This window comes from Roseivivax lentus (genome assembly GCF_900156805.1).
GTDB lineage: Bacteria > Pseudomonadota > Alphaproteobacteria > Rhodobacterales > Rhodobacteraceae > Roseivivax > Roseivivax lentus.
This window is the reverse complement of sequence record NZ_FTOQ01000001.1, coordinates 562567-676902: the sequence shown is the minus strand read 5'-3', so window position 1 is coordinate 676902 and position 114336 is coordinate 562567. Positions and strand designations below refer to the sequence as shown.

Here is a 114336-nt window from a genome sequence, read left to right as displayed (position 1 = left end):
GACGGATCATGTGCGGGCGCGGTCTGCGTCCGCACATACCCCGCCGCGACGTGGAGCGCGCTTCTGAGGGCCCGCGCCTGGACGGCCAAGGCGGCTGTGATCCAGCAGGCAAAGAGCGCGCCGCCCTGTCAGGCGACCGGCGCGGCGCGTTCAGGCCCAAGGCCCGTCGCAGCCGCCCCGGCAACCGCGCAGACCGTCACAAAACCTTCACTTGCCAAGCCCCATATTTCAAATATCCATGAATTATGGAAACACTGATTCCCCATCGCCTCTCGACGCTGGGCCACCCGCAGCGGCTGGCGCTTTTCCGGCTCTTGATGCGCCGCTATCCCGACCGCGTCCCGGCGACCGAGCTGGCGCGGGCGCTGGGGCTGAAGCCGAACACGCTGTCGACCTATGTGGGCGCGCTACTGCAGGCCGGTCTGGTGACCCAGGAACGCGTCGGCACGTCCCTGCGCTACGCCATCGACCTCGGCGCCGCGCGCGAGACCATCGGCTATCTTCTGAACGATTGCTGTCGCGGGCGCCCGGATATCTGCGCCCCGGATGCGCTTTCATCGCTGGCAGGAACCGACGCCATGACCGACCGCCGCTACAACGTCCTGTTCATCTGCACGGGCAATTCCGCCCGCTCGATCTTCGCCGAATGCATCCTGCGCGACATGGCCGGGGACAGGTTCAATGTCCATTCCGCCGGGACGCGGCCCAGCTCAGAGCTCAACCCCTTCGCCCTCGAGGTCCTGAAGGACAAAGGGCACGACGTGTCGGCGCTGCGCGCCAAGAACGTGTCGGAATTTCAGGGTGCGGATGCGCCGAGATTCGACTTCGTCTTCACCGTCTGCAACCAGGCCGCGAACGAGGATTGCCCCGCCTGGCAGGGACAGCCGATCAGCGCCCATTGGGGGCTGCCCGACCCGGTGAAGGTCGTCGGCACCGATGCCGAGAAGAGCCTCGCCTTCCACCAGACCTACGGCGCCCTCCACAACCGGATGTCGGTCTTCACCGCGCTGCCGATCACTTCGCTCGACCGGATGTCATTGCAGAAGGCCGTCGATGATATCGGCCGATCCAAGGAAGAAAGCCCCGCCCCATGACCGTCTATGCCCTCAACGGCCTCGGCCGTATCGGCAAGCTCGCCCTCAGACCCCTCCTGGAGCGCGGCGCCGAGATCGCCTGGATCAACGACGCCGTGGGCGATCCCGCGATGCACGCGCATCTGCTGGAATTCGACACCGTGCACGGACGCTGGGAGGCCGATTTCGCCCATGATGCCCGGAGCGTGACCATCGACGGCACCCGCCTGCCCTTCATCGGGGCGCGCGATGTCGCCGACCTGCCGCTTCAGGGCGTGGACGTGGTGATCGACTGCACCGGCGTCTTCAAGACCGAGGCGACGATCGCGCCCTATCTCGAAGCGGGGGTGAAGAAGGTCGTCGTCTCCGCCCCGGTCAAGGACGTGGATGCCGCCAATATCGTCTACGGCGTGAACCAAGATATCTATTCCCCCGACCGCCACCGCATAGTGACGGCGGCCAGTTGCACGACCAATTGCCTGGCCCCGGTGGTGAAGGTCATTCACGAGGCGCTCGGCATCAGACACGGCTCGATCACCACGATCCACGACGTGACCAACACGCAGACCATCGTGGATCGCCCCGCGAAGGACCTGCGCCGCGCGCGGTCCGCGCTGAATTCGCTGATCCCCACGACCACGGGCAGCGCCACGGCGATCACGCTGATCTATCCCGAACTGACCGGGCGGCTGAACGGCCATGCGGTGCGCGTGCCGCTGCTCAACGGTTCGCTGACCGATTGCGTCTTCGAGGTGGAGCGCGAGACGACCGCGGAAGAGGTCAACGCGCTCTTCAAAGCCGCCGCCGACGGCGCGCTGAAGGGCATTCTGGGCTACGAGGAGCGGCCGCTCGTCTCCGCCGATTACACCAATGACACGCGGTCCGGCATCGTCGATGCGCCCTCGACCATGGTCGTCAACGACACGCAGGTGAAGGTCTACGTCTGGTACGACAACGAGATGGGCTATGCGCACCGGCTGGTGGACGTGGCCTTCATGGTCGGGGCCTCGGTGTGACCGACACATCGACACGACCCGAGGGGCTGTCCGCCTATATCGCGGTCACCGCGTCCTACTGGGCGTTCATGCTGACCGATGGCGCGCTGCGGATGCTGGTGCTCTTGCACTTTCACACGCTGGGCTTCTCGCCGGTGCAGCTGGCCTATCTCTTCGTTCTCTACGAGATCGCGGGTGTGGTGACCAATCTTTGCGCCGGCTGGATCGCGGCGCGGTTCGGCCTGACCTCGACGCTCTATGCCGGGCTCGGCCTTCAGGTCGTGGCGCTGCTCGCGCTGGCGCAGCTCGATCCGGGCTGGGCGATGGGCCTGTCGGTCGTCTACGTCATGCTGGTGCAAGGGGCCAGTGGCGTGGCCAAGGATCTGGCCAAGATGTCGTCGAAATCGGCGGTGAAGCTGCTGGCGCCCGCGCAAGACGGCGGGCTTTTCCGCTGGGTGGCGCTGCTGACCGGATCGAAGAACATGGTCAAGGGCGCGGGCTTTCTGCTGGGGGCGGCCCTTCTGGCCACGCTCGGCTTCACCTGGGCGGTGCTCGGCATGGCGGCGATCCTCGCGCTCATCCTGGTGGCCGTCCTTTGGGCCATGCCGCCGGGCCTGCCGAAAGGCCGCAAGGGCGCGAAGTTCTCCGAGGTCTTCTCGAAGTCCGCGAACGTGAACTGGCTGAGTGCCGCGCGGGTGTTCCTGTTCGGGGCGCGCGACGTGTGGTTCGTCGTCGGCATCCCGATCTATTTCTACGCCGTGCTGTCCGACGGCACGATAGAGGGCAACCGCGCGGCCTTCTTCATGATCGGCAGCTTCATGGCGGGCTGGGTGATCCTTTACGGGCTCGTGCAGGCCAATGCGCCGCGCATCCTGCGCGCCCGCGCGCGACCCGAAGACGAGCTGATCGCCGCCGCACGCGGCTGGGCCTGGGCGCTGGCCGTCGTGCCCGCCGCTCTGGCCGCCGCCGCCCTGGTCGCAGGCGCGCCGCAGACATGGCTGACCGTGACGCTGGTGATCGGGCTGCTCGTGTTCGGTGCGATCTTCGCGGTGAACTCCTCGCTGCATTCCTACCTCATCCTGTCCTTCACCAAGGCGGAGCGGGTGACGATGGATGTGGGCTTTTACTACATGGCCAACGCCGCGGGACGCCTTGCCGGAACGCTTCTGTCCGGCCTGACCTACCAGCTGGGCGGCCTGCCCCTGATGCTGGGCGTTGCGGCGATCATGGTCGCGCTGTCGGCGATCGCCGCGGGCTTCCTGCGCCCCGGCACACATTGAAGACCGGGCGCTGACCGCGACGCCCTGGGACAAGGCCGACGCCTGCCGCGACCACCCGGCGTCACCAAAGTTTCACCCGCCCTTAACACGCCTGACTTGAACCGCCCTTAGCGCCTTGGCCGTGATCTCTCACACGGAGCCAAGAGATGAAGACCACCCTCGCGATATCTGCTCTCGCCCTGACCGCCGCTGTGGCGGCTCAGGCACAAGACCTTGCCCAGGCGAACAACGCATGGTTCGTCACCGCGCAGGAGCGGCTTGCGGCCGAGCTTGCCAAGGAGGTGTACACCAACACCGCCCTCAACGTGATCCTGTTGATCTCCGACGGCAACGGCGTCGGCACCAACTACGCCTCGCGCCTCTTCGCGGGCCAGCAGGAGGGCGGCTTCGGCGACGAATACGTCCAGCCGCACGAGGCCTTCCCGAACCTCGCGCTGGTCAAGACCTACAACGTCAACGCCCAGACGCCGGACTCGGCCGGCACCGGCACCGCGATGATGGCGGGCATCAAGACCAAGGCCGGCATCATCGGCGTGAACGAGAACGTGGTGCGCGGCGATTGCGCCACCCTTCCCGGCAACACCGTCGCCTCGATCAACGAGATCATGACCGAGATGGGCAAGGAGACCGGCATCGTCTCCACGGCGCGCCTCACCCACGCGACGCCCGCCTCGGCCTATGCCAAGACGGTCGACCGCAACTTCGAGGCCGCCGTGCCCGAGGGCTGCACCGAACAGAAGAACATCGCGACGCAGCTGATCGACGCGATGGAGGCGGGCATTATCGACGTCGCCATGGGCGGCGGCATGCGCAACTTCCACGCCGATGAGGGCGGCAGCCGCGAGGACGGCGTGAACCTGATCGAACGCGCCGAAGGCCTTGGCGCGCATTTCGCCATGGATCAGGCGAGCTTCGACGCCGCGCCGCGCGACGGCACACCCATCCTCGGCCTCTTCGAGGCCAGCCACATGATGTACGAGGCCGACCGCGCCGACGAGCCGAGCCTTGCGGAGATGACCGGCGCCGCCATCGAGGTACTGTCGGCCAAGGCAGGCGAAAACGGCTTCTTCCTGCAGGTCGAGGCGGGCCGCGTCGATCACGCCAACCATGCCGGCAACCTCGCCCGCGTCGTGCGCGACCAGAAGGCCTTCGCCGATGCGGTCGCCATGGCCGACGAGATGACCGCGATGCCAACACGCTGATCATCGTCACGGCGGACCATGAACACGCGCTCGCCTTCAACGGCTATTGCGGGCGCGGCTCGGACATCCTCGGCCTCTGCATGGGAATCGACGGCGCCGGCATCGACCATAACGGCGAGCCGGAACTGGCTGCCGATGACAAGCCCTTCACGGTGGCGAGCTACCTCAACGGTCCCGGCTCGGTCCTGATCGAGCAGCCGGACGGGTCCTATTTCGGCACCCGCCCCAACGTGACCGAAGAGGACGCCACCGATCTCGACTACCCGCAGCAGGCGCTGGTGCCGAAATCCTCCGAAACCCATTCGGGCGAGGACGTGGCCGTCTACGCCAAGGGCCCCTGGGCGCACCTCTTGGACGGCACCATCGAGCAGAACCTGATCTTCCACGTGATGCACCACGCCGCCACCGCCGAATTAGGTCTCGCGCCGCATCGCCGGGTCCGGGGGCATGACCCGCCGGGCCCGGCCCCACCGAACGGCGCCCGGAGGTCACGCGACCGCCGGGCGCCACGATTGACGAAGGAGCCTGCCATGAACCGCCGCACCCTGCTGACCACCGGGATCGCCCTTGCCGCCACGCAGGTCCTGGCCGGACGCGCCCGCGCCGAAGACGCCGCCAAGATCCGCGATCTTTATGCGGGCGGGCGCAATCTCAGCGAATGGGCGCAATCCAACGTGGGCGACCGCGTGACCTTCGAGGGCTACATGGCCCCGCCGCTCAAGGCCGATGCGACCTTCTTCGTCCTGACCGCGCTGCCGATGTCGGTCTGCCCCTTCTGCGAGACCGAGGCGGAATGGCCGCTCAACATCGTCGCCGTTTATTCCAAGCGGGTGATCGACGTGATCCCCTTCAACCGCAAGAACGAGGTGCGCGGCAGGCTCGAGACCGGGGCTTACCGCGACCCCGATACCGGCTTCCTGTCGCTCGTGCGGCTCGAGGACGCGACCTACGGCTGATGGGACTGCCCTTGTCGATACGCGACCTGCGGATCACCGGGCCACGGGGCCGCGTGCTGCTGGCGGTGGATGCGCTCGACGCGGCGCCCGGCAGTTTGATCGGCGTGCGCGGCCCGTCGGGCGCGGGCAAGTCCACGCTGCTTTACGCGCTGGCCGGGCTGCTGGCCGCGCATGGCGCGTTGCGATGGGGCGAGACCGACCTGACCGCGCTTCCGGATGCGGCGCGCACCGCTTTCCGCGCCGCCCATATCGGCATGATCTTCCAGGACTTTCTGCTCTTCGAAGAGCTTGGCAGCACCGACAATGCCGCGCTGCCCGCGATGTTCGCCCCGCGCGCTGGCCGCCAGCGCGCCCATCCTGCTGGCGGACGAGCCCACGGCCAGCCTGCATCGGGAAGCCGCCGACGCGCTGATCGGCGATCTCGTCGCCCTCACCCGCGCGCATGGCCGGACCCTGATCGCGGTCAGTCACGATCCGCACCTGCTGGACCGGATGGAGCGCGTGCTCTGGATCGAGGATGGCCGCCTCAGCCAACAGGTGCCCGATGCTGCGTGATCTCTGGGACGGGCTGCCGGTTCTGGTGCAGGACATGGCCGTGCTTGTCGCGCTGCTGGCCCCTCTCGTGATCCTCGGCACCCTGCTCCTGCGCGGCTTCGCCCCCTGGTCGCTGGTGCGCGCGGTGCTGTGGCGCTTTCGCTGGGCCAATGCGATGTTCGTGGCGCTCATCGCCATATCTGTCGGCATGGGCATCGGGCTCATCGCGCAGGAACGCGGGTTGCGTCAGGGCACGGCGGCGGCGGCGGACAAGTTCGATCTGATCGTCTCGGCCCCCGGCTCGGAGATGACGATGATGCTGGCCACGGTGTTCCTGCAGCCCTCCGACGCGCCGCTTCTGGATGGCGAGACCTACAACCTGGTCGCGACCCACCCGGACGTGGCCCTGGCGGCACCGCTGGCCTTCGGCGACAGCTACGGCGACGCTCCCGTGATCGGCACGACCGAGGATTTCGCCCGCCACCTCTCGGACAACCGCATCGCTGGCCGCGTCTGGCGAACCCCGTTTGAGGCCATCGCAGGAGCGGCCGCGCCGGTTTCGATCGGGCAGGTCTTTCCCTCCGCACACGGTTCGGGCGACGAGGCCGAGGACTCGGCACATGCAGCCTACGCCTTCACCGTGGTGGGCACGTTGCCCCGCACCGGCACACCGTGGGACCGCGCGATCCTCGTCCCGGTCGAGGCGGTCTGGGAGGTGCACGGCCTCGCCAATGGTCACGCCCCCGAGGCCGGCGGCCAGCTCGGTCCGCCTTTCGATGCCGAATGTTTCCCCGGCACCCCCTCGATCATCGTGCGGGCCGAGGCGCTCTGGGCCAATTACGCCCTGCGCTCGGAATTCACCCGCGCGAACGAGACGATGTCCTTCTTTCCCGGCACGGTTCTGGCCAATCTCTACCGCGTCATGGGCGATGTGCGGCAGGTCATGTCCATCATGTCGCTGGTCACGCAGGTGCTTGTGGCGGCATCGGTCCTTCTGGGCCTGTTCATCCTGACGCGCCTCTTCCGGCGGCAAGTGGCGATGCTGCGCGCGCTGGGTGCGCCCCGCCGCTTCATCTTGTCGGTAGTGTGGAGCTACGCCGCGAGCCTGCTCCTGGCGGGAACCGCCCTCGGCGTCGTGCTGGGCATCGCGGCGACGGCGGCGATCTCCGCCGTGCTCACGCGCCGCACCGACATCCTCGTCAATGCGGTGCTGGGCTGGGGCGAAGTTCACCTCGCCGCCGCCTTCCTCGCCGTCACCAGCGTGCTGTCCGTCCTGCCCGCGCTCGCCATCCTCCGCCAGCCCGTCGTCGACGGATTGCGCGCCTGACCGACATCCGAAAGGCCAAGCCATGATCCGTTCGCCCCATCTCGCCCGCCTCGCCGCCCTGCTCACTGTGCTGGCCGCGCAGTCCTTCGCCGCGGACGGTCACACCCGCGACCCAGCCGAAACGGTGGCGGCCGAAGCGCATCACGGCGCCGATCACGCGTTCGAAGCGGGCGGGTTCAAGGTGGTGCATCCCTGGATGAACGCGACCGATGGGCGCGAGGCGCTGATCTTTCTGGAGCTCGCGAATACCGGCGACACGCGGGTGACGCTCGACGGGGCCGAGATCCCCTTCGCCGAAACCGCCGCGCTCGTGGGCTTCGCGCTTGAGCGCGGCGAGGCCACCTATCAGCCCCTGCCCTCCGTGCCGGTCCAACCTGGCCGCAGCCTCACGCTGGCCCCGCAGGGGCTGGCCCTTCGGGCAACGGGTCTCGCGACAGGATTTTCGGAGGGCGACACCGCGGCGATAACCTTGCTGACCTCCGCCGGGCCGATCCCCGTGACCGTCGCGGTCGAGGCGGCCGACGCCCGGCACCACAGCCACGCGGGGCACGCGCATTGATCCGCGCTTGCGCGTGGCAAGTCTTGCCGGATGTCCGCAGAGCGGGCGGTTCGACGTATACGACCTGCGCAGGAAGAGCGGGGCGCTCTCCTGCGTTCCGGTCGACCCGAAGGCGCGCCCGGCCGGCGTAGTTATCTTTCCCAGCTTCCCCCCAAGGCGCTGTCGTCTCGATGGCAGCTGGATCAATCGCCCCGTGCCCTGTCATCAAACCTTCACAGCACCGGGACATACGATCGTCACAGGCAGCGACCCCGCTGCGAAGGCGAAAAGGAAGGCCATGCTGCAGGACAGGCACGTCGCACGCGACATCAGCTACGCGCATTCCGCGCGGTCCCGCAGCAGCCGGGCGTTGATCCGGACCATGGAGAACGCCACCGGGCGAATCGGGCTGATCAAACGCGCGCATGGCTATGAGCGCGACATGCGGGACGGTCGCGACATCTGGCAGGTCATGGTCGACCGGTTCGGACTGACGCTGGAGGTCATGGACGGGTGCCTGTCGAATATCCCGCGCGAGGGGCCCCTGGTGATGATCGCCAACCACCCATACGGTATTCTCGACGGTTTGATGATGGCGCATATCCTGTGTCGGACCCGCTCGGATTTCCGGAAGTTGGCGCATGAAGTGTTCAGCCGCGCCCCCGATCTGGGCGAGACGATCCTGCCGATCAGCTTCGACGAGACGAAGGCGGCGATGCACATCAATCTCGAGACGCGCCGGAAGGCGCTTCGGTATCTCGAGCAGGACGGTGCGATCGGCGTCTTTCCCGGCGGAGCGGTCAGCACCTCGGCCAAGCCGTTCGGCACGCCGATGGATCCGGGATGGCGCGGTTTTACGGCCCGGATGATCACCCGCGCGGATGCGACCGTCCTTCCGGTGTTTTTCGACGGGCATACGAGCCGCCTGTTCCAATTGGCGAGCCACCTGCATGCGACTCTGCGGATGGGGTTGTTGGTCAAGGAGTTCAGGACGCGCGTGGACACGCCCGTGGCAGCGATGTGGTTTGACGCCAAAGCCGCGCTAGTCGAATTAATGAGGGGCGACATGTCTCCTCGCAAATCACCCGCGCGCCAATCTCCTCCGGCTGAACGGGCTGAAAAGCCGGAACTACGTGTAGCACCTGTAGCATGTGTAGCACGCCCTCCGGCCACCAAAGGCGAAACCTTCCAGCACGGCCTGACGCCCGAAGGCAGGCCCAAAACTTGGACCGAGCGAGTTGTCTCTCTCGAAGAGTGGCGCGCCCTTATTGAATGGGAGCGACACGGGCCGAACGGACGGATGTGCAACGGGGTAAATATAAAATGGAAAGCGAAAAAATTCAGAGACTTGACCCGGCTGTGAGTTCTCAAAAAGCGGGAGAGCGCCATGCCAGGACCTGACCCGGATACGATTTGGATCGAGGTGGAGGAAGGCCGCTGGCGAGCAACCTTTGAGTGCTACTTCTGGACCGGCAACAAGGCCAACCGCCAAAAACGGGCAATTACCATTGCCCGGCGCATGGCGCGGAGCGATTGGAAGTGCCAGAGGTGTAGAGATGAGCTACCGATCTGGCGGCGCGCCGATGCGCGATTTTGCTGCGAGGGATGCAGAAAGCGGGAAGCAAGAACGCGCAAAGTGCGTTCAAAATGAAACTCTGCATTGCTTAGGAGGACAATAATCTCTGCTTATCTCAGCAATCCTATTGGTCTTGCCCCGTTCCACCGTAGCCTCAACCGATTTCGGTCTGAGCTGCAATAATTTCGCGGGGCTAGCGCATTTTCAGGCCTGAGTAGGGGCGGTTATCGTTGCAGCCGTCGATCCAACCTCCGACCAATTCGAGAAGGGTCTGGGCATGCGGTGAAACGGGAGCAAGGCCAGATACCTGCAACGAAACTCACCCCGACCATTTCTGACCAAAAAAAAAACCGACTACCTCGGCTCAGACGATAGCCCAGAAGGTCGCGTGATGCTTTTAGGCCTCAACAGCATAACCCACAGCGCTGTGCTCCGTCTCTTATTCTCGGGAAAGAAAGTATAAAGTGCCTTACTTTTCGCTCCATATGTCCGGAAGAGGAACTCCCAGCGAACGCAGAATGAAAGGCGCAATGTCAGACTGAGATTGAAGTGAGGGGCTTATGAGATTCATTCTTTGGGATTTAGCCCCGTAGTCGATTATGAAAATAGGGATCTCAATCAATTCTTTTGCAGGCTCGCCACCATGGCCGAATCTCCCGCCCTCGCCTAACAGCTCTCCATGATCAGACGTCACAATCACGAGGGGCTTCATCCCTAAATAATTACCTTCGATAAATCTGAAAATTTCGTTAATGACGCCTTCTGCCTGCCTTAGGCCAAGTAGATAGTTTGCAGCAAATTCTTTTTCATCTTGCCACCCAATTATCCGTTGAAGAAGAGAGCGATTTCTTGACGTGGAAGCACCCTCTATGAATATCTTTCCGGCGCCATGTGGGGACATGAGGTGAAAATAATAGAAATCGTCGGCCCTTTTTTCACCTACCAGATCCATACCCTCAAATAGAAGCCGATCATCATTAATCGAAAAATCTTGCGAGCTGTTACCATCAAAAAATAACTTGTATTTGGATCGATATACTTCCTTGAGCCTGTAGTGCCCCAAATGATCTCCCGACAATATAAACTGAGTCTGATACTTTAATGATTCAAGCACATCCACAAGGTTATCAGAGAAAACATTGAGTTCACCTACCTGCTCTGCTGAGAAAATCGAAGCTATTCCGCAATATGAGGAGGTGCAAGTCGCATTTATTTTACCCTCGTATACTAGATTCTTATGCTCTCGAAGCACCGAGAGGAAGTTGCTGGGGCTGGATTCGTTTTCCCCTAAGGCAAAATCAGCTCTCATTGCATCAACAGTAATGAGGAATATTGGCCGATGATCATAGTCACTTATTTGAAGGCCTGAGAGATACCCACTCTCAAATGCCCGCTTATGATCCTCACTGCCCATCGCTGCATTGAATCTAGGGCTTGAGAAAAAGTAGTAGAGAGGGCTACCCGCCTTCCATCCTTTTGGCGCCATTAACAGAACTAGCATTGAAAAAATCAGCCCGGAAATCAGCATCTTCCTGGACAGAAGCTTTGAGATGATTCTGTTAGCGCTGCCATTTGAGCCTAGAAGAAGCGCTGGGCTTGCGGTCAAAATCAAAGCAGCTATTGGGTAAAGCCCATTTTGCCCCACAATCTCCAGAAGATATCGGCCTTTCTCTCCAGAATGTGAAAGATACGGCTCTATTTCTTTCAGGGTCACGAGATTCCCCCAAGCAGCTTTCGCAGCCAAACTTAAAGCGTATATCAGAGCTATGATAAGCTGGAAGGAAATGATTGCTAACAGCGAAACCTGAAGGAATCTATGTGCTAATCGTGGGTGTGATCTTAGTGATAAATAGGTTAGGAAAGTTAAGGATGATATAAGCGTACCGAATGCAAAACTTACGATACTGGCAAGTTTCGGGAATCCAAAGAAAATAACCCCAACGCTTTGCAGAGTGAAAATCGACAGCAAAAGAACTGCCGCCGCATTTGAGCATTTCCTCCATAATTCAACGCTATCGGCGACTATGTCGCCTTGTATCTTATTATGGAGTGGCATTGTCGGGTTTCTTCTTTGCGCCTACTGTATCTTTCGGCGGATATCGAGCTGTTGAATCTCTGTCTAGTCTTAGCCAGAGCGATCCGACAAGTCACTAACCTTGAGCTTTCCGCTGCCGCCCATCCGCTTCTTAAACTTCTTCTTGCCCATCTTGTTGGCATTCTTCTCCACCCGGCGCTCCACCTTTTCATCATTCTTCCAGTCAGGATCGTAGTAGGTGCGGTATCCATCAAAAATCGCTTCAAAGGCTGGCCTGAGGGGTATGGTCGTAACGAATAAGTTGCTAATCAAGTGCGTGCGGATGTTAGTCTGACGGGCGTTGGACTGATGAAGGATTTTCTCATGATACGCTCAGCTACTTGGATCTCGATAATCTCGATTTCTTCCATTTCAGGGTGCGCTGAAGTGTCGCCCACCTCGTTTTTGGGACCAGATGGACGCCAAGCCTACACGATGCGTTGCTCCGGAATGGGGCGCACTATTGAACAGTGCTATGCGGAAGCGGGGAAGAAGTGTCCAAGCGGCTATGACATAGTAGACAGGATCTCGGAGGCGAAGGGGATACCGCAGACCGGAGGCGGTACCTTAATTTTTTCACAGTCCAACCTTGTCGTTCAGTGCAGATAAGCATCCTTAACCACGTCTGAATGCGCCTGCATAGCTCCGCGCGTGCGTCGGGTACACCTGCCTGACGCACGCTGAACCGGATGCAGCCCAAGGCACGAAGGTACCGAGGAAACCCGGCGCGCTATGTGGGAATAAGTGTGGGATGGCCTCAGACAAGAACGAAATTATTTTTTAAATTCAACATTTTAAAAATTGAATTGGCGACCCCGGCAGGATTCGAACCTGCAACCTGCCCCTTAGGAGGGGGCTGCTCTATCCAGTTGAGCCACGGGGCCGCGTGCTTTCGGTCTAGCGCGGCGCCGGGGCGCTGTCACCACCCGAGGGCGCCAAATCACAAGGGGCGGCATCGGGATGACTTGTGGGCCGGGCGGTCCATGGTCTAACGTCCTCATAACGCCGCAAGAACGAGGAACGCGCATTGGCCGCAACGCCCCCCCGCCCGTTGACCCTGCGGGATGTCTCCGAAGCGTCCGGCGTCTCCGAAATGACCGTCAGCCGTGTGCTCCGAAATCGCGGCGATGTCTCGGAGGCGACCCGGGCGAAGGTGCTCGAAGCGGCGAAATCGCTGGGCTACGTGCCGAACAAGATCGCCGGCGCGCTGGCCAGCCAGCGGGTCAACCTCGTGGCCGTGATCATCCCCAGCCTGCGCAACATGGTCTTTCCGGAGGTGATGTCGGGCATCAGCGCCGTGCTCGAGGATACCGAGCTGCAGCCGGTGGTGGGCGTGACCGATTACATGCCCGAGAAGGAGGAACGCGTCCTCTACGAGATGCTGTCCTGGCGCCCCTCCTCGGTCATCATCGCCGGGCTGGAGCATTCCGATGCCTCGCGCGCGATGCTCGCCGCCTCCGGCATCCCGGTTGTCGAGATCATGGATACCGACGGCACGCCGATCGACGCCATGGTCGGCATCTCGCACCGCCGCGCGGGCCGCGAGATGGCGCAGGCGATCCTGAAGGCCGGCTACACGAATATCGGTTTTCTGGGCACCAAGATGCCGCTCGATCACCGGGCGCGGAAGCGCTTCGAGGGCTTCACCGAGACGCTGGCCAAGGCGGGCGTCGAGGTCATGGACCAGGAATTCTATTCCGGCGGCTCGGCACTGGCCAAGGGCCGGGAGATGACGCAAACGATCCTGGAACGCACACCGGAGCTGGATTTCCTCTATTATTCCAACGACATGATTGGCGCGGGCGGGTTGCTCTACTGTCTCGACAAGGGCATCGACGTGCCCGGCCAGATCGGGCTTGCGGGCTTCAACGGGGTGGAACTGCTGGACGGGTTGCCGCGCAAGCTGGCCACCATGGACGCCATGCGCACCGAGATCGGCCGCAAGGCCGCCGAGATCGTCGCGGCCCTGGTCGAGGACCCCGATGCCGAGATCGACCGCATCGTGGAGCTGACGCCGAAGGTGGCGATGGGCGAGACGCTCAAGAAACGCTGAGCGGGACGCGTTTTCAGAAAAGTTGACGCAGCGTCATGCAACTGTCATATAATATCGCTAGGCATTGGCCTGCGTTTGCTCGATCCCCAAGATTCCGTGTTTCGCTGCACGGGCACGCGCTTTGACGAAATGATTTTCAGCACAAGCGGGAGTGGCCATCGGTCACTCCCTTTTTTCGTGCGATCCGTCCCGGGGATCCGCAGCCATGCACCAGACGGGACGCGGGTCTGAATGAATGGGCATGGTTGGGTCTTCGCAGAGTGCCTATTTATTGTGCCAAGGGGGAACGACAAACCGATTGGAGATATCCCATGGCTACGGCCACCGCGACCGCACATACCGCAACCCACGCCAACGAGCGCAAAGGCATCCTTCAGCGTCTCTATGACGGGATGGTCTGGATCGCAGAGCGCAATCCGCGCGTCCGTCAGGCGGAACAACTTCAGGCGATGAGCGACGCCGAGCTCGCAAAGCGCGGGCTGAAGCGTGAAGACATCGCCCGGCACGTCTACCGCGACCTGTTCTACCTCTGAACGGCGACCGCGCCTGGGCGACAATGAAAAACGGCCGTGCCTCGAAGGCGCGGCCGTTTTGCGTTGGGCCCCGGCCGACACTGCGCCGCGACCGGGCCGCGGGCATGGAAAAGGCCGCACCCGAAGGTGCGGCCCCTGTCTTTCGGCACAGAACGCAGGATCAGTTCTGTGCGTAGAATTCGATGACGAGGTTAGGCTCCATCTGCACCGCGTAGGGCACGTCCGACAGGCCGGGCTGACGCACGAAGGTCGCCTTCATCTTGGAATGGTCGACCTCGATGTAATCGGGCACGTCCCGCTCGGGCAGCTGCGAGGCCTCGAGCACGGAGGCGAGCTGCTTGGACTTCTCGCGGACCTCGATTACGTCGCCTTCCTTCACGCGGTAGGAGGGGATGTTGACCTTCTGGCCGTTCACCGTGACGTGGCCGTGGTTCACGAACTGGCGCGCGGCGAAGACGGTCGGCACGAACTTGGCGCGGTAGACGACCGCGTCGAGGCGGCGCTCCAGCAGGCCGATGAGCAGCTCGCCGGTGTCGCCCTTCTGGCGCTCGGCATCGGCGAAGATGCGGCGGAACTGCTTCTCGGTCAGATCGCCGTAATGGCCCTTCAGCTTCTGCTTGGCGCGCAGCTGCAGACCGAAATCCGAGATCTTGCCCTTGCGGCGCTGGCCGTGCTGGCCGGGGCCGTATTCGCGGCGGTTGACCGGGGATTTCGGACGACCCCAGATGTTTTCGCCCATCCGGCGGTCGAGTTTGTACTTGGCAGAGGTGCGTTTGGTCACCGTCTGATCTCCTTCGTTTGACGCGGCCCCTTCGGTGGTCTCGGGGGCGGCTATGAAGGGCGTTGTCCTCTGGGCCTTGTGCCCGGTTTCCCGGAGCCCTGACAGGCATCCCCTTGCGGGGGCCACCAACACCAATGAAGGCGCGCTTATACGCCCGCGCGTTGGGCTGTCAATAGCGCCCCGCGATCGGTTGGATTTGAGACAAATGACCGGGGCTCGGACTTGCGGCATTAGCGCTTTGGAAAGACCTCCTGCCGCAGACAGGACGGGAACGCTCAACAGGTTGGGAAAGGTCATGGTCAGCGGGCTCGATATCAGCGTCCCTAAGAACGCACTCGATTTTGCGGTGCGCGAGCTCGATCGCGACACGCCGCGGATCGTGGAGAACGCGGTGCGCGCGCGAAACGTGAATCTCGCCTTCCAGCCCGTGGTGCAAAGCGCCGCGCATGACCGCGTGGCCTTCTACGAGGGGCTTGCCCGGGTGCTCGACCCCGCGGGGCGAATCATTCCCGCCCGCGACTTCATCCGCGACATCGAGGAGCAGGAGACGGGCCGCCTCTTGGATTGCGTCGCCCTCAGCAAGGGCCTCGGCATCTTGTCGCGCAATCCCGACATCCGGCTCTCGCTCAACCTCTCGGCGCGCTCTATCGGGTATCGCAAATACACCAACATCCTCGAACAGGCGCTCACCGGCGATCCGACCATCGCGGACCGGCTCATTCTCGAAGTGACCGAACCCTCGGCGATGCTGGTGCCCGAACTCGTCAGCGACTTCATGCGCCGCTACGGCCCCAAGGGCATCACCTTCGCGCTCGACAATTTCGGCGCGACGGCCACGAATCTGCGTGTTCTCAGCCGGTTCACCTTCGATATCCTGAAGATCGACGGACGGCTGACCCGTGGGGCCGCAGAGGATGCCGACACCCAGGTCCTGCTGCGCGCCATCCTCGCCATGGCCCGCGAATTCGACGTCTTCACCATTGCCGAAAGCATCGAATCCCAGGATGACGCGCAATTCATGACCGATATCGGCATCGATTGCCTGCAGGGCTTCTACTTCGCCGCCCCGACCCTCGATCCGCCCTGGCGCAGGATCGGCTCCGCCCCGGTCTGACCCGGGGGGCCGCGCGCGCCTGCAACGCCCCGGTTGAGAGCCCGCAAGACTGCCGTTGCGGCATCCCGTGACGTTACGTCGGTTGCTCACCTTCCCGTCATCCGATACCAAGATGCGCAACGTGGCGCGCCCCCGGGATCATCCCGGGGGCCTCGGCCACATCGTGCAAGAGAGGAGATCTGGCATGACGAATATCGTGATCGCATCCGCGGCCCGGACCGCCGTGGGAAGCTTCAACGGCTCCTTCGCCACAACCCCCGCCCACGACCTCGGCGCGGCCATGCTCGAAGCGCTGGTGGAGCGCGCGGGCGTCGACAAGTCCGAAGTGTCCGAGACCATCCTCGGCCAGGTGCTGACCGCAGCGCAGGGCCAGAACCCCGCGCGCCAGGCGCATATCAACGCGGGCCTGCCGCAGGAAAGCGCCGCCTGGGGCATCAACCAGGTCTGCGGCTCTGGTCTGCGCGCCGTGGCGCTCGGCGCCCAGCACATCCAGCTCGGCGATGCCGACATCATCTGCGCGGGCGGCCAGGAAAGCATGTCGCTCTCGGCGCATGCCGCGCATCTGCGCGCCGGCCACAAGATGGGCGACGTCAAGTATATCGACACGATGATCCGCGACGGCCTCTGGGACGCCTTCAACGGCTACCACATGGGCCAGACCGCCGAGAACGTCGCCGAGAAGTGGCAGATCAGCCGCGACCAGCAGGACGAATTCGCGCTCGCCTCCCAGAACAAGGCCGAAGCGGCGCAGAAGGCCGGCAAGTTCGACGACGAGGTGATCCCCTTCACCGTCAAGACCCGCAAGGGCGATATCGTCGTAGACAAGGACGAATACATCCGCCACGGCGCGACCATCGACAACATGACCAAGCTGCGCCCGGCCTTCACCAAGGACGGTTCGGTCACCGCGGGCAATGCCTCGGGCATCAATGACGGCGCCGCCGGTGCCCTCATCATGACCGCCGAAAACGCCGAGAAGCGCGGCATCGAGCCGCTCGCGCGCATTGTGTCCTACGCGACCGCGGGCCTCGACCCGTCGATCATGGGCGTGGGCCCCATCTACGCGTCGCGCAAGGCGCTCGAAAAGGCCGGCTGGAAGGCCGAGGATCTCGACCTCGTCGAGGCCAACGAAGCCTTCGCCGCGCAGGCCTGCGCCGTGAACAAGGACATGGGCTGGGACCCGTCCATCGTGAACGTGAACGGCGGCGCCATCGCCATCGGTCACCCGATCGGCGCCTCGGGCGCGCGCATCCTGAACACGCTCTTGTTCGAGATGAAGCGCCGCGGTGCCAAGAAGGGCCTCGCCACGCTCTGCATCGGTGGCGGCATGGGTGTCGCCATGTGCCTCGAGCGCCCGTAACAGGCGCGCGACGGGAAAGGCGGGGCGCGTCCCCGCCTTTTGCCCATGCGGCAGGTGCTTCCACATAATCCCGATCAGCTGGTCTTTTCCGGCGGTGGCCTGCGCTGCTTCTGGCAGGGCGGGTTCATGACGACGCTGACCGAAAGCCGGTCGCTTGCACCGAAGCGGCTGACCGGGGTCTCGGGCGGCGCGCTTGCCGGTGCGGCCTATCTCGCCGGGCGCGAACACGCGCTTCTCGAGGAGATGTGCGCGGCCTTCGCGGCGCAGGACAGCAATATCGACCTGTTTCACGCGGGCGATGCCGGGCTGACCCCGCACCAGTCGATCTATTGCGAGGTGGTGGACAAGGTCATCGACGCCGAGGCGGCGCGCCGGATCGCCGAGGGCCCGGCCTTCCAGATCCTGATCGCGCATCCGCCGGACAGCCACCTGCCGACCCTATCGGGCATGGCCATGACCGTCGCCTACGAGGCCGAGCTGCACAGTATCAACGCGCCGCATTTCGGCTGGGCCGAGAAGATGGGCCTCGATTATTCGCTGGTCGACGCCAACGCCGCCGCGCGCGAGGGCCGCCTCTTCGATCTGATCTGCGCCGCCGCGGTCATCCCGCCGGTCTTCGAGCCCCCCGAATGGGACGGACGCCCGGTCGTCGATGGCGGCATGGCCGACCAAGCCCCGATGCCCGACCCCGACGAAGGCACGACGATGATCCTGCTCACGCGCAAGTACCGGACCCTGCCAGACATGGAAGGCCGCTTCTACCTGCATCCCGGCGAGGAGACGCCTGCCGACAAGATCGACTTCACCGACCCCGAGAAACTCCGGGCCACATGGGCGCAGGGCGAAGCCGATGCCCGCCGCCTGATCGAGAACCATCCGGATGGCTGACACCGGCTGTCCGACCCCATGTCGCGGCGCATTTCCGCGCCGCGTCGTATATCGAACCCCGAACCTGACAGAAGGAGAGACAACATGGCACGTGTAGCAGTCGTCACCGGCGGAAGCCGCGGTATTGGCGCCGCCATTTCCAAGGAACTGAAAGCCAAGGGCTACGAGGTCGCCGCGACCTATGCCGGCAATGACGAGAAGGCCAAGGCCTTCACCGAAGAGACCGGCATCAAGACCTACAAGTGGAACGTGGGCGATTACGAAAGCTCCAAGGAAGGCCTCGCGCAGGTCGAGGCCGATCTCGGCCCGATCGACGTCGTGGTGGCCAATGCCGGCATCACCCGCGACGCGCCCTTCCACAAGATGACGCCGCAGCAATGGCAGGAGGTGATCGACACCAACCTGACCGGCGTGTTCAACACCATTCACCCGATCTGGCCCGGCATGCGCGAGCGCGGCTTCGGGCGGATCATCGTGATCTCGTCGATCAACGGCCAGAAGGGCCAGTTCGCCCAGGTGAACTACGCCGCGACCAAGGCGGGCGATCTCGGCATCATCAAGTCGCTGGCGCAGGAAGGTGCCGGCAAGGGCATCACCGCCAACGCCGTCTGCCCGGGCTACATCGCGACCGAGATGGTCATGGCGGTGCCCGAGAAGGTGCGCGAGTCGATCATTAGCCAGATCCCCGCAGGCCGCCTCGGCGAGCCCGAGGAGATCGCGCGCTGCGTCTCCTTCCTTGCCTCCGACGACGCGCAGTTCATCAACGGCTCGACGATCTCGGCCAACGGCGCGCAGTTCTTCGTCTGATCGCTGACGCGAGGACGCCCGCAAGGGCGGAGGAGCCCCGGCCGCCGCGCCGGGGCTCTTTGCGTTCGCGCACATCATCGGCGCGCGCCCGCGCGTCGACGCACGATCCCCGACCGCCTATATCTGCCGCGACACATCAGGAGGCTCTGCCATGATTTCCGACATCACCGGGCTGCACCACGTCACGTCGCTGGCGTCCGATGCCCAGACCAACAACGACTTCTTCACCAAGACGCTCGGTCTCCGCCGGATCAAGAAGACCGTGAATTTTGACGCGCCGGAGGTTTACCACCTCTATTACGGCGACGAGACCGGCACGCCCGGCACCGTGATGACCTACTTCCCCTTTCCGGGCGCCCGCCGCGGCCGCGCGGGCACCGGCGAGGTCGGCACGACGGTCTTTTCCGTCCCCGAAGGCGCCCTGCCCTATTGGCGCGAGCGCCTGTCGAAGGCCGGTGTCGCGAACCTTTCCGAAGACAGCCGCTTCGGCGCGGCGCGGCTGCGCTTTTCCGGCCCCGATGGCGACGGCTTCGCCCTGACCGAGGTCGCATCGGACAACCGCGCGCCCTGGACCGCCGGCGGCGTGCCCGAGGACGTGGCGATCCGCGGCTTCCATTCCACCGACATGCGCCTCCGCGACGAGGCTGCCACCGCGGAGCTGCTGCGCTTCATGGGCTACGAGGAGATGGACAGGACCGGCGCCGTCACGCGCTTTCACGTGCCCGGCGGCAACGACGCCAACGTGATCGACCTCACCCGGATCGACGCGCCCTTCGGCGACCAGGGCGCGGGCTCGGTCCACCACGTGGCCTTCGCCGTCGAAAATCGCGACAAGCAGAAGGTCGTGCGCAAGGCCCTGCTCGACACCGGCTACCAGGTCACGCCGGTCATCGACCGCGATTATTTCTACGCGATCTATTTCCGCACGCCCGGCGGCGTGTTGTTCGAGATCGCCACGAACGAGCCCGGCTTCGACCGCGACGAGGACACCGCGCATCTGGGCGAGGCGCTGAAGCTGCCCAGCCAGCACGAACATCTGCGCGCCGCCCTCGAAAGCCGCTACCTGGCGCCGATCCATGACTGAGGCGGGCTACATCTTCGCCGAAACCGAAGGGAAGGCGGGCGCCCCGCTCGTCTTCACCTTCCACGGCACCGGCGGCAACGAACAGCAGTTCCACCGCTTCGCGGGCGATCTCGTTCCCGGCGCGCATGTGATCTCGCCGCGGGGCGATGTCTCCGAAGGCGGGGCGCTGCGCTACTTCCGGCGAACCGGCGAGGGCGTCTACGACATGGACGACCTGGCCCGGCGGCGCACGGCCATGGCCGATTTCATCGGCGCTCATAAGGCGCGGCTCGGGGCCACGCGGGTGATCGCGCTCGGCTATTCCAACGGCGCGAACATCGCCGCAGCGGTGGCGTTCGCACGACCGGATCTATTCACCGATCTCGCGCTCCTGCATCCGCTCATTCCCTGGACGCCCGATCCCGCACCCGGGCTTTCGGCCGCGCGCGTCCTGATCTCCGCCGGGGAACGCGACCCGATCTGCCCGGCCCCGCAGACCAAGGCGCTGATCGCGTATTTCGAGGCGCAGGGCAGCGACATCACCGCCGCGTTGCATCCCGGCGGGCACGAGTTGCGGGACAGCGAAGTGACCGCGCTCACCGCGTTCTTCACGCCCGAGGCCTGAGCCCGGCGCCCACAGGGCAACGCCGGACGCGCGACAGCCAGACACGACACCGCCGCCGGGGCATGACCTTCGGCGGCGGGCAGACATGTTGGGTCCGGCGCTCTTTCGAAGCGCGGTTCCGATGTGGGTTCGAGTAACCGTTCACCACGCATCACTGCGCGGACAAACCCCGGCAAGGCCATGTGCGGCCTTGCGTCATCCCTGGTGTGGGCAACGGCATGAGGTCATGCCGGTGCCCGATGGGTCGGGTTAATGCATCGTCTCGGCGCTGAGGCGCGAGATCTCTTCCTTCAGGCGCAGTTTCTGCTTCTTCAATTCAGCCACCTGCAATCCGTCGATGCCTGGGGATCGCTGGGCCTCCTCTACCTTGTCCGACAAAATGGCATGCTTCTTCTTCAGCTCCATCAAATGCGAACTCAGGCTCATGGGGGACCTCCTTTGCTGTGTAGACTCTCGAGTGGAGCATAGATGCCCCGCCAAGTCACGCTGCAGGCGCGAAAGGCGCGCCGGGATTTGCCGCCAATTGAGCGAAAATCAGGCGCAGGCCTCGAAATCGAGCGGCGCCGCGTCGCGCAGCATGGCCCGGACGGCCGGGGTGTAATCCTCGCCATCGGCGACATGCTGCGCGCCGTCATGCAGAATCAGCGGCGCGTGCAGCCGGAAACCGGCCCGTCCGCCCTTGCGCGCCCGCACCAGGATCAGCCGCGCGGCGCGGCCCGTGCGCGGCGCCAGCGGCTTCAGTTCGATCGAGCCCAGCCGCCCGTGCAGCGCCGTCAGGATATCGGGCAGGCGTTCCGCCCGGTGCACCATGTGCAGCTGCCCCGCGGGCGCCAGCCGCCGCGCGGCGACCTTGATCCAGGTGGCCAGCGGCGTCACCTCGCAGAGGGCTGCCTCACGGCCCGGATCCTGCGCCGCGTCCCGGGCCTCGGCCTGCCAATAGGGCGGATTAGCGAGAATGTGATCGAACCGCTCCTGCCGCAGGTCCGCCGGAAGGGCGGCGAGATCCGCCGTCGCGATCCGCGCCGCGAGCCCGTTTTCCTCGGCGTTGCGCATGGCGAGCGCGGCGTAATCCGCCTGCCGCTCCACTCCGGTCAGCAAGAGGCCGGGTATCCGGGTGGCGAGGCAGAAGAGCGCCGCCCCCGCGCCGCAACCCAGATCGAGCACCCGCTGCCCCGCCATGGCCGGCACCGCGGCCGCCAGCAGCACCGGGTCGATCCCCGCGCGATAGCCCCTGAGCGGCTGCGCGAGGCGCAGCCGGCCCCCGAGATAGGCGTCGACGCTCAGCGCCTCCGCCGCGAACTGACCGGCCTCATCCCTCAAACTTGACGCCATTTTCCCAAAGCACGGCGCGGGCCCGCGCCAATTCGGCCGTGCGCACCATCAAGCGCCGCGGCAAAATGCCGATGCTGCCCTCGAGGATGCTCATATTTACGTCCAGCTCGAACGACTCTATACCCTCGTCAGCAAGGAGAGCCCGGGCGCGCGGGATCAGCGTGATATCGTTGGTGCGCAATAATTCTTCCATATCCGCGATCTAACCCTCTGAGCTTTCGACTGTCGAGATGCGAGCAGGAAAGAGAATGAGCCTGGACCACGCCACCCAAAAACCCCATGACCGCCTCGCCGCGGCGCTCGCAGCCGAAATGGAGGCCGTCAACGGGCTGATCCGCACCCGCATGGCGTCCGAACACGCCCCGCGCATCCCCGAAGTGACCGCGCATCTGGTGGAGGCGGGCGGCAAGCGTCTGCGCCCCATGCTGACGCTCGCGGCGGCGAAGCTCTGCGGCTATGACGGCCCCTACCACGTTCATCTCGCGGCGACGGTGGAGTTCATCCACACCGCGACGCTTCTGCATGACGACGTGGTCGACGAAAGCGCGCAGCGGCGCGGCCGGCCCACGGCGAACCTGCTCTGGGACAACAAGTCGAGCGTGCTCGTTGGCGATTACCTCTTCGCGCGCTCGTTCCAGCTGATGGTCGAGACCGGCAATCTGCGCGTGCTCGACATCCTGTCGAACGCGGCGGCCACCATCGCCGAGGGCGAGGTGCTGCAGCTTTCCGCGGCACAGGATCTGCGCACCGACGAGGGCATTTACCTGAAGGTCGTGCGCGGCAAGACCGCGGCGCTGTTCTCGGCGGCGACGGAAGTGGGCGGCGTGATCGCCGGGGTGGACGAGGCGCAGGTGCAGGCGCTTTTCGATTACGGCGACGCGCTGGGGATTGCCTTCCAGATCGTCGACGACCTTCTGGACTACCAGGGCGACAGCAAGGCCACGGGCAAGAATATCGGCGACGATTTCCGCGAACGGAAGCTGACCCTGCCGGTCATCAAGGCCGTGGCGAAGGCCGACGCCACCGAGCGCGCCTTCTGGAGCCGGGTGATCGAGAAGGGCCGCCAGGAAGACGGCGATCTCGATCATGCCCTGAGCCTCCTGGAGCGGCACGGCGCGCTGGCCGAGACCCGCGCCGATGCGCTGGCTTGGACCGCGAAGGCCAAGGACGCCATGGCCACCCTGCCCGAAAGCGATCTGCGCGACATGCTGATCGAGCTTGCGGATTACGTGGTGGCGCGGATCAGCTAGGCAATTGCGGCCCTTGTTCCGCGTGCGGCGGTCGGGATATGCGCGCCGCTTCCGCGTTCGGGCCATCGGCGCACCCGGAAATGCGAGGGGCTAGCCCCGTCGCCATTGTCCTTAGACCAATGGCGCACTCCGAAAAGCGAGAGGCCAGCCCCGTCGCCATTGTCCTTGGACCAATGGCGCACTCTGAAAAGCGAGGGGCCAGCCCCTCGCGCTCCCCGGAGGTATTTATGGTCCGGCCGTGACAGGGGCGGCGCGCGCATTCGGGGACGTGGGTCGCGCGGGCGGTTGGCAGGCGCTCAGGGTGCCGGGTTGAGCGTCGTGTCGGCGACCCACCAGTCCGGATGCGCCTCGCCGATGCGGGTGGCGGCGGCGCGCGCGGCGGCGGCATCGGGATAGAGGCCGAAGCAGGTCGCGCCCGATCCCGACATCCGCGCGATGCGCGCATCTTCGAGGGCCTCCAGCACCGTGCCGATCTCGGGCGCTTGCGCTGAGGCAGGCGCCGTCAGGTCGTTCCGGGTGGTGTCGAGAAAGCGCGTCAGCGCGCCGAAGTCACCCAGCGCGGGCAGGCGCGCGGGCATCGGCGGATGGTTCTTTTCCTTCAGCGCCGCGAAGACATCCGGCGTCGGCACCGAGAGGCCGGGATTGACCAGCACCGCGGGCAGGGAGGGCAGGCCGGACAGGGGCAAGGCGCCCTCACCGATGCCCGAGACGCGCTGTGCGCCCGGCGCGAGGCACATCGGCACATCGGCGCCGAGGGACAGGCAATTGCGCGGCAGCGGCACCCCCCAGAGCGCCGACAGCGCGCGCAGCGTGGCCGCGGCATCGGACGAGCCGCCCCCGATGCCCGCAGCGCTTGGCAGGTGTTTTTCCAGCACGATCCGCGCGCCGCGGACGGGATCGAGAAAGCGGGCCGCCTGCAGGACGAGGTTGTCCTCGCCATCGGGCACCCCCGCCGCCATCAGCCCCGTCACCGCGAGGCTCAGCGTCTCGGCCTCCTCGACGCGGACCATATCGCCCAGCGCGGCGAAGACCACGAGGCTGTCGAGCAGGTGATAGCCGTCGGGCCTTTGCCCGGTCACATGCAGCGTCAGGTTGATCTTGGCGGGCGCGCGCTCCTCAATCACCGGCGCCGGATGCGACGCTCAGCGGCGGCGCCCCCTCTTCGGCGAGCACCGCGTCGAGGCCGATCTCCAGTTTGCGGCGGATGCGTTCGGGATCGGCATCCTCGGAGACATCCTCGTAATCCACGAAGGACAGCGCCCGTTTCCACATGAATTCGGCCTCGAGTTCGCGGCCCACGGCCCAATAGGCATCGCCGAGATGGTCGTTCACCACCGGGTCGATGGGCATGAGTTCGGCCGCGCGTTCGAGCTGGCCCACCGCCTCGTCGTAGCGGCCGAGCCGGTAATACACCCAGCCGAGACTGTCGACGATATAGCCCGCATCGGGCCGGGCCGCGACGGCGCGTTCGATCATGTCGAGCGCTTCGTCGAGCTTGATCTGCTGCTCGACGAGCGAATAGCCGAGATAGTTCAGCACCTGCGGCTGCTCGGGGTTCAGCTCGAGCGCGGCGCGGAAATCGGCCTCGGCCTCGTCCCAGCGGCCGGAGCGTTCATAGGAGATGCCGCGCGCGTAATAGAGAAACCATTGCTCGGTCGCGGGTTCGCCATAGGCGTCGAGCGCGCGGGTATAGGCCGCGATGGCGTCGTCGTAGCGGTCGAGGCGGCGCATGAAATCCGCCAGCGTCGATTGCACCACCGGCAGATCGCCATGGGTCTCGGCCAGGCTTTCCAGCACCTCGACCGCGGCATCGACCTTGTCGGATGCGCGCAGCGCCTCGGCGCGCCCGATCTCGGCGGCGTGGAAGGCCGGATCGTCGCGCGACACGGTGTTGTAGGCGGCCCCGGCCAGTTCGTGCTGGCCCAGCGCGCGCAGAAGCTCCGCGGCCATCAGCGTCGCATCGGTATGGTCGGGATTGAGATAGGTCGCGATCCGCGCATAGAGCAGCGTGAAATCGTCCGCCGCATCGTTGGTCAGCGCAGAGCCGATGGTGAAGAAGGTCTCGGCGATGCCGTCCTTGGCGCCGCGCACATGGCTGAAGGGCAGCGCCTCTCCGGCTTCGAGGGCCGCGACCATGCCCGACAGGGCGGGATCGAACCGGGCGTTGAAGGATTGGTCAATCAGCGCCAGCGCCTCGTCGTTCCGGTCGAGCTGGCTCAGCACCTCGACCCGGGCGATGATCGCGCGGCGGGTGAACTGCACGCCGCCGATATCGCTGCCCATCAGCGCCTCGGCGCCTTCGAAATCCCCGACCGAGGCCAGGGCCAGCGCCTTGTGATAGGTGGCGAAGGGCTGCATGCCCTGCAGCGCGCCCACCGCGTCGAAGGCATTGAGCGCGGCGGTCATGTCGCCCTGCCCCAGAAGCGACCAGGCCCGCACCAGCCCGTCGGTCAGGGGCCCCGGGCCCTTGTCGTCGGCGATGGCCGCGAGAATCGCCGCGTAGTTCTCGGCCTTGGCGTCGCGCGCCATCACCGCCATCTGCGCGACCTGGCTGCCGGCGCCTTCGTCGAGGATGCGCTCCCCGAGGATCGCCGCGCGTTCGAGATTGCCGAGCGACATATGCGCGAGCGCCGCGCGTTCGAGGAATTCCACCCGGCTCTTGTCGTAGAGCAGCGTGCGGTCGAAATATTCCGCCGCCGCCGCGAAATCGCCCGCCATCGCCGCCGAGCGCGCGGCGAGGTAATCGCCCGACACGCCCTGCGCGCCCGCCATCCCCGGCGCGGCCAATACCATCGCGGCCAGCGCCGCCTTCATCCATCTGGTTGCGGAGCCTGACATTCGTCGCATCCTTCTGCCCGACGCGTTCAATTGCGGGCCAGCGTAACGTGAGCGCAGGGCCGAACGCAATGCAGGGCGGGCCCGAAGGTCCGCCCCGCGCGTCACGTTGCAGTCAGCCAGCTTACAGGCCGATTACATATTGGGATAATTCGGCCCGTCCCCGCCCTGCGGCGTGGTCCAGACGATGTTCTGCGCGGGATCCTTGATGTCGCAGGTCTTGCAATGCACGCAGTTCTGGAAGTTGATCACGAAGCGCGGCTCGCCGCCGCCCTCGGGCTCGACAAACTCGTAGACGCCTGCCGGGCAGTACCGCGCGCTGGGTCCGCCATAGATCTTGTAGTCGATCTCCAGGGGTTTCGCCGGGTCCTTGAGCTTCAGGTGCGCCGGCTGGCTTTCCTCGTGATTGGTGGCCGCGAAGGACACGTTTGTGAGCCGGTCGAAGCTGAGCTTGCCGTCGGGCTTGGGATAGTCGATCTTCTTGTGATCCTTGGCCTTGCCGGTGGCCTCCGCATCGGTCTTGCCGTGCTTCAGCGTGCCGAAGAGCGAAAAGCCCAGCGTGTTGGTCCACATGTCGAGACCGCCTGCCACGAGGCTGGTGGCGAGGCCGTATTTCGACCAGAGCGGCTTGACGTTGCGCACCTTCTTCAGGTCCTCGCCGATGGCGCCCTCGCGGACCTCTTTTTCGTAATCGCCCAGCTCGTCCGACGCGCGCCCTGCCGCGATCGCCGCGTGGGCGGCTTCAGCCGCCGCCTTGCCCGACAGCATCGCGTTGTGATTGCCCTTGATGCGCGGCACGTTGACCATGCCCACCGAGCAGCCCAGAAGCGCCACGCCGGGCGCCACCATCTTGGGCATCGACTGGTAGCCGCCTTCCGAGATCGCCCGCGCGCCGTAAGCCACGCGCTTGCCGCCCTCCAGAAGCTCCGCGACCATCGGGTGATGCTTGAAGCGCTGGAACTCCATGTAGGGGTAGAGGTGCGGGTTCTCGTAGTTCAGGTGCACCACGAAGCCCACATAGACCTGGTTGTTCTCGAGGTGGTAGATGAACGACCCGCCGCCCGCATTCGAGCCGAGCGGCCAGCCCATCGTATGGGTGACCGTGCCCTCGCGGTGCTTCTCGGGGTCGATTTCCCAGAGTTCCTTCATGCCGAGGCCGAATTTCTGCGGCTCGTGACCCTGGCTCAGGTTATACTTCTCGATCACCTCTTTCGACAGCGACCCGCGCACGCCTTCGGACAGGAAGACATACTTGCCGTGCAGCTCCATGCCCGGCTCGTAGCCGTCGCCCTTGCTGCCGTCGGGGTTCTTGCCGAACTCGCCCGCGACCACGCCCTTCACTTCGCCGTTCTCGCCATAGACGATCTCGGAGCAGGCCATGCCGGGGAAGATCTCGACGCCCAGCGCCTCGGCCTGTTCGGCCATCCAGCGGCAGACATTGCCCATCGAGACGATGTAATTGCCGTGGTTGTTCATCAGGGGCGGCATCGGCCAGTTCGGCACGCGGATGCTGCCCGCCTCGCCCAGGACGTAGAAATTGTCCTCGGTCACGGGGGTGTTGAGCGGCGCGCCTTTTTCCTTCCAGTCCGGGATCAGCGCATCGAGGCCCGAGGGATCGAGCACGGCACCCGACAGGATATGCGCGCCCACCTCGGAGCCCTTCTCGAGCACGACGACCTGGCAATCGGCATCGAGTTGCTTGAGCCGGATCGCGGCGGACAGGCCGGCCGGGCCCGCCCCCACGATCACGACGTCGTATTCCATTGCTTCGCGCTCGATATCGCTCATCTCTCTCCCTCCGGGGCCGGGGCCCCCTGCGGTGTTCAAAATCCTGAGTGACATAAAGGCCGCCGCACCCGGGGGTCAATTGTGACACGGCGTCCAAACATGCCCGGGCCGCCGGTTTCGGCGCGGGGACGCACGGAATTCGGGCGGTGCGGGCCGATTACGTGCTAGGCTCCGGGGATAGAGGGACAGAAGGACACAGCCCATGCCGTCAACCTTGCAGGTGATCTACCCCGTCGCGGAGGGGAAGAGCTTCGACTACGACTATTACTTGTCGACCCATATGGATATCGTGAAAGAACACATGTCGCCGCATTACCAGGCGGCCCATGTGACCCGCGGTCTGGCCGGCGGCGCACCGGGCGCCGCGCCGGACTATTTCGCCATCGCCACCTTCACCTGTGCCGATCAAGACGCGCTGCAGGCGATGATCGGTGCCGCGGGGCCCGCAATCGAGGATCTGGCCAATTTCACCGATTGCGACGTTCAGATGCTGGTCGGAGAGGCGGCATTTCAGGACTGACCCCCTTGCATCGGGCGGCGTCTCGGGCCACCTTTCGCGCTGACCAGACGGGCCGCCTTGCGCGGCCCGTGTTATGATGTTGGACCATGACCCATGGAAAAGATTTTGATGACCCGCGCGGGCAATGACGCGCTTCAGGCCGAGTTGAAGAAGCTCAAATCCATCGAGCGGCCCGCGGTGATCCAGGCGATCGCCGAGGCGCGCGAACTGGGCGACCTGAAGGAAAACGCCGAGTATCATTCCGCGCGCGAGAAGCAGGGCTTCATCGAGGGCCGCATCAAGGAGCTGGAAGGCGTGCTCGGCCTCGCCGAGGTGATCGACCCCAAGACCCTGTCGGGCGCGGTGAAATTCGGCGCCACGGTGAAACTCGTGGACGAGGACACCGAGGAGGAAAAGACCTGGCAGATCGTCGGCGAGCATGAAGCCAGCATCGAAAAGGGTCTGCTGAACGTGAAATCGCCCATCGCCCGTGCCCTCATCGGCAAGGAGGTCGGCGACAGCGTCGAGGTCCGCACGCCCGGCGGCGAAAAGAGCTACGAGATATTGTCGATCGACTTCGTCTGATCCCGAAAGGGCCATGCCATGGCCGATTCAAGAGACATGAGCGGAACGCCGCTCGGGGTCTATCCCGAGCGGGACAAACCGTCCGTGACCGCCATCGAGATCAGCGCGGCGGCGCTCAGCCTGCTGTGGCTGCTCCTGTCGGGCGGGTTCTTCCTGTTTGCCGGGATCGAGGGCGAAGGCGGCCTGCGTTTCCTGTTGACGATCATGGTGATCTTCCTGCCGGTGGCGATGATCTGGGTGGCCGCCATGGCGATGCGCGCCACGCGGGTCATGCGCACCGAGGCCAAGCGCCTCGAAGTGGCGGTGGACGCGCTGCGGCGGGCCTATGTGGCGCAATCGCGCGACGCCTCGAAGGAAACCGGCGCGACCATCACCCGCAAGCTCGACGAGATCGCGGCGACCCAGAAGAAGGCCGAGACGGCCTTGGCGATGTTCGTCTCGACCCGGGCACGGGACGAGGCCACGTCGCTGCGCAGCCCCGCCCCGGCGCCCGCGGCGCAACATCCCGGCGGCGATCAGCCGACGCTGGCCCTCGGGACGCCGTCCGAGGCGCTGGTGCCGCCGCTTGCCAATGCCGATTTCATCCGCGCGCTCAATTTCCCCGACACGGCGGAGGACGAGGCGGGCTTTGCCGCCCTGCGGCGCGCGCTGAAGCATCGCCCCGCGGCGCAGCTTGTCCAGGCCAGCCAGGACGTGCTCACGCTGCTCAGCCAGGACGGCATCTACATGGACGACCTGCGCCCCGACATGGCCCGCCCCGAACTGTGGCGCCGCTTTGCCCGGGGAGAACGCGGCCGCACCATTGCGGCACTGGGCGGCGTGCGCGACCGCTCGTCGCTGGCGTTGACCAATGCCCGGATCAAGGAAGACGCGATCTTCCGCGATGCCGCGCATCACTTCCTGCGGCTCTTCGACAAGGGCCTCGCCCGGTTCGAGCCCGAAGCCACCGATTCCGAGCTTTCGGAACTGGCCACGACCCGCACCGCCCGCGCCTTCATGCTGCTGGGCCGCGTCGCGGGCACCTTCGACTGAGCCCGCGCCACCCGCGCCGCAGCGCTACGCGGAAAGTGCCCCGAGGCCCGCATCGCAAGCCAGTTCGACCAGCGCGAGATCGGCCCCCCCCGCGCCCATGAGGCTGATCCCGACCGGGCCGCCCTCGACCGCCCCCGCCGGGATCGAGAGCTGCGGCAGACCGCCCAGACCCGCCGCGCACAAGAGCGCCTGCGCCCGGAGCCGAAAACCGTCGAGCGCCGCGGGATCGGCCTCGCGCAGGGGCGCCGGCGCGGGTGCTGTCGGCAGGACGACGACGGTCTCGGGGTCGATGATGCTCTCCAACCATCCGGCGATGCGCGACTTTTCGCCCTGGGCTGCCTCGAAGGCCTCCGGCGTGATCGACGCGGCCATCTCGAAGCGCTCGCGCGTGCCGGGGCCGAATTGCGGATCGTGGGTCGAGACCCAATCGCCCAGCGCCTGCCAGATCTCGCCTGCCTGGCAGACCCGGAACGTCTCGCGCCAATGGGCGAGGCCTTCGGGCGCCAGGATCACGGGCATTGCCGGACCGAGATGCGCCTGCAGCGCCGCCATCGCGGGCCCGAGCGCCGCGACGCAATCCGCCTCGGCCTCGGCCCAGAGATCGACCGGCAGCACCAGCCGCCGCGGGGCGCCCGATGCAAAGCCGTGAACGCGCAGCACCTCGGCCAGCAGCGGACCGGAACGGGTCAGCCATCCGACGGTGTCGAAGGACGCGGTGAAGGGCATCGCCCCGTCGAGCGGCACCGCCCCGAAGGTCGTGCGGATCCCCCAGAGCCCGCAGAACGACGCGGGCATCCGCACCGATCCACCGGTATCGCTGCCGAGCCCGATATCGACGAGGCCCGCGGCCACCGCCGCCGCCGATCCCGAAGACGAGCCCCCGGGCACCCGGCGCGGATCGGCGCTGTTCAGCGGCGTGCCGTGATGCGCGTTCACGCCCATCAGCGAATAGGCCAGCTCATCCGTATGGGTCTTGCCGAGGCAGGTCGCGCCCGCATCGAGCAGGCGGCGCACCGCCGAAGCGGTGGTGTAAGCCGGTTCGCGGGAGGCCGCCCAGGCCGGATTGCCGTAGCCCGTCACGCGGCCCGCGATGTCGAAAAGGTCCTTGGCGCCGAAGGTTCGCCCCGAAAGCGGGCCATCGCCGACCCCGTCCAGCGTGAAGCGGTCGATAAAGGCGTTCACGTCGTCGGCCATCGGCTCAGCCCTCCATCCAGGAGACATGCGCGGCGACGATCCGCCAGCCCTCGGGCAGGCGCGCCCATGTGTGGCTTTGCCGCCCGATGCGGTCGATGCCCGCGCGGGTGAACTCGGTATTGGCGGTGGCGTAATCGCGCCCGAAGGTGGTGATGACCGTGCGGGTCAGCGTCCGGTCGAGCCCCTTGGAGGGGCGCGCCTTGCGGAAGGCGAGGATCTCGTCATGCCCGTACAGGTTCTCGGTCGCCCCGTAGCGGATCACCTGGTCGGAGGACCAGAACAGCGCATCGAGCGTCTCCACGTCGTTGCCGGTCAGCGCCGCCTCGTAGCGCCGGAACGCCTCGGTCACCTCGGCCAGAACGTCGGGCAGGTTGATCTCGGTCATGCTCAGCCCGCCAGCGCCGTGGGCCGCGCCTGGCCGGGCCGGTGCAGCCGGGGCTGCGGCGCCTCGAAGCTGAGCGCGCCGCCCTTCACCCCCCAGATCGGGCGACCGATCTCGGCCACCGCATCGGCTCTGCTCTGCACCGGCAGCGCCACCAGATCGGCGGGCGCGCCTTCGCGGATCACCGGATCGCGACCCAGAAGGCGGAACGGGCTTTCGGTGACCATGGCAAAGCAGCCCTCCAGCGCCTCGGGGCTGCCAAGCTGGGACACGTTGGCAAAGAGGTTCGCCATGCGCGGCAACGAGCAATCGCCATAGGGCGTGAACGGGTTCAGCACGTTGTTGGTGGCGACCGTGCAGCACAGGCCCGCCGCGTGGAACTTGTGCGCCGGGGCGACGCCGCGCGGCACGGCATGGTCGTGATCGCGCCCGGTCATGAACAGATCCGTCGCGGGCAGCACGGTCAGGGCGATGCCCGCATCCTTCATCAGCGCGATGGTGTCCGACAGCGTATCGGGCGCGAGCATTGACAGCTTGGTGACATGGCCGATGGCGACCCGGCCCTGCATGCCATGCGCGATGGCGTCGCGCGCCACCCAGTCGAGGTGCCGCCAGCTCGTGTCGAGATCGAAATCGAGGTGGAAGTCGAGATCCACGTCATATTCGCGCGCCATCGCGAAGAGCCGCTCGATCTGGCCCTCGGGATCGCTGTCCGTATAGGGGCAGCCGCCCAAGAGGTCTGCGCCCTGATCGAGCGCCTGGCGCAGCAGCTCCTCGGTGCCGGGATAGTTCAGGAGGCCTTCCTGCGGAAAGACGCAGATTTGCAGGTCCACGCCCCAGGCGTAATCTGCCTTGAGCCGGCGCACCGCGTCGAAACCCGCGAGGCCCACGGCGGGGTCGATCTCCACATGGGTGCGGATCAGCGTGGTGCCCTGCCCGATGGCCTTGTCGAGAACGCGCGCGCCGCGGGCATAGACATCCTCGGTGGTGAAGTCGCGCTTGGCCGCGCTCACCGCCTCGATCGCGCCCTTGAGCGTGCCCGAGGGATTGGCCGCTCGGTCCAGCAGGCAGGCCTTGTCGAGATGCAGATGGCTGTCGGCAAAGCCCGCGATGACCAGCCCGCCGCCGGCATCGAGCGCACGCGCCTCGGTCGCGATGCCGGGCGCGATGGTCGCGATCCTGCCGCCGCGGATGCCGATATCCTGCTCCGCGGCGCCATCCTGCAGCCGGGCGTTCCGGATCACCAGATCAAGCGACATCACACAACCTCCCGCAATTCGGGCGCTTCGGCATCCGCGCTCCCACCCAGATAGGCCGCGATCAGCGCCTCGTCACCCTGCAGCTCCGCCGCGCTGCCCTGCGCGACCACGCGGCCCTGTTCGAGCACATAGGCCCGGTCCGCGACCGCCAGTGCCAGCGTCGCCATCTGATCCACGAGCAGGATGGTGATGCCGTCGTCGCGCAGCTCTGCGAGGATGGCGTAAAGCTCCTCGACCATGGCGGGCGCGAGGCCCAGCGACGGCTCGTCGAGCAGCAGAAGCCGGGGCTTCGCCATGAGCCCGCGTGCAATGGCCATCATCTGCTGCTCGCCGCCCGACAAGAGGCCCGCCGGGCTGTCCATGCGTTCGCGCAGGCGGGGGAAGCGGGTCAGGATCGCCTCCAGCTCCTCCGGGCCCGGCTGTTCGCGGCGCTTGTAGGCGCCGAGCTCGATATTCTGCGCCACGGTCAGGTCCGGAAAGACCTGCCGCCCCTCGGGCACGAGGACGAGGCCCCGCGCGACGATCTGGTGGGCGGGCTTGCCCTGGATATACGTATCCTCGAGGATGATCTCGCCGGAGCTTGGCGCCATGAGACCCGACAGCGTCTTCAGGAAGGTCGACTTGCCCGCGCCATTGGCGCCCAGAAGCGCCACGAGCTCGCCCTGCCCCACACGAAGCTCCACATCCTGCAACACATCCGCCGCACCGTATCCCGCGCAGAGCTTGCGGGTGATCAGGCGGTCCATCGCGCCGGGCACGTAGTCCAGCGTGCGCGCCGGCGCATCAAGCGTGCCTTCGCCGAGATAGGCCGCGATGACCTTGGGGTCCTTGCGCACCTTCTCGGGCGTGTCGAAGGCAATCGGCTGGCCCGCATCCATCGCAAAGATCCGGTCCGAGATGCCCATGACCATCTCCATGTCATGCTCGACCAGCACCACCGCGATGCCGCAATCGGCAAGCTTGCGCAGCAGCTGCGCGAGAATGCGCTTGTCGCCGGCCATGAGACCTGCGGCGGGCTCGTCGAGCAGCAGCACATGCGGGCGCATGGCCAGCGCGCGGGCGATCTCCACCAGCCGGCGATCCACATGCGGCAGATCGGCGGCTGGCGTCGCGGGATCGCCCGCATAGCCCACCAGCGTCAGAAGCCCGCGCGCCAGCGCCCGCCGTTCGCTCGAGGCGAGCGCGCGGAACGGCGCGCCGCCCCGGCCCCGCGGCAGGCCCGCCATCACGTTGTCCTCGGCCGAAAGCGCGCCGAAAAGCCGCGTCGCCTGGTAGGTGCGGGCGACGCCCAGCCGGGCGGCGCGGTGCATCGACCAGCCCGCGATATCCTGCCCCGCCGTCTCGATCCGGCCCCTTCCCGGCACGTAGAAGCCCGACACCATGTTCAGCAGCGTCGTCTTGCCCGCGCCGTTGGGCCCGATGATCGCGGTCACGTCGCCGGGTTTTGCGTCGAAGGTGGCGTCGTCCACCGCCTTCAGCCCGCCGAAGGTGATGCCGAGGCCCTCGACCTTGAGGCCGCCGCGCGTTTCGGGGCGGATGAATGCCATGACCGCATCGCGCGAAGCGGGCGGCGTCGAGTCCCGGTGGCGCGGCAGGAAGGCCGCGATGGTGCCGACCATGCCGCGCGGCGCGACCAGCAGCACGGCCACCAGCAGCGCGCCGAAGAACAAAAGCCGGTATTCGGCGAGGCCCGACAGCATTTCGGGCAGGAAGACCACGATGGCCGCGCCGACGAGCGGCCCGAGGACCGTGCCCGCCCCGCCGAGGATCACCGCGAAGAGGAACAGGATGGATTGCGACAAGAGGAAGTTCGACGGCGCGATGAACTGCATCAGCGTGGCGAAAAGCCCGCCCGCAAGCCCTGCCGCGCCGGCCGCGATGGCAAAGGCGGTGAGCTTGGTGACGAAGGGATCGAAGCCCAGCGATCCGGCGGCGACCTCCTGGTCGCGCAGCGCCGCCATCGCCATGCCCCAGCCGCTTGCCGCCATATGGCGATAGGCCAGAAGCGCCGCGCCGGCGATGAGAATGGTCAGGACCACCAGCTCCCGCTCGCCGAAGCTCAGCCCGAACAGGCCCGGCATGTCGAAGCCCATCAGGCCGTTCTGCCCGCCCGTGAGGCTGCGCCATTCGATGGCCAGATGCTCCACGATGAAGGCAAAGGCGATGGTCACCATCGCGAGGAACGGCCCGGCCATGCGCACCGCCGGAACGGCGAGCAAGGCGCCCACGCCCGCCGTGATCGCCGTGGCCAGCGGCAGCGCCAGCCAGAAGCTGAAACCCGCCTGCATCAGGATCGCGTGGCCATAGGCGCCGATGGCGAAAAAGCCCACCTGCCCCAGCGACACGAGGCCCGTGAGGCCATACAGCACGTTGAGCCCGACGCAGAGGATCGTCCAGATCGCCACGAGGCCGATGACGAATTGCGTGTAGCCGCCGATGAGGCCCAGCGACAGGATCGCCGCGGCGGTGAGCGCGAGGATGGTCAGGTCGAGACCGCGATTGGTGAAAAGCCTGGTCATCGGATCACACCTTCCGCAGCGCGGCCTTGCCGAACAGCCCGTTGGGCTTGACGGCGAGCACGGCGATGAGCAGCCCGAAGGTCAGGATGTAGGTGTGCGAGGAGCCGAGGAAGGTCGTCACGAACGCCTCCACCAGCCCGTAGATGAACCCGGCGAGCATCACGCCCGAGGCGGATGTCATGCCCCCGAGGATCGCCACCGCGAAGGCCTTGATGCCGAAGAGCGTGCCCATGTCCGAATGCACCGAGAAGAGCGGCGCGATCAGAAGCCCCGCCGCCCCCGCCAGAAGGGCCGACAGCGCGAAGGAGCCCGAGATCATCAGCTGGGTGTTGATGCCCATGAGCCGGGCGGCTTCGGGGTTCTGCACCACCGCCAGAAGCGCCCGGCCCTGCCGCGTGCGCCGGAACAGAAGCTGCAGCGCCACGGCGAAACCGATGGCCACGAGCGGAATGAGAAGCTGCTGCGGATAGACCCCGGTGCCGAGGATCTGCCAGCTCGTCTCCACGAGGGGCGAGGGCAGGCTGCGCGGCTCGTTGCCGAAGGTGAAGAGCACGGTGTTGTCGAGAAGGATGCCGCCCGCGACGGTGGCCATGAGCCACGCCTCCGACCCGCGCTTGGCGAAGGGCCGCACGAGGCAGAACTCCACGACGACGCCCATGAAGGCGCAGAACAGCAGCGCCAGCGGATAGGCCACGATCACCGGCAGGCCCGCCCGTTCGGTCAGAACGAAGCCCATGACCGCGCCCAGCATGACCATGGAGCCCTGCGCGAAATTCACCCGGGAACAGACCGAATAGGTGATCTGGAAACCGAGCGCGATCAGCCCGTACATGGCGCCAAGGCCGATGCCGGTCACGAGGGCGGTCAGGAATAGGGTCATGGGTGGGCTCCGATCAGGCTGGGTCTGGACGCACGGGACGGGCAGGACGGGAAAAGCCGAAGCCCCGGCCTTGCGGCCGGGACCGGGCGCGCGGCGGCGCAAGGGACAAGCCGCCGCGCAGATTTTCAGTCGGCGAGCGGGACGATTTCGCCATCGACGAAGTTGGCGAAGATGTAATCCTCGGGGCCGAGCGCATCCTGATCGTCGGGCGTGAACGGCATGTCGTAGGTCTTGATGACCCCCTCGACGCCCGAGATCTCGTACATGGCCTGACGGATCGCGGGACCGTCGGTGGAGCCCGCCTTCTCAATCGCCGCGGCCAGAAGGAGCGTCGCGTCATAGGCATTGGCGATGCCGGTGGCGGGCGTCACGTCCGCAAGGTTCTCGATTTCGGGAAACTCCGCCTGCAGATCCTTGAAGAAGGGCTCCTCGGGATCGGTGAAGAGGAAGGTCTGGATGAAGTGCACCTTCTCGCCCGAGGGGCCGGCCAGCTCGGTGAAGCGGCCACCGGCGGGCCCCCAATGCGAGGCGATGGGCACGTCCCAGCCCATCCGGTCGAGCGATTTCACCACCTGCGCCGAGGGCGCCACGTTGGCCACGAGGAACAGCCCGTCAGCGCCGTTTTCGCGCAGCCGCGTCAGCTGCGGGACCACGTCCACGTCGTTCGATTCGAACTTCTCGATGCCCGCATGCTCCATGCCGCGCTTCTCGAGCGCCTTCATCAGGCCCTTCTCGTTCGACTCGCCCCAGGGGTTGTTGATGAGGATCATGCCCGGCTTCTGGCTGCCGTACTTGGTCACGAGATATTCGGTGATCGCCTCGTCGACATATTCGTCCACCGCCGAGACGCGGAAGACGTAGTTCTCCTCGGCGCCGTTCTGGGTGATCGGCGTGCCCGCGGCCCAGGGCCCGATGAAGGGCATCTGCGCATCGTTGACGAAGGGCACGATGGCCAGCGACACGGGCGTGTCGAGCCCGCCGATCATGGCCGCGACGCCTTCGCGCTGGACCAGTTCGCGCGCGGCGATGAGGCCCTTGCCGGGATTGCTTTCATCGTCGCGGCTGACCAGCTCCAGCGGGCGGCCGAGCACGCCGCCCTCGCCGTTGATCTTGTTGAGCGCGAGCGTGATGCCGCGGGTGATCGCCTCGCCCGACTTGGCCGATTGACCGCTGAGCGCGGCGACGAGACCGATCTTGATCGGGTCTTCCTGGGCATGGGCGGGCAGCACCGCGCCAAGCGACAACGCAGCCGCGCCGGCCAGCAGCAGACGGCGGGAAAGAGGGAAGCGGTTGGGCATCATGTGTCTCCGTGAACAGAAGCGAGGGGTGCCTCCAGAGGCGCGGGACGGCCCGAATCTGTCAAACGCCGCTGCGAAAAATGGACGGTTTTTCCGGCCCCGGCCCCGGAACTGCCCAGAGATGAGGCAGATTGCATGCAATTTTTGTATTTAATTGTCGCATGCAGATTACGCGGCGCCCGATCTGTGGCACGTCTCGAATCGGCTCAACGATGGAGAACCCGATGTCAGACACGCTCACGCTCGACTACGACGCGCTGCCCGAAGAGGCCCGGATCGTCTACGACTACCTCGAGGCGTCGATGAAACCCGACCCCGACCGCGCCGCGACCTTCATGGCCGAGGGCGTGGTGATCACCTTCACCGGCGGGCGGGTCTTTCATCATCCGTCCGGCCCCACGGGCGTCAACGCCAAGCGCTACGCCTGGGTGAAGAAGGACATGCGCCAGTTCGACGTGGCCCGGGGCGCCGAGGGGGTCGTGGTCTATTCCACCGGCTATCTTTACGGCGAATGGCCCGACGGCACGGCCTTCGAGGGCAACCGCTATGTCGACCGCTTCGTGGTGGAGAACGGCAAGATCGTGAAGATGGATGTCTGGAACGACAGCGCCGAGCGGATCCTGACCATGCGCGGGATCGACGCCTGACTGAGGCCCGCGTGGATCAGCCCTTGCCGCGCACCGGGCTGGCATAGGGCTCCAGCGCGTCGAGATGGGAAAAGCCGTTGAAATCGGCCCCGTTGAACTGCGCCCTCGCGGCGACCTGATCGAGATGCTGCCGCGCGACAGCCTGCGCGGCGGCCCCGTCGCCCGATTTCAGCGCCGCGACGATGTCGCGATGCTCCTGGATGCCGCAATGCGTGGAATGCGGCCGCGAGAATTGCGACAGGGTGAAGCCGCAGCGATAGCCGATCTCGTTGACATAGCGGATGAGCACCGGGCTGCCGGTCAGCTCGGCCATCAGGATGTGGAACTCCGTGGCCAGCCGGATCGAGATCGCCGACGGGCCGCTCATCGCCTCTTCTTCGCGCGCGATATGCGCGTTGAGCGCGGCCTCCTGCGCCGCCGTCAGACCCGCGGCCAGCCGCGCGATCACCAGGTCCTCGACCTGAGCGCGCAGCTCGAAGAGGTCCCGCGCCTCCTCGAGGCTGGGTTGCGCGACCGCCGCGCCGCGGTTGTGACGCAGCTCCACCAGACCCTCGGCGGCCAGCCGTTCCAGCGACTGGCGGATGATCGTGCGGGACGCGCCGAACCTCTCGCCCAGCGAATCCTCGGGCAGCTTCATCCCCGGCAGGAGCGCGCGTTCGAGGATCGCCGATCGCAGGGCGGCGCAGATCAGCTCGGCGCGGTTCTTCTGCTGGGCGCGGGACGCCATGGGCTGCCTCCAATTCCTCGTGGACCACAGAAATGACATCCCGGCCACCGGCACTCAATAGAAAGCGCGGCCCTGACGCGAATTCGCCGTCCGGCGGGTGGCCCGGGACGGGTTGTGCCGCGTTTCGATGCGCCGCGACCGGCCCCCGGGCGTCACCGCGCGTGGGGCGCATGGCGCAGCGGCGGGTTCTGCGGGTTGGGCGCGTCGGGGCAAAGGCCAACGCAGTGATGCGAGACGAAACGCGCCACGGCCTCGAATTCGGCGCGCGTGCCGGCATTCGCCGCCTGGATGCGCGCGACCGCCGCCGCCACGTCCGCCCGCAGCTTGTCGAAGTCGAACCCGGTGAAGCGCCGGTCGCGCAGCACCATGCGGCCGCCGATCATGACCGCTGAGACGGCGCTCGAATCCTCGCAGTTCACCACCTGGTTCGCGGGGTTGTTCAGCGGCACGTAATTGACGCTGGCAAGATCCAGAAGGACCATGTCTGCCTTGTAGCCCGGCGCGATCCGCCCGATGGCATCGCCCATGCCCAGCGCCTGCGCGCTGCCCGCAGTCGCCATTTCCAGCACCTCCCAGGTGCCGAACCAGGTCTCCGGCGGCTTGGTCACGACGCGCGAGACGAAGGCGGCCATGCGCATCGCCTCGAACATGTTCTGGTTGTCCGACGATCCCGACCCGTCCGTGCCGATCCCGACGCAGAGCCCCGCATCGCGCATGGCGCGCACCCGCGCGATCCCCGATCCGAGCCGCAGGTTACTGCCCGGGTTATGGGCGACGCTGGCGCCCCTCTCGGCCATCATCGCCATGTCCGCATCGGTCAGCCAGACGCCGTGGGCCGCGGTGAAGCGCGCATCGATCAGCCCCAGCGCATCGAGCCGCGCGGCCAGCGTCGTCTCGTAACGCCGGGCCGCGGACACCGCCTGAACGGGCGATTCCGCGAGATGCATCTGGATGCCCAGCCCGTGATCGCGGGCGAGGTCGCGGCAGCCCCGCAGGAAATCGTCGGTGCACATCAGCGGGATGGTGGGCCCGAGCGCTGGGCGCACCGCGTCCAGATCGAAGGCCCAGCTCTCGACGATGCGGCGGCACTGGGCGAGATGCGTGTCGAAGGGTGCGGCCTCCATCGCGGCGATGCGGTCGCGATGCGGCGCGGGCAGCAGGTCCATCAGCCCCGGGATCGACCGGAAGAACGGGATGTCGGCCATCATCGGCGCGATCACCGCGCGCATGCCCACGTCGCGGTAGCCCGCGCCGATGGCCGCGATCCCTTCGGGCGTGGCGGTCGGGAACTCGAAGAACATGTCATAGGCGGCGGTGCAGCCCTTGAGCACCATCTCGGCGGCGTTCAGCCGCGCCGCGATCCGCTTGTCCTCATGGGTGAAGCCGCCACCGGTCCAGGGCGCCGCGTTGAGCAGCAGCTCCAGCGACCAGCGATCCCCGAGCCCCTTGGCCAGCGCGCCGTGCCCATGCGTGTGGGCGTTGACGAGACCGGGCAGGATCAGCCGCCCGCTGGCATCCTCGACTGTCGCCCCCTCGGGGGCGGCCATGCCCGGCGCGCCGATCTCGCGGATCGTGTCGCCCTCGATCAGGATATCCGCCGGGTAGCTGTCCTGCCTGCCGATATCGAGCAGGAGCCCGCCGCGCAGCACGGTGAAATCACCGGTCATTCCCGCCTCCTAATGCGCCGCCATGTGGCGGCCGATCTCCTGCAGCGAGGCCGCCGCGCGCGGCGTCTCGTGCACCAGCCGACCCTGCGACATCACCGCGATCCGATCCGACAATTCGAGGATCTCGTCGAGATCCTCGCTGATCAGAAGCACCGCCGCGCCGTCGTCGCGGGCGGCGAGAATGCGGCTGCGGATCTCGGCCACGGCCTTCAGGTCGAGCCCGAAACAGGGATTCTGCACGATCAGCACGCGCACCCCCTCGGAGAGCTCGCGCGCCAGAACCGTGCGCTGCACGTTGCCGCCCGAAAGCGTGCCGATGAGGGCGTCCGGCCCTTGGGTCTTCACGTGAAACCGCGCGATCAGCTCTTCGCCATGGCTGCGGATCGCCGCCCGGTCGAGCCAGAAACCCCAGCGCGAGAACGGCGGCTCGTCATAGCTGCGCAGCGACAGGTTCTCGGCCACGGACATGGCCCGCACGCAGGCATTGCGCAGCGGATCCTCGGGCAGCAGCCGGATCTTCAGGTCGCGCATCTCAGCGCGCGTCCGGTGGAAGGGCTTACCGTCGACCGTGATCGCCCCGCCGGTCGCATCGCGCTGCCCCGCCAGCGCCTCGACGAGTTCGGTCTGGCCGTTGCCCGACACGCCCGCGATGCCAAGAACCTCGCCCGCGCGCACCGCAAGGCCGAGATCCCGCACGGCGGTTACGCCCCGGTCGTTGTCCACCGACAGCCCGTCGATGCGCAGAACCTCCGCGCCCGTCACGTGCTCCGCCCCGGCGCGCTCGGTGGCGGGCGGGGCCTCGCCGACCATCATCCGCACCATGTCCGCACGCCCGAGATCCGACACCTGCCCCTGCCCCACGCGCTTGCCGCCGCGCAGCACCGTCACCTCGTCGGCATAGGTCTCGACCTCGCGCAACTTGTGCGAGATCAGCACCACCGAAATCCGGCCCTCCCGCGCCAGATCACGCATGAGCCCGAGGATCTGGTCGGCCTCGTCCGGGGTCAGCACGCTGGTGGGCTCGTCGAGGATCAGGAACCGGCTGCCGAGATGCAGCTGCTTGAGGATCTCGAGCTTCTGCTTCTCGCCCGCCGATAGACCCGAGACGACGCGGTCGAGATCGAGCCGGAAGGGCATCGAGTCCATGAACTCCCGCAGCGCCTTGCGCCGGTTGGGCCAGTCGATCACGGCGGGCATGTCTTCCTCGCCCAGAACAAGGTTCTCGGCGACACTCATGCTCGGGACCAGTGTGAAATGCTGGTAGACCATGCCGAGCCCCAGCTTCTGCGCCTCGCGCGGATTGCTCAGGCGCATTTCGGCACCATCCACACGGATCTGCCCGCCATCGGCGCGATAGGTGCCCATCAGGCATTTGACGAGCGTGCTTTTGCCCGCGCCGTTCTCGCCCAGAAGGGCATGCACGGTGCCGGGCCGCACGGTCAGCGAGACCGCATCGAGCGCGGTCAGCGCGCCGAAACGCTTGGTCAGATCGGTGATCGCGACCTCGGGCGGGGCCAGAGGCGAGATGCGGGCGAGGCTGGAGGCGTGTTTCATCGGCTGATCGACACCTCTCCCGGGGCGCCTGCCAGCGCGTGCTGGCGGGACGAGCTGTAGATCAGAAGGCCGAGCGTCAGGAAATAGGGCGCCGCCCCGTAAAGGTAGTAATTTGCGGTGATGCCCACCGTCTGCAGCGCCGGGCCAAGCGCGGTCGCGCCACCGAAAAGCAAAGAGGCATAGAAACAGCGGATCGGGTCCCAGCGCGCGAAGATAACCAGCGTCACCGCCATCAGGCCCTGACCGCTCGACAGGCCCTCGTTCCAGGTGCCCGGGAAATAAAGCGACAGGTAGGACCCGCCTATGCCCGACAGAAACCCGCCCGCGACCGTGCCCGCGATCCGCACCCGGTTGACCCGGTAGCCCAGCGCCTCGGCCGCCTCGGAACTGTCGCCCACGGTGCGCAGCACGAGGCCCCAGCGGGTATTCCTGAGCCCCCAGGCGATGAAGAGCGCAAGCGCGAGGCCCACCAGAAACAGCACGTTGATCTCGAGCGCGGAGCGGATCTGCGGCACGTCGCTCCAGCCCCCGAGCGAGATTGAGGGCAGACGCGGGGCCGAGGGATTGATGAAGGCCTTGCCCAGAAAGAACGCAAGGCCCGTGCCGAAGATGAAAAGCGCGATGCCGACGGCGATGTCGTTCACCCGCGGCAGGCTGCAGATCAGCCCGTGCACCAGCGACAGCATCGCCCCCGCGCAGCCTGCGACCAGCACGCCGAACCATGGCTCGCCGGTCAGGACGGCGGTGGCGTAGCCGGTCATCGCGCCCATCACCAGCACGCCTTCGAGGCCGAGATTCACCCGCCCGCCCTTCTCGGTCAGCGTCTCGCCGAGGCTCACGAAGAGATAGGGCGTCGAGACCCGGATCGCCCCGCCGAGGATCGCCACCAGAACGCTGAGCCAGCCTGCATCGCCTTCCATCACGCGCCCGCCTTCTGTTTGGGCTGCAGGAAGCCGATGCGCCCGTAACAGGCATTCGAGGCCAGGACGATCATGAACAGAATCCCCTGCAGCACCTGCGTCGTGGCATCGGGCAGATCGAAGCGGCGCTGAAGCAGGCCGCCGCTTGCGGTGATGCCGCCCAGAAGGATCGCCATGAGGATGATCGCGGCCGGGTTCTGCCGCGCGAGGAAGGCCACCAGGATGCCCGCATAGCCGAAACCGACGGCGAGGGATTCGCTGGCAAAACCGTGCACGGCCATGATCTCGAACCCGCCGGCAAGACCTGCCGCGGCACCGCCCGCAAAGCAGCACAGGATCACCATGCGGTCGATGGGCAGCCCCGCCACCTGCGCCGCGCGCTGGTTGCCGCCGAGGATGTCGACACCGAAGCCGAACGACGTGCGCCGCATCACCACGTAGAGGACCAGGCAGGCGATGACGCCGACGCCGAGGCCCCAATGCACGTCGATGAACGGCATCTCGCCCACGCGCAGGCTGTCGGGGATCGACCAGCTCGAGGTTTTCAGCACCCGCTCGTAATCGCGGATCGGCCCGGAGATCAGGTGATACATGACCGCGATGGCGATGTAGTTGAGAAGCAGCGTCGAGATCGTCTCGTTCACCCCGCGCCGTTGCCGCAACGCCCCCGCCGCCCCGATCCAGGCCCCGCCGGCGATGGCCGCGGAGAGGCCCACAAGCGTGATGCCGAGCCAGGCCGGCAGCCCGCCGAGCGTCACGCCGACGAGAACCGCCGCCAGCGCCCCCACCACCAGCGCGCCTTCGCCGCCGATCACCAAGAGGCCCGCGCGCGCCGGGATGGCCGTGCAGAGCGCCGTCAGCATCAGCGGCGCGGCATTGGTCAGCGTGCTCTCGATCGAGATCATGCGCGCGAAGGAGCCCAGCCAGAGCACGTAATAGACATCCCACGGATTATGCCCGAGGAAGGTCACGTAAACCCCGAACAGGGCGAGCGTGAGGAGGAAGGCGGCCACGTTGATCGTGACCGCTTCGCGGCTTTGAGCGATGGCGACGGGGGTCATGGGGTCTGTCTCGGCCCGCTCAGCCGATGGCTCCCTCGACGAAGAAGTCGACACCCAGTTTGAACGGCGTGTCGGAATTGGCGATGCTCTCGCCCTCTTCGAGGATGACGTTGCCCTGATTGTCCTTCAAGGGCCCCTTGTAGAGGATCAGGCTGCCGTCGATGAAACCCTGCTTGGCGGCCATGACCTCGTCCCGGACGTCCTGCGGGACCGCAGCGCCGAAGGGGCTGAGGGCGATCATGTCCTCGGCGAAGCCGCCGCGCTTGAGGTTGGGATAGGGTTCGCCCGCGAGGAAGGCCTGCATGAATTCCGCGCCCGCCGCCCAGTTCCATTCCGCCCCGGTCAGGAAACCGTTGGGCGCGAGCGCGCCGAGGTCGGAATGGTAGCCGCAGCTGTAGACGCCGCGCTGCTCGCAGGTCTCGACCGACACTTTGGGGCTATCCACGTTGGCGATGATGACATCGCAGCCCTGGTCGATCAGCGCGTTCGTGGTCTCGGCCTCCCGCACCGGATTGTTCCAGTCCCCGGTGATGACGACGTTGCAGGTGATGTCCGGATTGACCGCCTTGGCGCCGAGGATAAAGCCGTTGGCATTGTTGTAGATGAAATAGAGCGGCTTCGAGCCGATGAAGCCCAGCTTGCCGGTCTTCGACATCCGCGCCGCCGCCATGCCGCAGAGGTAATGCGCCTCCTCGGTATAGCCGCGATAGCCCACCACGTTCTCCGGATCGCCCTCTTTCCAGATCGCGCCGATATGGGTGAAGAGCACGTCAGGATATTCCACCGCCATCTTCTTGAGGCTGTCCCAGTAGCCGAAGGAGGTGCCGAAGATCACCTTGGCCCCGTCCAGTTCGATCATCGACTGGATGACCTTCTCGACCTCGGCGGTTTCGGGCACGTTCTCCTGCTCGACCACGCTCACGCCGTCCATCGCCGCGATCTTCTGCGCCGCGTCCCAGTGGGACTGGTTCCAGCCGTAATCCTGCCGCGGGCCCACATAGATGAAGCCCACCGTGACGGCCCCCTGCGCCGCAACGAGGCTCGGCAGCGCCGCCGCGAGCGTGCCCGCGGCCACGAGATTGCCGCCGTGACGAAGAAAGCCTCTGCGGTTCATGCGTGTCTGGTCCATGATCGTCCTCCGTGTTGTCTCTGGGATCGGCCCGTTCGAGGGGCCGCATCTTCTCATCCGTCCGTGCGACGTGGCGTCCTGCATTGTGCAAGACGCGCCGGACGGCCTTTGGGGCCCATCGCGGTCACGGCGCCGCGATGAGGTATGACGCTGCGTCAAGCGCCACCAACATTTCGGGGGATGCGTTGGGCAAAGACAGGATGTATGCCGTAACTTTATGCAAAAATTGCATACAATTCTAAAAAATGGGCAGAGTTCTGCGCCGACGCATGGTCGCGCGCGGCTGCGGGCCGCCGCAGACAACGCGGCCCCGCGCCGACAACGCGGCTAGAGCCCGAAACTTCCGTATGGCAGGAAGCGGACCGGATCGCCCGGCTTGATCTCGGCGGGTCCGTCCGGCAATTCCACAAGCCCTTCGGCCCAACACAGCCCCGAGACGCGACCCGATCCTTCCGAGGCGAAAACCTCCGCCCGGCCATCCCGCATCCGCGCGCGCAGGTATTCCCGCCGCCCCGGCTTCTTGCGCTTGGAAAAGGCGGCGGGCAACTCGAAGCCTTCGGGCGCGGTCCAGCCCGCCCCGGCCAGCAGCGACAGCGCAGGGCGCGCGAAGATCAGCGTGCAGACGAAGGCCGCGACGGGATTGCCCGGCAGGCCGAAGACCGGCGCGCCCTGCCAGAGACCCAGCGCCAGCGGCCGGCCCGGTTTCAGCGCGATGCGCCATTCCTGCAACGCGCCCGCCGCGCGCAACAGTGCCGAGACGTGATCCTCGTCGCCCGCCGACGCGCCGCCCGAGGTCAGGATCACATCCGCCTCCGCCGCGGCGCGGTCGAGCGTGGCGCGCAAGCTGTCGCGGTCGTCGGGCACCCGGCCCAGATCGACGGCCTCGTGGCCCCAGCGCGCCGCGAGGCTCAGAAGCATCGGGCGGTTCGCATCGAAGATGCCGCCCGGGCCCGGACGACCGCCCGGTTCGCAAAGCTCGTCGCCGGTGGACAGGACCGCGACGCGCAGCCGCGCGCGCACCGGCAGGCGCCCGTGCCCCACCGCGGCGGCCAGCGCGAGGTCGGGCGGGCGCAGGCACTGACCCGCGCGCAGCACGACTTGGCCGGCCTCGGCATCCTCGCCCGCTTTGCGGGTATTGGCGCCCCGCCGCGTGCCCGCGCGAAAGGCAACGCGCCCGTCGCCCAGCGTGCAATCCTCGTCCAGCACCACCGTGTCGACGCCATCCGGCAGCGCCGCGCCGGTCAACACGCGCAGGGCGTGCCCGGGCGGCACGATCCCGTCGAAAGGCGCGCCTGCCGCCGCGCGGCCCGGCACCACCGGCAGATCGGCATCGCCTTCGGGCAGGCTCTCCGCCGCGAAGCCGTAGCCGTCCACCGCCGAGTTGGGATGCGGCGGGTTCGACCGCAGCGCGGGCAGGTCGCGGGCCAGCACACGGCCCTCGGCCGCGCCCAGCGCGACCTCCGTCTCGGCGGTCACCGGGTGCAGTCGGGCGCGCAGCAGCGCCAGCGCGTCATCCACCGGCGTCCAGTCCACGCCTGCGGGCAGCGCAAAACAATCGTTCGACAGCGGCGGCGGGCGCAGCGGCAGCGCGGCACGCGACAGCGCCTCCTCGTGGCCGAGGCCGAGGATCCAGCCCTCCTCGGGATCGCCCTCGCGCAGCCAGTCGTCCAGCGTGGGGTCGGGCAGCCGCGACAGCGCCCGCGCCAGAACCCGGACCTGCGTCCGGTCGTTGATCTCGCCCGGCTCGGCCTCGGCCGCGACGGTCTTGGCGATGAGCGAGGGGAAGAGTTCCGCCAGCACGATGGGGGTCTCGGGCGCCTCGAAGGGCGCGACCGACAGGTCCGCCCCGAAGCGCTGCCGCAGCCGGTGCAGGACCGGCAGACCCAGAAGCGCCTGCGAGCCGACGGAGCCCGTGGTGAAGAGCTTCCAGCAGGGCTGCGCGCGCGCGACGGCGGCCTCGGCGCCGCGTTTCTCCGGCAGCCCGTGGTCCCTCCGGTCGGTGCCGCGTTCCGGTAGATCGGGCGTCGTCTCGGCGCGGGGACAGCCCCAGAACGGCCCCACCCCGGGAAAGAGCCCGTTGAGCGCGCGCGCCACGGCGAAGCGGTTGTTGGCATTGTCGGGCCCGTCCTCGATCCGTTCATCGAGGGCGGCCCAAAGCGCCAGCGGGTCGTCCTGCCCCGTGACCGCGCGGGCAAAGCCCCGCGGATAGCCGAAGGGGAAGTCGAACCCGGCGAGCATCCGCTCGCCCGCCGCGAGGGCCTGTCCGAACGCGTCCGCGAGCCAGGTCTCGGCCTCCGCGCGGGTGCGCAGGTAGTGGCAGGCGATCTCTCCGCCCCGGGCCTCGGCTATCCAGATCGCGTCCCGCGCGGGCCTTGCGGGCGACGGCTTCGACCGCGCCGACCAGTCGACCACGACGATGCGGTCGAAGCCGGTCAAAGCCCAACCTCGGAGAGGATGAAATCCGCGATGGCGCCGGTGTCGTCGAGATCGAAGACCGGCCGCGCCAGCCCCTCGGGCAGGCTACGGGCGCTGTCGGAGGCGACGGCGCGGATCGTTTCGTCGCCGGGCGCGATCAAGGGCTGCCCGGTCTCGGCCCGGTGCGCCTCGATCTTGGGATGACGGTCGCGCTTGTAGCCCTCGACCAGCACCAGATCGACCGGCGCGAGGCGTGTCAGCAACGTCTCGAGCGCGGGCTCCTCGGCGCCGCGCAGTTCGGTCATCAGCGCGATCCGGTTGCGCGAGGATAGCAGCACCTCCCGCGCGCCCGCATCGCGGTGGCGGTAGCTGTCGCGGCCCGGATGATCGACGTCGAAGCTGTGATGGGCATGCTTGACCGTCGAGACGGAGAACCCGCGCGCGGTGAGCTCGGCGACCAGCCGCTCCACCAGCCCGGTCTTGCCGGAATTCTTCCAGCCGGTCACACCGTAAAGCCTCATGGCAGAAGCGCCTCCGCGCGCGCCAGGTCGTCCGGCGTGTTGACGTTGAAGAAAGGATCGACATCGCCGCCGGGAAACACCGCCTCGCGCCCGCCATGCCGCTCGGTCCAGAGCACGACCTTTTTCAGACCGTCCTGCAGGGCCGCACGCAGATCGTCACGCAGCGCCACCGGCCAGAGCCCGAAGGTCGGGTGGCGAATGAGGCCCGAGCGGGAGCGGCTTTTCGTCTCCGCATCGCCCGTGGTGGCGGCGAGGACCAGCGGATGGGTCATGCCCGCCGCCGCCTCCTGCAGCCGGGCCACGAGGTCGCGCGGAAAGAACGGCGTGTCGGCGGCGACGGTCACGATGGTCTCCGCGCCGGTGGCCGCGGCCCAGTCGAGCCCGGCCAGCACCCCCGCGAGCGGGCCGGGATGGTCCGCCAGCGTGTCCGGGATGACCGGCAGGCCGAGATCGGCGAACCGTGCCGGATCGCCATTGGCATTGAGCGCGATGGCGCCCACCTGCGGCCGCAGCCGCGCGAGCACCCGGTCGATCAGGCGCCCCTCGCCGAGCGGCAGGAGGCCCTTGTCGCCGCCGCCCATCCGCGTGGCGCGCCCGCCCGCGAGGATCACCCCCGGCGGCAGGGTCATGATGCGCGCTCCGCCACCACGGGCGGGGGCAGAAAATGGGTCATTTTCTGCCCGGAATTTTGCGAAAATTCCGTCACGCCGCCCCCTTGCGACGGCTCTTGCGGGCCTCGTCCGGAACGCTGCCCGGATCGGCGTCGCGGATCAGCCGGTCCTCGCCCGAAAGGCAGGTGAAGCGCTGCCCGCGCATCCGCCCGATGCAGGTCAGCCCGACCTGCCGGGCGATCTCCACCCCCCAGGCGGTGAAGCCCGAGCGCGAGGCCAGCACCGGAATGCCCATCAGCGCGGTCTTGATGACCATCTCCGAGGTCAGCCGCCCGGTCGTGTAGAGGATCTTGTCCGCCGCATCCTCGCCGTTGAGGAACATCCAGCCCGCGATCTTGTCGACCGCGTTGTGCCGCCCGACATCCTCCATGTAGACGAGCGGCCGGTCGCCGTGGCAAAGCACCGTACCGTGGATCGCGCCCGCCTCGAGATAGAGCGAGGGCGTCGTGTTGATCTTGTGCGCGAGCGCGTAGAGCCACGAGGCCCGCACCTCGGTCGCGGGCAGCGTCAGCCCTTCGAGCCCCTCCATCATGTCGCCGAAGACGGTCCCCACCGCGCACCCCGAGGTGCGCGTCTTCTTCTTCATCTTCTCCTCGAAGGTGGTGGCCGAGGCGGTGCGCACCACGACGGTCTCAAGCTCCTCGTCGAAGTCGATGCCGGTCACCGTCTCGCCATCGGCCAACATGCCCTGGTTGCGCAGGAATCCGACCGCGAGGAATTCGGGGTAATCGCCGATCGTCATCGCCGTCACGATTTCCTGACCGTTGAGATAGATGGTCAGGGGCCGCTCCTCCACCACCGGGATGGTGACCTCGGCGCCGGTCTGGTCGGTGCCGGTGACGGCGCGCGTCAGGCCCGCGCGGGCCGGGTCGGGCGCGATCAGATAGGGGCTGTCGGGCTCGGTCTGGTCGGACAATTGCACTTTCCTTCGCTGGGGACTAAGGCCCGGAGACCAGGGTGGTTCGGAGGGCAGAGTGATGGCCGACAGAGAGGCAAAGTCAAGCTATCGGCGCGGCGTCGAGGATGGCCTTCCCTTCCTTCTGGTGATCGTGCCCTTCGCCCTCCTGTTCGGGGTTCTGGCCACCGAGGCGGGGCTTTCGGTCTTCGAGGCGCTGTCCTTTTCGGTCGTGGTGATCGCGGGGGCCGCGCAATTCACCGCGCTGCAGCTGATGCAGGACCAGGCGCCCACCCTCATCGTGATCCTTTCCGCGCTGGCGATCAACCTGCGCATGGCGATGTATTCGGCCTCGATCACACCCTATCTCGGCGGCCTGCCGCTGTGGAAGCGCGCGCTCGTGGCCTATTTCCTCGTCGATCAGACCTATGCCTGCTCGATCCTAGAATACGAATTGCGGCCTGAGCAGACCCGGGCGCAGCGGTTCGCCTATTTCATGGGGGTGATGACGCCGATCTGCCCGTTCTGGTACGTGGCCACGGTCGCGGGCGCGCTTCTGGGCGAGAGCATCTCGACGGGCTACGGCCTCGATTTCGCGCTGCCCATCGCCTTCCTGGCCATGATTGGGCCGATGCTGCGCACCCCCGCGCACATGGCCGCGGCCTTCGTCGCCGTGGTGGTGTCGCTGCTGGCGGCGGGCCTGCCCTACAATCTCGGCCTGATGGTGGGCGGCATCGCCGGTATGATCGCGGGCGCCGAGACCGAACGCCGCCTCGGGCTGGAGCCCGCGTGATGATCGACACGGACACGCTCTGGACGGTGATCCTGACCCTCGGCGCGGGCAGCTTCGCGCTGCGCTTCGTCTTTCTGGGGCTGGTCGGCGACCGGCCCTTGCCGCCCTGGCTGCTGCGGCACCTGCGCTACACGGCGGTGGCGATCCTGCCGGCGCTGATCGCGCCGCTTCTGGTCTGGCCGCGCGCCACGGATGGCGAGTTCGAGCCGGTGCGCTTCACCGCGGGCATCGCCACGCTGGCCGTGGCCTATTTCACCAGGAACGTGCTGGCGGCGATGGGCACCGGTGCGGCGATCCTCGTGCTGGGGCTCGGCTTCCTCAGCTGAGCGCGTCCCCGCGGACCTGGCAGTTCCGCCGATATCCGAGGCCGACCGGATCGTGGCGCGAAAAGCAGGCCGCGCCGGACCCGCCCCGAAAAATCAGCCGCCCGGCACGGCCACCGCCTCGAAATCGGCGATGGCGGTGGATTTGTCGTCGCCGTCATTGTCGTAGACGCGCCGCGTCTCGACGCCGGGCAGGCGTTCGAAATCCTCCAACAGGCCCAGCGGAAAGAAGGTCTGACCGATGCCGTCGAAGCCCGGAAGCTGCCGCAGAAGACCGGAGGTCGCCATGGTGCAGAAGGCCTGTGCCACGCGCCCGTTCGTGCGGGCCAGCTGCAGCGCCTGCTCGGCGACCTCGGGACTGACCTCGAGGCGCTGGACGACCACGTGATAGGTCTCGCGCGCATGGGCCAGTTCGTAAAAGCGCGCGATCTCGGGCGTGACGCCGTAAAGCACATCACCCCGTTCGGCGAGGCGCGAATGCCGGACGCTGCCCGCGGGATCGAAGATCACCCGCTCGGAGGCGTTGATCATCAGGCTCGAATGCGCGCCCGCGCCGGAATTGTTCGACACCATGGTGTAGAGCGTGATGGCGGGCGGGCCGTCATGGCGATAGGCGGCCTGCGCCACGGCCTCCGGGCTGGCATCCGGCACGCCCGAGGGGTTCGTCGCGCAGCCCGCGAGGGCGGCGAGACCCAGTGCCGCCGCGACGGCGCGTATGCGGTGACCGATGGGGGCCGGATCAGCCGTTGAAGATCGCAAGCAGCACCACCGCAACAAGGATCACGATCACCGTGCGGATCGTGAAATTGACGAAACCCTCGAAGGTCTTCTCCTGCTCGGTCGTGTCCATCTCACCGTGCTTGTGCTCAGCCATCTCGGTCGTTCCTTCCCAGTGACGCGATTTGTTCGCGGGATAGCGGATTCGAAAGCGGCTGTCACGGGCACCGGAAGTCGCAGTTGACGCTTTCCGCGTCAGATCGCGCGAAAGAGCCACGCGTCGTTCTCGCCGATGCTCCGCTCCGCGCGCCCGTCATGCCAGAGGTGCAGGCAATGCGCCATCGCCTCGACCATGGCCAGCCCGTATTCCGAATCGCCGATCCGCCGCTTGAAGAGCGGTGGAAAGCAGGCGGTGGCCGGTTTCGGCACGTCGAGATGGCGATGCAGCCGGTGTAGCGCGCCGTGGTGATTGTCGATCAGCTGCCGCAGCCGCATGGGCAGGCCGGTGAAGGGCAGCTTGTGGCCGCCGAGCACGAGGTGCTCGGGCCGGGCATGATCGCTCAGCCGTTCGCAGGCCTCGATCCAGTCGCCCACCGGGTCGGCCAGCGGCTCGGTCGCGTAGACGCCGATATTGGAGCTGATCGAGGGCAGGATCTGATCGCCCGCCAGCACCAGATCGTCGTCGCGGGACCAGAGCGTGGCGTGCTCGGGCGCATGGCCGTTGCCGATGCGCACATCCCAGTCGCGCCCGCCCACGCGGATCACGTCGCCCTCCTTGATCCGCCGGTAGCCCAGCGGCAGCGGGTGCACCATGTCGGCGAAGTTGAACGGGCGCCCCGCCTCGCGTTCGGCGTAGATGCGCGGCTCCATCCCGCAATTGCGCCAGAATTCCAGCGTCTCGGGCGTGGGCACGGCCTGCTCGTCGAGGGTCAGCATCCGCGCCATCAGCATCGCCGTGCGCGTGGTCCAGAGCTCCGCGCCATGCACTTTGCGGAACCAGCCCGCCATACCCACATGGTCGGGATGGTGATGGGTCAGGATCACACGGGTGACGGGCTTGCCCGCAAGCGGACCCGCGAGGATCGCCTCCCACAGCGCGACGGAGCGGCGCGAATGCATGCCGGTATCGACCAGCGTCCAGCCCTCGCCCTCATCGAGGGCGAAGACATTGACGTGGTCGAGCGCCATGGGCAGCGGCAGGCGCAGCCACAGGATGCCCTCCGCCACCTCGAGGGCCGCGCCCTCGGCGGGCGGCTCGGCCCAGGGGTATCTTATGCCGGCGCGCGCCGCGGGGCTCATGCCGCCAGATCGTCGGGCGTGATCGCAAAGAGATCCTCCGCCCCGCTGCGGGCATGGGCGATGAGCCCGGCATGTTCGGGCAGAAGCCGGGTAATGTAGAACCGCGCGAGGCGGGCGCGGCTGCCCTCGGGCTCGGCCATCGCGGCGCGCAGGTGGTAATAGCTGCCGAGCACCCGGGCAAAGGCCATGAGGAACGGCACGGAGCCCGCGAAACGCGCGTTCATGTTGCTCTCGGCGACCAGCCATTCGACCGCCTCGCGCAGCGTCTCGGTCGCCTGCCAGACCGGGGTGGCCAGATCGGGCAGGGTCGCGCGCGCGGTCTCGGCCACTTCCTCGATCTCGTCGAGCAGCGCGAAGGCCGCCTCGCCGCCATCCATCATCTTGCGCGCCACCAGATCCATCGCCTGGATGCCATTGGTGCCTTCGTAGATCGCGGTCACGCGCACGTCGCGCAGATATTGCGCCGCGCCCGTCTCCTCGATGAAGCCCATGCCGCCATGGACCTGCACGCCGTCATCGGCGACGCGCATCCCGACCTCGGTGCCGAAGGCCTTGGCGATCGGGGTCAGCAGCGCGGCGCGCGCGTCCCAGTCCCGTTCGCCGGTGGCGCGGGCCATGTCGATCGCGGTGCCGCAGGCGAGCGTGATCGCCCGGGCCGCGAAGATGTCGGCCTTCATCGAGGCCAGCATGCGCCGCACATCGGCGTGATCGACGATGCTGGCGGTCGCGCCCTGCTTGCGGTCCATCGCATAGGCCAACGCGTGCTGATAGGCGCCCTCGGCGATGCCGACGCCCTGCGCGCCGACGCCGAGCCGCGCGTTGTTCATCATCGTGAACATCGCCTTCATGCCCGCGCCCTCGGCACCGACGAGCCAGCCCGTCGCGCGGTCGTATTCCATCACCGCCGTGGGCGAGCCGTGGATGCCCATCTTCTCCTCGAGGGAGACGACGCGCAGGGAATTGGCCGCGCCGAGCGTGCCGTCCTCGTCGGGGATGTATTTCGGCACGAGGAACAGGCTCAGACCCTTGGTGCCCTCGGGCGCGCCGGGCAAACGCGCTAGGACGAGATGGCAGACATTCTCGGCCACGTCGTGATCGCCCCAGGAGATGTAGATCTTCTGCCCCGACACCGCGTAGGAGCCGTCGCCGTTGGGCTCGGCCTTGGCGCGTGCGGCGCCCACATCCGATCCCGCCTGCGGTTCGGTGAGGTTCATCGTGCCGGTCCATTCGCCCGAGATCAGCTTGGGCAGGTAGAGCGCCTTCTGCGCGTCCGATCCATGCGCCTCGATCGCATCGATCTGGCCCTGGCTCAGAAGCGGGCAGAGCTGCAGCGACAGGTTCGCCGCCGACAGCATGTCGTTGACCGCGGTGGCGATGGCCTGCGGCAGGCCCATCCCGCCATGCTCGGGCGAGGCGGCGATGGCCACCCAGCCGCCTTCGGCGATCTGTTGATAGGCTTCCTTGAACCCGGGCGAGGTGCGCACGACCCCGTTCTCCAGAACCGCCGGATGCGTATCGCCCGCGCGGCGTGTGGGGGCCACCACCTCGTCGCAGAGCTTGCCGGCCTCGGTCAGGATCGCCTCGATCACGTCGGGCGTCGCATCGGCGTAAAGCTCGGTCTCGGTGGCCCGGGCGAGGTCGACCACGTGATCGAACAGGAAACGGAAATCGGAAACAGGAGAGGTATAGGGCATTGGGTCCTCGTGGGCATCTTGGCAATCGGGTCCGGTTGACGTACCACCGCGCCCTATCCAAGCGCGGGCACCCGATGCCTGCTGAGCCGAAAGTGTCGTGCCGGGCCGGAACGGGCAACCGAAACGCGGCGTCACGAGAAGAGCGGAACGCAGAGTGACGATACGTCTAACGCCCGCCGACGCCGATATTGCCCGCGCCGTGGAGATCTGGCGCGCGGGCGGACGCGTCGCCTTTCCGACCGAAACGGTCTACGGGCTGGGTGCCGATGCGGCCTCCGATATCGCCGTGGCGCGCATCTTCGAGGCCAAGGACCGGCCCAGCTTCAATCCCCTGATCGTGCACGTGGCGACGCTGGAGCAGGCCCGCGAACTCGCGGTCTGGTCGGAGACGGCGGAGGCGCTGGCGGCGGCGTTCTGGCCCGGCCCGCTGACGCTGGTGCTGCCGCTGAGGCCCGGCGCGCGGGTCTCCTCGCTGGTCACGGCGGGGCTCGACAGCGTCGGCATCCGCATGCCCGCCCATCCCGTCGCGCGCCAGCTTCTGCGCGCGTTCGGCGGCGGCATCGCCGCGCCCTCGGCAAACCGGTCGGGCCGGATCAGCCCGACGCGGGCCGCGCATGTGCTGGCCACGCTCAACGGGCGGATCGAGGCGGTGGTCGATGGCGGGCCGTCCGATGTGGGTCTCGAATCGACCATCCTCGGGCTCACGGGCCGGCCCACGCTGCTGCGCCCCGGCGGCATCGCCATCGAGTCGCTCTCCGAGGTGCTGGGCACCCGCGTCTCGCGACGCCACGATACCGAGGCGATCTCGGCGCCCGGGCAGACGCCCTCGCATTACGCCCCGCGCGCGGCGATGCGGCTCAACGCGGCGGAATGGGAAGAGGGCGAGGCCACGCTCGGTTTCGGGCCGATGCCCTGCGATCTGAACCTGTCGGAGCGCGAGGATCTGACCGAGGCCGCCGCGAACCTCTTTGCGCATCTGCACGCGCTGGATGCGATGGGCCGACCGGTGATCGCCGTCGCCCCGGTGCCGCATCGGGGCCTCGGCATCGCGATCAACGACCGGCTCAGCCGCGCCGCCGCACCGCGCTGAGTCTTCGGTCGCGCGCCGCGGATGGCACCTGACCGGAGAGGCCCAGGGCCGCAAGGATACCGCGCGACGGGATTGCGAGCCGGCTGCGCATCAGCGCTCAGGCCTGCCCGCCCTCCGCCGACAGCATCAGGGCCGAGACGCCCAACCGTCCCAGCGCCGCCTCCCACATCTGCGCGGGTTTCGTGCCGAAGACGAGGTCCGGATCGGCATCGCAGACCAGCCAGCCGTTCTGCTGCAATTCCTGCTCGAGCTGGCCCGGCCCCCAGCCGGAATACCCCAGGCACATGCGACGCTGCGCGGGCCCCTGCCCCGCCGCGATCTCCTCGAGGATATCGAGCGTCGCGGTCATGGCGAAATCGGCGTTGATGTTGAGCGTGGTGGGATCGTCGCGCGCATCCGCGCTGTGCAGCACGAAGCCGCGCCCGGTCTCCACCGGACCGCCGAAGAAGACCGGCTCGAAAGACAGGGTCGGGCTCGGCGGGATATCGAGCTGCTCCAGAAGCGCCACCATGCTGAGCCCCGGCGCGGTCTTGTTGATGATGAGGCCCATCGCGCCCTCGCCCGAATGCGAGCAGAGATAGATCACCGCGCGGTCGAACCGCGGATCGCCCATGCCCGGCATCGCGATCAGGATGCGGCCGGTCAGATCGGTCGATGGGGTGCTCTCGGGCATGGGGTGTCCTTGCATCGGCTTTACCATGACCGCGCGCGCGCGCCCGTGCAAGCAATCCAATGTGTCAGCGCGTTCAGCGAGACGTGACTTTCCATTTCGCCGTCAAAGGGGCAGAGATCGGGACATGTTGCGTCTTCTCTGCCTCGCCCTCGCGCTGATCGCCGCGCTGCCTATCGCCACCGCCCCCCTCAGGGCGGGCGAGTTCGACGACATCGTCCGGGTCGAACTGCGCCCCGGCTGGCGGCGCGACGACGGCACCCATATCGCCGCCTTGCACCTGACGCTCGCCCCGGGTTGGAAGACCTATTGGCGCGCCCCCGGCGATGCGGGCATTCCGCCCGAATTCGGCTGGCGCGGTTCGCGGAACCTCGCGGGTGTGTCGGTGATCTGGCCGCGCCCGGACGTGTTCGATCAGGCGGGCATGCGCTCCATCGGCTACATGAACGAGCTGGTCCTGCCGCTGGCGATCCGGCCCTCGGGCGATGGCGACGTGGTCCTGAAGGGCGACATGCAGCTCGGCATCTGCAAGGATGTCTGCCTGCCGCATGCGCTCAGCTTCTCGGGCCGCCTGCCCGAAGCGGGTACCGCGCGCGACCCGCGCATCGCCGCCGCCCTGTCCGACCGGCCCTTCACCGCCGACGAGATCGGCGGCGCCCGCATCCGCTGCGAGATCGCACCCGGTGCCAATGGCGCGCTGTCGCTGACCGCGCGGATCGACATGGCCTCCGCCGGCGCGCGCGAGGACGTTGTGGTGGAGACCGGCAATCCCTTCCTCTGGGTGGCAGAGCCCGAAAGCCGCCGCGAGGGCGATACGCTCATCGCCTCGACCCGGATCGTGCATATGGAGCGCAAGCCCTTCGCGCTCGATCGCGGTGCGCTGACCTTCACCGTGCTGGGCACGCAGCACGCGGTGGAATTGTCGGGCTGCAGCGGCTGAGCCGGGACGGATCGCGCGCTGCTGTCCCATCTGCGCGTGAAGCGGCGGCGGCGCGGCGTGCCCGTCAGGTCTGTCCGGCCCGCCCGGCCCGCGCCATGCGCAGGGCCGCACCCAGATAGACCAGCAGCACCGCGATCCCGATCCCTGCAATGAACAGCGCATAGGCCCCGGCGAGCCCCGGCCCCAGCGGCGACAGCGCGGCCAGCGGCGCGGGCAGCGCGCCCGTCGCAGCGACCCAGCCCATCGTCGCCCCGAGCCAGCCGAGCACCAGCGCCATGCCCGCGCCATGCGCCGCGCGGATGCCGCCGCGGGGATGGCGCAGCCCGCGCATCAGGCTTGACCTCGCGCGCGCCAGGTCCTCGCCGATGGCCAGCAGCGCCGGCACCACCAGCAACACCAGCACCATCCCGAAGGCGAGGCCGAAGACCAGCGTGATAACCGTGGGCTTGAGGAATTCCGCCTGGCTCGATCCCTCGTAGAGCAGCGGCGCAAGGCCCAGCACCGTGGTCAGCGTGGTCAGCAGGACGGGGCGCAGGCGGTCCGCCGCGCCGTCGATGATGGCCGGGCGGATGCCCCGCTCGGCGGCGTATTCGTCGATGGTCGTGACCAGCACGATGGAATCGTTGATGACGATTCCGGTCATGCCGAGAAGGCCCACCACGGTGAACATGCTCATCGGCACGTCCCAGGCGTTGTGCCCCCAGATCGTGCCGACGAGGCCGAAGGGGATGATCGCCATGACCACCAGCGGCCGCGACCAGCTGGCGAAGACCCAGGCCAGCACGATGTAGATTCCCAGCAGCACCATCATCAGCGCCAGCGCCGCATCCGACAGGAACTGGTCCTCCTGCTCGGACAGGCCTGACAGGCGGTAATCCACCTGCCGCTCGGCGGCGATGGCGGGCAGGATGTCCTGCTCCAGCGCGTCCATGATATCTGCGGCGCGGGCCGGATCGTCCTCCGACAGATCGCCGTTGACCGACACGAGCCGGATGCCGTTCTCCCGCCGCACGGTGGAGAAGCCCGCGCTGCGCTCCACCTCGACGATATCCGCAAGCGCGACATAGGCGCCCTCGGGCGTGCGCAGCTGCATCCGTTCGAGGAAATCCGCCGTCAGCTCGTCCTCCGGCAACTCGACGCGGATGGTGGCCGAGCGCGGCCCGACCGGGTAATTCGCCGCCTCGACGCCCCCGAGCCGCGCGCGGAGCGTCTGGCCCAGCATGGCGATGTCGAAGCCCAGTGCGCGGCCCTGCGGGGTCAGTTCGAGGCGCAGCTCGTCCTTGTCATAGGCCAGATCGTCCTCGAGTGCCGAGACCTCGGGATATTGCGCGAGCTGCGCCTTCAGATCCTCGGCGGCGGCCTTCAGCGTCGCGGCATCGGCGCCGTAGAACTGCACGTCGAGCGCGTCGCCCCCCGGGCCCGACCGCCAGCCGCGGAAACTGACCGTCTCGGCCAGCGGGTGGCGCTCCACGCGCTCCTGCAGGTCGCCCACGAACTTGAAGGACGAATAGGGCCTGAGATCGGGTTCGATCAGCTCGATCGCGATGGAGCCCAGCTGGTCGGCATCCTTGCCGTCCGTGCCCGCCAGCCCGCGGCCCGAATTGCCGCCGATCTCCGACAGCACGTAGGCCACGGGGTTCAGCCCGTATTCCGCCTCGTACTCGGCCGCCAGCGCCTCGACCGAGGCCTGCATGGCCAGCATCTGGGCGTAGCTGTCCGCCCGCGTCGCACCGGGCGCCATGGCGAAATTGCCGGTGACGGAGGATTGCTCCGGCGCGTTGAAGAAGCGCCAGGTCACGTCGCCGCGGATCAGCAGCGCGGCCTGGCTCGCGAGCAGCGCCACAACCGCGGCGATGACCACGTAGCGCGCGGCGATGACGCCCGCGATCAGAGGGCGGAAGAGCTGCGCCCGGACCCAGCGGAAGCCGCGGTTCACGGCGCGGGACGGCGCGTCGTACCAATGCCGCTTGTCCGCATGGGCCAGCGCGTGACGCATGTGATGGGGCAGGATCAGGAAGCATTCCACAAGGCTCGCGGTCAGCACCGCGATCACCGTGAAGGGGATGTCGCGGATCAGGTCGCCGAACCGCCCGCCGATCACCACCAGCCCCCAGAAGGCGATGATCGTGGTCAGCGTGGCGCAGAAGACCGGCAGCGCCATCCGCGCCGCCGCGCGCTCCGCCGCCTCCGCCGGGCCGTAGCCGCGCCGCGACAGGTGGTCCGCATGCTCGCCCACCACGATGGCATCGTCGACGACGATCCCGAGCGTGATGATCAGCGCGAAGAGCGAGATCATGTTGAAGGTGATCCCCGCGGCGTACATCAGCGCCACCGCCGCCAGCATCGCCGTCGGAATGCCCGCCGCCACCCAGAAGGCGATGCGGGCATTGAGAAACAGGAACAGCAGCAGCACCACCAGCCCGAGCCCCATCAAGCCGTTGTCGACAAGGATGTCGAGCCGCCCCGAGATCGCCTCGGCCCGCGTGCGGATGAGGTCGATGGTGGCGCCCTCGGGCATCTCGGCCTGCAGCTCGGCGGCGATCTCCTCGACTTGCCGCTGGATCCCGATGGCATCCCCCCGCGCGGTGCGGTCGACGCGGATCGACATGGCGGGGTTCTCGCCGACGAAATAGCTGCGTTCCCGGGTCACCCCCTCGATGCGGATCTGCGCCACGTCGCCCACGCGCAGCTCGGTCCCGTCGGGGTTGGAGCGCAGGACGATGCCCTCGATCTCGTCGGCCTGCCGTTTCTCGGCCCCGGTGCGCACCCGCGCATTGGCGCCCTCGACCTCGCCCGCGGGGTCGGCATCGACCTCGGCGCCGATGGCGGCGGCGATCTCGCGCAGGGTGATGTCATGCGCGATGAGCATAGTCGCGGGCACCTCGACGATGGTCTGCGGCGCGGCAAGGCCCCGGATCGTGGTGTTCGTCACCCCCGCCGCGAAGAGCCGGTTGACAAAGAGATCGGCGTAATTCGCCAGCTGCTCCGCCGCGATGGGGCCGGTCAGGACCACGTCCGTCACCCGGTCGAACCATGCCGAGCGCGAGATCTCCGCATCCTCCGCATCCTCGGGCAGGTCGTTCACCGCGTCGATGGCCTGGCGTATGTCGTTGGTGGCGCGGCTCATGTCCCAGTTGGGCTCGAATTCGAGCTCGATGGACGCGATCCCCTCGCGCGACCGGGCGCGGCTCGCCTCGACCCCCTCGACCGCCAGCAGCGCGGGCTCGAGCCGCTGCACGATGGCCTGGTCGATATCCTCCGCCCCGGCGCCGTCCCAGCGCACGGAGATGTCGATCTCGTCGACGATCACGTCGGGGAAGAATTGCGCGCGCATGTTGGGGATCGCCAGCGCGCCCGCCGCGAGCATCAGCACCAGAAGCAGGTTCGCCAGCGTCCGGTGCCGCACGAAATAGGAAAACAGCCCGAAGACGCGGGCCGGGCCGCGCGCGGGCCCGCTGCCGGACCCGCCGACGGAATTGCGGTTGGCCACCGGATCGGGCGCGCGCGCCATCGGCTCAGCCCCCGATCCGCGCTTCGAGCCGCGCAACCATCGCCGCCGGCACACGCGGCGCGTCGAGCTGGCTCAGCAGCCGCGCCTTGGCCTCCTCGGGCATGCGGTCATTGCCGCTGACGAAGGCGCGCAGGCGCGCCCGGCGCTCCTCGGTCAGTTCCATCAGCGCGTCGGCCTCGGCGGTCTCGTCGTCCTGCAACGCAGCGCCGAAATTGCGCGGACGCACCTTGATGCCCGGCCCCAGAAGCGGCGTCTTCTGCGCCACGACGCGGGCGCCGGCAAGGCCCTCGCCGCGCACCAGAACGTCGTCGCCCTGCCGCCGGACCAGCGTCACGGGCAGGGCCTCGAGCCGGTCATCCGCGCCCACCACCAGCACTTGCTGGCTGCCATCGAGCGCGGTGGCGGGCAGCCGGACCACGTCATCAATCGGTACCTCGTCGATGCGCACGGTCACGAAATCCCCCGGCTGGAAGCCCGGCGCGGCATCGAGCCGTGCATAGATCACGCGGCCCGTCTCGCCCGCCGCGACGCGCGGATTGGCCCGGTCGATGACCCCCGTCGCCACGATATCGGTGCCATAGACATCGAGCGTCGCGGTGACCGGAGCTTCGCGCAGTCGGCCCTCTTCCAGCAGCCGCACATAGCCTTCGGTCGAGACCCGGAAGGCCACGTCCAGCGCATCGGGATCGATCAGCGTCGCGATCTGTTCATTGGCCGAAACGAGCCGCCCCTCGACCACGCCGACCTCGCTCAGGACACCGTCGAAGCCCGCGCGGATCTCGGTGGCGGCGAGGCGGCGTTCGGCCTCGGCCACATCGAGCGTGGCGCGCGCGATGGCGGTCTCGGCCTGGGCCACGCGCGCCTCGGCATCGGCCAGGGCCTGGCGGCGCTGCAGGACGGCGGCGCGGGCGGTCGAGGCCTGCAGCTCCGCCGCCTCCGCCGCGCTGGCGCTGCCGACGCCGCGCTCCTGCAAATCCTGCTGGCGCGCGAAGGCGCGGTCATAAAGCGTCACCTGGTCCTCGGATGCGGCGAGGTTCTCGCGCGCAAGCGCCACGGCACGTGCGCTGTCGCGCGCCTCGGCCTCCGCATCGGCCAGCGCCGATCGGGCGCGTTCCAGCGCGGCCTCGGCATCGGCGGGGTCGATCCGCGCCAGCAGCGCGCCTTCCGCGACCCGCCCGCCCGCATCGAAGCCGGGCGCAAGCGCCACGATCCGCCCGCCCGCCTCGGCGCGGATTTCGAGCGTGCGGCGGCTTTCGACGCTGCCATAGGCGGTCAGCACCGGCACTTCCGTGCCCGGCACCGCGTCGACCACGTTGACCGCGAAGACCCGCTCGCGCCCTTCGGGCATGGCGGGCGTCTCGGCCATGCGTGTCGCCACCGCGCCCTGAAGAAGCGCACCGGCATAGACCAGAAGGCCCAGCGTCGCCGCCAGAAGGAAAAGCCCGGTCAGGGAACGCCTGAGAAACCGCATGTCGCCTCGATCAATCGTCAGGGGCCGCTCATGGCCCATGATAGGCAAATAAGGCGCGGCGGGCGTAAACCAAAGGTGACACGCCGCCGCTCACCACCCTGTTACGCGGATCCGCGGCGAATTTGTCGAAAAAAAGCGAAGGAAATGCCGGGCCAGGCCGGCCAGGGCGTCACTTCCGGCGCTGGTGCTCGTCCAGGCGCGGCATGATCTCGACGAAGTTGCAGGGCCGGTGGCGGTAATCGAGCTGCAGCGACAGGATCTCGTCCCAGGCATCCTTGCAGGCCCCGGGGCTGCCCGGCAGCGCGAAGAGATAGGTGCCCTGCGCCACGCCCCCCGTGGCCCGGCTCTGCACCGCCGAGGTGCCGATCTTGGCCATGGAGACATGCGTGAAGACCGTGCCGAAGGCCTCGATCTCCTTCTCGTAGACGTCCCGATGCGCCTCGACGGTGACATCGCGCCCGGTCAGGCCCGTGCCGCCCGTCGAGATCACCACGTCGATGCCGTCATCCGCGCACCAGGCACGCAGCTGCGCCGCGATGGCGTCGCGCTCGTCCCGGACGATGGTGCGCGCCGCAAGGATGTGCCCCGCGCCTTCCAGCCGCGCGACCAGCGTGTCGCCGGAGCGGTCGTCGGCGGCCTCGCGCGTATCCGACACGGTCAGAACGGCGATGCGGACGGGGATGAAATCACGGGTCTCGTCGATGCGGCTCACGGTGCGGTCTCTTTCAGTTTGGCCTGCAGGTCCAGAAGATCGGCCCAGGCCTCGCGCTTGGCGGCGGGGTTGCGCAGAAGGTAGGCGGGGTGGAACATCGGCAGGACCGGGCGGTCCAGCGCCTCGGTCCAGGTGCCGCGCAGCCGGGTGATGCCGCGTTTGCCCAGCATCGCCTGCGCCGAGATATTGCCCATCACCACGAGGATATCGGGATCCGCCAGCGCGATATGCCGGTCGAGAAAGGGCTTCAGCATCGCGATCTCGTCAGGCTTCGGGTCGCGGTTCTGCGGCGGACGCCAGGGCAGGACGTTCGTGATGTAGACGCCCTCCTCCCCCTTGGCCTGCCGGTCGAGGCCGATGGCCGCCAGCATCCGGTCCAGAAGCTGCCCCGCGCGCCCCACGAAGGGGCGCCCCTCGCGGTCCTCGTCGCGGCCCGGGGCCTCGCCCACGATCATCAGCCGCGCGGCGGGGTCGCCATCGGCGAAGACCAGGCGTTCGGCGCCGCGCTTCAGGTCGCAATGCTCGAACGCGGCCATGGCGTCGCGCAGCGCGTCGAGATCGCGCGCCCCGGCCGCGGCCTCGCGCGCGATCGCGACGGGGTCGAGCTCGGCCGGTGCGGCCTGCGCGCTTCCCGCGGCCACCGCCACCGAGGCCTGCGCGGCCTTTTCGGCCAGCTGCGCCTCGGCCGCGGCGAAGCGGTCGACGGGCAGCTCCGAGATGGTCTCGGTCACCCCCATCTCCACCTGCCAGGCGAGCATCGCCGCCGCACTATGCCAATCAAGCGATTCCATGGCCGCACCTTATCCCCCTGCCGCTCCGGGCAAAAGCGCCGCCGCGTGCCCGCCGCCGCGGCACTTTCGGCCGGAATTCGCGCCCGAGCCGGAACACTCTGTTTCGCCCGCCCGGCGGCCCTTGCCGCGCGCGGCGCCTCTACCTATACAGGCGGCGAATTCCCGGCCCGGAGCACACCCACCCCCGATGCGTTTCGATCAACGACACCTTCTCGGCATCGAAGCGTTGCGTCCGGATGAAATCACCACCCTTCTCGATCTCGCCGACAAGTACGTCACGCTGAACCGCTCGCGGAACAAGCGCTCGGGCATCCTGTCGGGGCTGACGCAGGTCAACATGTTCTTCGAGAACTCGACCCGCACGCAGGCCTCCTTCGAACTCGCGGGAAAGCGGCTCGGCGCGGACGTGATGTCGATGGCGATGGCGGCCTCGTCGATCAAGAAGGGCGAGACGCTGGTCGACACGGCGCTGACGCTGAACGCCATGCATCCCGACCTGCTGGTGGTGCGGCATCCCAATTCCGGGGCGGTCGATCTTCTGTCGCAAAAGGTCAATTGCGCGGTCATCAATGCCGGCGACGGTCGGCACGAACACCCGACCCAGGCGCTGCTCGATGCGCTGACGATCCGCCGCGCCAAGGGCCGGTTGCACCGGTTGACCGTGGCGATCTGCGGCGATATCGCCCATAGCCGCGTCGCCCGGTCGAACCTGCTCCTGCTGCACAAGATGGAAAACCGCGTGCGCCTCATCGGCCCGCCGACGCTGATGCCCGCGGGCATCGAGGCCTTCGGTGTCGAGGTCTATCACGACATGGCCGAAGGGCTGCGCGACGCCGACGTGGTGATGATGCTGCGCCTGCAGAAGGAACGCATGGATGGCGGCTTCATCCCGTCCGAACGCGAATACTTCTACCGCTACGGGCTCGATGCCGAGAAGCTGGCCCTCGCCAGGGACGACGCCATCGTGATGCATCCGGGGCCGATGAACCGCGGGGTGGAGATCGACGGCACCATCGCCGACGACATCAACCGCTCGGTCATCCAGGAACAGGTGGAAATGGGCGTCGCCGTGCGCATGGCGGCGATGGATCTTCTCTCCCGCAACCTGCGCGCCCGCCCGACGGAGGTCATGGCATGACGACAATGGATATCCGCGCCTCCGAAACCGGCGTGACGCGGCTCTTTCACCTCGACCTGCCCGCCGAGGCCGTGGAACGCTTCACCACGCAGGCCGGGACGGGCGAATATCCCCTGTCCTACGCGCTGGGCGCCACGACGCTGCGCCCGGCCTTCGTCGAGGTGGTGGCGATCCGCGATCTCGGCGGCATGACCCTGTCGCAATACATGGCCAAGGCGCATGACGTGACGGGCCGCGATTTCGACGCCATGCGCGGGCGGATCGACGGGCTCAAGGGCCACGTGGTGATCCTGCCGAGCCAAGCCTTCGGGCAGACCGCCCAGACCCTGACGATCTCGTCGCCCCTGCGCTGGATCGGCACCTTCGAGGAGGAGGCGCCGAAGACCCGCTCGACGCCCATCCGCACCGAAAGCGCCAAGGGCAGCACCGCGCGCCCCGAGCCCGATGACGATCCGCTGGCCAAGGGCGGCTCGCCGCTGCTGCGCGCCATCGTGATCGCCGCCACGGCGCTGACCGTGGGCATCCTGCTCTACGCCTTCACGGGGTGACGCGATGCGACCGGTCCTGATCGAGAACGCGCGTCTGATCGATCCCGAGGGGGACCGCGTCTTCGCGGCGTCGGTGCTGATGGAAAAGGGCGTGATCGCCGAGATCGCCGAGGGTGACGGCCCGGCCCCGGAGGGCCTGCGCGACCGCGCCCCCGCCGAGGCCCGGATCGACGCCAACGGACGCTTCCTGGCACCCGGCATCGTCGATATCGGCGTAAAGGTCTGCGAGCCGGGCGAGCGGCACAAGGAAAGCTACAAGACCGCCGGTGCGGCGGCGGCGGCGGGCGGCGTGACGACGATGGTCACCCGGCCTGACACCGATCCGGTGATCGACACGCCCGAGGCGTTGGAATTCATCCGCCGGCGCGCGCAGGAGGCCGCCCCGGTCCGCGTCCTGCCCATGGCCGCGCTGACCAAGGGCCGCGCGGGCAGCGAGATGACCGAGATCGGCTTCCTGATGGATGCGGGCGCGGTGGCCTTCACCGATTGCGACCGGGTGATCCGCGACACCCGGGTTCTCGGCCGCGCGATGACCTATGCGCGCAGCCTCGGCGCGCTGGTCATCGGCCATCCGCAGGAGCCGGGGCTTTCCGCGGGGGCCGCGGCCACCTCGGGCAAGTTCGCCTCGCTGCGCGGCCTGCCCGCCGTGTCGCCCATGGCCGAGCGGATGGGCCTCGACCGCGACATCGCGCTCATCGAGATGACCGGCGTGCGCTACCATGCCGACCAGATCACCACCGCCCGCGCCCTGCCCGCGCTGGAGCGTGCCAAGGCCAACGGTTTCGACGTGACCGCGGGCACCTCGATGCATCACCTGACACTGAACGAACTCGACGTCGCGGATTACCGCACCTTCTTCAAGGTAAAGCCCCCGCTGCGCGCCGAGGAAGACCGCCAGGCGGTCATCGAGGCGGTGCGGTCGGGCCTCATCGACGTCATCTCGTCCATGCACACGCCGCAGGACGAGGAAAGCAAGCGCCTGCCCTTCGAGGAGGCCGCCTCGGGCGCCGTCGGCCTCGAGACGCTGCTGCCGGTGCTGCTGCGGCTTTACCATTCGGGCGATCTCGACCTGCCCACGCTCTTCCGCGCGCTGTCGCTGAACCCGTCGCGCCGCCTAGCCCTCGAGACCGGGCGCATGGCGCGGGGCGCGCCCGCCGACCTGATGCTCTTCGACGCGGACAAGCCCCTGATCCTCGACCGCTTCAAGCTGCGGTCGAAATCGAAGAACACGCCCTTCGACAATGCGCGCCTGCAGGGCCGCGTGCTCGCCACCTTCGTGGGCGGAAAGCAGGTCTTCGCGGCCTGACCGGTCCCGCTAGCGCCGCTCCCATCAAACCTGCCGCCTGCCGCCCCCGCGCAAGGCAGACCACCATGGCGACGCCCCGGCGACGCGCCCCGGCGAGCCTGACAGGATCCGCAACGTCCAAGGCGACGCCCCCCGCCCCCAAACGCCCGACGCCCCCCCCCCAGGCGCCCCATCCTGCGCTTGCCTCTTTCCAAATACCGCCGGGGGGTCCGGGGGGCTGGCCCTCCGGCCGGTCGCAGCGATCCCCTCGCGGCGACACCTTGGCGCCCCGGCGAAGCGTTTGACGCGCCCTCCCCGCAAGGTACTCTGCGCCCGACCCATAACCGGAGCCCCCTCATGCCCCCTATCGACACCGCGCCCCTGATGCTGCTCGCCTGGGCGCTGATCGGCTACCTGCTCGGATCGATCCCCTTCGGTCTCGTCGTCACCCGTGCCATGGGGATTGGCGATCCGCGCCAGATCGGCTCGGGCAATATCGGCGCGACCAACGTGCTGCGCACCGGTTCCAAGGCCGCGGGCGCGCTGACGCTGCTGCTCGACGGGGCGAAGGGCGCGGTGGCGGTGCTGCTGGCGCGGGTCTTCGCGGGCGAGGACGCGGTGCAGATCGCGGCACTGGGCGCCTTTCTCGGCCATTGCTTCCCGGTCTGGCTGGGCTTCAGGGGCGGCAAGGGGGTCGCGACCTTTCTCGGCATCGTCCTCGCCATCGCCTGGCCGGTGGGCCTTCTGTGCTGCGCGGCCTGGGCCGGGACCGTCGCGCTCACGCGGATTTCCTCGATGGGCGCGCTGGTCGCCGCCGGGGCCTCGACCGTCATTTCCGTCATCGCGGGCTACGCGTCCATCGCGGTCCTGTGCCTCGTGCTGACGCTTCTCGTCTTCTGGCGCCACGGCGCCAACATCGCGCGGCTGCGCGCCGGAACCGAGCCGCGGATCGGCCAGAAGGGCTGATCCGCGCCGCGCTCAGGTCGCGTCGAGGAACGCGGCGATCTCCGCCGCCACCGCCTCGGGCCGGGTGATCGGCGCCATGTGCCCCGCTTCCGGGATCACCGCCTCGCGCGCATCGGGCAGCCGGGCCATCAGCGCCGTGTGGATTTCGGCCAGGATCGGCTCCGTCTGCGCGCCGCGCAGGAACAGGACCGGCATGGTGCAGCGCTCGAGCGCGCCCTCCTTCAGCAGGCGCGCGGAATCGTCGGTCAGCGCCGGATCGGACTCCCCGATGATGCGAACCTGCTTTTGCAGACGCGCGCGCGCCTCTGCCCCCAACGCGTCCCAGGTCTTGCCCACACCCCAGGTGCCGGTGAAGACCTTGGCCGCGGTTTCCGTGTCGTCCCGCGCCAATGCCTCCTTCATCGGGCGCGCGGCTTCGCACCGCGCGGCGAAGACCGCGGGCGCAGTCTCGCGCGCGGCGGCGAAAAGCACCGGTTCGATCAGCACCATCCGGCGGATGAGCCCCGGATGCCGCTCGGCCAGCCGCAGGGCCACGGTCGCCCCGAAGGAGTGACCGAGCAGGGTGATGCCGTCCTGCAGGAAGGGTTCCACCGCGTCGGTGACCACGTCGTGATAATCGCCCCGCCGGTCCCAGTCCGGCGATCTGCCATGGCCGGGCATGTCGGGCGCGATCACCGACAACCGGTCGCCCAGAGCCGCGACGACGCCTTTCCACGCCCCGCCATGGGCAAGCCCGCAATGCAGCGCGAGCGCGGGCGCCCCGCCGGAAGCGCCGAGCGTCCGGCTTCGGAGCGGAAAGAGGGAAGGCGCATCCTTCGGCATCAGATCTTGCCCGAAAGGTGCATCTCCAGATCGTCGAGCCGGTCCTGCCCCCAGAAATGCTGGCCGCTGTCGACGAGGTAATAGGGCGAGCCGAAGACCCCGCGCTGAACCGCCTCCTCGGTATAGCGCTCGAAGGTCTCGGCACCGGCGAGCATGCCGCTGGTCGCGAGCCCCCGGTCGAAGCCCGCCGCCTCGAGGCAATCGGCGATCACGTCATCCTGCGCGATGTCGCGCTCCTCGGCCCAGCAGGCCGCGAGGATGTTGCGCACGAGCTGCCCCAGATCGCCGCCGCCGGCCTTGTCGGCGGCGATGATGGCGTAGCTTGCAGGCGCGGGATTGGTCGGGAAATGCGCGGGATGGATGGTCAAGGGCAGGCCGGTCTTCTTCTGCGTGCGCGCCAGTTCCTGCAGCCGGTAATCCTGCCGCGCCTGCGGGCGCTGGTCGAGCGGCAGGCCGCCATGCGCCTTGAAGACGGCGCCGGGATTGACGGGCTTGTAGGCGATTTCCGCGCCATGGGCCTCGGCGATCCGCTCGAGGCGGTCGCCGCCGAGGTAGGCCCAGGGGGAAATCGTGAAGAAATAGTAATCGATCTGCGGCATTGGGCGCGCTCCTTCATGCATCCGTGCGGATATGTTTCCCGTCCAGCCTAGCCCGTGCTAAGGCCCCGGCAATACGAATCCCAGGGGACCGCGCCGCCATGCCAACCGTCATCGAACCGAAACTCATTTCGGGCAATGCCAATCTCGATCTCGCAAAGGCCATCGCGCGGCGCATGTCGCTCTATCGCGGCATGAATGTGGGCCTGGTCGATGCGCGGGTGGAGCGGTTCAACGACCAGGAGATCTTCGTCGAGGTCTACGAGAACGTGCGCGGCGAGGACATGTTCATCATCCAGCCGACCTCGAACCCGGCGAACGACAACCTGATGGAGCTGCTGATCATGTCGGACGCGCTACGGCGCTCCTCGGCGCAGCGCATCACCGCCGTGATCCCCTATTTCGGCTATGCGCGGCAGGACCGCCGCACCAAGGCGCGCACGCCGATCACCGCCAAGCTGGTCGCGAACATGATGGTCAAGGCCGGGATCGAGCGGGTCCTGACCATGGACCTGCACGCGGCCCAGATACAGGGCTTCTTCGACATTCCGGTGGACAACCTCTATGCCTCGCCGATCTTCGCGCTCGACGTGCATTCGCAGTTCCGCGACTCGATGGACGACCTGATGGTGGTCTCGCCGGATGTGGGCGGCGTCGCCCGGGCGCGCGAGCTGGCCAAGCGGATCAACGCGCCCCTGTCGATCGTCGACAAGCGCCGCGAGAAGGCCGGCGAAGTGGCCGAGATGACCGTGATCGGCGATGTCTCGGGCAAGAAATGCATCATCGTGGACGATATCTGCGACACCGCCGGAACGCTGTGCAAGGCGGCCGAGGTGCTCCTGTCGCACGGCGCGACCGAGGTGCATGCCTATATCACCCATGGCGTGCTCTCGGGTCCGGCGGTCGAGCGGATCTCGAACTCGGTGATGAAATCGCTGGTCATCACCGACTCGATCCCCCGCTCGCCCGAGGCGCAGGCCGCGCCGAATATCCGTGTCGTGCCCACCGCGCCGATGTTCGCGCAGGCGATCCTGAACATCTGGAACGGCACCTCGGTGTCGTCGCTATTCGAGACCGACACGCTGGGACCGATCTACGAGGGCATCCTCTGAGCCTTCAGGAAAGGGATTTGATCGGCGGGGCCCACGGCTTTTGACGCCGCCAAGCTGCGGTGCCGGGCGGCGGTCCGGACCCCGGCTGGGCGTCGATCACATGGCGCGCCGGAACCGCGCTGCAGGTGCCCGGCCAGCGCCGATCCGGCCCCAACGGATGGGCGCTTTGTCGGAGCACGTGCACCCATCAGGCGGCGCAATGTCCTGACACGATAAAGCGGCGACCTGCATCGATGTCGCGCCCCCCCCCCCGCCGGACCGGCGCTGTCCGGTCCGCGCCCGGCACCCAGCGCTAGGATCTCGCTTGTTCGAGGGACGTTTCGCTCCGCTCAGTAAAGGTCCCAGTCGTCCTCGCCCTTGACCTCGCCGATGGCCATCCACGACATCCGCACCCGCGCGATGCGCGTATCGGCCCATGTCCGGAAGACCATGTCGAAGCCGGTCTCGTTCACCTTCTCGGCGCCGAGATCGGCCCGGATATTGGCATGGCTGTCCATGTCCCACAGCGACAGGCTGAGATGGACCTGCGGCGGCACGCTGAAGGGCTCCGAGAACTTGATGCGCTTGCGCCGCTCGCGCGCGCCGTCACCCGTCCACATGTCGCCGCCATTGGCGAAATCCGAGAAGAGCTCGAATTCGCCCTGATCCACGCCAATCCGGTTCGATCTGAGTTTCTGCATAATGTGCCCGTACCGCTCGAATAAGGCCGGAGGATGGGCGATTTGCGACGAAGTGAAAAGCCCGCCGCGCGTCGCCCGGCCCGCCTGTGGCGTCGATGCGCCGCCGGTCCGCTCAAGCCGATCTCTGCGCGTTGGCCACCGGCAGGACAACGAAAAATCCCCGTCGGTCTCCCGGCGGGGGTGTCTCTCACGTTCAGCGCCTCGGCGCGGATCAGAGGTTCGGCTGCTTCTCGCTGAGGCCGATCTCGCCGCCCACCGCGACCATGTCCGCCAGAAGCTTGGCGGCATCGTCGACTGGGCCCGGCTCGTTCTTGAAGGCTTCCTTGGCGCGGCCATAGGCCTCCTGCGCTTCGGCGACGAGCTCCTCGTAGGTCTGCTGGTCGACATCTTCGCGCGGCAAGGCGCGCTCGGCCAGAACCGACACGCCGTCGCCCAGCTCGGCGAAGCCGCCGGTCACCACGAATTCCCGCATGCCCGAGCCGGTATCGACCCGGAGGATGCCCGGACGCAGCGTGGTGATCATCGGCGCGTGGTTCGGCATGGCGGTCATGTCGCCATCCGCCCCGGGGATCTGCACCGACACGACCTCGTCCTGCATCAGGCGCCGCTCGGGGCTGACGAGGTCGAATTGCATCATATCTGCCATGTCTCTTTCCTTTCATGCCGCGGCGGTCGGTCTCTCCGCCGCGCGCATCCTGTGACATGTCCGGGGCGGGCAGGGCCCACCCCGATACGGGGCCTTATGCGGCGTCGGAGGCCATCTTCTCGGCCTTGGCCTTCACCTCTTCGATGCCGCCGACCATGTAGAAGGCACCTTCGGGCAGGTGATCGTACTCACCGGCCACAACCGCCTTGAAGGACGCGATCGTGTCCTCGAGCGGCACCTGAACGCCGTCCGAACCGGTGAAGACCTTCGCCACGTCGAAGGGCTGCGACAGGAAGCGCTGAATCTTCCGGGCGCGCGACACGGTCAGCTTGTCGTCTTCCGACAGTTCGTCCATGCCGAGGATCGCGATGATGTCCTGCAGCGACTTGTAGCGCTGGAGGATGCCCTGCACGTCGCGGGCGACGTTGTAATGCTCCTCGCCCACGATGGACGGGTCCATCAGGCGCGACGTGGAGTCGAGCGGGTCCACCGCCGGGTAGATGCCGAGCTCGGAGATCGCGCGCGACAGAACGGTCGTGGCGTCGAGGTGCGCGAAGGTCGTCGCGGGCGCGGGGTCGGTGAGGTCGTCCGCGGGGACGTAGACGGCCTGGATCGAGGTGATCGAACCGGCCTTCGTCGAGGTGATGCGCTCCTGCATCTGGCCCATGTCGGTGGCCAGAGTCGGCTGGTAGCCCACGGCGGAAGGGATACGGCCCAGAAGTGCGGACACCTCGGAACCTGCCTGCGTGAAGCGGAAGATGTTGTCTACGAAGAACAGAACGTCGGTGCCGGACTGGTCGCGGAACTGCTCGGCCAGCGTCAGGCCGGTCAGCGCGACGCGGGCACGGGCCCCCGGAGGCTCGTTCATCTGGCCGTAGACCAGGGCCACCTGGCTCTCCGACAGGTTGTCGGGCTTGATCACGTTCGATTCCACCATCTCGTGGTAGAGGTCGTTGCCCTCGCGGGTCCGCTCACCGACGCCCGCGAACACGGAGAAGCCCGAGTGCACCTTGGCGATGTTGTTGATGAGCTCCATGATCAGAACGGTCTTGCCGACGCCGGCACCGCCGAAGAGGCCGATCTTGCCGCCCTTCGAGTAGGGCGCCAGCAGGTCGACGACCTTGATGCCGGTGACGAGGATTTCCGATTCCGTCGACTGCTCCGCGAAGACCGGCGCGTCGGCGTGGATCGGGCGGTACTCGTCCGCCTCGACCGGGCCGCCTTCGTCGACAGGCTCGCCGACGACGTTCAGGATGCGCCCGAGCGTGGCGTTGCCCACGGGCACCGAGATCGGGCCGTCGGTGTCGGTGACTTCCTGACCGCGCACGAGGCCTTCGGTGGCGTCCATTGCGATGGTGCGGACGGTGTTCTCGCCCAGGTGCTGCGCGACCTCGAGGACCAGCTTCTTGCCGTTGTTGTCCGTGGTCAGCGCGTTGAGGATCGCGGGCAGATGGTCATCGAACTGCACGTCGACGACGGCGCCGATGACCTGAGTCACTTTGCCTTTCGCGTTTGCCATGTCTCTTCTCCGGTACTTAGAGCGCCTCGGCGCCCGAGATGATTTCGATCAGTTCGTTCGTGATGACGGCCTGACGCGTGCGGTTGTATTCGATCGTGAGGTCTTCGATCATTTCGCCCGCGTTGCGCGTGGCGTTGTCCATCGCGGACATCCGTGCGCCCTGTTCGGACGCCGCGTTCTCCAGCAGCGCCGCGAAGATCTGCGTCGCCACACCGCGCGGCAGGAGATCGGCGAGGATTTCCTCTTCCGACGGCTCGTAATCGTAGAGCGTGCCGCCCGACGCCTCGTCGTCGCCCGCCTCGGTGTCGTACTTGGCCGGGATGATCTGCTGCGCGGTCGGATGCTGCGACACGACGTTCTCGAAGCGCGAGAAGAAGATCGTCGCGACGTCGAACTCGCCCTCGTCGAAGCGCCCGAGCACGTCCTTGGCGATGTTCTGCGCGTCCGGGTAGGAGATGCGCTTCACATCGGACAGATCGACGTGACCGACGAAATGATCCGCGTAGTCGCGCTTCATCTGGTCGCGGCCCTTCTTGCCGACGGTCAGGATCTTCACCTGCTTGCCCTCGTCGATCAGCTTGCGCGCATGGCTGCGGGCGAGCTTGGCGATGTTGGTGTTGAAACCACCGCACAGACCGCGCTCCGCCGTCATGACGACGAGCAGGTGAACCTGCTCGCTGCCGGTGCCGCGCAGAAGCCTGGGCGCGCTGTCGCTGTCGCCCGCCGCCGATGCCAGCGCCCCCATCACGGCATTGAACCGCTCGGTATAGGGGCGCGCCATCTCGGCGGCATCCTGGGCGCGGCGGAGCTTGGCCGCCGCGACCATCTGCATGGCCTTGGTGATCTTCCGGGTCGATTTGACCGAGGAGATCCGGTTCTTCAGGTCCTTGAGATTAGCCACGAGGCTTTCTCCTTACGCGAAGTCTGCGGCGAATTCGTCCAGCGCAGCTTTGATCTTGTCGGCGCTATCGCCCTTGATCTTCGGATCTTCGTTGGTCAGCCAATCGAGCAGATCCTTGTGCTTGCTGCGCAGGTGGCTCAGCAGCTCGCGCTCGTAGCGGCCCACATCGCCAACCTTGATCTTGTCGAGGTAGCCGTTGGTGCCCGCGAAGATGACGCAGACGATTTCCGCGTTGGTCAGCGGCGAATATTGCGGCTGCTTCATCAGCTCGGTCAGACGCTCACCGCGGTTCAGCTGGCGCTGGGTCGCGGCGTCGAGGTCGGAGCCGAACTGCGCGAAGGCCGCCATTTCGCGGTACTGCGCAAGCTCCAGCTTCACCGGGCCCGCGACCGACTTCATCGCGTTGGTCTGCGCCGAGGAGCCCACGCGGCTCACCGACAGACCGGTGTTCACCGCCGGACGGATGCCCTGGTAGAACAATTCGGTCTCGAGGAAGATCTGGCCGTCAGTGATCGAGATCACGTTGGTCGGAATGAAGGCCGACACGTCGCCGCCCTGGGTTTCGATGATCGGCAGCGCCGTCAGCGAGCCCGAGCCGTTCTCGGCGTTCAGCTTCGCGGACCGCTCCAGCAGGCGCGAGTGGAGGTAGAAAACGTCGCCCGGATAGGCTTCGCGGCCCGGCGGACGGCGCAGCAGCAGGGACATCTGGCGGTAGGCCACGGCTTGCTTGGAAAGGTCGTCATAGACCATCAGCGCGTGACGGCCGTTGTCGCGGAAGAACTCGCCCATCGCGGTCGCTGTGTAGGGGGCGAGGTACTGCATCGGCGCGGGGTCCGACGCGGTCGCGGCGACGACGATCGAATACTCGATGGCGCCGGTCTCTTCGAGCTTCTTGACGAGCTGCGCCACGGTCGAACGCTTCTGGCCGATGGCGACGTAGACGCAGTAGAGCTTCTTGCTCTCGTCGTCGCCTGCGGCCTCGTTGTAGACCTTCTGGTTCAGCATCGCGTCGAGCGCGACGGCGGTCTTGCCGGTTTGGCGGTCGCCGATGATGAGCTCGCGCTGGCCGCGGCCGATCGGGATCATGGCGTCGACGGCCTTGAGGCCGGTGGCCATGGGCTCGTGCACCGACTGGCGGGGCATGATGCCGGGGGCCTTCACGTCCGCGAGGCGGCGCTCGGAGGTCTCGATCGGGCCCTTGCCGTCGAGCGGGTTGCCAAGGCCGTCCACGACCCGGCCGAGAAGCGCGTCACCCACCGGCACGTCCACGATGGAGTTCGTGCGCTTGACGGTGTCGCCTTCCTTGATGTCCCGGTCGGAACCGAAGATCACGACGCCGACATTGTCGGATTCAAGGTTCAGCGCCATGCCCCGGATGCCACCCGGGAATTCGACCATCTCGCCGGCCTGGACCTTGTCGAGGCCGTAGACACGGGCGATGCCGTCGCCGACGGAAAGAACACGACCGACCTCGTCGACCTCGGCTTCTTGGCCGAAGTTCTTGATCTGGTCCTTCAGGATCGCAGAAATCTCGGCTGCTTGGATACCCATTTATCCGACCTCTTTCATTGCATTCTGGAGGGAGTTGAGCTTCGCGCGGATCGACGTGTCGATCATCTTGGAGCCCACTTTGACAACAAGACCGCCGATGAGGCTTTCATCGACGGTCGTCTTGATCTTCACATCGCGGCCGACCTGCTTCTTCAGGGTCTCGGCCAGCTTCTCGGACTGCGCGCTCGACAGCTCGATCGCCGAGGTCACCTCGGCGGTGACGATGCCCTTCTCGTCCGCGATCATGTCGCGCAACTGCGCGATCATCGCGGGCAGCACAAACAGGCGGCGCTTGTCCGCCATCAGCGACAGGGTGTTCTTCATCACATCCGTGAGGCCCATCTTGTCCGCGATGGCACGGATCGCCCGGCCTTGCGTGTCGCGGCTGTAGACGGGCGATTGGATCAGGTCGCGCAGATCCTCGCTTCCGGCCAGCGCATCGGCGAGATCGTCGATATTGGCCTCAAGCGCGTCGAGCGCACCGTTTTCCTTCGCCAGGGCGAAGACGGCGGCTGCGTAGCGTTCTGCGATGCCGGAGGAAATCGAAGCTGGTTCAGACACGTGCATCCTTCCGCTATCAAGCCTCCGATGGCCCTGCCTGAAAGGCGGGCCCGGAGGCGGTCTCATCTCCCCGACCGAACGGCCTGGGCGCTAAAATCAGCGCGGAGATAGCAGAGCATCCCCAGCCCCGCAACATGCTAGGGCACAATTCGCCCCCGGCGCCCCTTTTGCGATCTGCCCTTGTTTTTCAGCGACTTACCGGTTTTTCGCCGCGATGTGCGACCTATGGCCCATCTCGGAAGTCTCTGAAAGCGCCACTTTTTTAGGTAAATCGTCGCGATTCCCGGCGCTCCGGGGCGGCATCGCGGCTCAGACCGGCTTGGCCACGGGTTTCGGCGCGAAGGCGCCCAGCGGCGATTTCAGCTTTTCTCCGACCCCGCGCGGGCGCGGCGGGTGCCGCTTGACCGCACGCACCGCCATCACGCCGCCGGCCATGACGGCGGGGATGGCGCGGCCCATCCGCTCCCAGAAGGGGCCGGTCTTCATCCAGAAGCGCCGGGTCGAGGGCGGCTGGTATAGCAGCGACACATGCCCCTCCGGCACGAAATCGTGGTAGCTCAGCATCTGTTCGAGCTGGCCTCGCGAATAGGGCCGCCCGTAGCCGAAGGGCGTGCGGTCCGAGCGGGCCCAGAGCCCGGTGCGGTTGGGCACGATGAACAGCGCCTCGCCCCCGGGGCCGAGCGCGCGGTAGCATTCATCGAGCAGCGCCGTGGCATCCTCCGAGGTCTCGAGCCCGTGCAGCACCACGAGCCGGTCCACATGCCCCGTCTCGATCGGCCAGCGCGTCTCTTCGGCCAGGACCGACACGTTGGGCAGCCCCGCGGGCCAGTGCATCACCCCCTGCTGCGCGGGCATCAGCGCGATCACCCTGCGGCTGTCCGAAAGAAAGGGCCGCAAGAGCGGCGCGGCAAAGCCGAACCCCGCCACCGTGTGGCCGTGGGTGTCGGGCCAGGTGGCCCGCACCTCGTTGCGGATGATGTTCTGCGCCGCACGGCCAAGCGCGCTTCGATAATAGAAATTCCGCAGGTCGCGCACATCGAGATGCATTGTCGGGGCCCCGTCCTCGGCCTAGCCTTGTGAGGACCCTGACAAGAAAGACCGGAAAACGCCATGCCTCTCGACCTCGTCACCGTGCCCTGCCTGTCCGACAATTACGCCTTCGTGCTGCACGACGCGGAAACCGGCGCCACGGCGGTGATCGACGTGCCCGAAGCAGCACCCATCGCCGCCGCTCTCGACGAACGCGGCTGGACCCTGTCGGAGGTCTGGCTGACGCATCACCATGCCGACCACATCCAGGGGCTCGACGCGCTGCTCGAGGGCCGGACGGCGCGCGTGCTGGGCGCGAAGGCCGATGCGCACCGCCTGCCGCCGCTCGATCTGGAACTCGCCGATGGCGACACGTTCGACTTCGCGGGCCGCGAGGTGCACGTGATGGACGTGTCGGGCCACACGGTCGGCCATATCGCGCTCTACCTGCCCGAAGACCGTATCGCCTTCACCGCCGACAGCCTCATGGCGCTCGGCTGCGGCAGGGTCTTCGAGGGCACCATGGCGCAGATGTGGGAGAGCCTGTCGAAACTGGCGAAATTGCCGCCCGAGACGACGATCTGCTCGGGCCACGAATACACCGAGGCGAACGGTCGCTTCGCGATCACTATTGAACCCGGCAATGCGGCGCTTAAATCACGTATAGAAGCGATCGCGGAGGCGCGGGCCAAGGGCGAACCCACGGTACCCTCGCGATTGTCCCTTGAACTTGCCACAAACCCGTTTCTGCGTGCGAACGATGCCCCGGTTCGCGAGAATCTCGGCATGGTCGACGCACCCGCCGCCGAGGTCTTCGCCGAGATAAGACGCCGAAAAGACACGTTTTGAACGCCACCGATCACGGCACTGAACCGAACGGGAACGATTTGTGAGAAGGTTTGAGAGAGAAAAAGCTTGAAGGCAGGGGTCAATCGACCAAACTTTAACTTCAAGAGGCCATGCTGGGGCGGCCCGTCCCGGCGCAAACAAGAGGAGCACCGCCAGTGCCTTCATTCTCGAATTCCCTTGAGCAGGCCATCCACGCCGCGCTGGCACTTGCCAATTCGCGCAGCCACGAATTCGCCACGCTGGAGCATCTGCTGCTGGCGCTGGTCGACGAACCGGACGCGGCGCGGGTCATGAAGGCCTGCGACGTGGACACCGAGGAATTGCGCACCACGCTGGTGGAGTTCATCGACGACGACCTGTCGAACCTCGTCACGGACATCGAAGGCTCCGAAGCGGTGCCGACGGCCGCCTTCCAGCGGGTGATCCAGCGCGCGGCGATCCATGTGCAAAGCTCCGGCCGCACGGAAGTGACCGGCGCCAACGTGCTCGTGGCGATCTTCGCCGAGCGCGAAAGCAACGCCGCCTACTTCCTGCAGGAACAGGACATGACCCGCTACGACGCGGTCAACTTCATCGCCCATGGCGTCGCCAAGAACCCGGCCTTCGGCGAAAGCCGCCCGGTGACCGGCGCCTCCGACGACGAAGAGGCGCAGGCCGCCGACGCGCAGCCGGTGGATGACGGCAAGGAATCCGCCCTCGCCAAGTATTGCGTCGATCTCAACGCCAAGTCCCGCAAGGGCGACGTCGATCCGCTGATCGGCCGCGACAGCGAGGTCGAACGCTGCATCCAGGTGCTCTGCCGCCGGCGCAAGAACAACCCGCTCCTGGTGGGCGATCCCGGCGTCGGCAAGACCGCCATCGCCGAGGGCCTCGCGCGCAAGATCGTCGCGGGCGAGACGCCGGAGGTTCTGGCCAACACCACGATCTACTCGCTCGACATGGGCGCGCTGCTCGCGGGCACCCGCTATCGCGGCGATTTCGAGGAGCGGCTGAAGGCCGTCGTCAACGAGCTGGAAGAGCATCCCGATGCCGTCCTGTTCATCGACGAGATCCACACCGTGATCGGTGCGGGCGCCACCTCGGGCGGCGCGATGGATGCCTCGAACCTGCTGAAGCCCGCGCTTCAGGGCGGCAAGCTGCGCACCATGGGCTCGACCACCTACAAGGAGTTCCGCCAACATTTCGAGAAAGACCGCGCCCTGTCGCGCCGGTTCCAGAAGATCGACGTGAACGAACCGACGGTCGAGGACAGCGTGAAGATCCTCAAGGGCCTTAAGCCCTATTTCGAAGAGCATCACTCGGTCAAATACACCGCCGACGCGATCAAGACCGCCGTCGAGCTGGCCGCGCGCTACATCAATGACCGGAAGCTGCCAGACAAGGCCATCGACGTGATCGACGAAGCCGGGGCCGCGCAGCATCTCGTCGCGGAAAGCAAGCGCCGCAAGTCCATCGGCACGAAAGAGATCGAGGCCGTGGTCGCCAAGATAGCGCGCATCCCGCCGAAGAACGTCTCCAAGGACGATGCCGCGGTGCTGAAGGATCTGGAGGCGACGCTGAAGCGCGTGGTCTTCGGCCAGGACCAGGCGATCGAGGCGCTCAGCTCGGCGATCAAGCTCAGCCGCGCGGGTCTGCGCGAGCCCGAGAAGCCCATCGGCAACTACCTCTTCGCGGGCCCCACGGGCGTCGGCAAGACGGAAGTGGCCAAGCAGCTCGCCGACAGCCTCGGCGTGGAATTGCTGCGCTTCGACATGTCCGAATACATGGAGAAGCACGCGGTGAGCCGTCTCATCGGCGCGCCTCCGGGCTATGTGGGCTTCGACCAGGGCGGCCAGCTGACCGACGGCGTCGACCAGCACCCGCATTGCGTGCTGCTGCTGGACGAGATCGAGAAGGCGCATCCGGATGTCTACAACATCCTGCTGCAGGTGATGGATCACGGCACGCTGACGGATCACAACGGCCGCACGGTGGATTTCCGCAACGTGATCCTGATCATGACCTCGAATGCCGGCGCGTCCGAACAGGCCAAGGCCGCCATCGGCTTCGGCCGCGACCGCCGCGAGGGCGAGGACACCGCCGCGATCGAACGGACCTTCACGCCGGAATTCCGCAACCGTCTGGACGCGGTGATCTCGTTCCAGCCGCTGCCGAAATCGGTGATCCTGCAGGTCGTGGAGAAGTTCGTCCTCCAGCTCGAAGCGCAGCTGATGGACCGCAACGTCACCATCGAGCTGACGAAGCCCGCCGCCGAATGGCTGGCCGAGAAGGGTTACGACGACAAGATGGGCGCGCGCCCGCTGGGCCGCGTGATCCAGGAAAGCATCAAGAAGCCGCTGGCGGAAGAGCTTCTCTTCGGCAAGCTCGCCAAGGGCGGCGTGGTCAAGGTCGCCATCAAGGACGGCGAGTTGGACCTGCAGCTGTCCGGGCCGGAAAAGCGGCGCCTGTCGTCCAAGAAGCCGCCGCTTCTGACCGCCGATTGACGATGCGCCGGGCGCTTCTCGCGCTCTTCGCACTGACCTCCGCCGCGCCCACCGCGGCGGAGGTTTCCTTTTCCGGTGCACCGTTCCTGCATTGGCCGGTCGCGTGCACCCTCGGCGAAACCTGCGTGATCGAGGATTACGTCGACGCCGATCCCGGCCCCGGCCAGTCCGATTATGCCTGCGGGATCAAGTCGCGCGACGGCCATCGCGGCACCGACATCGCCCTTCCCTCCGAGGCCGCGATGCAGGCGGGCGTGGCGGTCCTCGCCGCCGCCCCCGGCACCGTCGCGGCGATCCGCGACGGCGTTCCGGACCGCCGTCTCGACGACCCCTCCGACGTCGCCGGACAGGAATGCGGCAACGCGGTCCGCATCAGCCACGAAACCGGGCACGAGACGCTCTATTGCCACCTCGCAAACCGCACGCTGCTCGTCCGCCCGGGCGACCAGGTCGAGGCCGGAACCCCGATCGGGCGGATCGGAATGTCGGGCCAGACCAACTTCCCGCATCTGCATTTCAGCGTGCTGAAGGAGGGCGACGTGATCGACCCCTTCGCGCCCACGCCCGCCACGACCTGCGAAACGGACCGCCCCGGCCTCTGGATCGACCCGCCCGCCTACCAGCGCGCGGGCCTCTTCACCGCCGGCTTCTCCCGCGGCGTGCCGGATTTCGCCGACGTGCAATCGGGAGCGGCCCGGGTCGCGGTGCTGGCTCTCGACGACCCGCTCGTCGCCTATGCGAACAGCTTTCACGCCGAGGCTGGCGACGTGCTGCGCTTCGCGGTCACCGGGCCGGACGGTCCGGTCTTCGCCCACAGCGTGCTGCTCCAAGCGCCGCAGGCCCAGACCTTCCGCGCCTATGGCAAACGCGCGCCCGCGGCGGGCTGGCCCGAAGGCGTCTATACCGCCACGATCCGGCTGGAACGCGGGGAGCGATTGATCGCCGTGCGCCACGCCTACGTCACCCTGCGCTGACGCCCGCAAGGGCGGAAAAGCTGCCGCCCCGGGCCGTCCCTCTACCGCTCGGTCAGCTTCAGCTCGATCCGTCGGTTCTGGGCCCGCGCCTCGGGGCTGTTGCCCGCGGCGATGGGCTGGAATTCCCCGAACCCGTTGGCCGCCAGCCGCTCCGGCGGGATGCCCTCGCTGGCGATGAGGAAACGCACCACCGACAGAGCCCGCGCCTGGCTCAGCTCCCAATTGTCGGCAAAGGCCGCGCTGCCCACCACCGGCACGTTGTCGGTATGCCCGTCCACCCGGATCACCCAATCGATCTCGGGCGGGATGTCGTCGGCGATATCGCGCAGAAGCCCCGCGACATTGGCGATGCTGCGCCGCCCCGCCGCGGACAATTCCGCCTCGCCCGGTGCGAAAAGCACCTCTGAGGAGAACACGAACCGGTCGCCCTCGATCCGCACCCCCTCGCGGTCGGCCAGAAGCGCGCGCAGCTGGCCGAAGAATTCCGACCGGAACCGTTCGAGGTTGCGGTTCTCCTCCTCGAGGCGCGCCGCGCGTTCCGCCTCGAGCCGCAGCGCCTCGGCCTCGGCGGCCTGCGCCCGGCGCGACTGCGCCGCCGCCCGCGCCAGCGCCGCGTTCAGCCGCGATCCGAGGTTGTCGATCTGCACCTGCGCCGCCTCGTCGCTGGCCTCCGCCGCATCCAGCGTCTCCTGCAGCGACAGAAGCTGCTGGCGCAGCGCGGTCAGCTGCTGGTTCAGCACCTCGCTTTCGCGCTCCGCGGAGGCGGTCTGCGCCTCCTGCGCGGCCAGCGTTTCGCGCGCCTGGGCGAGCAGCACCGCCTGCGCCTCGGCCTCCGTCATCGCTTCCTCGACCCGGGCCGCGGACGCCTCCTGCGCAGCAAGCGCCGCCGCCAGCCGGGCGCGCAGATCGGCATTGGTCTCCGACACGCTCTCCCGTCCCTCGAGCGCCGCCGCAAGCCGCGTGTTGAGCTCCTCCTCCGCGGCCCGCGCGGCGGCCAGCAGCGTCAGCGTCTCCTCGGCCTCGCGCCGCCGCTGCTCGAGTTGCAGGGTCATCGCGGTCAGCTCCGCATCGGCGCCCGCCAGCCGCTCGCGCAGCGCCCGCGCCGCCTCGGCCTCGGCCAGCCGCGCCGCCTCTTCCTCGCTCAGGGCGGCGCTCAGCGCGTCGACCTCGCCCGACAGGGCGGTCACGCGACCCTCCACATCGGCATTCTGCGCCCTGAGATCGGCCACCACCGCCTCCAGCGCTTCGCGCCGGGCCGCGGCAAGGCGCGCCGCCTCGGCCTCCGCGTCGATCTCGTCGCGGGCCTGCGCCAGGGCCAGGTTCAGCGCCTCCTGCTCCGACAGAAGCTCGGTGCGCGCGCGCTCCAGCTCGTCGCGCGTGGCGGTCAGATCGGCGATGCGCGCCCGGGCGTCCTCCCGATCCGAAAGCAGCGCCGCGACCCGGTCCTCGAAATCGGTGATCCGGCCCTCCGCCTCGGCGAGCGCGGCGTCCTGCCGATCCCGCTCCGCCGTGAGCGCCGCGATGAAACTCTGCTGTTCCAGAAGCCGCGTGTCGCGATCCTCGATCGTCGCCTCCAGCGCGCCCACGCGATTGCTGAGCGCCGTGTTCTGCCGCTCGGCCATGCCCAGCTCTTCGCTCAGCGCCGCGATCTGCGAGGTCAGCGAGGACAGCTGCGTCTCCTGCCCGGTGATCGTCTCGCGCAGCACCGCCTGGATCACGAGGAAGATCGTCAGCACGAACATCAGGACCAGCAGCAGACCCGTCATCGCATCGACGAAGCCCGGCCAGATCGCGGCCTGAAAACGCTGGCCCGTGCGGCGCGACAGCGCCATGGATCAGCCCTCCTGCCGGCGGGTGGTGACGCGCTGCGGACGCACCGGGCCGCTGTCGGCCTCGGGCGCGGCACCGCTTTTCCCGGCCGCGCGGCTCATCTGCCCGATGACGCGGCTGAGCGCGGCCAGATCGGTGCGCAGCTCGGCCATGCTTTCCTGCCGTCCGGCCGAGATTTCCTCGAGGATGCGCAGCATCTGCACGTCGATGGAGCGCAGGCGCATCCGGCTTTCCGCGTCGAGTCCGGTCTCTTCCTGCTTCGACAGCACGTCGATCAGCCGCTCCTGCCCTTCGGCGAGCCGCGCGAAGGCCGAGGCCGAGGGCGCGGAGGCCTCCAGACGTTCGGTCATGCGCTCCACGCTGTCGGCGAGTTGCGCCAGCCGCCCCTCGACCTCCGACCGGCTGTCTTCGGAGCGCGCGTAAAGCCGTTGCATTCCGTCCAGCTGATCGGCGACCTGTTCCAGCGCCAGCGCCGCGCCCGACATCTCGCCCGCCCCCTCGGCATCGCCCGCCGACACGCCGATGCGGGTGATCGAGGACAGCCATTCCTCGAGCTCGCGGTAGAACCGGTTCTGTCCATGCCCCGCGAAGAGCTCCAGAAGGCCCACGATCAGCGATCCCGCAAGGCCCAGAAGCGACGAGGCGAAGGCGATGCCCATGCCGCCCAGCTGCCCTTCCAGCCCGTTCATCAGCCGCGAGAAGACATCGACGCCGGTCTCACCCTCCTGCGGGGCAAGACCGCGGATCGTGTCCACCAGCGCGGGCACGGTGGTCGCGAGCCCCCAGAACGTGCCCAGAAGCCCGAGGAAGATCAGCAGCGAGACGATATAGCGGGTGATCTCGCGCACCTCGTCGATGCGCTGCGCCACCGAATCGAGGATCGACCGGGTCGAGGTCGTGGTGATCTGCATCCGGCCCCGCCGCGCGCGCAGTAGCGTCGCCAGCGGCGCCAGAAGCTGCGGCGTGCGGCCCCCATCGCCTTCGCCATGCACGAAATTCTCGATCCAGCGGACCGAGTTCATCAGCTGCGCCACCTGCCAGAAACAGGCCAGCACGCCGAGGATGAAGACGAAGATGATGAAGCCGTTGAGATAGGGGTTCGCCTGGAAGACCGGCAGCACCGACGGCAAGGCCATGAAGGCGCCAATCCCCGACAGCACGAGCACCGCCAGCATCAGCACCACCTGGCGCAAGGGTTGGGAAAAATGCGGCTCGGCCTCGAGGTCCGGTTGATCCAAGGGGATCGCTCCTGACGCGTTGGTTCAGTGTTGGGGCGACATTATCCACAAGCCCCGGGCAAGCCAAGGATCAAGCGGTCAACTCCCTGACACGCCGGTCCAGCCATTGCAGCTCTGCATCGGGGATGCCCAGTTCCTCGAGATGCGCGGCGGTGTTGTAGAGGTATTCGGTGTTGGGACCGCGCCCGCCCACCGCACGGGCGATGATCCGCGCCTGTTCTTCCAGGTCGAGCAGGCAATATTGCACGTGATCGGGGTCGATCACGTAGGCAAGCGCGGTTATCTCGCGCCCATCGGCCAGCGACAGCGGCACCAGCCGTTCGAGATAGGCCGCCGAGACCAGCTCGCGTTCGCGCAGATAGGCCAGCACCGCGTCGGCCTGATCGGCGGAGGCCGCCAGCGCCAGCCCGTCGCAGGCGCTGCCCTCCTCGGCATCGAGCGCCAGGACGAGACCCGGATCGCTCTCCGACCCGCGATGATGGATCGAGCGCATGCAGAAGCTGCGCCGGTATCCCTGCAGCCGCGCGGGCACCTGTTCGATCACCTCGAAGCCCGGGTTCCAAAGAAGTGATCCGTAGCCGAAGACCCAAAGCGTCATGGATTCTGGTCCTTTCCTGCCCCGCGTTCTAAACACCAAAGCGCAGGGGACGAAAAGGGCAGCACATGAAGAAGCTCATCGCGTTGGCCGTCGCGGCGGCGCTGATCTGGTCGGGGCTTTGGTTCTGGCAGGCCCGCGCGCTGCGGAGCGAGATCGACACCTGGTTCGCCGAGAAGCGCGACGCTGGCTGGCTCGCCGAGGCCGAGGCGGTCTCGGTGCGCGGATTTCCGAACCGGCTCGACGCGCGGTTCGAGGGGCTTTCACTGGCACCGCCCGACGGTCCCCGCTGGGAAGTGCCGAAATTGCAGGTCATGCAGCTGGTCTATGACCGCGATCACCTGATCCTGGCGGCCTCGGGCGGGCAGCGGCTGTTCACGAAAAACGGCGAGATCGCCATCGACGGCGAGGGGCTGCGCGCCTCTGCCGTGACCGAGGGCGGAGCGCTCGACCGCCTGGCCATCGAGGCGCGATCGCTCGATCTCGTGCGCGAGACGGGCAGCGATATCCACCTGCGCGATCTGGGCGGCGGGCTGGCCCGCGTGGCCGGCAGCGACGGCGACTGGCGGCTGTCGCTGGCCGCCGCACCGGTCGATCCGGGGGCCGAGGCGCCCGGGGACGAACGGGTGACGCTGAACGCGACGCTCACGCTCGACGGTCCGCTCGAGGAGACGCCGCGGCTGACCGCGCTGGACCTTGCCGGGCTCGATTATTCCGCCGATGCCGGACGGCTGTCGCTGTCGGGCGCGTTCGGGCTCGATGCGAAGGGACGCATTTCGGGCCCGCTCACGCTGCGCGCCGAGGAATGGCGGGCGCTGCTGGAGAAGGCGGGACGGGACGGGCGGATGCCGCGCGAAGCGACAGCACTGCTGGAGAACGTCTTCGGCGTGATCTCGGGCCTCAGCGGATCGGGCGACGATCTGAACCTGACGCTGCGGCTCGATGAAGGTGCGGTCTTTCTGGGCCCCTTGCAGGTCGGCAAGCTGCCGCGCCTGCGTTGAGCCTTGCGGAGCGCGCGGCCTGACGCCAACATCGCGCCCATGTCCGAATTCCTCTTCACCCGCATCGAGGCCAAGCGCGACGAGATCGTCGCGCTGACCCAGGCCCTGATTCAAATCCCGACCCTCAATCCGCCGGGCCAGTTCTACCGCGAATGCTGCGAGTTGGTGGCCGAACGGCTCGCCCCGCGCGGCTTTTCGACCGAGCTTGTCCGCGCCGAAGGCGCGCCGGGCGATACCGACCGCTATCCGCGCTGGAACCTCGTGGCCCGCCGCGAAGCCGCGCGCGCGGGCGACTGCGTGCATTTCAACTCGCATATCGACGTGGTCGAGGTGGGCCACGGCTGGACCCGCGCGCCTTTCGGCGGCGCGCTCGAGGGCGACCGCATCTATGGCCGCGGCGCCTGCGACATGAAGGGCGGGCTTGCCGCGTCGATCATCGCCGTCGAGGCCTTCCTCGAGGAGCATCCCGATCACGCGGGCGCCATCGAGATCTCGGCCACGGCGGACGAGGAAACCGGCGGCTATGGCGGCGTCGCGCATCTGGCCAAGGCCGGCTATTTCGATCCCGCCCGCGTGCAGCACGTCATCATCCCCGAACCCTTGGGCAAGGACCGCATCTGCCTTGGCCACAGGGGCGGCTGGTGGGCCGAGATCGAGACCCATGGCGAGATCGCGCATGGCTCGATGCCGTTCCTCGGCGATTGCGCGATCCGGCACATGGGAGCGGTGCTCGATGCCTTCGAGCGCGATCTCTTTCCGGCCATGGCCGCGCGGCACACGGACATGCCGGTCATTCCCGACGGCGCGCGGCAATCGACGATGAACATCAACGCGATCCATGGCGGTCAGCCCGAGGAGGAGGAAGGCAGCACCGCCCTGCCCGCCCATTGCGTGCCCGACAGCTGCCGCATCACCGTCGACCGGCGCTTCCTGATCGAGGAAGGCATCGAGGCGGTGGAGGCCGAGATGCGCGGGCTTCTGGACGGGCTGAAGGCGACGCGCGAGAATTTCGATTACTCGCTGCGCGAGATCAACCGCGTGCTGCCCTCGATGACCGATGAAGGCGCGCCGGTGGTGCAGACCGTCCGCGCGGCCATCGCCGATGCGCTGGGTGCGGAGGCGGCCTTCGTGGCCTCGCCCGGCAGCTACGACCAGAAGCATATCGACCGGATCGGCACGCTGAAGAACTGCATCGCCTACGGGCCCGGCGTGCTGGAACTGGCGCACAAGCCCGATGAATGGGTGGGTGTGACGGACATGCTGGATTCGGCGCGCGTCATGGGCCGGACGCTGGAGCGGCTGCTGCTGCCGGACTGACCGGCGGCGCGGCCGCTTCTCCGCCCGGGCGGGCGTCCTCGCGGCGCCTCAGGCCGGTTCGCGCAGCACCCGCGGCACCTTGAACTCGACGTTCTCCTCCGCCGTGGTCACCGTCTCGACGGTCAGGTCGTAGCGGGCGCGGAAGGCCTCGATCACCTCTTCGATCAGCACGTCGGGCGCGGAGGCCCCCGCGGTCAGGCCGATCGTGCCGATGCCCTCGAGCGCGCGCCAGTCGATATCCGTCGCCCGCTGCACGAGCTGCGCGTATTTGCAGCCCGCCTTGGCGCCGACCTCCACCAGCCGCTTGGAATTCGACGAGTTGGGCGCCCCCACCACCAAGAGCGCGTCGCAATCGGGCGCCATGGCCTTCACCGCTTCCTGGCGGTTGGTGGTGGCGTAGCAGATGTCTTCCTTGTGGGGTCCGACGATGGCCGGAAACCGCGCCTTCAGCGCCGCGACCACGTCGGCGGTGTCGTCGATCGACAGGGTCGTCTGGGTCACGTAGGCCAGCCGCTCCGGATTGCGCACCTCCAGCAGCGCCACGTCGGCGGGCTCTTCCACCAGCAGCACCTCGCCTTCGGGCAGCTGGCCCATGGTGCCCACCGTCTCGGGATGGCCCGCATGGCCGATCATCACCATCTGCAGCCCGTTCTCGTGATGGCGCGCGGCCTCGATATGCACCTTGGACACGAGCGGGCAGGTCGCGTCCACGAAGACCATCTCGCGCGCCCGCGCCTCGGCGGGCACCGCCTTCGGCACGCCATGGGCCGAGAAGATCACCGGGCGATCCTCGGGGCAGTCGTCCAGTTCCTCGACGAAAACGGCGCCTTTCTCGCGCAGCCCGTCGACCACGTATTTGTTGTGCACGATCTCGTGGCGCACATAGACCGGCGCGCCCCATTTCTGCAGCGCCATCTCGACGATCTTGATCGCGCGGTCGACCCCGGCGCAGAAGCCGCGCGGCGCCGCGAGGTAGAGCGTGAGAGGCGGAAGGGCGGTGTCGGCCATGACGGGTCTCCTGTGATCGCTTCACAGGTAAGCGAAGGTTTGGCGTGAATCCACCCCCGGCGCCGTGCGTCAGTCGCGCGGCAGCAGCACCGCCTCGACGCGCCGGTTGGCGCGCCGCCCCGCCTCGGTCAGGTTGGAGGCGATGGGCGCGAGAAACCCCGCCCCCTCGGCGGTGATCCGGTCGGGATCGGCGCCTGCCGCGCGCAGATAGGCGGCCACGATCCCAGCACGGCGCTGCGACAGGGCGCGGTTGCCCGCAAGCGATCCCGTGGCGTCGGTATGTCCGACGAGCAGCAGGCGGCGGTCGGGGTTTTCCGCAAGGTAGTCCACCAGCGCGTCGAGCATGGGAAACGGCCCGTCCCCGAGGCTCGCGGCACCGCTCGCGAAATCGACGCCGGAGAGGATGAGCGCGCCTTGCGCCTCGAGCGTGGCGATGGCGTCGCGCCCGGCGCCCGGCACCGTGACCGCGCGCGACGGGCGCGTTTGCGACAGCGGCGTCTCGGCGGCGATGGCGGCGCCGGTCCCGGGGGCCGCGGCCTCGGACGCGATGATCTGCATGATCTGGATATAGCCCGCCGATTGCGTGCGGCTGGTCAGGAGTGTCACGCCGTCCCCGTCCGGCCCCCGCGCCGACAGGAAGCGGTAATTCGCGAGGTCCACATACATGGCCGGCGCGGGCAGCACCGCGATGTTGAACCGGAAATCGAACCCGCCGCAGCGCCGGTCCGCGCAATCGAGCAGGATCTCGTAGCCCGCCGCATCGAGGGCCGCGCGCAAGGGCGCCAGAAGCTGCGTCGGCGTGGCGCGGCTATCGGGCAGCTCGAAGGCGCGGGCGACAAGCCTTCCCTCGACCGGTTCCGCGGGCAGGCCCTCGGATGCGCGCCAGGGCCCGGTGGGCAGGACCAGCCGGGCGCCCGGCCGGTCTTGCGCCAGGGTTTCCCGGGCAGCCTCGGGCAAAGGCAGATCGAGCGCGGCCAAGGGCCCCGCCCACAGCCAGAGCGCGAGGCTAGCGCGCCTGAGAATGATAGCCGTCATTGGGCCGCATGTCGGTCGCGCTCGCGACGCGGTTCGTCATGTTGAAAAAGCCCGCCACGTTGGCGATGTCCCAGATATCGCGGTCGGTGAAGCCCGCATCGCGCAGGGCGTTGCGGTCGGCTTCCTCGATCTCGGCGGAGGCCTTCGTCACCTTTTCCGTGAAAACCAGCATGGCGCGGTGCCGCTCGGACAACTCGGCGACGCGCCAGTTCATCACCAGCATCTCGCCCAGCTTCGGGTCGCCCGACAGCTGCCGCACCGCCGCGCCATGGGCGGTCAGGCAATAGAAGCAGCGGTTGATCGACGAGACGCAGACCGCGATCATCTCGCGTTCGAGCTTGCTGAGACCCGATTCCGCCAGCATCAGATCGTTATAGAGCGCGGTGAAGGCGTTCAGCTTGTCGATATCGAAGGCATGGGCGCGCAGGACATTCGGCACCATGCCGAGCTTTTCCTCGCAGATGTCGAAATATTTCCGCGTCTCGGGCGGCAGCGGATCGACCGGCGGCAGGTCGAGCGCGGTGGGGCTGGTTCGGTCGCTCACGGGGCCTCCTCGGGATGTTTGCGGTAATGGTACCCTCCCATCTCCCCCATCCCAAGGGAAGCATAGAGCGCGTTGGCCCCGTCATTGGCCCGGGTGACGAGGATCGCCACCCGCTCCGCACCCTGCGCGCGGCCCCAGCGCGCGGCAAGCCGCATCATCCAGACGGCCATCCCGTTGCGGCGCAGGCGCGGCAGCACCTCGACCGCATGCACGAAGACGGTGCCCTGGTGGATCGCGGCGAAGGCGGTGCCGGCGGGCTGGTCCTTGATGCGCCCGAAGATCGCCGTCTTGGGGCCGGTCACGCGCTCCATGACCGCAAGGCGCGCGGGCCCGACCCCCCCGGCGGCCCAGATCTCGGCCATGATCGCCAGGGGTTCCCAGATGGTGAAGACGGTGACGCGCGGGATCTCCCGGTCGTCCAGCACATCGACCGGGGCCGCGCGCAGCACCGTGGGATCGGCGATGACGTAACCGCGCGCCTCGAGCCGCGCATCGAGCTCCGCCTCGCCCTCGCGCACCATGAAAAGCGGCCGCTGGCCCAGATCGCGCATGCCCGCCTCGGCCCCCGCGATGTCGGCGTCGCGCCAGCCGTCGCGGGCGGTGGCGGCAGAGACGCGGCTGCCCCCGCCCGCGCCTTCCCGCAAGGTGAAACCCGGAACCTCGACCTGCCGCAAAGCCGGCCAGGTGGCGTCGATGGCGCCGGTGAGGTCGATCATGCGGCGAACAGGTCGTTGAGCCGCATCATCGCCGCATCGACCCGGCCCGGATCGGTGCCGCGCACGACGATGTTCGCGCCGTGCAGGCCCGCGTCGTAGAACGGGTAGGAGCCGAAGGAGAGATCGGTGAATTCCTCGGCGAGGATGCGCAAGGGGCCCGCGATATCGCCCTCGCCGCGCTCCACCCGGATGGACTGGCTGAGCATCGGCGCGCCGCCGGTGATCTTCGGCAGGACGCTTGCCACCATGGCCTGGAAGACGGACGGCACCCCCGCCATCACATGCACGTTGCCGAGGGTGAAGCCCGGCGCCGCCGAGACCGGGTTCTCGATCAGCGTCGCGCCATCGGGGATGCGGGCCATGCGCAGGCGCGCCTCGTTCAGCTCCTTGCCGGTGCGTTCGTAATGCTCGGCGAGGATCGCGCGGGCGTCTTCGCGCACGCCGATCGGGGCGCCCATGGCCTCGGCCACGCAATCGGCGGTGATGTCGTCATGCGTGGGGCCGATCCCGCCCGAGGTCACCACAATGTCGAAGGCGGCGCTGAGCGCCTTCAGCGCGCCGACGATGGCCGCCCTTTCATCCGACACGATGCGCACTTCGGCCAGATCGATGCCGCGCTTGGTGAACTCGCCCGCGAGGAAATGCATGTTGGCATCGCGCGTCCGGCCCGAGAGGATCTCGTCACCGATCACCAGCATCGCGGCACGGGGGTTCGGCATGATCTGTCTCCTTGGCCTTGCTCTGCCGACTAGCTATAGGCCCGGACCATGCGCTTTCAAACCCCTCTCGTCCCGGCCCGGCTGGTCCGCCGCTACAAACGCTTCCTTGCCGATATCACGCTGGAGGACGGCCGCGAGGTGACGGCCCATATCGCCAATCCGGGCGCCATGCTGGGCCTCGCGGATCCCGGCGCGCGCATCTGGGTGGAGCCCAACGACGACCCGAAGAAGAAGCTCAAATGGAGCTGGAAGATCGTCGAGCTGCCGGGCGGCGAGCGCGTCTGCGTCGATACCGGCATGGCCAACCGCGTGGTCCGCGAGGCGCTGGAGGCGGGTGCGGTGCCGGGGTTCGATGGCTACGATCGGGTCCGGCCCGAACAGAAATACGGCGACGGCAGCCGGATCGACTTCCTGCTGCAGGGCGCGGGCCGCGCCGATGCCTATCTCGAGGTGAAATCCGCCACGCTCCTGCGCGCGCCGGGCCGGGCGGAATTTCCCGACAGCGTGACCGCGCGCGGCACCAGGCACCTGCAGGAGCTGGCGCAGATGGCCGCGGCGGGGCACCGCGCGGTGATGCTGTTCCTGCTGGCCCGCGACGATGCGGAAATTCTGGGCATCGCCGCCGATATCGACCGGAAATACGCCGATGCCTTCCGCGAAGCGGCCGCGCGCGGGGTCGAGATGCTGGCGCTCGGCACGACGATCACGCCGGAGGGAATCGATGCCGGGGTGATTCGCCCCGTCATAGAGCCTTGAACCCCTGCAATAGCTGCGTTGCAGCATTCGATTGGCAAATCGTTAACAAGGGTATTACATTCCCCGTCAAGAGCATATTGGAGACCCGGTGTGAACGAAGCGCCCCGAGGCCGTCTGACCCGTGACGGCATACGCATCCACGAGCCCGCCGATTTCGACGGGATGCACAAGGCAGGCCGCCTTGCGGCGCAGCTTCTCGACGAGGTTGCGGAGCATGTCTTCGTCGGCCAGACCACCGGCACGATCGACGATTTCATCCGCACCCGGATCGAGCAGGAAGGCGCCACCTCGGCCACCATCGGCTACAAGGGCTACCAGCACGCCACCTGCATCAGCGTCAATCACGTGGTCTGCCACGGCATCCCCGGCGACAAGAAGCTTAAGGACGGCGACATCCTGAACATCGACGTCACGGTGATCGTCGACGGCTGGTTCGGCGATACCAGCCGGATGTACGTCGCGGGCAAGCTGCCGCGCAAATCCGAACGGCTGATCCAGGTGACCTACGACGCGCTGATGATGGGCATCGACGCGGTGAAGCCGGGCAACACCTTCGGCGATATCGGCCACGCCATCCAGACCTATGTCGAGGCGCAGCGCATGTCCGTGGTGCGCGATTTCTGCGGTCACGGGCTGGGCCGCGTGTTCCACGCGCCGCCCAACGTGCTGCATTACGGGCGCGCGGGCACCGGGCCGGTGCTGGAAGAGGGCATGTTCTTCACCATCGAACCCATGGTCAATCTGGGCCGGCACGAGACCAAGGTGCTGGGCGACGACTGGACCGCGGTAACCCGCGACAAGTCGCTCTCGGCCCAGTTCGAGCATTCGGTCGGCGTGACCTCGGACGGCGTCGACATCTTCACCCATTCCCCGGCGGGACGTTTCCACCCAACCTATGAGTGACGCGGCCGGGCGCAGCGTGATCGCCACGCTGTCGGCCTCCAACTTCGTCATCGGCATGGGCGCCTTCATCGTCATCGGCCTGATCGACCCGATCGCCGAAGGGCTCGCGATCTCGCGCGGGGCGGCGGGCTGGCTGATGACCATCTACGCGTTGTCCTATGCGGTCCTCTCGCCGGTGCTGGTGTCGATGACCGGCCATATCGGGCGCCGCCGGGTGCTCGCCTTCGGCATGACCCTGTTCGGTCTGGGCATGGTGGGCTGCGCCACCGCGACCTCCTTCCCGATGCTGCTGCTGGCCCGGGCTGCGGCGGCGGCGGGCGCGGGCATGTTCACGCCCGTCTCGGCGGCGGTGGCGGCGGGCCTCGCCTCGGACAGGAACCGCGGAAAGGTGCTGGCCGCGGTCATTTTCGGTCTGTCGCTGGCGCAGGTCGCGGGCGTGCCCGCGGGCAGCTGGATCGCCTTCACCTTCGGCTGGCGCGTCGCCTTCTGGATGGTGGCGGGGCTCGCCGTGATCGCGGTCGCGGTGGTCTGGCTGCGGGTGCCGCAGGGATTGCGCTTCGCCCCTGTCCGCCTGTCGGATCTGGGCCATGTGATGCGCGACGGGGTGGCGATGGGCGCGGTGCTGTTCACCGCCTCGATCCTCGGCGCGATCTTCATCCTCTATACCTATCTCGCGCCCCTTCTGACCGAGACGATGGGCTTTGGACGCGATGGCCTGACGCTTGTCCTGCTGATCCTCGGCGGGGGCGCGGTCCTGGGCAACCTGATGGGCGGCTGGCTCGCCGACCGGATCGGCTATCTGCGCACGCTGATGCTGATCCTCGGCAGCCTGATCGTGACGATGCCGCTTTTTTCCTTCCTGCCCTATCCGGTCTGGCTGCTGGTCCCGCTGCTGTTCTTCTGGTCGCTGATGGGCTGGTCCTTCATGGCCGCGCAGCAGATCCGCATCCTGAGGCTTGCCCCCGAGGAAGCGAGCGTCGTGCTCGCCCTCAACGCCGCGGCGATCTACGTGGGCAGCGCGGTGGGCTCGGCCCTCGGGGCCGCCATCCTCGAAAGCGCGGGGCTGATGGCGCTGGGGGTCGGCGGCACGATCGGCGCGGTCTTCGCGCTGGCGCATCTTCTGGCCTCGCGCCGCGCCGCGGTGCTCGCGGAACGGGAATAGGGCCGGTCCGCCGGCGATGCCCTTGATCCCGCATGCGCAATGCGCCCGCTGAACGCAGCGCCGACGTCACCAAGGCGCCGGATACGGTGGCCGTCATGGGCAGCCTGAGTGCAGCGCCCGCGTCTGCTTCCTCACTCCCACCGCCACAGCGCCGGGACGAAGCGGTAGGCATCGCCGTCGCGCATGACGTGGCCGACGCCCGGATAGGGGAAGTGGTAACCCAGCACCGCCATGCCGTCCGTCGCCGCCATGTCCAGAAGCCGCGAACGGGTCGCCGCCGTCTGATCCCCGTCCATGTCGAAATTGTTCACCCAGCCGGGATGCGCGAAGTTCAGATAGGCGTGGTTCAGCGCGTCCCCGGTGATCAGCATCTCCGAACCGCCCGAGGCGAGCACGAGGCTCTGATGCCCCGGCGTGTGCCCGGGCGTGTCGATGACCCGCACGCCCAGCGCGACCTCCGTCTCGCCGCCCACCAGCGACCACTCGGCACCATCGGCGGTGATCGAGTTCTGCGCCCCCACCACGAATTGCTGCATTTCGGTGGCCACCTGGTTCACGAGGGCGTCTTGCATCCAGAAATCATGCTCCGCCTGGCCCAGGAACTTCTGCGCGCCGGGCAGCAGCGCCTCGTCGAAATCGTCGCGGATGCCCCAGATGTGATCCGGATGCGCATGGGTGATGACGAGATGCGTGATCGCCTCCGCGTCGATCCCCGCTGCCGCGAGATTGTCCAGAAGACGGCCCGCCGTGGGCAGGAACCGGTTGCCCGAGCCGATATCGACGAGCACGACCGCGTCGCCGGTTTCGATCACCACGTGGTTCGCATGGGCATAATTCGTCTCGGTGGACAGGAAATGTCGGGTCAGGAAAGCGCGCACCTCCTCGGGATCGGCATTGATGCCGAGCCCGTCCGCGGGGATTTCCAGATGCCCGTCCGAAACGACGGTCACCGCCGCCTCGCCGAAGGTGAAGCGCATGTAGCCCGGATTGGGCCGCCCCGGCGCGGTGATCGCGGCGCGGGACGCGGTGGCGGTCAGCGTCAGCGCGGGCATGGCGGCGGCGATGCGCAACAGGTCGCGGCGGCTGGGGCGCAGGGTCATGATATGTCCTCCCGAATATTCAATTCTTTGAATGAGACGGTACGGAAGGCCCGCCCGCTTTGCCAGCGCTTTTTACGCGGCCTCGAGCAGGCTCACATGGGTGTCCCCGTAGCGGCGCGTCTCGAGGGGCAGGAAACCCTCGGGCGCGATCTGCGGGCTGGCCTCTTCCCAGACGACAAGCGCGCCGGGCGCGATCCAGCCTCCGGCCCGCGCCGAGGCCAGCGCCCGCTTGCCCAGTCCCTTGCCATAGGGCGGATCGAGAAAGACCAGCCTCGCGGCTTCCGTGTCCTCCGTGGCCTCGGGCAGACGGGTCGCGTCGCGCGCCACGACCCGCGTCTCGGCTGCGCAATCGAGCAGCGCGATGTTGCGCCGCAAGAGCGTCCCCGCCTTGCGTCCATCCTCGACAAACGTGACCTGCGCAGCGCCGCGCGACAGCGCCTCGAGGCCAAGCGCGCCGGTGCCCGCGAAGAGATCAAGCACGCGCGCGCCGTCGAACGGGTCGCCGAAGCGTCCGCCCGCCAGCATGTTGAAGAGGCTCTCGCGCACGCGGTCGGTGGTCGGGCGCAGATGCGCCGCGGGATCGCCCTTGCCCACCGGAGTCAGCGCGCGGCCGCGATATCTGCCCGCGATGATCCTCACGCCTTAAGCAGCGCCTTGAGATCCGTGGCCGGATCGCCCAGCGCCTCGGGCGCGGGCGATTTGCCCGCCTCGATCAGGCGTTTGCCCACCATGTAGGCGCGCGGATCGTTCATCGCGTCGACCGCGATCAGCCGCCCCTTGGCGAAGTACCAGACCGATTGCGCGCCGCCCGTATCGCCGCGGGTGACCACCTTGTCGTACCCTGCCGACAGCCCGGCGATCTGCAGCTTGACGTCGTATTGATCGGACCAGAACCACGGCTTCGGGACGTAATCGCGCGGCTTTCCGGCGATGTTGTCGGCCACGCATTCCGCCTGGTCGATGGCGTTGCCCACGCTTTCCAGCCGCACCTGCGCGCCCCCCAGCGGAAACGAGGCGCAATCGCCCGCCGCCCAGATATTCGGCTCCGATGTGCGGCCCCGCGCGTCGGTGCGGATGCCGTTGTCGATGGCGAGCCCCGCCGCCTCGGCCAGCCCCGTCTCTGGCGCGATACCGACGCCCGCGATGACGAAATCGAGCGCAAGCGTCGTGCCGTCGGAAAGCTCCGCCCCGGTCACGCGCCCCTCCTCGCCGATTAGGCGCTTGAGCCCCGTGCCTTCGCGGATATCGACCCCATGCGCCGCATGCAGCGCGCGGAAGTAATCCGCCGTCTCGGGGGCCGCGACCCGGGCGAGGATACGCTCGGCCATCTCGACGAGCGTCACCTCGAGCCCGAGCTTGGCCGCCACCGCCGCCGCCTCGAGCCCGATATAGCCGCCGCCCACAATGAGGACGCGCGCGCCTGCGCTCACACGCGGCGCCATCGCGTCCACATCAGCGAGGGTGCGGACGGTGAAGACGCCATCGAGATCGCCGCCGATGGACGCGGGAAGCCTGCGCGGCCGCGACCCGGTGGCGAGCACCAGATCGTCGTAGGACAGGCGTTCATCGCCCAGATGCACGTGCCGCGCCGCGGGATCGATGGCCGACACGGCGACGCCCATGCGCAGGTCCATGGCGTTCTCGGCATAGAAGCGTTCGGGCCGCAGATAGAGCCGATCCTGCGGCATCTCGCCCAGAAGATAGGCCTTGGACAAGGGCGGGCGCTGGTAGGGCGGCACCGGCTCATCGCCGATCAGGGTGATCGCGCCCGCATGGCCCGCCGCGCGCAGCCGCGCCACGCAGGACGCGCCTGCCTGCCCCGCTCCGATCACCACAACGCCGCTCATGCCGGTCCTCCGCGTGCCATTTCCTTTTCCGGGTATCGCCTATATCTCGCCCGGAGTGGACGCAAATGCGAAAGGACGCGCAATGTCGATATCCGTGGGCGATACGCTGCCGGGAGCCACCCTGATCCGCATGGGCGCGGACGGGCCGGAACAGGTCGATCTGGGCGAGAAGATGAAGGGCCGTCGGGTCGTGATCTTCGCCGTGCCGGGGGCCTTCACGCCGACCTGCCATTCCGCGCATGTGCCGAGCTTCATCCGCACCAAGGACGGTTTTGCCGAAAAGGGCGTGGACGAGATCATCTGCATCTCGGTCAACGATCCCTTCGTGATGGGTACCTGGGCCAAGGCCACGGGCGCCGAGGAGGCCGGGATCACCATGCTCGCCGATCCCGAAAGCGCGTTCACGCAAGCGGTGGGCATGGCCTTTTCCGCCCCGCCGGTTGGATTCATCAACCGCTCCATCCGTTACGCGATGGTGGTCGAGGACGGCGTCGTGCAGGTCTTCCACGAAGAGGAAAGCCGCGGCGTCTGCGAGGCCACGGGCGGCGAGGCACTGCTGGCCGCGATCTGAGCCGGTTTCGCGGGCGGGCGGCGGGGCATGCCCGCCCTTCCCGCGCCCTGGGGCGATTTGAGATCGCCGGGCGGGTGTGACGCGCCACACCCGCCCGGTATGCTCTCAGAGCGCGTCCATCTTTCCCGCAAGCTTGACGTCAAGCGGCGACAGCCCGCCCACGTCATGGGTGGTCAGGGTCACCGTCACGGTATTGTAGACGTTCGACCATTCTGGGTGGTGGTTCATCTTCTCCGCATGGATCGCGGCCTGCGCCATCCAGCCGAAGGCCCCCACGAAATCGTCGAACTCGAAGCGCTTGGTGATGGCATCCTGCCCGTCGCTCAGCGCCCAGCCGTTCTGCAACAGCGGCGCAAGGTCCGCGTTCTGGGCGGGGTCGGTCAGTTTCTCGGTCATTCCTGTTCCTCCGGATTGGCTTTGCGGAAGGGGCCATAGGCGGTCAGCACTTCGATATCCTCCGCGATGGCCCGTCTCTCGGCACTGAGGTAGTTCGCCACCGCGTCCGAGAAACCGCTATCGGCGATCCAGTGCAGCGAATGCGTCTCGGTGGGCAGATAGCCGCGCGCGAGCTTGTGTTCGCCCTGCGCGCCCGCCTCGACCCGCGCGAGACCCCGTTCAATGGCGATGTCGATGGCCTGATAATAGCACAGCTCGAAATGCAGGCAGGGATGGTGCTCGGTGCAGCCCCAATAGCGGCCGTACAGCACGTCGCGGCCCGCGAAGTTCAGCGCGCCCGCCACGTAGCGCCCGTCCCGTTCGGCCAGCACCAGCACCATGTCGTCGCGCAGCGTCTCCTGCGCCGCGTCGAAGAAGGCCCGCGTCAGGTAGGGCGTCCCCCATTTGCGCGCGCCGGTATCCTGGTAGAAGGTCCAGAAGGCGTCCCAGTGTTCGGGCTTCAGATCGTCGCCCGACAGCCGATGGATGGTGCCGCCGAAGCCCTGCGCCTGGGCGCGTTCCTTGCGGATGTTCTTGCGCTTGCGCGAGGACAGCGAGGCGAGGAAATCGTCGAAGCTGCCATAGCCCTGATTGAGCCAATGGAATTGCTGCGTGACCCGCGAGAGCAGGCCGCGTTCGGCGCCGCGCCGCGCCTCCTCTTCGGTGCAGAAGGTGATGTGCAACGAGGACAGGCCGTTCTCCGAGGCGAGTTGCACCGCCCCTTGCAGAAGTGCCGCTTCCGCCTCCGCCTCGAAGCCGGGCCGGGCCAGCAGCCGCCGGCCGGTGGCGGGCGTGAACGGCACCGCGATCTGCAGCTTGGGGTAGTAGCGCCCGCCCGCGCGCTCATAGGCATGGGCCCAGTTGTGATCGAAGATGTATTCGCCCTGGCTGTGCGACTTGACGTAGAGCGGCGCCACGCCGATCACCTCGTCGCCGATCTCGGCGGTCAGGTAGCGCGGGTCCCAGCCCGACCCGGTCCCAACCGAGCCCGACCGCTCCAGCGCCGACAGGAACCGGTGCGTGGTGAAGGGATCGTCGGGCGGGCCGCTATCCGCGGCCTCGGGGCAGGCACAGGCATCCCAGACCTCCGCGGGGATCGCCGCGAGGCTCGGATGCATCGAGATGGTGAGGGTCCGTTCCTGAGCGCTGTCGTCCATGAAATCCTGCCTTGTCGGGTCTCAATCTGGACCCGACAGGGCGGGGTTCAAGCGTCGTAGCCCTCGAAGGTGATGTTGTGGGCGATCTGCCGCGCCGCCGCCTCCTGCTCGGGGTTGCGCACGGTCCAGCACAGGATCGGCAGCCCCGCCGCCGCGACCTCGCCCACCCGCGGCAGGTGCAGCGCGCGGCGGTCATGGCTGATAAACGCGGCGCCCGTCGCCTCGAGATCGGGCATGCCCGCAAGGTGCGCGCGGGTCTCTTCGGGCAGGTCGGGCCAGTCGTCCGCCTCGAAGGCCGATGTCACGAGCCCGCGCGGCAGGTTCGGCATCAATTCCGCGAGCCGCCGCACGGAATGCGGGTTGAAGGACATCAGCGCGATCTCGCCGCGGTAATTCGCCAGAACGCCCGCCGCCGCCGCTTCGAGCGCGCCGATATCGGGGCCCATAGCGCCGTCCTGGTCCTTGAACTCGATCAGCACGGGCACGCGGCCCGACACGACCTTCAGCAGATCCGTCAGGGTCGGGATGCCCTCTTCGCTGCCGATGAGGCGCAGCGCCGAAAGCGCCTCGGCGTCGCGATCGCGCACCTTTCCCTGGGCGCCGGTCAGGCGGTCGAGATCGTAATCGTGAAACACCATCGCCTGCCCGTCGGCGGAGAGTTGCAGGTCGATCTCGATCCCGTAGCCCTTCTCGATCGCGGCCTCGCAGGCGGCGATCGAGTTCTCGGGCCGGCCTTCGGCGACGTCATGCAGGCCGCGATGGGCGATGGGGCGGGCCAGGAAACCCGGCGGGAGCGTGGCTTGCATCGATCAGGCCAGCTCGAAGATGGCTTCGATCTCGACCGCGACGCCCAGCGGCAGCGCGGCCGCCGACACCGCCGAGCGGGCATGCCGCCCGGCCTCGCCGAAGACCGCGACCATGAGGTCCGAGGCGCCGTTGATCACCTTCGGCTGGTCGGTGAAATCGGCGGTCGAATTGACGAACCCCGTAAGCTTCACCACCCGCTTGAGCCGCGTCAGATCGCCGTCGCAGGCCGCGCGGGCCTGGGCGATGAGGCTGAGCGCGCAGGATTTCGCGGCCTCGGCACCGGCGGCCACATCCATGTCGGCCCCGAGCTTGCCCCGCGTCAGCCCCTCCGCCGTCTGGCTGATCTGGCCCGAGACATACAGCATCGCGCCGCTTTGCACGTAGGGGACGTAATTCGCCGCCGGGGCGGGCGCGTCGGGCAGGGTCAGGCCAAGCTCGGACAGGCGGGTCTCGATCGGGTTGCTCATGGAAGCCTCGCAGGGGGTCTCTGGATCGGGGCAAGCTAATGCGCCCCGCGCGCGGAGGAAACCCGCAATCGCGCCGCACCTTTGGTCCCGCGCGACGGTCTGCCAACGCGGCGGCCCCAGCGGGCCTTCTCACGCCTCGCGGAAGGCCCGCGTCATGTAATCGGTGAGCGGCTTCAGGAGGTAGGAGAGCGGCGTGCGCGCGCCGGTCCTGAGGAAGGCCTCCACCGGCATGCCGGGCACGAGGCTTGTCCCCTCGGGCAGCTGTTCCGCCGCGAAGGCGATCTCGGCGCGGTAATAGGCGGTGCCCTGCTGCGGATCGACCAGCGCATCGGCGGACACCCAGCGCACCTCGCCCTCGATGCGCGGCGTGCGGCGCTGATCGAGCGCGGTCAGCTGCAGCGTCACCGGCTGGCCGGGCCAGACCCGGTCGATATCGCCGGGCGCGATCTGCGCCATGACGCGGAAGGTCTCGTCCTGCGGCACCAGCGTCATGATCGGATCGCGCGGCGCGATGACCGCGCGGGCGGCAGTAACGCGCAGATCGTGGATGACACCCGCGACCGGGGCCACAATCTCGAGCCGGCGGCGGTCTTCGGCCAGGGCCGCGCGCTCGGCGGCCAGCAGGCGGGTGCGGGCGTAGTGGTGGCCCACCGCTGCGTCATCGCCACGGCGATCAACCCGCGCCATGCCGCCCGCCTGCCCGTGCCTCGCCCGAAGGCCTGTGGCGCCACGTTACGACCGCAAGCGTTAGCTGTCCATTTACAGCCACGCGTCGCGGGTCGGGTTTTCATCGCCCTGTCGCTTGGTCAGTTGCCGAAGAGATCGCGCAGCACCTGGTTGAGGATATCGCCGACCGGATCGTTCTGCCGCTGGCGCCGCTGCGGCTGCGGCTGGCGTTGCGGCTGCTGCTGGACCTGCGGCTGCGGGCGCGGCGGCACCGCCATCGGCAATTCGCGCACCGGCAGCCCGTCATGCACGCGCAGCATCGCCTCGCGCCAGATCTCCGCCGGCAGGCCGCCCCCCGTGACGCCGGTCAGCGGCGTGTTGTCGTCATAGCCCATCCAGACGCCCGCCACGTAATCGGCGGTGAACCCCACGAACCATGCGTCGCGCTGCTCGTTCGAGGTGCCGGTCTTGCCCGCCGCGGGCCGCCCGTCGAGCTGCGCGCGCGTGCCGGTGCCCTCCGAGATCACCTTTTCCATCATGAAGACGAGCTGGCGCGCGGCCTCTTCCTGGATCACCCGCTCGCCGATGCCGCCGGCCTTGTCGAGCAGGGGATCGTCGTCGCCCTGGTAACGCAGCCGGGTGATCCCGTAAGGCGCAACCGAGGAGCCGCCGTTCAGGATGCCCGCGAAGGCTCCGGTCATCTCCAGCAGCGAGGCCTCGGAGACGCCCAGCGCCACCGACGGCGTGTCCACCACGCGGCTGTCGATGCCGAAATCCGTGGCGACCCGGGCCACGAGGTCGCGCCCGACGCTTTCGGAGATCTTGATCGCCGGGATGTTGAGCGAGCGTTTCAGCGCATCGGTCAAGCTCACCCGGCCCGCGTAGTTGCGGGTGTAATTCTCGGGGCACCATTGGCCCGATCCGGGGATGTTCATGCAGAAGGGCTCGTCCACCACGGTGTCGTAGGGCGAATAGCCGAGCTCCAGCGCGGTGGCGTAGACGAAGGGCTTGAAGGCCGATCCGGTCTGCCGCTTGGCCTGCGTGGCGCGGTTGAACACGCCCGACACGCCCAGCTTGCGCCCGCCCACCATCGCGCGCACGGCGCCGTCGGCGGACATGACGACGATTGCCGCCTGCGCCTTGGAGCCTTCGCGCACCTTGGCCTCGAAGACATTGGTCATCGCGGCCTCGGCGGCGGCCTGCAGGCGCGGGTCGAGCGTCGTGGTGATCTCCACGTCCTCGCGCGACGAGATGTCGGCGAAGGGCGGCAGCGTGTCCATGACCCAATCGGCGAAATAGCCGCCCGTGCGCCGCTCGGCGGCCTGCGACAGGGTGGCGGGATTGGCGCGCGCCTCGCGGGCCTCGGCGGCGGTCAGGTAGCCCTGATCCTCCATCAGCCCGATCACCACGTTCGCGCGGTTCTGGCTGCGCGCCAGATCGTTGGTGGGCGCCAGCGTCGAGGGCGCGGTCAGAAGACCCGCCATCATCGCCGCCTCGGCGGGCGTGAGCAGCGCCGCGGGTTTGGAGAAATAGCGCTGTGCCGCGGCCTCGGCGCCGTAGGCCCCGGCGCCCAGATAGGCGCGGTTCAGGTAGATCGAGAGGATCTCGTCCTTGGAATACTTGGCTTCCATCGCCAGCGAATAGATCGCCTCGCGCGCCTTTCGCGCCAGCGAGGTCTTGCGGCAATCGGCGACGTATTCGGCCTCGGTCTCCCAGATGTCGGGATCGAAGCGCACGCCGAGGCACAGAAGTTTCGCCGTCTGCTGCGTGATGGTGGAGCCGCCATGCCCCTGCAGCGGGCCGCGCCCCTCGCTCAGGTTGATGCGGATGGCCGAGGCGATGCCGCGCGGCGAGATGCCCAGATGCCAGTAGAACCGCCTGTCCTCGGTGGCGATCACCGCGTGCTTGAGATGCCGCGAGACGCTGTCGGCGGTGACCACGCCGCCGAACTGGTCGCCGCGCCAGGCGAAGACCTCGCCGTTACGGTCGTAGAGCGTGACCGAGCCCTTGGCACGCCCGTCCAGCATCTCCGCCGCAGGCGGCAATTGCGTGTAGGTGTAGCCGACCCAGAGCCCGACGAGCAGCAGCGCGACGAGCGCGACGCGCGAGGTTACGACCCAGACGATCCGGCCGATCAGCCGCAGAAGGCCGCCGAAGAACGCGACGATCGGGTTGCGCGACCGCGCGCGGGCGGGCTTGCGGGCCTTCTTCTTCGCGGGCTTGGCGGGCGCCGGTTTCTTCGCCGGGGCCGATGCCTTGGCGTTATACCGGCGATCCGCCACCAGCCGCCGTTTGCCTTTGCCTGAATCACTCATCTGCCCTGCCCGGCCCATTCGTCTGTTTGGCGTAAGATAGACACGCTTGGCGCGGATGTGGACCAAGCAGGGCCAGATTTCCCCATCTATTTTTTGACCAATATTTGGGCAGAAAAAATTATCTGCCCATTTTTTGATCTTTGCGACCCCAAAAGCGCGCGAAAACTGCGCGTTGAACCTTTCACTGAGGCCGATGCGCCTTCTTACCTCTCGGTACCAAATGCAGGCGGAGCCCTGCCAAACCGAAAGGGACAAAGGTGAAACTCATCATTGCGACGATCAAGCCGTTCAAGCTCGAGGAGGTGCGTGAAGCGCTGACCTCCATCGGCGTGCGCGGCATGATGGTGACCGAGATAAAGGGCTTCGGCTCCCAGTCCGGGCACACCGAAATCTACCGTGGCGCGGAATATGCCGTGAACTTCGTGCCGAAGATCAAGCTCGAGATCGTCGTGGCGGCGTCCATGGCCGATCAGGTGGTCGAAACCATCGCAAAAACCGCCAAGACCGGAAAGATCGGCGACGGCAAGGTGTTTGTCCTCGATGTGGGTCAGGCGATCCGCGTTCGGACCGGCGAGACGGATGCAGACGCGCTCTGACGGGCGCCCCTCGTTGCGACAAGACTATCAAGGGAAACGGAAAACCATGAAACTTCTCAAGACTCTCGCCCCGGCCGTTGCGCTGATCGCGCTTCCGAGCCTGGGTCTTGCGCAGGACGCCGAGGCGGCCCCTGATGTGAACCCGTATATCTTCACCACCCTGCTGTTCCTGATCGGCGGCTTCCTCGTCTTCTGGATGGCGGCGGGCTTCGCGATGCTCGAGGCGGGCCTCGTGCGTTCCAAGAACGTCACCATGCAGCTCACCAAGAACATCGGTCTCTTCGGCATTGCCGCGATCATGTACTGGCTGATCGGCTTCAACCTGATGTATCCCGGCGACGGCTGGATGATTTCGGGCTATGTCGGCCCGTTCTTCTCCATCACCTCGCTGGAGCCCGTGGGCCTTGCCGCGGCGGATGCCTCGCTCGATTACGCATCGGTCGGTTCGGACTTCTTCTTCCAGCTGATGTTCTGCGCGACCACCGCGTCGATCGTCTCGGGCACGCTGGCCGAGCGCATCAAGCTCTGGCCCTTCCTGATCTTCGTCGCCGTCCTGACCGGCGTCATCTACCCGATCGAGGCGTCCTGGCAGTGGGGCGGCGGCTGGCTCTCCGAGGCGGGCTTCTCGGACTTCGCGGGCTCGACGCTGGTGCACGCAGCCGGTGGCTGGGCGGCCCTTGCAGGCGCGCTGATCCTCGGCCCCCGTATCGGCAAGTTCAAGGATGGCCGCACGGTTCCGATGCCGGGCTCCAACCTCGCCCTCGCCACGCTGGGCACGTTCATCCTGTGGCTCGGCTGGTTCGGCTTCAACGGCGGTTCGCAGCTTGCCATGGGCACCGTGGGTGACGTCACCGACGTGTCGCGCATCTTCGCCAACACCAACATGGCCGCAGCCGCAGGCGCCGTCGCCGCGCTGATCCTGTCGCAGGCGCTCTACAAGAAGCCGGACCTCACCATGACGCTGAACGGCGCGCTGGCCGGCCTCGTGTCGATCACCGCCGAGCCGCTCGCACCCTCGCTCTTCGGGGCGCTGCTGACCGGTGCCGTGGGTGGTCTGATCGTGGTCGTCACCGTCCCGATGCTCGACAAGCTGAAGATCGACGACGTCGTCGGCGCCATCCCGGTGCACCTCTTCGCCGGTATCTGGGGCACGCTCGCCGTGGCCTTCTACACCGGCAACTGGGGCGCACAGGTGCTGGGCATCGTGTCCATCGGCATCTTCACCTTCGTGGTCTCCGCCATCGTGTGGTTCATCCTGAAGGCGACCATGGGCATCCGCGTCTCCGAAGAAGCCGAGATCAACGGCCTCGATATGTCGGAGCTGGGCATGGAAGCCTATCCGGACTTCACCAAGGGGTAATCCTCCTCCCTCTCCTTGGAAATACTGGCCCGGGCGGAAACGCCCGGGTTTTTTATGTCCGCCGAAGGGGCGTGCGACGCGTGGCTCGGATCGCGCTCAATGCGCGCCGAGAAGGCCGCCGGTATCGAGCAGGAACCGCTCCGACAACGGCAGGCTCGCGGCGCCCATGGCGCGGGCATCGGGGCCGACATTGCCCGGCTCGATCACCGGCGGCACGAGCCCCACCATGTCGAGCCCGCCCAGCGCCCGCTCCGTCCCGGCGACCAGCCGGTCCCGCAGCGGGGCGGGCATCCAGCCGTCGATGACGATGCAGGGGAAATCGACGAAGGCGATGGCGGAAGAGATCGCATGCGCCAGCGCATCCGCGGCCAGATCGACCCAGGCGTCGCAGGCGGCCAGATCGAAGGGCCAGTCATCGGGCGACAGCCACATCCGTCCGGTCTCGATGCCGCCGCGTTTCAGCATCCGCTCCAACGTCGACAGCGATGCGACATCCATCAAATGCGTGAAGCCGTGACCTGAGGGCACGGGCGTCGGGCCCACCGCGGCGGCATTCCCTGTGGGCCCGGTGAACAGTGCGCCGTTCAGGACGATGCCGCCGCCGATGAAATAGCCGATGTAGAAATAGAGATACGTCTCGCCGGAATGCGCCCCGCCGAAGGTCAGTTCCGCCCCGCAGGCGGCGCTGGCATCGTTCTGCAGGAAGACCGGCAGGTCGATCATCGCGGCGATCTCGTCGCGGATGTCGCGGTGCCGCCAGGCCTCCATCAGCGCCGGGTCGATCCCGATCAGCCCGGCCCATTCCCAGATCTGGAAGGGCATCGCGATGCCGAGCCCGGCGATCCGCGCCCTCTGCACCGCACTCAGCGGGGCGGTCAGCGTCTCGATGCTGTCGCGCGCGAAGGCGATCATGCCGTCGGGCGTCGGGAAGTCGTGCACGGTCATGGTCCGGTCGATCACCTGCCCCATGAAATCGATCAGCACGACCTCGGCGCTGCGCCGCCCGATCTTGAGCCCGAGGAAATAGGCGCCCCCCGGCGCGAGGCGCATGGGCACCAGCGGCTGACCCACCTTGCCGCGAACCGGATCGCCCTTGATCAGCAGCCCCTCCGCCTCGAGCTGCCGCATGATCACCGACACGGTCTGCGCCGAAAGCCCGGTGCGCCGGGCGATGTCGGCCTTGGCCAGCGCGCCGTGCCGGCGCACCAGCGACAGCACCAGCCGCTCGTTATGCGCCCGCAGCCCGGACTGATTCGATCCGCGCAGTTCCGGCGCGATCTCGATGCGCGCGGGCTCTTGCTGGGTCGAGGCCGATCGGGACACGAGGGGCATTCCTTCTGCGGAGACGCGCTCATGGTACGCGGCGTGACCCTGCGCCTGTCAATGATAAATCACATTGATTTATTTATTCTTGACAGGGGCCATGAGAATCGAGTTCCCTAGGGGCAGGCGTCCGGCGCGTGCCGGACCTCTGACGGCGGCGGGCCAACTATTGCCGCCAAGACATACCATGGGAGGACGAACATGACCAAGACATTGACCCGGAAGGCCGGACTTCTCGGCGCCGTCGCGCTGGGAACCCTGATGGCCGCACCGGCCTTCGCGGCCGAACATGCAAGCGCCAGCGCCTGCCTGATCACCAAGACCGACACCAACCCGTTCTTCGTGAAGATGCGCGAAGGCGCGGCCGCCAAGGCCGAGGAACTGGGCGTCGAGCTGAACACCTATGCCGGCAAGATCGACGGCGACAACGAGACCCAGGTCGCCGCCATCGAGACCTGCATCGCCAACGGTGCGAACGGTATCATGCTGACACCGTCCGATCCCGCGGGCATTGCCGACACCGTGCAGCAGGCGCGCGATGCGGGCATCCTCGTGATCGCGCTCGACACGCCGCTCGATCCCATCGACGCGGCCGACATGACCTTCGCCACCGACAACTACAAGGCGGGCGTTCTGATCGGTCAGTGGGCCGCGGGCCAGCTCGGCGAGGCGGCGGCGGATGCCAAGATCGGCCTTCTGAACATCAACATCTCGCAGCCCACCGTGGGCGTCCTGCGCAACCAGGGCTTCCTCGAGGGCTTCGGCATCGATCTCGGCGATCCGAACAAGTGGGGCGACGAGACCGATCCGCGCATCGTCGGCCATGACGTCTCCGACGGCGCCACCGATGGCGGTCGCCGCGGCATGGAGAACCTGCTCGCGATCGACCCCGAGATCAACGTGGTCTACACCATCAACGAGCCCGCCGCCGCCGGCGCCTACGAGGCGATCGCCGCCATGGGCCGCGAGGATGACGTGCTGATCGTGTCCGTCGATGGCGGCTGCCCGGGCGTCGACAACGTGGAGGCCGGCGTGATCGGCGCCACCTCGCAGCAATACCCGCTGCTGATGGCCTCGCTCGGCGTGGAAGCCATCGCCAAGTTCGCCGAAACCGGCGAGAAGCCCGAAGCGACCGAAGGCAAGAACTTCTTCGACACCGGCGTGGGCCTTGTCACCGACAACCCGGTCGAGGGCGTCGAGTCGATCTCGGTTGCCGAAGGCAAAGAGCTCTGCTGGGGCTGATCCCGCAAACGATCCGAAAAGGCGCGGCCCGTCCGCGCCTTTTCCCTTCCAGGACCTGCATTCCTGAAGAATTTCGGCTATCCTGAGGTCAGGGTGGTCTGGAACACCCGCTCCGGGAGGAACCGACATGTCATCACAGACGACCACTGACAACGACTACGAATCCGCCTCTGCCGGCGCTTCGTCCGACGTGGCTTCGTTCGAGCCGCATCGCAAAGGCTTCGTGGGCCATTTCCACGACATGCTGCACACGACGCCGGCGCTCGTGCCGCTCATCGTGCTCGTGGGGGCGATCATCGTCTTCGGCCTGCTGCTCGGCTCGAAGTTCTTCTCGCCCTTCGCGCTGACGCTGATCCTGCAGCAGGTGCAGATCGTCGGCGTCCTCGCCGCCGCGCAGAGCCTCGTGATCCTGACCGCGGGCATCGACCTGTCGGTGGGCGCGCTGGCGGTGCTGTCCTCGGTGCTGATGGGGCAGTTCACCTTCCGCTACGGCATCCCGCCCGCCATCGCCGTCGCCCTCGGCCTGACCGTGGGCACCGCGATCGGCGCGCTCAACGGCTGGCTCGTCAGCCGGGTGAAGCTGCCCCCCTTCATCGTGACGCTCGGCATGTGGCAGATCGTGCTGGCGGCGAATTACCTGTTCTCGCGCAACGAGACGATCCGCAGCCAGGAAATCAAGGCCGAGGCGCCGTTCCTGCAATTCCTCGGCATCAAGTTCCAGCTCGCGGGGGCGACCTTGACGCTGGGCGTCTTGCTGATGCTGGGGCTCATATTGGGGCTGGCCTATGCGCTCAGGGCGACCGCCTGGGGGCGGCATGTCTACGCCGTGGGCGACGACCCCGAAGCGGCGAAACTCGCGGGCGTGAACGTGCACCGCACGATCATGTCGGTCTACATGCTGGTGGGCTTCATCTGCGCGCTGGCGGGCTGGGTGATGATCGGCCGCTTCGGATCGGTCACGCCCTCGGCCTCCACCGGCATGATGGGCAACATCCAGTCGATCACCGCCGTGGTGATCGGGGGCATCTCGCTCTTCGGCGGACGCGGCTCGATCCTGGGCGCTTTCTTCGGCGCGCTGATCGTCGGCGTGTTCGAACTGGGCCTGCGCATGGCCGGGGCCGACCCGCAATGGACCTACCTGCTGATCGGCGTGCTCATCATCGGCGCCGTCACTGTGGACCAGTGGATCCGCAAGGTCTCCGCATGAACTCCCGGTCCGGGCCCCTGTAGGGTCCGGGCCGACCATCACATCCGCGGGCTAGCCCGCCTGAGATCAGAAAGGACGTGCCAGGATGGAACCGATTCTCAAGGGCCGCGGCCTCGTCAAGAGATACGGCAAGGTCACCGCGCTCGACCGTTGCGACTTCGATCTTTACCCCGGAGAGATCCTCGCCGTGATCGGCGATAACGGCGCCGGCAAGTCGTCGCTCATCAAGGCGCTCTCGGGCGCGGTCATCCCCGACGAGGGCGAGATCCACCTCGAGGGCAAGCCGATCAACTTCGCCTCGCCCATCGAGGCGCGGGATGCGGGCATCGAGACGGTCTACCAGACCCTCGCCATGTCGCCTGCCCTCTCCATCGCCGACAACATGTTCATGGGCCGCGAGATCCGCAAACCCGGCATCGCCGGCAAGATCTTCCGCAAGCTCGACAAGGCCGCGATGGAGAAGTTCGCGCGCCAGAAACTCAGCGATCTGGGCCTGATGACGATCCAGAACATCAACCAGGCGGTCGAGACGCTGTCGGGCGGCCAGCGCCAGGGTGTCGCCGTGGCCCGCGCGGCGGCCTTCGGCTCCAAGGTCATCATCCTCGACGAGCCCACCGCGGCCCTCGGCGTGAAGGAAAGCCGCAAGGTGCTCGAGCTCATCAAGGACGTGAAGGCGCGCGGCATGCCCATCGTGCTCATCAGCCACAACATGCCCCACGTCTTCGAGATCGCCGACCGCATCCATGTCCATCGCCTCGGCAAGCGGCTCTGCGTGATCGATCCCAAGCAATACTCGATGAACGACGCGGTGGCCTTCATGACCGGCGCCAAGGTGCCGGACGAGGCGCAGGCGGCCTGAACCCGCCTCCGAAACCCATCCCAGCGGCCCGCCCCATTTTGGGCGGGCCGTTCGCGTTTTCACATCTTTGCGCCCAAGTCCGGGCGCATTTACCACTTATGCCATCGGCGGACCGGCAGGTTTTCGCGCAGGTGCAGGCTCATCGACCCAATGGTTTGAGCCCGGCGCAGGTGTGAAACAAGGTCGCCCGAAACACGCAAGGAGAGCAGACATGAACCGCATCACCCTGACCCTTTCGGCCAGCCTCATCGCGCTGGCTTCCGGCGCATCCGCGCAGGGCACGAGCTTCACCGACCTCGATCTCGACGGCAGCGGCACGCTGACCGAGGACGAATTCGTCACCGCCTTCGGCGAGGCGGGCCCCGCCTCCTTCGACAAGTACGACACCGACGGCGACGGCGCGGTGACGCCCGACGAGGTGAAGAATGCGGGCACGCCCGAAACCGGCGAGGCCATCACCTTCGAGGATCTCGACGTGAACCAGGACGGCGTCCTCGACGAGGAAGAGCTGGCCGAGGTCTTCGGCGGCAATGCCAACGAGGCGCTGGCGAAGTTCGACCAGAACGGCGACGGCTACGTCACCAAGGACGAGGTCCGCTCCTCCGACGATCCGGTCGGCGAGCGCGGCAACGCCAAGTGGGGCGAGGCCGGCCCCGGCAACAGCGGCAACGGCTCGGGCAGCACCGATACGGCGTCCTCCAAGGGCAATTCCGGCAACAATGGCGGCGGCAACGGCAATAGCGGCGGCGGAAACGGCGGCGGCGGCGGCAACGGTGGCGGCGGCGGCAACGGCGGCGGCGGCGGCAATGGTGGCGGCGGCGGAAACGGCAACGGCCGCAACGGCTGATCCCCGACCACAACAACCTTCCCGGTCAAAGCCACCCCGCGCCGCAGGGCTGGGGTGGCTTTTTCACGCCCGCCCCTGCCCGACGCATGCGCAAAGCCTGCCCGGCGCCTGCCCAACCTGCCCCCGTCGCGGCTTTTTGATATGTTCCTCGGCCCCTCTTGGCGCTAGCTCAGGGGCATGGATGTCGTTGTCATCACCGCGATCATCGCGGGTCTGTTCTTCGTTCTGGGCATCGCCGAGCCGCTCGCGGCCCGGATACGGCTGCCCTATACCGTCATCCTGGCGGGGCTCGGCATCGTCATCGCCGTCTCGGCCTCGTTCTTCCTGCGCACCGAGATCACCGACGCGCTGAACCCCATCGCCAACGCGATCCTGAATTTCCCGATCCGCTCCAACGTCTTCCTCTACGTTTTCCTGCCGACGCTGCTGTTCCAGGTCACGCTCGGCATGAACCTGCGGCGGATGGCGGACGATTGGGTGCCGATCCTCGTTCTTGCCGTGGTCGCGGTGTTCTTCTCGACGATCTTCGTGGGGCTGTCGCTGTCCTGGGTCAGCGGGATCGACCTAGTGGCCTGCCTGCTGCTGGCCGCGATCGTCTCGACCACCGACCCCTCCGCCGTCGTCTCGATCTTCCGCTCCATCGCCGCGCCGCGCAGGCTGGCGCGGATCATCGAGGGCGAAAGCCTGATGAACGATGCCGCCGCCATCGCGCTTTTCGGCCTGCTCATGGGCTTCGTGATGCGCGGGGTGCCGGACCCGTCCTGGCAGGATGCGATCCTGCGCTTTCCGGGCCTCATCCTCGGCGGCGCCGCGGTGGGCCTCGTGCTGGCCCGCGCGATGGTCTTCCTGATGTCCTTCCTGGACCGGCACGAGGCCGCGCAGATCTCCATCTCCGTAGCGCTGCCCTACCTCGCCTATATCGCCGCCGAGCAGATTCTGGGCGCCTCGGGCGTCATTGCCGTCGTCGCCGCGGGCATGACCGTGACCGTCACCGCACCGGGCGCGATCAGCCCCACGAGCTGGGCCAACATGCGCGAGGTCTGGGGACTGCTGGCGCATTGGGCGGGCGCGCTGATCTTCGTGCTGGCCGCGCTGCTGATCCCGCGGCTTCTGAGCGACGTGACGCTCGTCGATATTGGCCTCATTCTCTTCGTGGCGCTGGCCGCCCTCACCGCGCGCGCGGTGATCCTCTTCGGGCTCCTGCCGACGCTGAGTTTCCTGCGCCTCTCGCCCAATGTGGAACGGCCCTACCGCGCCGCGATCCTCTGGGGCGGGCTGCGCGGCGCGGTGACGCTGGTTCTGGCGCTCGCGGTCACCGAAAGCCTGCGCGTGCCGCCCGAGACGCGGCGCATGGTGGGCATCCTCGCCACCGGCTACACGCTCTTCACGCTCGTCGTGCAGGGCTCCAGCCTGCGCTGGGTGATCGGGCGGCTCGGCCTCGACAAACTGTCGGCCCTCGATGCGGCCCTCGCCAAGCAGGTCATCGCCGTGGCGCTCCAGACCGTGCGCGAGGACGTGGCCCAGACCACCAAGAATTACGATCTGAGCCACGACACCGTGCGCTCCGAAGCGAAGGCCTTCGGCGAACGGCTCGATGGCGCGGTCAAGGCCGCCGAGACCTCCGAGGACGTGCTCGACCGCGACCGCATCACGCTCGGTCTCGTGGCGCTGGCCTCGGCCGAGCGGGACATCGTGATCGAACGCTTCCGCGAACGCGCCGTCTCCACCCGGCTTGCCGACCGGGTGCTCAGCGATATCGACCGCCTTGTCGAGGCCGCGCGCCAGTCGGGCCGCACGGGCTACCGGCGCGCGGCGCGCGAGGCGGTGGGGCTGAACACCTCGTTCCGCGCGGCGGTGTGGCTCTTCAACCGGTTGAAGATCACCCGCCCGCTGTCGCGCCTGACCGCCGACCGCTTCGAGGTGCTGCTCTTGCAGGGGCTCGTGCTGCGCGATCTCGACGGGTTCATCGATCGCCGCATCCGCCGGATCCACGGCAAGCGCGTCGCGGACCTGCTGCACGAACTCCTCGCCCGGCGGGTCGAGATGGTCGACCAGGCCCTCGACGGTCTGCGCCTGCAATATCCGGGCTATGCCGAGGAGCTGGAACGCCGCTTCATCCGCCGCACCGCGCTGCGCCTCGAGAAGCGCGAATATGACGAGCTGCTCGAGGAAGGGCTGATCGGGGTCGAGTTGCACACCGATCTCAGCGAACGGCTCGCCAGCCGCATGGCGCAGGAGGAAAAGCGCCCCGCCCTCGATATCGTGCTGCAGAAGGCCGAGATCGCCCGGCAATTCCCGCTCTTCTCGGAGCTGGACGAGGCCACGCTGCAGCGCCTGTCGAAGGCGCTCGTCACCCGTTACGCCGCCGAGGGCGATGTGATCGTCAGCCGCAATTCCGCCGCCGACACGGTCTATTTCATCGCCTCGGGCGCGGTCGAGCTGCGCGCGCGCGGCATCGCCTACCGGCTGGGCCGGGGCGAGCTCTTTGGCCAGCTCGCGATGCTCACCCAATCGGCCCGCCGCGCCGAGGTCCGCGCGATTGCGCCCTGCACGCTTCTGGCGCTCGATGAACAACGCTTCCGCCGGCTTCTGCGCCGATCGAAGGCGATGCAGGACGCGGTGGCCAAAAGCGCCGAGAAACGCAGCATCAAGGTGCCCTATCTCGACGAGATTCGCGCGGCCAAGGGCTGATTCCGCGCCCGCCGCGCCTATATCCCGCCCATGGACAGATCGACGCGAAGACGGTAGCCCCAGCACCCATGGCCAAGAAACCGGACAATCCGAACTACAAGGTGATCGCCGAGAACCGGCGCGCGCGCTTCGATTACGCGATCGAGGAGGATGTGGAATGCGGAATTGTCCTGCAGGGCTCCGAGGTGAAGTCGCTGCGCCAGGGCTCGGCCAATATCGCCGAGAGCTATGCCGAGGTGAAGGATGGCGAGCTGTGGCTCATCAACGCCTATATCGCGCCCTATGAGCAGGCGATGTTCGGCCACGAGGACCGGCGCCCCCGGAAGCTCCTGGTCTCCAAGCGCGAGCTTGCGAAATTCTGGAACGAGACCCAGCGCAAGGGCATGACGCTGGTGCCGCTGGTGCTCTATTTCAATCATCGCGGCATCGCGAAGATCAAGATCGCGCTCGGCAAGGGCAAGAAGACCGTCGACAAGCGCGAGACCGCCGCCAAGCGCGACTGGGATCGCCAG

The 114336-nt window shown here is 67.5% G+C and carries 107 protein-coding genes, 1 tRNA gene and 3 pseudogenes (2 of these 111 cut by a window edge); 49 read left to right on the top strand and 62 right to left on the bottom strand.

Translation table 11 applies throughout. The features are described 5' to 3' along the window. The 10 genes and pseudogenes from BW990_RS03185 to BW990_RS03140 all read left to right on the top strand — a co-directional run. A protein-coding gene (locus tag BW990_RS03185) for a hypothetical protein (protein ID WP_076444890.1) crosses the window boundary here: on the top strand, positions 1–2 show a 2-nt sliver of it. It extends 1417 nt beyond the left edge of the window; a 2-nt sliver of its 1419-nt coding sequence is all that appears in the window; its start codon lies beyond the left edge, outside the window; the stop codon is cut by the window's left edge — 2 of its three bases fall inside, at positions 1–2. A gap of 243 nt (positions 3–245) precedes the next feature. Then, entirely contained in the window at positions 246–1094 is an 849-nt protein-coding gene (locus tag BW990_RS03180; protein ID WP_076444888.1) for an arsenate reductase/protein-tyrosine-phosphatase family protein, read from the top strand. Beyond that, positions 1091–2089, top strand: coding sequence for an ArsJ-associated glyceraldehyde-3-phosphate dehydrogenase (locus tag BW990_RS03175; protein ID WP_076444886.1), 999 nt, complete (start codon positions 1091–1093; stop codon positions 2087–2089). The genes BW990_RS03180 and BW990_RS03175 overlap by 4 nt, the downstream gene beginning before the upstream one ends. Then, positions 2086–3348, top strand: coding sequence for an organoarsenical effux MFS transporter ArsJ (gene arsJ, locus BW990_RS03170; RefSeq protein WP_076444884.1), 1263 nt, complete (start codon positions 2086–2088; stop codon positions 3346–3348). Before BW990_RS03175 ends, arsJ begins: the two co-directional genes overlap by 4 nt. 146 nt (positions 3349–3494) lie before the next feature. Further along, positions 3495–5506: pseudogene (locus BW990_RS03165) on the top strand (alkaline phosphatase). After that, positions 5506–5784: pseudogene (locus BW990_RS22500) on the top strand (ATP-binding cassette domain-containing protein); the annotation flags it as partial. The pseudogenes BW990_RS03165 and BW990_RS22500, both read left to right, overlap by 1 nt. Positions 5785–5794: 10 nt before the next feature. Then, a complete protein-coding gene (locus BW990_RS22495; protein ID WP_327213837.1) occupies positions 5795–6061 on the top strand; it encodes a hypothetical protein in 267 nt (88 codons plus the stop codon). Next, positions 6051–7367, top strand: coding sequence for an ABC transporter permease (locus BW990_RS03150; RefSeq protein WP_327213823.1), 1317 nt, complete (start codon positions 6051–6053; stop codon positions 7365–7367). Before BW990_RS22495 ends, BW990_RS03150 begins: the two co-directional genes overlap by 11 nt. Before the next feature lie 22 nt (positions 7368–7389). Further along, positions 7390–7926 (top strand): copper chaperone PCu(A)C, encoded by a 537-nt coding sequence (locus BW990_RS03145; RefSeq protein WP_076444878.1) that lies wholly within the window; start codon positions 7390–7392, stop codon positions 7924–7926. 277 nt (positions 7927–8203) lie between these two features. Continuing rightward, positions 8204–8917, top strand: a pseudogene (locus BW990_RS03140) (lysophospholipid acyltransferase family protein); the annotation flags it as partial. A 1033-nt stretch (positions 8918–9950) separates the two neighbouring features. Here BW990_RS03140 and BW990_RS22490 read toward each other — a convergent pair. The 3 genes from BW990_RS22490 to BW990_RS03125 form a co-directional block, all read right to left on the bottom strand. After that, entirely contained in the window at positions 9951–11537 is a 1587-nt protein-coding gene (locus tag BW990_RS22490; RefSeq protein WP_083950445.1) for a sulfatase-like hydrolase/transferase, read from the bottom strand. A 69-nt stretch (positions 11538–11606) separates the two neighbouring features. After that, positions 11607–11828 (bottom strand): hypothetical protein, encoded by a 222-nt coding sequence (locus BW990_RS03130; RefSeq protein ID WP_076444874.1) that lies wholly within the window; start codon positions 11826–11828, stop codon positions 11607–11609. A 534-nt stretch (positions 11829–12362) separates the two neighbouring features. Continuing rightward, positions 12363–12439, bottom strand: a tRNA-Arg gene (locus BW990_RS03125). 143 nt (positions 12440–12582) lie between these two features. On the opposite strand from BW990_RS03125, the gene BW990_RS03120 reads away from it, so the two are divergent. Together BW990_RS03120 and BW990_RS03115 are read left to right on the top strand one after the other, a co-directional pair. Further along, positions 12583–13608, top strand: a complete 1026-nt coding sequence (locus BW990_RS03120; protein ID WP_076444872.1) for a LacI family DNA-binding transcriptional regulator — start codon at positions 12583–12585, stop codon at positions 13606–13608. Between the two features lie 311 nt (positions 13609–13919). Further along, entirely contained in the window at positions 13920–14141 is a 222-nt protein-coding gene (locus tag BW990_RS03115) for a DUF1127 domain-containing protein (RefSeq protein WP_076444870.1), read from the top strand. A gap of 160 nt (positions 14142–14301) precedes the next feature. On the opposite strand, the gene rpsD is transcribed toward BW990_RS03115, so the two are convergent. Then, positions 14302–14922 carry a 30S ribosomal protein S4 gene (gene rpsD / locus BW990_RS03110; protein WP_076444868.1) on the bottom strand — a complete coding sequence of 207 codons (621 nt, stop codon included), beginning with the start codon at positions 14920–14922 and terminating at the stop codon, positions 14302–14304. 295 nt (positions 14923–15217) lie between these two features. Here rpsD and BW990_RS03105 point away from each other — a divergent pair, with 295 nt between their 5' ends. The 6 genes from BW990_RS03105 to BW990_RS03080 all read left to right on the top strand — a co-directional run bounded on the left by BW990_RS03105 (position 15218) and on the right by BW990_RS03080 (position 20779). Further along, positions 15218–16036 carry an EAL domain-containing protein gene (locus BW990_RS03105; RefSeq protein ID WP_076444866.1) on the top strand — a complete coding sequence of 273 codons (819 nt, stop codon included), beginning with the start codon at positions 15218–15220 and terminating at the stop codon, positions 16034–16036. Positions 16037–16220: 184 nt separating this feature from the next. Beyond that, complete coding sequence (locus BW990_RS03100; RefSeq protein WP_076444864.1) at positions 16221–17396, top strand: acetyl-CoA C-acetyltransferase; 1176 nt, start codon at positions 16221–16223, stop codon at positions 17394–17396. Positions 17397–17441: 45 nt separating this feature from the next. After that, positions 17442–18284, top strand: a complete 843-nt coding sequence (locus BW990_RS03095) for a patatin-like phospholipase family protein (RefSeq protein ID WP_076444862.1) — start codon at positions 17442–17444, stop codon at positions 18282–18284. An 84-nt stretch (positions 18285–18368) separates the two neighbouring features. Beyond that, entirely contained in the window at positions 18369–19091 is a 723-nt protein-coding gene (gene phbB, locus BW990_RS03090) for an acetoacetyl-CoA reductase (RefSeq protein WP_076444860.1), read from the top strand. 151 nt (positions 19092–19242) lie between these two features. Then, positions 19243–20175 (top strand): VOC family protein, encoded by a 933-nt coding sequence (locus BW990_RS03085; protein ID WP_076444858.1) that lies wholly within the window; start codon positions 19243–19245, stop codon positions 20173–20175. Next, positions 20168–20779, top strand: a complete 612-nt coding sequence (locus tag BW990_RS03080; RefSeq protein ID WP_076444856.1) for an alpha/beta hydrolase — start codon at positions 20168–20170, stop codon at positions 20777–20779. The genes BW990_RS03085 and BW990_RS03080 overlap by 8 nt, the downstream gene beginning before the upstream one ends. Before the next feature lie 249 nt (positions 20780–21028). Here the strand turns inward: BW990_RS03080 and BW990_RS03075 are convergent, their stop codons facing one another. From BW990_RS03075 to BW990_RS03065, 3 genes are all read right to left on the bottom strand, one after another. Further along, positions 21029–21205: a YdcH family protein gene (locus tag BW990_RS03075; RefSeq protein WP_076444854.1), complete on the bottom strand. Its 177-nt coding sequence runs from the start codon at positions 21203–21205 to the stop codon at positions 21029–21031. A gap of 108 nt (positions 21206–21313) precedes the next feature. Next, a complete protein-coding gene (locus BW990_RS03070; protein ID WP_234990143.1) occupies positions 21314–22099 on the bottom strand; it encodes a tRNA1(Val) (adenine(37)-N6)-methyltransferase in 786 nt (261 codons plus the stop codon). Continuing rightward, complete coding sequence (locus BW990_RS03065; RefSeq protein WP_076444850.1) at positions 22089–22304, bottom strand: putative signal transducing protein; 216 nt, start codon at positions 22302–22304, stop codon at positions 22089–22091. Before BW990_RS03065 ends, BW990_RS03070 begins: the two co-directional genes overlap by 11 nt. A 55-nt stretch (positions 22305–22359) precedes the next feature. Here BW990_RS03065 and BW990_RS03060 point away from each other — a divergent pair, with 55 nt between their 5' ends. Continuing rightward, positions 22360–23361, top strand: a complete 1002-nt coding sequence (locus BW990_RS03060; RefSeq protein WP_076444848.1) for a polyprenyl synthetase family protein — start codon at positions 22360–22362, stop codon at positions 23359–23361. A gap of 296 nt (positions 23362–23657) precedes the next feature. On the opposite strand, the gene BW990_RS03055 is transcribed toward BW990_RS03060, so the two are convergent. The 3 genes from BW990_RS03055 to BW990_RS03045 form a co-directional block, all read right to left on the bottom strand. After that, positions 23658–24485: a 4-(cytidine 5'-diphospho)-2-C-methyl-D-erythritol kinase gene (locus BW990_RS03055; RefSeq protein ID WP_076444846.1), complete on the bottom strand. Its 828-nt coding sequence runs from the start codon at positions 24483–24485 to the stop codon at positions 23658–23660. Further along, complete coding sequence (locus BW990_RS03050) at positions 24478–26199, bottom strand: tetratricopeptide repeat protein (RefSeq protein WP_076444844.1); 1722 nt, start codon at positions 26197–26199, stop codon at positions 24478–24480. Before BW990_RS03050 ends, BW990_RS03055 begins: the two co-directional genes overlap by 8 nt. Before the next feature lie 132 nt (positions 26200–26331). Continuing rightward, positions 26332–27984 (bottom strand): electron transfer flavoprotein-ubiquinone oxidoreductase, encoded by a 1653-nt coding sequence (locus BW990_RS03045; protein ID WP_076444842.1) that lies wholly within the window; start codon positions 27982–27984, stop codon positions 26332–26334. A 202-nt stretch (positions 27985–28186) separates the two neighbouring features. Here BW990_RS03045 and BW990_RS03040 point away from each other — a divergent pair, with 202 nt between their 5' ends. The 3 genes from BW990_RS03040 to BW990_RS03030 all read left to right on the top strand — a co-directional run bounded on the left by BW990_RS03040 (position 28187) and on the right by BW990_RS03030 (position 30100). Continuing rightward, positions 28187–28504: an EthD family reductase gene (locus tag BW990_RS03040; protein ID WP_076444840.1), complete on the top strand. Its 318-nt coding sequence runs from the start codon at positions 28187–28189 to the stop codon at positions 28502–28504. 93 nt (positions 28505–28597) lie between these two features. Next, the gene (gene greA, locus BW990_RS03035) at positions 28598–29068 is read left to right on the top strand and encodes a transcription elongation factor GreA (protein ID WP_076444838.1); all 471 of its coding nucleotides are present in this window, start codon (positions 28598–28600) and stop codon (positions 29066–29068) included. Positions 29069–29086: 18 nt separating this feature from the next. Further along, positions 29087–30100 carry a hypothetical protein gene (locus BW990_RS03030; protein WP_076444836.1) on the top strand — a complete coding sequence of 338 codons (1014 nt, stop codon included), beginning with the start codon at positions 29087–29089 and terminating at the stop codon, positions 30098–30100. Positions 30101–30124: 24 nt separating this feature from the next. Here the strand turns inward: BW990_RS03030 and BW990_RS03025 are convergent, their stop codons facing one another. The 6 genes from BW990_RS03025 to BW990_RS03000 form a co-directional block, all read right to left on the bottom strand. Beyond that, the gene (locus BW990_RS03025; protein ID WP_083950444.1) at positions 30125–31294 is read right to left on the bottom strand and encodes an amidase; all 1170 of its coding nucleotides are present in this window, start codon (positions 31292–31294) and stop codon (positions 30125–30127) included. 4 nt (positions 31295–31298) lie between these two features. Next, the gene (hpxZ, locus tag BW990_RS03020; RefSeq protein ID WP_076444832.1) at positions 31299–31679 is read right to left on the bottom strand and encodes an oxalurate catabolism protein HpxZ; all 381 of its coding nucleotides are present in this window, start codon (positions 31677–31679) and stop codon (positions 31299–31301) included. 2 nt (positions 31680–31681) lie between these two features. Continuing rightward, on the bottom strand, positions 31682–32935 hold the full coding sequence (locus BW990_RS03015) for an amidohydrolase family protein (protein ID WP_076444830.1): 1254 nt from the start codon (positions 32933–32935) through the stop codon (positions 31682–31684). After that, a complete protein-coding gene (locus BW990_RS03010; RefSeq protein WP_076444828.1) occupies positions 32935–35454 on the bottom strand; it encodes a branched-chain amino acid ABC transporter ATP-binding protein/permease in 2520 nt (839 codons plus the stop codon). Before BW990_RS03010 ends, BW990_RS03015 begins: the two co-directional genes overlap by 1 nt. 4 nt (positions 35455–35458) lie before the next feature. Beyond that, entirely contained in the window at positions 35459–36334 is an 876-nt protein-coding gene (locus tag BW990_RS03005) for a branched-chain amino acid ABC transporter permease (protein ID WP_076444826.1), read from the bottom strand. Positions 36335–36459: 125 nt separating this feature from the next. Further along, complete coding sequence (locus tag BW990_RS03000) at positions 36460–37632, bottom strand: ABC transporter substrate-binding protein (RefSeq protein WP_076445149.1); 1173 nt, start codon at positions 37630–37632, stop codon at positions 36460–36462. A 224-nt stretch (positions 37633–37856) separates the two neighbouring features. Here BW990_RS03000 and BW990_RS02995 point away from each other — a divergent pair, with 224 nt between their 5' ends. After that, positions 37857–38279, top strand: a complete 423-nt coding sequence (locus tag BW990_RS02995) for a nuclear transport factor 2 family protein (RefSeq protein WP_076444824.1) — start codon at positions 37857–37859, stop codon at positions 38277–38279. A 16-nt stretch (positions 38280–38295) separates the two neighbouring features. Here BW990_RS02995 and BW990_RS02990 read toward each other — a convergent pair whose 3' ends face one another. The 10 genes from BW990_RS02990 to BW990_RS02945 all read right to left on the bottom strand — a co-directional run bounded on the left by BW990_RS02990 (position 38296) and on the right by BW990_RS02945 (position 49866). Next, positions 38296–39006, bottom strand: coding sequence for a GntR family transcriptional regulator (locus BW990_RS02990; RefSeq protein WP_076444821.1), 711 nt, complete (start codon positions 39004–39006; stop codon positions 38296–38298). 152 nt (positions 39007–39158) lie between these two features. Then, positions 39159–40673: an amidohydrolase family protein gene (locus BW990_RS02985; RefSeq protein ID WP_076444819.1), complete on the bottom strand. Its 1515-nt coding sequence runs from the start codon at positions 40671–40673 to the stop codon at positions 39159–39161. 9 nt (positions 40674–40682) lie between these two features. Further along, positions 40683–42227, bottom strand: coding sequence for an ABC transporter ATP-binding protein (locus BW990_RS02980; protein WP_083950443.1), 1545 nt, complete (start codon positions 42225–42227; stop codon positions 40683–40685). Further along, the gene (locus tag BW990_RS02975; protein ID WP_076444817.1) at positions 42224–43147 is read right to left on the bottom strand and encodes an ABC transporter permease; all 924 of its coding nucleotides are present in this window, start codon (positions 43145–43147) and stop codon (positions 42224–42226) included. Before BW990_RS02975 ends, BW990_RS02980 begins: the two co-directional genes overlap by 4 nt. Then, on the bottom strand, positions 43147–44208 hold the full coding sequence (locus tag BW990_RS02970; protein ID WP_076444815.1) for an ABC transporter permease: 1062 nt from the start codon (positions 44206–44208) through the stop codon (positions 43147–43149). Before BW990_RS02970 ends, BW990_RS02975 begins: the two co-directional genes overlap by 1 nt. A 19-nt stretch (positions 44209–44227) precedes the next feature. Then, positions 44228–45337, bottom strand: coding sequence for a BMP family ABC transporter substrate-binding protein (locus BW990_RS02965; RefSeq protein ID WP_076444812.1), 1110 nt, complete (start codon positions 45335–45337; stop codon positions 44228–44230). Between the two features lie 327 nt (positions 45338–45664). Beyond that, positions 45665–47773, bottom strand: coding sequence for a molybdopterin-binding protein (locus BW990_RS02960; RefSeq protein ID WP_076444809.1), 2109 nt, complete (start codon positions 47771–47773; stop codon positions 45665–45667). Next, the gene (mobB, locus tag BW990_RS02955) at positions 47770–48273 is read right to left on the bottom strand and encodes a molybdopterin-guanine dinucleotide biosynthesis protein B (protein WP_076444806.1); all 504 of its coding nucleotides are present in this window, start codon (positions 48271–48273) and stop codon (positions 47770–47772) included. The genes BW990_RS02960 and mobB overlap by 4 nt, the downstream gene beginning before the upstream one ends. Next, a complete protein-coding gene (gene mobA / locus BW990_RS02950) occupies positions 48270–48902 on the bottom strand; it encodes a molybdenum cofactor guanylyltransferase MobA (protein WP_076444804.1) in 633 nt (210 codons plus the stop codon). Before mobA ends, mobB begins: the two co-directional genes overlap by 4 nt. Positions 48903–48975: 73 nt before the next feature. Next, positions 48976–49866 carry a formate dehydrogenase accessory sulfurtransferase FdhD gene (locus BW990_RS02945; RefSeq protein ID WP_076444802.1) on the bottom strand — a complete coding sequence of 297 codons (891 nt, stop codon included), beginning with the start codon at positions 49864–49866 and terminating at the stop codon, positions 48976–48978. Between the two features lie 55 nt (positions 49867–49921). Here BW990_RS02945 and BW990_RS02940 point away from each other — a divergent pair, with 55 nt between their 5' ends. Together BW990_RS02940 and BW990_RS02935 are read left to right on the top strand one after the other, a co-directional pair. Next, positions 49922–50632: an AzlC family ABC transporter permease gene (locus BW990_RS02940; protein WP_076444800.1), complete on the top strand. Its 711-nt coding sequence runs from the start codon at positions 49922–49924 to the stop codon at positions 50630–50632. Beyond that, the gene (locus BW990_RS02935; protein WP_076444798.1) at positions 50632–50958 is read left to right on the top strand and encodes an AzlD domain-containing protein; all 327 of its coding nucleotides are present in this window, start codon (positions 50632–50634) and stop codon (positions 50956–50958) included. Before BW990_RS02940 ends, BW990_RS02935 begins: the two co-directional genes overlap by 1 nt. 93 nt (positions 50959–51051) lie before the next feature. On the opposite strand, the gene BW990_RS02930 is transcribed toward BW990_RS02935, so the two are convergent. From BW990_RS02930 to BW990_RS02915, 4 genes are all read right to left on the bottom strand, one after another. Next, positions 51052–51714: a hypothetical protein gene (locus tag BW990_RS02930; RefSeq protein ID WP_327213816.1), complete on the bottom strand. Its 663-nt coding sequence runs from the start codon at positions 51712–51714 to the stop codon at positions 51052–51054. After that, positions 51695–51829 (bottom strand): aa3-type cytochrome c oxidase subunit IV, encoded by a 135-nt coding sequence (locus BW990_RS02925; protein ID WP_076444796.1) that lies wholly within the window; start codon positions 51827–51829, stop codon positions 51695–51697. The genes BW990_RS02930 and BW990_RS02925 overlap by 20 nt, the downstream gene beginning before the upstream one ends. Positions 51830–51927: 98 nt before the next feature. After that, positions 51928–52971, bottom strand: a complete 1044-nt coding sequence (locus tag BW990_RS02920) for an MBL fold metallo-hydrolase (RefSeq protein WP_076444794.1) — start codon at positions 52969–52971, stop codon at positions 51928–51930. Then, positions 52968–54665, bottom strand: a complete 1698-nt coding sequence (locus tag BW990_RS02915; RefSeq protein ID WP_076444792.1) for an acyl-CoA dehydrogenase — start codon at positions 54663–54665, stop codon at positions 52968–52970. The genes BW990_RS02920 and BW990_RS02915 overlap by 4 nt, the downstream gene beginning before the upstream one ends. 154 nt (positions 54666–54819) lie before the next feature. Between BW990_RS02915 and BW990_RS02910 the strand changes: the two genes are divergently transcribed. Continuing rightward, positions 54820–55755 carry an L-threonylcarbamoyladenylate synthase gene (locus BW990_RS02910; protein WP_076444790.1) on the top strand — a complete coding sequence of 312 codons (936 nt, stop codon included), beginning with the start codon at positions 54820–54822 and terminating at the stop codon, positions 55753–55755. 97 nt (positions 55756–55852) lie between these two features. On the opposite strand, the gene BW990_RS02905 is transcribed toward BW990_RS02910, so the two are convergent. Continuing rightward, a complete protein-coding gene (locus tag BW990_RS02905) occupies positions 55853–56428 on the bottom strand; it encodes a YqgE/AlgH family protein (protein WP_076444788.1) in 576 nt (191 codons plus the stop codon). Between the two features lie 124 nt (positions 56429–56552). Here BW990_RS02905 and BW990_RS02900 point away from each other — a divergent pair, with 124 nt between their 5' ends. After that, on the top strand, positions 56553–57365 hold the full coding sequence (locus BW990_RS02900; protein ID WP_076444786.1) for a protein-disulfide reductase DsbD domain-containing protein: 813 nt from the start codon (positions 56553–56555) through the stop codon (positions 57363–57365). A gap of 64 nt (positions 57366–57429) precedes the next feature. Here BW990_RS02900 and BW990_RS02895 read toward each other — a convergent pair whose 3' ends face one another. From BW990_RS02895 to BW990_RS02880, 4 genes are all read right to left on the bottom strand, one after another. After that, entirely contained in the window at positions 57430–60876 is a 3447-nt protein-coding gene (locus BW990_RS02895) for an efflux RND transporter permease subunit (protein ID WP_083950441.1), read from the bottom strand. Positions 60877–60880: 4 nt separating this feature from the next. Next, positions 60881–62347: an efflux RND transporter periplasmic adaptor subunit gene (locus BW990_RS02890; protein ID WP_076444784.1), complete on the bottom strand. Its 1467-nt coding sequence runs from the start codon at positions 62345–62347 to the stop codon at positions 60881–60883. Between the two features lie 169 nt (positions 62348–62516). Further along, positions 62517–63059, bottom strand: a complete 543-nt coding sequence (moaB, locus tag BW990_RS02885; RefSeq protein WP_076444782.1) for a molybdenum cofactor biosynthesis protein B — start codon at positions 63057–63059, stop codon at positions 62517–62519. After that, positions 63056–63850 carry a uracil-DNA glycosylase gene (locus BW990_RS02880; protein WP_076444780.1) on the bottom strand — a complete coding sequence of 265 codons (795 nt, stop codon included), beginning with the start codon at positions 63848–63850 and terminating at the stop codon, positions 63056–63058. The genes moaB and BW990_RS02880 overlap by 4 nt, the downstream gene beginning before the upstream one ends. Positions 63851–64037: 187 nt before the next feature. On the opposite strand from BW990_RS02880, the gene BW990_RS02875 reads away from it, so the two are divergent. From BW990_RS02875 to plsY, 4 genes are all read left to right on the top strand, one after another. After that, on the top strand, positions 64038–64988 hold the full coding sequence (locus BW990_RS02875; RefSeq protein WP_076444778.1) for an aspartate carbamoyltransferase catalytic subunit: 951 nt from the start codon (positions 64038–64040) through the stop codon (positions 64986–64988). Then, the gene (locus tag BW990_RS02870; RefSeq protein ID WP_234990141.1) at positions 64985–65536 is read left to right on the top strand and encodes an aspartate carbamoyltransferase catalytic subunit; all 552 of its coding nucleotides are present in this window, start codon (positions 64985–64987) and stop codon (positions 65534–65536) included. Before BW990_RS02875 ends, BW990_RS02870 begins: the two co-directional genes overlap by 4 nt. 4 nt (positions 65537–65540) lie before the next feature. Continuing rightward, positions 65541–66842, top strand: coding sequence for a dihydroorotase (gene pyrC, locus BW990_RS02865; RefSeq protein WP_076444774.1), 1302 nt, complete (start codon positions 65541–65543; stop codon positions 66840–66842). Positions 66843–67178: 336 nt separating this feature from the next. Continuing rightward, entirely contained in the window at positions 67179–67787 is a 609-nt protein-coding gene (gene plsY, locus BW990_RS02860) for a glycerol-3-phosphate 1-O-acyltransferase PlsY (RefSeq protein ID WP_076444772.1), read from the top strand. Positions 67788–67799: 12 nt separating this feature from the next. Here the strand turns inward: plsY and BW990_RS02855 are convergent, their stop codons facing one another. Both BW990_RS02855 and BW990_RS02850 read right to left on the bottom strand, forming a co-directional pair. After that, positions 67800–68609, bottom strand: a complete 810-nt coding sequence (locus BW990_RS02855) for an alpha/beta fold hydrolase (protein ID WP_083950440.1) — start codon at positions 68607–68609, stop codon at positions 67800–67802. After that, on the bottom strand, positions 68609–69208 hold the full coding sequence (locus tag BW990_RS02850; RefSeq protein ID WP_076444770.1) for a 2-hydroxychromene-2-carboxylate isomerase: 600 nt from the start codon (positions 69206–69208) through the stop codon (positions 68609–68611). The genes BW990_RS02855 and BW990_RS02850 overlap by 1 nt, the downstream gene beginning before the upstream one ends. A 98-nt stretch (positions 69209–69306) precedes the next feature. On the opposite strand from BW990_RS02850, the gene BW990_RS02845 reads away from it, so the two are divergent. Further along, on the top strand, positions 69307–70317 hold the full coding sequence (locus BW990_RS02845) for a ribose-phosphate pyrophosphokinase (RefSeq protein ID WP_076444768.1): 1011 nt from the start codon (positions 69307–69309) through the stop codon (positions 70315–70317). Between the two features lie 329 nt (positions 70318–70646). Here the strand turns inward: BW990_RS02845 and BW990_RS02840 are convergent, their stop codons facing one another. From BW990_RS02840 to BW990_RS02810, 7 genes are all read right to left on the bottom strand, one after another. Next, a complete protein-coding gene (locus BW990_RS02840) occupies positions 70647–70997 on the bottom strand; it encodes an H-type lectin domain-containing protein (RefSeq protein ID WP_076444766.1) in 351 nt (116 codons plus the stop codon). A 211-nt stretch (positions 70998–71208) separates the two neighbouring features. Beyond that, entirely contained in the window at positions 71209–71643 is a 435-nt protein-coding gene (locus tag BW990_RS02835) for a F0F1 ATP synthase subunit epsilon (RefSeq protein ID WP_076444764.1), read from the bottom strand. A 94-nt stretch (positions 71644–71737) separates the two neighbouring features. After that, positions 71738–73162 carry a F0F1 ATP synthase subunit beta gene (gene atpD, locus BW990_RS02830; protein WP_076444762.1) on the bottom strand — a complete coding sequence of 475 codons (1425 nt, stop codon included), beginning with the start codon at positions 73160–73162 and terminating at the stop codon, positions 71738–71740. A gap of 16 nt (positions 73163–73178) precedes the next feature. Next, positions 73179–74063, bottom strand: coding sequence for a F0F1 ATP synthase subunit gamma (locus BW990_RS02825; RefSeq protein ID WP_076444759.1), 885 nt, complete (start codon positions 74061–74063; stop codon positions 73179–73181). Between the two features lie 12 nt (positions 74064–74075). Further along, positions 74076–75614 carry a F0F1 ATP synthase subunit alpha gene (atpA, locus tag BW990_RS02820; protein ID WP_076444757.1) on the bottom strand — a complete coding sequence of 513 codons (1539 nt, stop codon included), beginning with the start codon at positions 75612–75614 and terminating at the stop codon, positions 74076–74078. Further along, complete coding sequence (locus tag BW990_RS02815) at positions 75615–76181, bottom strand: F0F1 ATP synthase subunit delta (RefSeq protein WP_200798005.1); 567 nt, start codon at positions 76179–76181, stop codon at positions 75615–75617. 303 nt (positions 76182–76484) lie between these two features. After that, positions 76485–77222 (bottom strand): methyltransferase domain-containing protein, encoded by a 738-nt coding sequence (locus tag BW990_RS02810; protein ID WP_076444753.1) that lies wholly within the window; start codon positions 77220–77222, stop codon positions 76485–76487. A gap of 63 nt (positions 77223–77285) precedes the next feature. Here BW990_RS02810 and gloB point away from each other — a divergent pair, with 63 nt between their 5' ends. The 3 genes from gloB to BW990_RS02795 all read left to right on the top strand — a co-directional run bounded on the left by gloB (position 77286) and on the right by BW990_RS02795 (position 81510). Next, positions 77286–78053, top strand: coding sequence for a hydroxyacylglutathione hydrolase (gene gloB, locus BW990_RS02805; RefSeq protein WP_076444751.1), 768 nt, complete (start codon positions 77286–77288; stop codon positions 78051–78053). Between the two features lie 155 nt (positions 78054–78208). Beyond that, positions 78209–80536 carry an ATP-dependent Clp protease ATP-binding subunit ClpA gene (gene clpA, locus BW990_RS02800; RefSeq protein ID WP_076444749.1) on the top strand — a complete coding sequence of 776 codons (2328 nt, stop codon included), beginning with the start codon at positions 78209–78211 and terminating at the stop codon, positions 80534–80536. 2 nt (positions 80537–80538) lie between these two features. Continuing rightward, the gene (locus BW990_RS02795) at positions 80539–81510 is read left to right on the top strand and encodes a M23 family metallopeptidase (protein WP_076444747.1); all 972 of its coding nucleotides are present in this window, start codon (positions 80539–80541) and stop codon (positions 81508–81510) included. Between the two features lie 41 nt (positions 81511–81551). Here BW990_RS02795 and BW990_RS02790 read toward each other — a convergent pair whose 3' ends face one another. From BW990_RS02790 to BW990_RS02780, 3 genes are all read right to left on the bottom strand, one after another. After that, a complete protein-coding gene (locus tag BW990_RS02790; RefSeq protein ID WP_076444745.1) occupies positions 81552–83342 on the bottom strand; it encodes a peptidoglycan -binding protein in 1791 nt (596 codons plus the stop codon). Positions 83343–83345: 3 nt separating this feature from the next. Further along, positions 83346–84578: a biopolymer transporter ExbB gene (locus BW990_RS02785; RefSeq protein ID WP_076444743.1), complete on the bottom strand. Its 1233-nt coding sequence runs from the start codon at positions 84576–84578 to the stop codon at positions 83346–83348. A gap of 70 nt (positions 84579–84648) precedes the next feature. Continuing rightward, positions 84649–85176 carry a gamma-glutamylcyclotransferase gene (locus tag BW990_RS02780; protein ID WP_076444741.1) on the bottom strand — a complete coding sequence of 176 codons (528 nt, stop codon included), beginning with the start codon at positions 85174–85176 and terminating at the stop codon, positions 84649–84651. Positions 85177–85241: 65 nt separating this feature from the next. Between BW990_RS02780 and BW990_RS02775 the strand changes: the two genes are divergently transcribed. Next, the gene (locus BW990_RS02775) at positions 85242–86174 is read left to right on the top strand and encodes a DUF2125 domain-containing protein (protein ID WP_076444739.1); all 933 of its coding nucleotides are present in this window, start codon (positions 85242–85244) and stop codon (positions 86172–86174) included. 39 nt (positions 86175–86213) lie between these two features. Continuing rightward, positions 86214–87491, top strand: coding sequence for an acetylornithine deacetylase/succinyl-diaminopimelate desuccinylase family protein (locus tag BW990_RS02770; RefSeq protein ID WP_076444737.1), 1278 nt, complete (start codon positions 86214–86216; stop codon positions 87489–87491). 48 nt (positions 87492–87539) lie between these two features. Here BW990_RS02770 and ispH read toward each other — a convergent pair whose 3' ends face one another. From ispH to BW990_RS02745, 5 genes are all read right to left on the bottom strand, one after another. Further along, positions 87540–88499, bottom strand: coding sequence for a 4-hydroxy-3-methylbut-2-enyl diphosphate reductase (gene ispH / locus BW990_RS02765; protein ID WP_076444735.1), 960 nt, complete (start codon positions 88497–88499; stop codon positions 87540–87542). A 69-nt stretch (positions 88500–88568) separates the two neighbouring features. Then, positions 88569–89534, bottom strand: a complete 966-nt coding sequence (locus tag BW990_RS02760) for an OmpA family protein (RefSeq protein WP_083950439.1) — start codon at positions 89532–89534, stop codon at positions 88569–88571. Continuing rightward, positions 89506–90078: a peroxidase-related enzyme gene (locus tag BW990_RS02755; RefSeq protein WP_076444734.1), complete on the bottom strand. Its 573-nt coding sequence runs from the start codon at positions 90076–90078 to the stop codon at positions 89506–89508. The genes BW990_RS02760 and BW990_RS02755 overlap by 29 nt, the downstream gene beginning before the upstream one ends. Beyond that, a complete protein-coding gene (locus tag BW990_RS02750) occupies positions 90075–90794 on the bottom strand; it encodes a GNAT family N-acetyltransferase (RefSeq protein WP_076444732.1) in 720 nt (239 codons plus the stop codon). Before BW990_RS02750 ends, BW990_RS02755 begins: the two co-directional genes overlap by 4 nt. Further along, positions 90791–91513 carry a competence/damage-inducible protein A gene (locus BW990_RS02745; protein ID WP_076444730.1) on the bottom strand — a complete coding sequence of 241 codons (723 nt, stop codon included), beginning with the start codon at positions 91511–91513 and terminating at the stop codon, positions 90791–90793. Before BW990_RS02745 ends, BW990_RS02750 begins: the two co-directional genes overlap by 4 nt. Before the next feature lie 48 nt (positions 91514–91561). Here BW990_RS02745 and sfsA point away from each other — a divergent pair, with 48 nt between their 5' ends. From sfsA to BW990_RS02730, 3 genes are all read left to right on the top strand, one after another. Beyond that, the gene (gene sfsA, locus BW990_RS02740) at positions 91562–92269 is read left to right on the top strand and encodes a DNA/RNA nuclease SfsA (RefSeq protein WP_076444728.1); all 708 of its coding nucleotides are present in this window, start codon (positions 91562–91564) and stop codon (positions 92267–92269) included. A gap of 90 nt (positions 92270–92359) precedes the next feature. Continuing rightward, entirely contained in the window at positions 92360–93172 is an 813-nt protein-coding gene (map, locus tag BW990_RS02735) for a type I methionyl aminopeptidase (protein ID WP_076444726.1), read from the top strand. Beyond that, positions 93165–94334, top strand: a complete 1170-nt coding sequence (locus BW990_RS02730) for an MFS transporter (protein WP_076444725.1) — start codon at positions 93165–93167, stop codon at positions 94332–94334. Before map ends, BW990_RS02730 begins: the two co-directional genes overlap by 8 nt. A 131-nt stretch (positions 94335–94465) precedes the next feature. On the opposite strand, the gene BW990_RS02725 is transcribed toward BW990_RS02730, so the two are convergent. From BW990_RS02725 to BW990_RS02715, 3 genes are all read right to left on the bottom strand, one after another. Continuing rightward, complete coding sequence (locus BW990_RS02725) at positions 94466–95437, bottom strand: MBL fold metallo-hydrolase (protein WP_143526043.1); 972 nt, start codon at positions 95435–95437, stop codon at positions 94466–94468. Positions 95438–95506: 69 nt separating this feature from the next. After that, complete coding sequence (gene rsmD, locus BW990_RS02720) at positions 95507–96073, bottom strand: 16S rRNA (guanine(966)-N(2))-methyltransferase RsmD (RefSeq protein WP_076444721.1); 567 nt, start codon at positions 96071–96073, stop codon at positions 95507–95509. After that, positions 96070–97281, bottom strand: a complete 1212-nt coding sequence (locus BW990_RS02715; RefSeq protein ID WP_076444719.1) for an NAD(P)/FAD-dependent oxidoreductase — start codon at positions 97279–97281, stop codon at positions 96070–96072. The genes rsmD and BW990_RS02715 overlap by 4 nt, the downstream gene beginning before the upstream one ends. Before the next feature lie 82 nt (positions 97282–97363). Between BW990_RS02715 and BW990_RS02710 the strand changes: the two genes are divergently transcribed. Then, on the top strand, positions 97364–97852 hold the full coding sequence (locus BW990_RS02710) for a peroxiredoxin (protein ID WP_076444717.1): 489 nt from the start codon (positions 97364–97366) through the stop codon (positions 97850–97852). 105 nt (positions 97853–97957) lie between these two features. Here the strand turns inward: BW990_RS02710 and BW990_RS02705 are convergent, their stop codons facing one another. The 6 genes from BW990_RS02705 to BW990_RS02680 form a co-directional block, all read right to left on the bottom strand. Then, the gene (locus BW990_RS02705; protein WP_076444715.1) at positions 97958–98248 is read right to left on the bottom strand and encodes a 4a-hydroxytetrahydrobiopterin dehydratase; all 291 of its coding nucleotides are present in this window, start codon (positions 98246–98248) and stop codon (positions 97958–97960) included. Beyond that, positions 98245–99405 (bottom strand): GNAT family N-acetyltransferase, encoded by a 1161-nt coding sequence (locus tag BW990_RS02700; RefSeq protein WP_407690123.1) that lies wholly within the window; start codon positions 99403–99405, stop codon positions 98245–98247. The genes BW990_RS02705 and BW990_RS02700 overlap by 4 nt, the downstream gene beginning before the upstream one ends. 86 nt (positions 99406–99491) lie before the next feature. Then, positions 99492–100250 (bottom strand): glycerophosphodiester phosphodiesterase family protein, encoded by a 759-nt coding sequence (locus BW990_RS02695; protein WP_076444711.1) that lies wholly within the window; start codon positions 100248–100250, stop codon positions 99492–99494. A 3-nt stretch (positions 100251–100253) separates the two neighbouring features. Further along, positions 100254–100718, bottom strand: coding sequence for a RidA family protein (locus BW990_RS02690; protein WP_076444709.1), 465 nt, complete (start codon positions 100716–100718; stop codon positions 100254–100256). A gap of 129 nt (positions 100719–100847) precedes the next feature. Next, positions 100848–101405 carry an HlyD family efflux transporter periplasmic adaptor subunit gene (locus tag BW990_RS02685; protein ID WP_076444707.1) on the bottom strand — a complete coding sequence of 186 codons (558 nt, stop codon included), beginning with the start codon at positions 101403–101405 and terminating at the stop codon, positions 100848–100850. Positions 101406–101524: 119 nt separating this feature from the next. Next, positions 101525–103699, bottom strand: coding sequence for a transglycosylase domain-containing protein (locus tag BW990_RS02680; protein ID WP_200798004.1), 2175 nt, complete (start codon positions 103697–103699; stop codon positions 101525–101527). A 257-nt stretch (positions 103700–103956) separates the two neighbouring features. Between BW990_RS02680 and BW990_RS02675 the strand changes: the two genes are divergently transcribed. Both BW990_RS02675 and BW990_RS02670 read left to right on the top strand, forming a co-directional pair. Next, positions 103957–104295 carry a P-II family nitrogen regulator gene (locus BW990_RS02675; protein ID WP_076444705.1) on the top strand — a complete coding sequence of 113 codons (339 nt, stop codon included), beginning with the start codon at positions 103957–103959 and terminating at the stop codon, positions 104293–104295. 46 nt (positions 104296–104341) lie between these two features. Then, positions 104342–105655, top strand: a complete 1314-nt coding sequence (locus tag BW990_RS02670; RefSeq protein ID WP_076444703.1) for an ammonium transporter — start codon at positions 104342–104344, stop codon at positions 105653–105655. A 96-nt stretch (positions 105656–105751) separates the two neighbouring features. Here the strand turns inward: BW990_RS02670 and BW990_RS02665 are convergent, their stop codons facing one another. Then, positions 105752–106978: an ROK family transcriptional regulator gene (locus BW990_RS02665; RefSeq protein ID WP_234990140.1), complete on the bottom strand. Its 1227-nt coding sequence runs from the start codon at positions 106976–106978 to the stop codon at positions 105752–105754. A gap of 201 nt (positions 106979–107179) precedes the next feature. On the opposite strand from BW990_RS02665, the gene BW990_RS02660 reads away from it, so the two are divergent. The 6 genes from BW990_RS02660 to smpB form a co-directional block, all read left to right on the top strand. Next, complete coding sequence (locus BW990_RS02660) at positions 107180–108220, top strand: sugar ABC transporter substrate-binding protein (RefSeq protein ID WP_076444699.1); 1041 nt, start codon at positions 107180–107182, stop codon at positions 108218–108220. A 127-nt stretch (positions 108221–108347) separates the two neighbouring features. Continuing rightward, positions 108348–109427 carry an ABC transporter permease gene (locus BW990_RS02655; protein ID WP_076444697.1) on the top strand — a complete coding sequence of 360 codons (1080 nt, stop codon included), beginning with the start codon at positions 108348–108350 and terminating at the stop codon, positions 109425–109427. An 85-nt stretch (positions 109428–109512) separates the two neighbouring features. Then, positions 109513–110286 carry an ATP-binding cassette domain-containing protein gene (locus tag BW990_RS02650; protein ID WP_076444695.1) on the top strand — a complete coding sequence of 258 codons (774 nt, stop codon included), beginning with the start codon at positions 109513–109515 and terminating at the stop codon, positions 110284–110286. Positions 110287–110497: 211 nt separating this feature from the next. After that, complete coding sequence (locus tag BW990_RS02645) at positions 110498–111133, top strand: EF-hand domain-containing protein (RefSeq protein ID WP_076444693.1); 636 nt, start codon at positions 110498–110500, stop codon at positions 111131–111133. Positions 111134–111310: 177 nt separating this feature from the next. Beyond that, on the top strand, positions 111311–113824 hold the full coding sequence (locus BW990_RS02640) for a cation:proton antiporter (protein WP_076444691.1): 2514 nt from the start codon (positions 111311–111313) through the stop codon (positions 113822–113824). Positions 113825–113892: 68 nt separating this feature from the next. Further along, positions 113893–114336 carry the 5' portion of an SsrA-binding protein SmpB gene (gene smpB, locus BW990_RS02635; RefSeq protein ID WP_076444689.1) on the top strand. Its footprint extends 30 nt past the window's final position, so only the first 444 of its 474 coding nucleotides appear in the window; it begins with the start codon at positions 113893–113895; the stop codon falls past the right edge of the window.

Coding starts and splice junctions, on each gene's coding strand:
- BW990_RS03180 (WP_076444888.1), top strand. CDS start 246: ATGGAAACACTGATTCCCCATCGCCTCTCGACGCTGGGCCACCCGCAG.
- BW990_RS03175 (WP_076444886.1), top strand. CDS start 1,091: ATGACCGTCTATGCCCTCAACGGCCTCGGCCGTATCGGCAAGCTCGCC.
- BW990_RS03150 (WP_327213823.1), top strand. CDS start 6,051: ATGCTGCGTGATCTCTGGGACGGGCTGCCGGTTCTGGTGCAGGACATG.
- BW990_RS03145 (WP_076444878.1), top strand. CDS start 7,390: ATGATCCGTTCGCCCCATCTCGCCCGCCTCGCCGCCCTGCTCACTGTG.
- BW990_RS22490 (WP_083950445.1), bottom strand. CDS start 11,537: ATGCCACTCCATAATAAGATACAAGGCGACATAGTCGCCGATAGCGTT.
- BW990_RS03115 (WP_076444870.1), top strand. CDS start 13,920: ATGGCTACGGCCACCGCGACCGCACATACCGCAACCCACGCCAACGAG.
- BW990_RS03105 (WP_076444866.1), top strand. CDS start 15,218: ATGGTCAGCGGGCTCGATATCAGCGTCCCTAAGAACGCACTCGATTTT.
- BW990_RS03100 (WP_076444864.1), top strand. CDS start 16,221: ATGACGAATATCGTGATCGCATCCGCGGCCCGGACCGCCGTGGGAAGC.
- BW990_RS03095 (WP_076444862.1), top strand. CDS start 17,442: ATGCGGCAGGTGCTTCCACATAATCCCGATCAGCTGGTCTTTTCCGGC.
- phbB (WP_076444860.1), top strand. CDS start 18,369: ATGGCACGTGTAGCAGTCGTCACCGGCGGAAGCCGCGGTATTGGCGCC.
- BW990_RS03085 (WP_076444858.1), top strand. CDS start 19,243: ATGATTTCCGACATCACCGGGCTGCACCACGTCACGTCGCTGGCGTCC.
- BW990_RS03080 (WP_076444856.1), top strand. CDS start 20,168: ATGACTGAGGCGGGCTACATCTTCGCCGAAACCGAAGGGAAGGCGGGC.
- BW990_RS03075 (WP_076444854.1), bottom strand. CDS start 21,205: ATGAGCCTGAGTTCGCATTTGATGGAGCTGAAGAAGAAGCATGCCATT.
- BW990_RS03065 (WP_076444850.1), bottom strand. CDS start 22,304: ATGGAAGAATTATTGCGCACCAACGATATCACGCTGATCCCGCGCGCC.
- BW990_RS03060 (WP_076444848.1), top strand. CDS start 22,360: ATGAGCCTGGACCACGCCACCCAAAAACCCCATGACCGCCTCGCCGCG.
- BW990_RS03050 (WP_076444844.1), bottom strand. CDS start 26,199: ATGTCAGGCTCCGCAACCAGATGGATGAAGGCGGCGCTGGCCGCGATG.
- BW990_RS03045 (WP_076444842.1), bottom strand. CDS start 27,984: ATGAGCGATATCGAGCGCGAAGCAATGGAATACGACGTCGTGATCGTG.
- BW990_RS03040 (WP_076444840.1), top strand. CDS start 28,187: ATGCCGTCAACCTTGCAGGTGATCTACCCCGTCGCGGAGGGGAAGAGC.
- greA (WP_076444838.1), top strand. CDS start 28,598: ATGGAAAAGATTTTGATGACCCGCGCGGGCAATGACGCGCTTCAGGCC.
- BW990_RS03030 (WP_076444836.1), top strand. CDS start 29,087: ATGGCCGATTCAAGAGACATGAGCGGAACGCCGCTCGGGGTCTATCCC.
- BW990_RS03025 (WP_083950444.1), bottom strand. CDS start 31,294: ATGGCCGACGACGTGAACGCCTTTATCGACCGCTTCACGCTGGACGGG.
- hpxZ (WP_076444832.1), bottom strand. CDS start 31,679: ATGACCGAGATCAACCTGCCCGACGTTCTGGCCGAGGTGACCGAGGCG.
- BW990_RS03015 (WP_076444830.1), bottom strand. CDS start 32,935: ATGTCGCTTGATCTGGTGATCCGGAACGCCCGGCTGCAGGATGGCGCC.
- BW990_RS03010 (WP_076444828.1), bottom strand. CDS start 35,454: ATGACCAGGCTTTTCACCAATCGCGGTCTCGACCTGACCATCCTCGCG.
- BW990_RS03005 (WP_076444826.1), bottom strand. CDS start 36,334: ATGACCCTATTCCTGACCGCCCTCGTGACCGGCATCGGCCTTGGCGCC.
- BW990_RS03000 (WP_076445149.1), bottom strand. CDS start 37,632: ATGCCCAACCGCTTCCCTCTTTCCCGCCGTCTGCTGCTGGCCGGCGCG.
- BW990_RS02995 (WP_076444824.1), top strand. CDS start 37,857: ATGTCAGACACGCTCACGCTCGACTACGACGCGCTGCCCGAAGAGGCC.
- BW990_RS02990 (WP_076444821.1), bottom strand. CDS start 39,006: ATGGCGTCCCGCGCCCAGCAGAAGAACCGCGCCGAGCTGATCTGCGCC.
- BW990_RS02985 (WP_076444819.1), bottom strand. CDS start 40,673: ATGACCGGTGATTTCACCGTGCTGCGCGGCGGGCTCCTGCTCGATATC.
- BW990_RS02980 (WP_083950443.1), bottom strand. CDS start 42,227: ATGAAACACGCCTCCAGCCTCGCCCGCATCTCGCCTCTGGCCCCGCCC.
- BW990_RS02975 (WP_076444817.1), bottom strand. CDS start 43,147: ATGGAAGGCGATGCAGGCTGGCTCAGCGTTCTGGTGGCGATCCTCGGC.
- BW990_RS02970 (WP_076444815.1), bottom strand. CDS start 44,208: ATGACCCCCGTCGCCATCGCTCAAAGCCGCGAAGCGGTCACGATCAAC.
- BW990_RS02965 (WP_076444812.1), bottom strand. CDS start 45,337: ATGGACCAGACACGCATGAACCGCAGAGGCTTTCTTCGTCACGGCGGC.
- mobB (WP_076444806.1), bottom strand. CDS start 48,273: ATGAGGCTTTACGGTGTGACCGGCTGGAAGAATTCCGGCAAGACCGGG.
- mobA (WP_076444804.1), bottom strand. CDS start 48,902: ATGACCCTGCCGCCGGGGGTGATCCTCGCGGGCGGGCGCGCCACGCGG.
- BW990_RS02940 (WP_076444800.1), top strand. CDS start 49,922: ATGGCCGACAGAGAGGCAAAGTCAAGCTATCGGCGCGGCGTCGAGGAT.
- BW990_RS02935 (WP_076444798.1), top strand. CDS start 50,632: ATGATCGACACGGACACGCTCTGGACGGTGATCCTGACCCTCGGCGCG.
- BW990_RS02925 (WP_076444796.1), bottom strand. CDS start 51,829: ATGGCTGAGCACAAGCACGGTGAGATGGACACGACCGAGCAGGAGAAG.
- BW990_RS02920 (WP_076444794.1), bottom strand. CDS start 52,971: ATGAGCCCCGCGGCGCGCGCCGGCATAAGATACCCCTGGGCCGAGCCG.
- BW990_RS02915 (WP_076444792.1), bottom strand. CDS start 54,665: ATGCCCTATACCTCTCCTGTTTCCGATTTCCGTTTCCTGTTCGATCAC.
- BW990_RS02905 (WP_076444788.1), bottom strand. CDS start 56,428: ATGCCCGAGAGCACCCCATCGACCGATCTGACCGGCCGCATCCTGATC.
- BW990_RS02900 (WP_076444786.1), top strand. CDS start 56,553: ATGTTGCGTCTTCTCTGCCTCGCCCTCGCGCTGATCGCCGCGCTGCCT.
- BW990_RS02895 (WP_083950441.1), bottom strand. CDS start 60,876: ATGGCGCGCGCGCCCGATCCGGTGGCCAACCGCAATTCCGTCGGCGGG.
- BW990_RS02890 (WP_076444784.1), bottom strand. CDS start 62,347: ATGCGGTTTCTCAGGCGTTCCCTGACCGGGCTTTTCCTTCTGGCGGCG.
- BW990_RS02880 (WP_076444780.1), bottom strand. CDS start 63,850: ATGGAATCGCTTGATTGGCATAGTGCGGCGGCGATGCTCGCCTGGCAG.
- BW990_RS02875 (WP_076444778.1), top strand. CDS start 64,038: ATGCGTTTCGATCAACGACACCTTCTCGGCATCGAAGCGTTGCGTCCG.
- BW990_RS02870 (WP_234990141.1), top strand. CDS start 64,985: ATGACGACAATGGATATCCGCGCCTCCGAAACCGGCGTGACGCGGCTC.
- pyrC (WP_076444774.1), top strand. CDS start 65,541: ATGCGACCGGTCCTGATCGAGAACGCGCGTCTGATCGATCCCGAGGGG.
- plsY (WP_076444772.1), top strand. CDS start 67,179: ATGCCCCCTATCGACACCGCGCCCCTGATGCTGCTCGCCTGGGCGCTG.
- BW990_RS02855 (WP_083950440.1), bottom strand. CDS start 68,609: ATGCCGAAGGATGCGCCTTCCCTCTTTCCGCTCCGAAGCCGGACGCTC.
- BW990_RS02850 (WP_076444770.1), bottom strand. CDS start 69,208: ATGCCGCAGATCGATTACTATTTCTTCACGATTTCCCCCTGGGCCTAC.
- BW990_RS02845 (WP_076444768.1), top strand. CDS start 69,307: ATGCCAACCGTCATCGAACCGAAACTCATTTCGGGCAATGCCAATCTC.
- BW990_RS02840 (WP_076444766.1), bottom strand. CDS start 70,997: ATGCAGAAACTCAGATCGAACCGGATTGGCGTGGATCAGGGCGAATTC.
- BW990_RS02835 (WP_076444764.1), bottom strand. CDS start 71,643: ATGGCAGATATGATGCAATTCGACCTCGTCAGCCCCGAGCGGCGCCTG.
- atpD (WP_076444762.1), bottom strand. CDS start 73,162: ATGGCAAACGCGAAAGGCAAAGTGACTCAGGTCATCGGCGCCGTCGTC.
- atpA (WP_076444757.1), bottom strand. CDS start 75,614: ATGGGTATCCAAGCAGCCGAGATTTCTGCGATCCTGAAGGACCAGATC.
- BW990_RS02815 (WP_200798005.1), bottom strand. CDS start 76,181: ATGCACGTGTCTGAACCAGCTTCGATTTCCTCCGGCATCGCAGAACGC.
- BW990_RS02810 (WP_076444753.1), bottom strand. CDS start 77,222: ATGCATCTCGATGTGCGCGACCTGCGGAATTTCTATTATCGAAGCGCG.
- gloB (WP_076444751.1), top strand. CDS start 77,286: ATGCCTCTCGACCTCGTCACCGTGCCCTGCCTGTCCGACAATTACGCC.
- BW990_RS02795 (WP_076444747.1), top strand. CDS start 80,539: ATGCGCCGGGCGCTTCTCGCGCTCTTCGCACTGACCTCCGCCGCGCCC.
- BW990_RS02790 (WP_076444745.1), bottom strand. CDS start 83,342: ATGGCGCTGTCGCGCCGCACGGGCCAGCGTTTTCAGGCCGCGATCTGG.
- BW990_RS02780 (WP_076444741.1), bottom strand. CDS start 85,176: ATGACGCTTTGGGTCTTCGGCTACGGATCACTTCTTTGGAACCCGGGC.
- BW990_RS02775 (WP_076444739.1), top strand. CDS start 85,242: ATGAAGAAGCTCATCGCGTTGGCCGTCGCGGCGGCGCTGATCTGGTCG.
- BW990_RS02770 (WP_076444737.1), top strand. CDS start 86,214: ATGTCCGAATTCCTCTTCACCCGCATCGAGGCCAAGCGCGACGAGATC.
- ispH (WP_076444735.1), bottom strand. CDS start 88,499: ATGGCCGACACCGCCCTTCCGCCTCTCACGCTCTACCTCGCGGCGCCG.
- BW990_RS02760 (WP_083950439.1), bottom strand. CDS start 89,534: ATGACGGCTATCATTCTCAGGCGCGCTAGCCTCGCGCTCTGGCTGTGG.
- BW990_RS02750 (WP_076444732.1), bottom strand. CDS start 90,794: ATGATCGACCTCACCGGCGCCATCGACGCCACCTGGCCGGCTTTGCGG.
- BW990_RS02745 (WP_076444730.1), bottom strand. CDS start 91,513: ATGCCGAACCCCCGTGCCGCGATGCTGGTGATCGGTGACGAGATCCTC.
- sfsA (WP_076444728.1), top strand. CDS start 91,562: ATGCGCTTTCAAACCCCTCTCGTCCCGGCCCGGCTGGTCCGCCGCTAC.
- BW990_RS02730 (WP_076444725.1), top strand. CDS start 93,165: ATGAGTGACGCGGCCGGGCGCAGCGTGATCGCCACGCTGTCGGCCTCC.
- BW990_RS02715 (WP_076444719.1), bottom strand. CDS start 97,281: ATGAGCGGCGTTGTGGTGATCGGAGCGGGGCAGGCAGGCGCGTCCTGC.
- BW990_RS02710 (WP_076444717.1), top strand. CDS start 97,364: ATGTCGATATCCGTGGGCGATACGCTGCCGGGAGCCACCCTGATCCGC.
- BW990_RS02705 (WP_076444715.1), bottom strand. CDS start 98,248: ATGACCGAGAAACTGACCGACCCCGCCCAGAACGCGGACCTTGCGCCG.
- BW990_RS02700 (WP_407690123.1), bottom strand. CDS start 99,405: ATGCATCCGAGCCTCGCGGCGATCCCCGCGGAGGTCTGGGATGCCTGT.
- BW990_RS02695 (WP_076444711.1), bottom strand. CDS start 100,250: ATGCAAGCCACGCTCCCGCCGGGTTTCCTGGCCCGCCCCATCGCCCAT.
- BW990_RS02690 (WP_076444709.1), bottom strand. CDS start 100,718: ATGAGCAACCCGATCGAGACCCGCCTGTCCGAGCTTGGCCTGACCCTG.
- BW990_RS02685 (WP_076444707.1), bottom strand. CDS start 101,405: ATGGCGCGGGTTGATCGCCGTGGCGATGACGCAGCGGTGGGCCACCAC.
- BW990_RS02680 (WP_200798004.1), bottom strand. CDS start 103,699: ATGAGTGATTCAGGCAAAGGCAAACGGCGGCTGGTGGCGGATCGCCGG.
- BW990_RS02670 (WP_076444703.1), top strand. CDS start 104,342: ATGAAACTTCTCAAGACTCTCGCCCCGGCCGTTGCGCTGATCGCGCTT.
- BW990_RS02660 (WP_076444699.1), top strand. CDS start 107,180: ATGACCAAGACATTGACCCGGAAGGCCGGACTTCTCGGCGCCGTCGCG.
- BW990_RS02655 (WP_076444697.1), top strand. CDS start 108,348: ATGTCATCACAGACGACCACTGACAACGACTACGAATCCGCCTCTGCC.
- BW990_RS02650 (WP_076444695.1), top strand. CDS start 109,513: ATGGAACCGATTCTCAAGGGCCGCGGCCTCGTCAAGAGATACGGCAAG.
- BW990_RS02645 (WP_076444693.1), top strand. CDS start 110,498: ATGAACCGCATCACCCTGACCCTTTCGGCCAGCCTCATCGCGCTGGCT.
- BW990_RS02640 (WP_076444691.1), top strand. CDS start 111,311: ATGGATGTCGTTGTCATCACCGCGATCATCGCGGGTCTGTTCTTCGTT.